Below are 110,808 nucleotides of genomic sequence, written 5' to 3'. Positions count from 1 at the left end.
CTGCGGGCATCCGGTAGAGTGCCTTGAGATAGGCGCGGTCGAAGCGGGTCATCGCGGAAGGGGCGTTCCCGGGCGCAAGGAACAGCGTCATGATCGTGCGCGGCGCGTCAGCCTCGGCCATATCGACTTCGCCTGTGGGCGCGAGCAGGCGCAGGCTGGCATAGTCGGCGATCTGAACCGGACTGAGGCCCGCAATCGCGCCATTATCGACGACGACCAGCACGGCGAGCATGTCTTCGCGGGTCTCACGCTTCAGGCGCCCTGCGCTCCAGATCTGGTTGGTTGGCCCTGGAATGCCACCCGAGCCGCCAGCTTCGGGACTGGCGACAATCGCTGGCCCGGTGGCGGAGGTTTCTCGGCTCGCCTGGAACACATAGACCGGATCGCGCGCGCCCATCGCCGCGTCGATCTCGCGCGCGCTGATCCCGGCAAACAGCCGCCGCCCGCTTTTGCGTATATCGCGCAGCTGGGCGTGGGCATCGTCCGAGAAGGCGAGCAACGCATTGGGCTTGCACCCGCTTTTGCGCACTGGAACCTTGGCGCTTCGTGCATTGTCGATGATCCGTGTCGCAACTTCGCGGGCAAGGTCCGCGTCGCCCGCTGCGACCATCAGGCAGAGCGGCTGTTCAAACCGCGCCAGCGGGCGGCGTGGGCGCGGATGACCCGCCAGATCGCGGGCAAGATCGGTGAGGGCGGCTTCGGTCTGGGGCTTTTCACTCTCAACCACGATCGGCGGCGGGTCCACCTCCTGCGCGGCGGCGGGGATGGCCAGAGCCGCTGCCAGAGCCAGACCGGCGGCTTTCATCTACTTGCCCTCGTATGCCAGAGCGATCTTGGACGCCCGCGCCATCACGGTCCGCGCCGAGCTGCCGCGCGGCATGGCGTAGAGCGAGCGTAGATAGGCGCGGTCGAATGCCGTCATCTCGCGTGGCGCGCTGTCGCGGTCGCTGAACAGGGCAAGGATGGTCGTGGCGCCCACCGGAGCGTCCTGCGGCAACTTGCTGGCATTGATGGTCGGGGCCAGCAGCCGGAGCGTCGCATGATCAGCGAGCTGCACTGGATCGAGCCCTTCGGTCGCTGCCCGTTCGATCACCACGGCCGCACCGAAGACGTCCGGCTGACCGATGACCTCGCGCTGCCCCTGAAAGACCTCGGGCCCCATCCACAGCTGCACCGGTTCGTGGAAAGCAAAGCTGGCAGTTTCGGTTGCGAACATCTCGTCGAGCTGCTGGAGATAGTGCGCGCCGTAAAACTGGAGGTACTGATTGCGCATATCGCGCAGCTGCCCGACCGCGTCATCGGTGACAGCGATCAGCGTGTTGGGATCGCAGCGTCCGCGCTTCACGGCGACGCCTGCCTGCTCGGCATTCTCGACGACGCGCTCTGCCACGATTTTGGCAAGCGCCTTGTCTTCGGCAGCGACCAGCAGGCACATCGGGTGTCGCAGCCTGTGAAGCTTGCCTTCGGGCAGCACGTTCCCGGCCAGCGTGAGCCCCCAGTCGATCACTGCCTCATCCGCCGGGGGTGCGTCTTCAGCAGCGGCAGGGGCGCTGATCGCGGTAGCGAATGCGGCGAGGACTGTGAGGCTATGCTTCATTGATAGCGGCTCCTTCGGCGAAATATCAACATCTTAAAGCTTAATCCCGGGTGAATGCGATTCTTCCGGCGAGGGCTGGTTCCGCTCGCGGAGGACCTCGTTTGGCGGCGTTTCGATGACTATCCACCGCCATCTCGCCGCAGCCTGCTTGCTTTGCGCGGGGGGCCGCTTACCCTCACGACTCACGGACGAGGGATTGTCCCACGGCCGCAGCCAAAGGAACCTATGGGCCGACGACCCTCCCGTGCCGGACACCCGGCGCTCTCGCCTGATCCGCGCGGCATTCCGGAACCGCGGCGCGCGCGGGTTGATTTGACCTTCGAGAATCAGGCTCTGCTGGGGCCGTTGTTCGGCCAGTTCGACGCCAATCTGGTGCAGGTGGAAAACCGGCTCGGGGTCTATATCCACGCCCGCGGGCATCAGGTGGTGATCGAAGGTCCCGAGGATGACGTCGCCCGGGCGCGTGAGACATTGAAGACCATGTATGACCGGCTGGCGCGCGGAGAGGCGCTGGATGCTGGCGCCGTTGAGTCGATGATCGCGATGTCGGCTGAACCAACGCTGGAAGGGATCATCTCGGGCGATATGGACGCGCCGCCGATCATGATCCGCACGCGGAAGAAAACGATCGTGCCGCGCTCGGCGACGCAGATCGAATATATGCGGTCGCTGGCAAAGGATGACATCATCTTCGCGCTGGGCCCGGCGGGCACCGGCAAGACCTATATCGCGGTCGCGCAGGCGGTGAGCCAGCTCATCACCGGGAGCGTGCAGCGCCTGATCCTGTCCCGCCCGGCGGTGGAAGCGGGGGAGAAGCTCGGCTTCCTCCCCGGCGACATGAAGGAGAAGGTCGATCCCTATTTGCGGCCTTTGTACGACGCGCTGAACGACTGCATGCCCCCGGAACAGGTCGAAAGGCGGCTGGCCAATGGCGAGATTGAGATTGCGCCCATTGCCTTCATGCGCGGGCGCACGCTCGCCGACAGCTTCATCATCTTGGACGAAGCGCAGAACACCACGCGCGAGCAGATGAAAATGTTCCTCACCCGCTTTGGCCAGAACAGCCGGATGGTGGTGTGCGGCGATCCGCGTCAGGTCGATATTCCCGGCGGTCCGCGGATGAGCGGATTGAACGACGCGGTCGAGCGGCTTGAGGGGGTTGAAGGCTTCGGCACGATCCGCTTCACCGCGGCCGACGTGGTGCGTCACCCGATCGTGGGCCGCATCGTCGAGGCCTATGAGGGCGGCGGCGAGGAGGGCTAGCGGCTGTGCGGCCCGCGCCTGTTCGATGAGCGATGCAGTCAGTCCGACGAAACTGCGTTGTGGGGACGGAGGCTGGCTGTTAGCAATATAATGATTTTTCAGTCGCCAAGGGCGAAGTTTTATTCCTGAGCCAGGGGCCGGAATAGTTCTTCCGATCTGTGCGGCAACACAGGGGCGGGCGTTGTGGTTCATTACCAATTGCGGGATTGCGCATGACCGCTGATCGCCCTTGGGGCCGAGGTGCGGTGTCGCGCGGAATTGTGCCGCTGTCGCTCGCGGTGATGGTTCTCTCCGGCTGTGCCATTCCGCGCGCCGCGCCGCCGGCAATGGCGAGCGCTCAGCCAATCCCGGACCAATGGGTTCTGGCCGAGCCTGCCGGGGCCGATATTCCGCTCGATCGCTACTGGGTGCTGCTGAACGACCCGCTGGTCGAGGAATTCGTCGCGCAGGCGCAAACCAGCAACCTCGATCTGGCGCAAGCCGTGACCCGGCTGCGATCAGCAAGAGCGGGCTTGCGGCAGGCCCGCGCGGCCCGCTTGCCACAAATCACCGGAAGTGGCGGTGCCAGCCGGGATGTCGGCGATCTGGCGAGCGATGATGTGCAGTTCTCGCTCGGCAGCGATATCGTTTGGGAGGCCGATGTGTTCGGGCGGCTCGATGCCTCGGTCGATGCTGCGCGGGCCGATCTGCAATCGGCTGGCTATTCGGTCGGTGATCTGGAACGGGTGATCGTCGCACAGGTGGCAAGCCAGGTCGTGACGGCGCGCTCGCTCGCTGCGCAGCTGGCGATTGCGCGTGAGACGCTCGCCAATCAGGAAGACAACCTCCAGATCGCGCGTTGGCGCAATCAGGCTGGGCTTGTCGACGGCCTCGACGTCGAACAGGCCCGCACCCAGCGCGCTCAGACCGCGGCCAGCATTCCGCTGCTGGAGAGCGATCTGGTGGCGGTGGCGAATGCGATCTCGACCCTGATCGGTGAGCCCCCCGGCCGGGTCTATCGTGCCCTGACCGAAGCGCCGCGCGCCGTTCCCGCGCCGCCGACCGATGTTGCCTTGTCCGCTCCGGCCGACATGCTGCGCCGCCGTCCCGATGTGAGCGGTGCCGAGGCCCGGCTGGCCGCTGATCTTGACCGCATCGGGGTCGCCCGCGCGCAGCTCTATCCGCTGGTGCGGCTGAGTGGCACGATCGGCACCAGCGCGACCGATGTGGGCAGCCTGTTCGACCTCGTCACCGGCAATATCTTTGCGGGCCTCACGCAGCTGATCTTCGATGGCGGCCGGGTGCGCGGACAAATCGAGAGCGCAGAGGCGATTGCCGATGGCTCGCTGGCGGCATGGCGGCAGAGTATTCTCGTGGCGCTCGAAGAGGTCGAAAGCGCAGGCGTCGATCTTGAGACCAGCGGCACGCGGGTCACGGCTCTGATCGAGGCCAGTGACGGCGCGCAGAACGCCGCGATCCTCGCCCGCAGCCAATATCAGGCCGGACTGATCGATTTTCAGACGCTGCTGGTGACCGAAAGCCAGCTGCTGAGCACGCGCACGGCCGAAGTCAACGCTCAGGCATCGCGCGCGCTCGCCTTTATCAGTCTGGCGCGCGCGCTGGGCGGGGGATGGTCGGTGCCTGAGGGCGCTGGCCTTGACGACATCGCGGCGAAGGGGCCCACCAAGTGATCGATTTGAGCAAGCCGGAAGAGCAGCCGAGCGTCGATGAATTCCTCGGCACCAAGCCGCGCCCGCGCTGGCGGCGGTGGATGAAATATTGGCTGCCCGGTCTGATCGTGGTGCTGCTGATCCTCGGCATCGCGCAATGCACCGGGGAGGCGCCCAAGCCGGATTACATCACCGCTCCGGTGGTGCAGGAGTCGCTGTCGCTGTCGGTTACCGCGACCGGCAACCTGCGCCCGACCAACCAGGTCGAAGTCGGCGCGGAAGTCACCGGCCCGCTCGATAGCGTGCTTGTCGATGTCAACGACCGCGTGACCAAGGGGCAGGTGATCGCTGTCATCAACACCGAGATCATCGACCAGCAGATCGCCCAGTCGCGCGCCAATCTCAATGCCGCACGTGCGGCTCTGGCGCAGGCGCAGGCGACCATCGAGATCGATCAGGTCCAGCTCGATCGGCTTGAGGAAGTGCGCCGCCTGTCAGGCGGGCGCGTGCCGTCGCAGATCGAGGTCGAGCGGGCCGAGGCTGCCGTTGAACGTGATCGCGCCGCGGTCGCTTCCGCGCGCGCCAATATCGAAGCGGCTCAGGCGTCGCTCAACGGTAACCTCACCACCCGCACCCGCGCGGTGATCCGGGCGCCTGTCACCGGTGTCGTGCTCGCCCGCCGGGTCGAACCGGGGCAGACCGTGGTTGCCAGCTTCAACACCGTGACCCTGTTCGTGATCGCCGAAGATCTGTCCGCCATGCAGCTGCGCGTGTCGATTGACGAGGCCGATGTGGGGCAGGTCAAGCCGGGCCAGAAGTCGACCTTTACGGTCGATGCCTATCCCGGTCGGCAGTTTCCGGCGACGGTCGAGCGGATCGATCTGGCCTCGACCGGCACGACTCAGGCCGCGGCAAGCGGCGGCACTGGCGCTGCGGCAACAGGCGGGTCGGTGGTGAGCTATGAAGCGCGGCTTACCGTGCAGAACCCCGATGGCCTGCTGCGGCCCGGCATGACTGCGACCGCGACCATCGCGACCCAGAACACCGGCCGCGCGATGCTGGTGCCCAATGCGGCGCTCCGCTTCCGTCCCGAGACCGAGGAGGAAGCGGGCGGCGGCGTGTTCAATCCGCAGATCGGGCTTGAGGATGGCAAGCAGCAGGCCAGCATTGGCGAAGGCAGCCGCCAGCTGGTGCAGGTGCTGCTAGCCGATGGCACACTCAAAGCCATCGAAGTCGTGACTGGCCGCAGTGACGGGCGGCGGACCGTGGTCACCTCCAAGGGGCTGAAGCCGGGGATGAAGGTCGTCACCGGGATCAAGGCAGCGGCCCAGTGACAGCCGAACCCCTGATCCAGCTGGAAGGCATCACCAAGACCTTCGGCAGCGGGGCGGCAGCGTTTCAGGCGCTGAAGGGGGTCGACCTCACCATCGAACGCGGCGAGTTCGTTGCCATCATGGGCCCGTCTGGTTCGGGCAAGTCGACGACGATGAACATCCTCGGCTGCCTTGATGTGCCGACGGGCGGCGTCTTCCGGTTTCGCGGGGTCGAGGTGCAAAAGCTGGACCGCGATCAGCGCAGTCTGCTGCGCCGCCGCTATCTCGGCTTCGTGTTTCAGGGCTTCAACCTGCTCGCGCGCACCACCGCGCTTGAGAATGTCGAGCTGCCGCTGCTCTATCGCGGTGAGAACAAGACCCAGCGGCGCGAATCGGCCATGCGGGCGCTCGACCAGGTCGGGCTGGTGCCGTGGGCCTCGCACACTCCAGCCGAACTGTCCGGCGGCCAGCAACAGCGCGTCGCGATTGCGCGGGCGCTGGTGACGCAGCCCGATGTGCTGCTGGCAGATGAACCGACCGGCAACCTCGATAGCGAACGCTCGGTCGAAATCATGCAACTGCTGCAACGCCTGAATGGCGAGGGCATCACTGTGCTGATGGTCACGCATGAGGAGGAAATGGCCGCCTACGCCAAGACCATCGTGCGCTTCCGTGACGGGCTGGTCGAACGGATTGACCGGAGTGCGCATGCCGTGGAAGGCAGCGCTGTCTGATGCTCGGGTCGACCCTCCTTTTGGCGCTGCGCGAAATCCGGCGGCACATCCTGCGTTCGATCCTGACAACGCTCGGGATCATCATCGGGGTTGCGGCAGTGGTGACGATGGTCACGCTCGGCAACGGCGTCACAGCGTCGGTGCAGGAAGAGATTTCCTCGCTCGGTGCGAGCAACTTCATCGTTTTCCCGGTCCGTACCGACCGCGGCACGATCCGCCCGTTCGACGAAGCCGATGTGAAGGCGGTCGAGCAGCAGATCGCCGGGGTGACAATCGCAGCCGGCACCGTCGCCGCCAACGCGACAGCCTTCTATAACGGGCAAGATTGGGACACGCGGGTCGTCGGTTCGAATAACGACTTCCTCGAGGCCCAATCGATCACGGTCGAGGAAGGTCGCCCCTTCAGCAAGGACGAGGAAGAGGCAGGCAAGAACGTCTGCCTGCTCGGTCTCAAGGTGCGCGAAGCGATCTTCGTGCCCGGCACCAGCCCGATCGGCGCGCGGATGCGGCTCGGCGGTGTCTCGTGCCAGGTCATCGGCGTGATGGAGGAGCGCGGGCAGGGCGGCAACGGCGCGGATGATGACGATGCGGTCTATCTGCCGCTCAAGAACGTCCAGCGGCGGTTCCGCGGCAACGACAACCTCGATTATTTCGTGCTGAAGTATGACCCGTCCTATGCGCCGTCTGTCATTCAGGACTCGCTGGTCGATCTGCTGCGGGAACGCAGGCTGTTGCAGGGCGAGCAGCCCAATGACTTCAACGTCATCGACACCGCGCAGGTCAATCAGGCGCTTGGCGCGGCGACGGGCGCGCTGACGGCGATGGTGGCGGTGATCGCCTCGATCAGCCTTTTGGTGGGCGGCATCGGGATCATGAACATCATGCTGGTGTCCGTGACCGAGCGGACCCGCGAAATCGGCATCCGCCTCGCCATCGGTGCGCTGGCACGGGAGGTGCGTTTGCAGTTCCTGACCGAGGCGGTGGTGCTCTGCGCGCTGGGCGGATTGGTGGGGATTGCCCTGGGCTTCGGCGCCTCGATCGGGCTCGCCGCGGCTATCGATGTGCCCTTCGTGTTTGATCCGATGATAAATCTGGTGAGCTTCCTGTTCGCGGCGGGCATGGGGATCGTCTTCGGGTACTACCCCGCCAGCCGCGCCTCCAAACTCGATCCAATCGACGCGTTGCGGCACGAATAGGCGGACGCGGCACGCAGCCCGGCATTTCGCGGCGGCGCTTTCCGCGCTAAGGGCCGCGCCAACATGCAACTCGACATCGATATCGAAGACTGGCCTGCGGGCAATTGGGACGCGCTGGCAGAGCGCGCCGCGCAGGCGGCGGGGGAGGGCGAACCGCTGCTCGCCAACCCGCGCCTGATCGCCAGCCTGCTGTTCACCTCCGATGCCGAAGTTCACACCCTGAACCGCGAATGGCGCGAGCGGGACAAGCCAACCAACGTCCTCAGCTTCCCGATGCTGGAGCGCGGGGAGCTCGAAGCCCTCGCATCGGACGGTCCGCCCGAAATGCTCGGCGATATCGCGCTGGCCTATGAAACCTGCGCACGCGAAGCGGCCGAGAAGGGCGTGACGCTGGAAGCCCACGCCGCTCATCTCATCGTTCACGGCCTGCTCCATCTTGCCGGTCACGACCATGTCGACAGCGACGCTCAGGCCGAGGCGATGGAGGCCTTGGAGACAGCGATACTTGCCAAACTGGGCATCGCTGACCCATATGACGCTTGAAACTGCATAGGAGCCCCATTCAAGGCCATGGCCGATTCCCATTCGCCCGCATCTCAATCCGGAGACGCGGACAGTAGCAGCGGGCTGTGGCCTGTGCTGCGCAAGCTCCTGAAGCTCGAAGGCGCCCGCTCACTGCGCGAGCAGCTTGAAGAAGCCATCGACGAGCACGAGGACGAAAACGGCGGCCCCGGTTCCGATACCGGCGGCAGTGGCGGGGGTGACCTGTCGCGGGTCGAGCGGCAGATGCTGCGCAACCTCCTCCACTTTTCCGAACATGATGCCGATGACGTGGCCGTGCCGCGCGGCAAGATCATTGCGGTCGATGCGTCAATCAGCTGGGAAGAAATGGTCGCCGCCTTCAGCGAGCATGGCCATTCGCGAATGCCGGTCTATCGTGAGACGCTCGATAGCGTGGTCGGCATGATCCACATCAAGGATGTGTTCCCCTTCCTCGCCAACGGCACCCCGCCGCCCGCTGACTGGACCACGCTGATGCGCCAGCCGCTCTATGTGCCGCAGGCGCGCGGTGCGTTGGACGTGCTCGCTGATATGCGCACCCAGCGCGTGCACCTTGCCATCGTGCTTGATGAGTTTTCGGGCACCGACGGGCTCATCACGATCGAGGATCTGGTCGAGGAAATTGTCGGCGAGATCGAGGATGAGCACGACGAGACACCCGAAGAACTGATCGTCCCCATTGGCGAAGGCATGTGGGACGTAGACGCGCGCGCCGAGCTTGATGATATTGCCGAACGGATCGACCCGCGTCTTGCTGAAGTGGCAGAATCGGTCGACACGCTGGGCGGCCTCGCCTTCGTGTTGGCTGAGGCTGTGCCTGCTGTGGGCACCGTGCTGGAACATCCGAGCGGTTGGCGAATTGAAGTAACAGCGGGTGACGAAACCCACGTGACCCGGTTGCGGCTGCACCCGCCCGAAGATGCGAGTGACATGCAATAGGCGCAACTTTTTCGTCCTCCACGCGTTTTTTCTTCGATTTTTTGCATCCATTCGGCATCTCGGGCGTATCTCTCCTCACCAAGGAGAGATTCCATGCCTGCTAGACGTCTTCCCCCCCTGCGCGCGCTTGAAGCCTTCATGCGCACGGTCCGTCTGGGTTCTGCCCGGGCGGCGGCGGAGGAGATTGGCCTCAGCCCGTCCGCGCTGTCGCGGCGGATCAGCAATCTCGAAGAATTTGTCGGCAAGAAGCTGTTCACTCGCGCGCGTCAGTCGATGCAGCTGACCGATGAGGGCCAGGCCTTCTACGAGGCGGTGAACCCGCATATGGAAGCGCTCGCCCGCGCGGTGGAGAGCCAGTCGGACAATATCGCGCTGCTGCGCCTCCGCCTCGGGGTGCTTCCGATGTTCGGCAGCCAGCGGCTGTTCCCGCGGCTGGGCGAGCTGCGCAAGCGCCATCCGCTGCTGCACATCGACATCGACACCGCCCCGCATCTTGAAGACCGGGTGGGCGACACGCTCGACGCCGCGATCATCCTGTCACGCGGCCCGGCGAGCGGGTTGCATGCGGTGCGGCTGGACCACAATCTCGTCCATGCTATCTGTTCCAAGGATACCGCCCGCGCGATCGGCCCGGACATCACGCCGGACGTGATGACCAAGCAAACCTTCCTGATCCACAACGAACTCCCCGAGAGTTTCATGGCGTGGAAGAAGGCCAATGGGCTCGAACAGATGGACCCGGCTGCCATCGACCATTACGATTCCGGCGCGTTGATGCTGGAGGCGGCCGCACAGGGCCTCGGCATCGCAATCATGCACGATGATCACCTTCGCCGCGCCAACGACAACCGCCTGATCAACCTCCCGGGCAAGCCGGTCGAGAGCCCCTATAGCTACTGGTTCGTGTGCAAGCCGGTCGCGCTGGAAAGCCGCCCGGTGCGGATCTTCCACGACTGGCTGGTGCGCGCCGGGCTTTAATCCGCCGCGTCAACCTTCGGCTCATAGCGAACCGGGGCAACCGTATGCGCAAACGGGCGCAGCGGCTTGCCCAGAATCTCGATCAGCGCTTCCTCGATCCGGCGGCGCGATTCGTGGCTGATCGCCTTGCGGCCGCGGAAGTCCTCCGGGCTGAAGGGTTCGAGATAGTGCAGCCTGACCTTGAAGGTGCCCTTGCGTGACAGCACCCGCTTGGCATTGTTGACGCCGCTTTCCTCGCCGACCCAGCCGATCCATTCGGCGACCGGGCCATAATCCAGGATCACCGGCTGGACCAGTACGCCCGGCGGCGGCGGTTCGAGCACCGAGAGCATCGAGGTCTTGAACGGCAGCAGCGATTGCCCGTCCGTCGTGGTGCCTTCGGGAAAGACCGTCACCGACCAGTTATCGACCAGCGCTTCCTTCAGCGCGTTGATCTGCTCGGCCACGCCCATGCGGTGTTCGCGCTTCACAAAGACCGTGCGGTTGAGGCTCGCAAGCCAACCGACCACCGGCGCTTCGGCGAGTTCCGCCTTGGCGACGAAGGCCGTGCCGCTCGCGCCAGCCAGCGCAAGGATATCGATCCACGACAGGTGATTGGCGACGAAGAACACATCGCGCTTCAGATGGGTGCCGATCACCTCGACCTTGGCCCCGCACACCCGCGCCGCATAGCGCAGGAACAGCATCGGGAAGGGCGATCCATAGGACACCACCCGGTAAAGATAGTGCAACGGCACGAAGACGATGATGAGACCAACCAGCGCCAGCGCACGCGCCGTGAGCCGCAGCCATCCGGCGAGGGAAATCGGCGTACTTTCCCCGCGTGCGGCCGCTGCGCGCAGTTCGCTGTCAGTCATTGCGCGACAGGCGTACGCCGTAGAGCTCCATGCGGTGATCGACGAGCCGGTAGCCCAGTCGCTCGGCAATCTGGCGTTGCAGCGCTTCGACTTCCGGGTCGACGAATTCGACGACCTTGCCGGTTTCCACGTCGATCAGGTGATCGTGGTGCGCTTCGGGGACGGGCTCATAGCGCGAGCGGCCATCGCCGAAATCGTGGCGGTCAAGGATGCCCGCTTCCTCGAACAGGCGCACTGTGCGGTACACCGTCGCAATCGAGATGCGCGGATCGACCGCGGCTGCGCGGCTGTGCAGCAGCTCGACATCGGGGTGGTCGTCACTTTCCGATAACACCTTGGCGATCACCCGGCGCTGTTCGGTAATGCGCAGGCCTTTTTCGGCGCAAAGTTGTTCGAGATCGATTTTCTGGGTCAAGGAACGCTCCATCGCCGAGTGCGCCGCCCCTGTGGGATGCGATCGCCCGAAAGCAAGACAGCCTCATCCCTACAGGGACGAGGCTGCTTGCTCAAGCGGGCCGTCCACCCTCTCAACAGGGGCAGTCGGGCCGGCTGATGGACAATGCGACCAGAGGGCGCGGTTTTAAGCTGTCTTCTTGGTCCGACGCCCCTTGGGCGCCATGACAGTACCGGGCTTGCGGCCAAGACCGATCTTCTTGGCAAGATCGCGGCGCTTTTCGGCATAGTTGGGGGCGACCATCGGATAGTCAGCCGGCAGGCCCCAACGCGCGCGGTAGTCTTCCGGCGTCATGTTGTAATTGGTGCGAAGATAGCGCTTGAGCATCTTCAGCTCCTTGCCATCTTCAAGACAGACGATGTGATCCGGCTTGACCGAATTGCGGATCGCGACCGCAGGCTTGGGCTTGGGTTCTTCGATCTCAACCTTCTCACCCAGATTGGCGAGCGCGTTGTAGACGTTGGTGATAAGTGCCGGAACATCAGTCACCGCCACATCATTGTTGCTGACATGCGCAGCGACAATGTCGCTCGTCAGCGTGATAAGTGTTTCGTTCATATCAATTTCCAGATCCTGCATGAGTTCCTCTCGCACGGCGTTCAAGGCGCACCGGTTACTGCGCCATGGCTCAAGTCGTCAATCTTGGCAACTGGTGTGGTCCGCCTGCACATCAATTTGCGATGAATGGAGTTCTACTAGATTGATCGACCGAAAGTAATCGCGTCGACACGCTCGCCGTTTGCCATGCGGTAATAGTTACGCCGCTCACCAATCGGTTCAAAACCAAACTTGTGATATAATTGGATCGCAGGATTTCCGCGCCGCATTTCCAAGAAGATCCGCGTGACGCCGCGCGTTCGGGCGGCCGCGAACAGATGTTCGAGCAGCGCTGCGCCAACGCCGCGCCGCCGCGCGTCGGGTATGACCGCGATCAGCAGCAGTTCTTCTTCGTCGAGTACATAGCGGGTGAGCACGAATCCGGCGGGAGCGGGGCCCTCATCGCCATCGCCCGTGTCGGGGATTGGCGCACCATCAGCGTCGACCACCAGCGCCTGGGTGCTGGAAAGAGTCAGCGCATCGGCCACCTGCCGCCGGTTCCAGGCCTCGCCATAGGCCGGGTCGAACGCTGCCTCCATCACCATCATGATCCGGTCGATGAGAGCGGGACTGGGGGCTGGGCGGGGGGTCATGCGGGTTTGCGCAGCGCCATTGGGGTGGCATCGGCTCCCCGGCCATAGATCGGCGCGAGGTGCGCGGTGAGCAGCGCGTCCGGCACCAGCCCGACTTGCCCCGCATCCGGCAGTAGCGGGATGATTTGGCGTGCATCGCCCAACAGTGCGGCGAAATCCTGGGCTCGATTGCCTGCGATCAGGTTTCGCGCCCCGGCCGCCAGCGCTGCCGCAGGAGCCATCGAGGACAACTCATTGGCTGGCAGGCCATCGGCCCCGAAATCCTGCACGAACCATTCGCCGTGTCCGCCGTTCATGCAGACCGTCACCGGTTCGCCCGGATGCAGTGCCTGCGCCTGCGCCGCGATCAGCGCCAGCGTCGGATAGCCGAGCACCTCAGCGCCCCACGCAAACCCGAGCGCGCGGGCGGTCGCCAGTCCGATGCGTACGCCGGTGAAACTGCCCGGCCCAAGGCTGACGAGAATGCGATCCGCGCGGCCCTTGTCCGGCAAGGCGCCGATCATTGGCACCAGCGCCTCGGCGTGGCCGCGGGCCATGACGCGGTGATCATGCGCAAGCATCGCCGCGCCCTCGGTAAGGGCGATGCTGCACGCCTCAGAGGCGGTTTCGATGGCAAGCACGCGCATGGCGCTGCGCGATGCCTCACCCCGCGCGCCCGTGCAAGCGCGAGATTCGTGTCAGGCGATGCGGTTGAAGGTCGCGAATTCCGGACGCGGGCTGCGCGCGAAGATGCTGGCGGGATCGCCATAGCCGACCGAGCAGATGAAATTGACCCGATGGCGCGGTTCGTCGGCGAAGAAGGCCGCGTTCACCGCATCGCCGTTGAAGCCTGACATCGGGCCGCAATCGAGGCCCAGCGCGCGTGCGGCGAGCATGAGATAGGCCCCTTGCAGCGAGGAGTTGCGGAACGCGCCTTGCTCGCGCGCCTGTTCATCACCCTCGAACCAGCTCTTGGCATCGGTGTGGGGGAACAGCCACGGCAGTTCCTCGTGGAAATCGATGTCGTAGCCGATCACGGCGGTGACGGGGGCGGCGAGAACCTTGGCGCGGTTGCCTTCCATCACACAGTCGGCAAGCTTGGCCTTGGCCTCGGCTGACTTCACCCACACGATCCGCACCGGCTGCATGTTCGCCGAGGTCGGGGCCATCTTCATCAGGTCCCAGATCGCGTGAAGCTGTTCGTCCGAAACAGTCTTGTCGAGCCACCCGTTATAGCTGCGCGCTTCGTTGAACAGCTGGTCGAGCGCCGCGTCCGACAGGACGTGGTCGTGAAATTGCACCGTCACGCCGCGCGCACCTCGGTCACTTCGGGGACGTAATGCTTGAGCAAGCCTTCAATGCCGTGCTTGAGCGTCGCAGTGCTTGACGGGCAGCCCGAGCACGAGCCTTGCAGGGTGAGATACACAACCCCGTCGCGGAAGCCGCGATAGGCGATGTCGCCGCCGTCACCGGCAACAGCCGGACGCACACGGGTTTCGAGCAGCTCGTTGATGGCGGCGATTACCTCGGCATCTTCGGGACGCTCTTCCACCACCGCTTCGTCTTCGGGCGGAACGGAAATCCCGTTACCGCTTCCGCCAGCAAACAGCGGCGCTTCCGACACGAAGTGATCAAGAAGGATCGCGATGACCTGCGGTTTCAAGGCACTCCAATCGGCACCCGGCGCAGCGGTCACGCTGACGAAATCGGCACCGAAGAATACGTTCACGACCTCGCCGGTGTCGAAGATCGCCTGCGCCAGCGGGCTCGCTTCGGCCGCTTCGGGCGTGGCGAATTCGCGGCTGCCGGTGGGCATCACGGTGGTGCCCGGCAGGAACTTGAGGGCAGAGGGGTTCGGAGTGGTTTCGGTTTCTATGAACATCAGCCCAATCTAGGTGCCGCGGCTGCGCGGGGCAAGGGCGGATGGGCCGAGAACCATTCACTATCGCTTCACACTTTGCCGCCCTATAAGTGCGATATGACGTCGTTCTCCCGTGCTGGTCGCGCTCTCGCCATTCTCTTTGCCCCCTTTGCGCTGGTGCAGCCGCTGCTCGCGCAGCAGGCCGCGCCCCCGCCGCCGGTCGAAGGGCAACCGCTGCCGCCGGTGCCCCAGCCACAGGCGCTCCAGACCGGCAGCGAAGTGCCGTGGCTCTACAAGGGCTCGGACGTTCCGGTCGATGAAAAGTGGCTGTTCGGGCAGATGAAGAACGGCGTGCGCTATGCGGTGCGCCGCAATGGCGTGCCGCCGCGTCAGGTTTCGATCCGGGTGCGCATTGATGCGGGCTCCCTGCATGAAACCGATAAGGAGCAGGGCTATGCCCACTTGCTCGAACACTTGCTGTTCCGGGAGAGCAAGTATCTCGGGCAGGCCGAGGCGATCTATGCCTGGCAGCGCTTGGGCGCGACCTTCGGCAGCGATGCCAACGCCGAAACCAGCCCGACCCACACCGCCTACAAGCTCGACATTCCCAATATCGACGACGCCAAGCTGAGCGAAAGCTTCAAGCTGCTGTCGGGCATGATCCGCGAGCCGGTGCTGAATGACGCCAATGTCGCGGCCGAACGTCCGATTGTGCTCGCCGAAAAGCGCGAGCGCGGCGGGGCGGGGCTGCGCATGGCCGACCTTACGCGGCAGACCTTCTTTGCCGGTCAGCGCCTCGCCACCCGCAGCCCAATTGGCACGGACGAGACCCTGAAGGCCGCCAATGGCAAGGATGTGAAGGCGTTTTACGACCGTTGGTATCGCCCGGAGAACACCGTGATCGTGGTTGTTGGCGATGCCGATCCGATGGTGCTGGCAGGGCTGGTGGAGCAGTGGTTCGGGGATTGGAAAGGCACCGGCAAGCCCGGCGTCGCCCCCGATTTCGGCGATCCTGTCCCGCCCGCCGGGGCGCAGGATGACGGCGTGACTGGCGCACCGATTGGCCAGCTGGCGGTCGGCGTGGAGCCCGATTTGCCGCGCAGCCTGACCTATGCGGTCATGCGTCCGTGGCGGCAGGTGACCGATACGATCAAGTACAACGAAGGCCTGCTGACCGATGCTGTCGCGCAGGCGATCATCAACCGGCGGCTCGAATCGCGCGCCCGCGGCGGCGGCAGCTTCCTTTATGCGCAGGTACAGCAGGACGACGTTTCGCGCTCGACCGATGCGACCTTCGTGACCTTCGCCCCTCTGACCGGCGACTGGCAGGCGGCGCTCGCCGATGTCCGCGCCGTGATTGCGGACGCGCTCACCAACCCGCCGACGCAGGAAGAAATCGACCGCGAGGTCGCCGAATTCGACGTGGTCTTCGCCAATGCGGTCGAGCAGGAGACCGTGGAATCGGGGTCCGATCTCGCCAACAACCTGGTCAATGCGGTCGATATCCGTGAAACCGTCGCCGCGCCCAAGGTGGTGCTCGACGTGTTCCGGGGCATGAAGCCGCGCCTGACGCCCGATGTGGTGCTGGAACGGACGCGCGGGCTGTTTGAAGGCACGGTGACCCGTTCGGTCTATGTGACGCCGACGGCGGGTGAGGCCGATGTGGGCGCGCTCAAGCTGGCGCTTGCTGCCGAAGCCAAGGTCGACGGCACTGCGCGGTTGGCTGCACAGTCGATCTCCTTCGACGAACTGCCCCCGGTGGGTGCTCCGGGGGCCATCACGGCGCAGAACCCGCTGGGTGTGCTCGAGATTGAACAGGTCGACTTTGCCAACGGCGTCAAGGCGCTGGTGTGGGCCAATGATGCCGAACCGGGCCGTGTGACGGTGCGTGTGCGCTTTGGCGCAGGCTACCGCGCCTTTGACAAAGACAACGCGGTCTATGCCGCGCTGGGTCAGGGCGCGCTGGTCGGATCGGGCGTGGGCGAGCTCGGCCAGAACGAGCTCGACCGTCTGGCAACAGGCCGCAAGATCGGCTTTGACTTCGCAATCGACGATGCGGTGTTCACCTTTACGGCCCAGACCCGGTCGGAAGATGTGAACGACCAGCTCTATCTCTTTGCTGCCAAGCTCGGGATGCCGCGCTGGGACAAGGATCCGGTGATCCGCGCCAAGGCAGCGTCGGAACTAGCCTACAACACCTATTCCACCAGCCCCGGCGGCATTCTCAACCGCGATCTCGAATATCTCGTGACCGGCGGCGACGCGCGGTTTGCGACGCCCGATCCGGCAGCGCTCAAGACCGTAACGCCCGAGGGCTTCCGCGCGGTGTGGGAGCCGCTGCTGAAGCAAGGCCCGATCGAAGTGCTGGTGTTTGGCGAATTCGATCAGCCCGCCGTGATCGAACAGCTGCGCCTCACCTTCGGCGCGCTGGCGCCGCGTGAGCCGATTCCTGCTGATGTCGCTGCACGCGTTCCGACATTTGCGCCGACTTCGGCCACTCCCTCGGTCGTCACCCACCGCGGCGATGCCAATCAGGCTGCCGCCGTGGTCGCCTGGCCGAGCGGGGGCGGGGTTGCGAGCTTGCGCGAAAGCCGCCAGCTCGAAATCCTCACCCAGTTGTTCAACAACCGCCTGATGGATGCGCTGCGCGAACGCGCGGGAGCGAGCTATTCGCCGCAGGTGTTCTCGAACTGGCCGACCGATCTTGCCAGCGGCGGGCGCATCACGGCGCTGGCCCAGCTTGAGCCGGAATTCGTGCCGGTGTTCTTCGCCGAGGCCGAGAAGATCGCCAAGGACCTCGCCGCCAGCCCGCCCACCGCCGATGAACTTGAACGGGTGACTGAGCCGCTGAGCCAGATGATCCGCCGGGCATCGACCGGCAACCAGTTCTGGCTCTATAACCTTGAGGGCGCGACGCAGGATCCCCAGCGTGTGACCCTGCTGCGCAGCCTGCTGGCGGACTATTCGCAGACCAGCCCGCAGGTGATGCAGTTCCTGGCGGAGCGCTATCTGTCCAAGGCTTCGCCGTTCCGTCTGGCCATCATCCCGGAAGGCCAGACTTTGGCCGAGGCTCCGGCTGGCGGGGCGCGTGCAAATGCTGCGCTGGCAGCGCCTGCGGGGCGCTGATCGCTGCGCTCACTGGCACTGTTCGGGAAATAAAGTTGTTTTGAGCGGCATTGCTGCTTTACAATTCGTGCCTCGCTCCTGTAGCGGGCGCCCCCGCGCAAGCCTTGCCGCGCGCCTTTGAGAAGAAAGAGTTGTGACTGTGCCCGAGACCTGGACCCCGGATAGCTGGAAGGCTCACGAAGCGCGCCACCTGCCGCATTACGAAGATGCGGCGGAGCTGGCGGAAGCGGAAAAGACTCTCGCGCACTATCCCCCGCTGGTGTTTGCGGGTGAGGCGCGCGCGCTCAAGGCCGATCTGGCGCAGGTCGCGAATGGCCACGGCTTCCTGCTGCAAGGCGGTGACTGCGCGGAAAGTTTCGCCGAGTTCCACCCCAACAACATCCGCGACACATTCCGCGTGCTGCTGCAAATGGCGGTCGTGATGACCTTCGCCAGCAAGCGTCCGGTGGTGAAGGTCGGCCGCATGGCGGGCCAGTTCGCCAAGCCGCGCTCCGCGCCGACGGAAACGATCGATGGCGTGACCCTGCCGAGCTACCTCGGCGACAACATCAACGGGATCGAGTTCGACGCGGTCAGCCGCCGCAATGATCCGGCCCGCATGGTCAAGGCCTATTCGCAGGCCGCCGCCACACTCAACCTGCTGCGCGCCTTTGCGGGCGGGGGCTATGCCAATCTGCGGCAGGTCCACCAGTGGACCCTCGATTTCATGGGCCGCACGCCGTGGACCGAGAAGTTCAGCCAGATGGCGGACCGGATCGGCGAAGCGCTCGATTTCATGGAAGCCTGCGGGATCGATCCCGGCACCGTGCCACAGTTGAAGGGCACCAGCTTCTACACCAGCCATGAAAGCCTGCTGCTGCCTTACGAACAGGCGATGACGAGACAGGATTCGCTGACCGGCGATTGGTATGCGACCTCGGCCCACATGCTGTGGATCGGCGATCGCACGCGGTTCCCCGGCAGCGCTCACATCGAATATGCGCGCGGGATCGGCAATCCGCTGGGCATGAAGTGCGGGCCTTCGCTGGAGCCCGATGCACTGCTGCGCCTGCTCGACGATCTCAACCCAAAGCGGGAAGCCGGGCGCATCACGCTCATCAGCCGCTTCGGCCATGACAAGGTCGAAGACGGGCTGCCGCGCCTCGTGCGTGCCGTGCAGCGCGAAGGGCATCCGGTGGTGTGGAGCTGCGATCCGATGCACGGCAACGTCGTGAAGTCCGACACCGGCTTCAAGACCCGCCCGTTCGACCGGATCACGCGCGAAGTGAAGGGCTTCTTCGCCGTCCATCGCGCCGAAGGCTCGCATCCTGGCGGCATCCATATCGAGATGACCGGACAGGACGTGACCGAATGCGTTGGCGGGGCCGTAGCGATCACCGAGGAGCGCCTTGGCGACCGCTATCACACCCATTGTGACCCCCGCCTCAATGCCGAACAGTCGCTCGAACTGGCGTTCCTGGTGGCCGAGATGCTGAACTCGGCCGCAGGCGAACGCGAGGCCGAAGTCAGCGCCAACGCGGCCTGATTACGGGTCGGGGCGGGCACTGTCCGCCCCTTTCCGGCAGGAAAATCTGATGCGTGTGATGATTTTGCCGTAGGTTCATGCCTATGATGCGTCTTCTTGGTGTAACGGCAGGCGGACATGATCCGTATCTGACGGTGCAGGGTGGAACGGGAGACGCGGGTTGCAGCGCAACGAACGACAGATGGCTGCCGGCGCCGATGATCTTGCCGGTTTGGCCGATCGTTTCCGGGCAACGCGCGCTCTGACCGAAGCGCTGGTCGCGCCGCTGAGCGACGCTGATGCCAGCATCCAATCGATGGAGGATGCGAGCCCTGCCAAGTGGCACCTCGCGCATACCACTTGGTTCTGGGAGACCTTCCTGCTGCGCGAACACGCGCCGGGATATCGGCTCCACCGCGAAGACTGGCCGTTCCTGTTCAATTCCTACTACGAGGCGGAGGGCGCCCGGATCAGCCGGGCGGCGCGCGGTTTGCTGTCGCGTCCCAGCCTGCTGGAAGTGCTCGAATGGCGCGCGGTGGTGAATGACGCCATGGCGCCGCTGCTCGATGATCCTGCCCTAGCGCCGCTGATCGCGCTCGGCGTGGCGCATGAACAGCAGCACATCGAATTGCTGCTGACCGATATCAAGCACGCCCTGTTCCAGAACCCGCTCAGCCCGGCGATGTGGGACGGTGCGTTGCCCGCAGCCGCCGCGCCCGCCGCGCCTGTCGGGTGGTACACGCATCCCGGCGGGATCGCGCTGGTCGGGCATCAGGAGGAAGGCTTCGCCTTCGACAATGAAGGCCCGCGCCACCGGGTGCTGCTTGAACCCTTCGCCTTGGCAGACCGGCTGGTGACCAACGGCGAGTGGGACGCGTTCATCGCCGATGGCGGCTATCGCGATGCCCGCTTGTGGCTCGCGGATGGCTGGGGCTGGGTGCAGCGCGAGGGCATCTCAGCGCCGCTCTATTGGCGCGAGGATGAGCACTTCACTCACCAAGGCTGGCAGACCCGCGATCCTCACGCGCCCGTCACTCACATCTCGCAGTTCGAGGCTGATGCGTACGCGACATGGGCTGGCGCGCGCCTGCCGACCGAGTTCGAATGGGAAGCGATCGCGCGCGGACAGGATTGCGCTTCCAGCGCGCCTGCGCATCACCCCTCGGCGGGGAACCAGCTCTATTGCGCGGGACCGGTCATGCCGATGGGTTCGCCCGGCCTGTTCGGCGATGGCTGGCAATTCACCCGCTCGGCCTATCTGCCCTATCCCGGCTTCCGCGTCGCCGAAGGCGCGGTAGGCGAATACAACGGCAAGTTCATGAGCGGACAGGTGGTACTGCGCGGCGCGTCTTGCGCCACGGTGCGCGGCCATTCGCGCGCCTCCTATCGCAATTTCTTCTATCCCCATCAGCGCTGGCAATTCACTGCGCTCCGGCTCGCTAAGGACGTTTGACATGACATTTGCCAAGGGTCTCAAGCTGGTCAATCGCGACGCGGGCGGGGTCGATCTGGCATTCCGCGCCGACGTGCTGGCAGGGCTTGCGGCCGAGCAGAAGGCGATCCCGGCGCGCTGGTTCTATGACGATACGGGCTCGCAGCTGTTTGAGGACATCACCCGGCTGCCCGAATACTACCCGACCCGCGCCGAGACGGCGATCCTGCGCGGTCGGTCGGAAGAGATTGCCGAGCTGATCAGGCCGGGACGGGCGGTGGTGGAGTTCGGCTCGGGCTCTTCGGTCAAGACGCCGCTGCTGCTGTCGGCGATCGCGCCTTCGGCCTATGTCCCGCTCGACATCGCGGGCGATTTCCTGCGCGCATCTTCCGCGGCGCTGGCGGCGAAGTTTCCGGGTCTGCCGGTCTATCCGGTTGAGGCCGATTTCATGCGCCGGGTCGAGCTTCCCGCTGAGGTCGCCAGCCTGCCCAAACTCGGCTTCTTCCCCGGCTCGACCATCGGCAACATGATCGCCCGCACCGCAACCGACCTGCTGCGCTCAATGCGCGAGACTTTGGGGGAGGGCGCGTTGCTGCTGATCGGGATGGATCTGGTGAAGGACGAGGACGTATTGCTCGCCGCCTATGATGATGCGGCGGGGGTGACGGCGCAGTTCAACCTCAACCTGCTGACCCGCATCAATCACGAGCTGGGCGGTGATATTCCAGTCGACGCCTTCCGCCACGAAGCACGCTGGAACGATACCTTCGCGCGGATCGAGATGCATCTGGTCGCGCGGCAGGATCTCGCTTTCACGGTCAGCGAGCAATCCTTCTCCATGCAGGAGGGGGAGAGCATCCACACCGAGAACAGCCACAAGTTCACCAAGCGGTCGGGTCAGATGTTGCTGGCGGCAGGCGGCTGGGAGCCGCGGGCGCGTTGGACCGATGAGGCGAAGCAATTCTCGCTGCTGCTGGCCGAAGCGCGCGCGCCGCGGTCGGCGCCCTGAAACTTCGCCGCCTCCTGTGCGTTGGCGCGGGATGGACGGACATTGTGATATTCTGATTATCGGCGGCGGCATGGCGGGACTTTCCGCGGCGACCGCTTTGGAGGCTGTGGGACAACGCATCATCGTGCTCGACAAGGGGCGCGGCCCTGGTGGGCGCATGGCGGCGCGGCGGGTGGAGTTCGGCGGCGCGCAGGTCGGCTTCGATCACGGCGCGCAGTATTTCACCGCACGCGATCCGGCGTTCCGCGAGGCGGTTCTGGCTTGGGAAGCGGCGGGCGTTGCCGCGCCTTGGCCTGCCGCGGGCGATGATGCGTGGGTCGGCACGCCGGGGATGAACGCCTGTGTGAAGGCGATGGCCGAGCCGCTGGACGTGCGCTGGGGCGTGCGGGCGGAGCGATTGGAGCGCACCGGCGCGGTTTGGCGGATCGGAGCGGGCGATCAGAGCTTCACCGCCGCCACCGTGCTTGTGGCTGTCCCTGCCGAACAGGCCGCCGTGCTGCTGGCCGGGGTCGCGCCCGATCTTGCCGATCTGGCGGGGAGCGTTGCCTCCGCGCCGTGCTGGGCGGTGATGGCAGGGTTCGATGCACCTCTGCCGATTGCCCCCGACACCTACCCTTCCGATACCGGCCCCATCAGCTGGGCCGCGCGCAACTCGGCCAAGCCGGGGCGTAGAGGGGTGGAGACCTGGGTGATCCACGCCTCACCCGCCCGCAGCCGCGAACTGATCGACCTGCCCAAGGAGGAGGTCGCGCAAACCTTGCTGGCTGACTTCTTCGCCGCGACCGGCGCTGCGCCGGAGTCGCCGCAACACTTGGATGCGCACCGCTGGCTCTATGCCCTGCCGCAAGCGCTTGGCGGAGAAGGCGCGCGCTTCGATGCCGCTTTGCGGATCGGGATCGCGGGCGATTATCTGCACAGCCCGCGGGTCGAAGGGGCTTGGCTGTCAGGCCGCGCGCTCGCGCAAGCGGTGCTTCAGGAGCGGGTCGCCAGCACGTCGTAGTGATGCCCGCGGCCATATTTGGCGAAGCGGGTGAAGCCTGCGCCGCGCAGGAGGGCTTCGATTGCCTCTGCGCGCGCCCAGCGGTCATCCACCTCGTAGAAGATGGCCTGGACCCGCGCGAACGCCCTGGTCTTGGCGAGTTCGGCTATGACCACCGCCTCCAGCCCCTCGACGTCGATCTTGACGAACATCGGCAGGTCGCCCGCCAACAGCGGATCGACCAGCGGCGCGTCGATGGTGTGGATCACCACGCCGCCGCCACCGCCCTGTCCCTCGCGTCCGGCCAGTGTGGCCGTGCCGGTGTGACCTTCGGCAACACTGATCTCGACTTCGCCAACAGTGTCGGCAATCGCCAGCTGGTGCAGCACCGTGCGCTCTGCCCCGCCATTCAGCCCCACATTGGCCGCCAGCCGCGCGTGGGTGGCCGGAACAGGCTCGAAGGCGATGATCTGGCGGCACGTGGGGTTCTGCGCGGCGATCAGCGAATAGAGCCCCTGATTGGCGCCGATATCGACAAACACGAACGGCTCCCGCTGGCCCAGCAGCAGATCGGAGAGATCGCTGCCATAGGTGCCGAAGATGCAATAGCGGAACGTGGTGTCCTGCCAGTTCGGCACCATCAGCACGCCGTAAGCCGAGCGCACCGGCCCCTCACCGCGCGCGGCCCGCACTGGCGATAGGGCGGCGGCCTTCAGCTTGCGCGCTGTCTTGACCACGCCGTAACGCCAGAAATCGCTGAGACTACCCAAGGGGCTTGGTTCCTTTGAGAAACGCGCCAATCGCCTCGGCTGCCCGCTCGGCCGAGGCGCGCTCGCTGAGAGAGAAGGTCGCGTCGATCAGCGCCTGTTGGGTGGGGGCATAGTCGGGATGCGCAGCGACCGCAGCATCAATCGCATCGAGCAGATGGGCAGGCGAATCCAGCACCGGGCCCGCGCGCCAGTGGAGGTAGTTAGGATCGTTTTGCCAATCCACTCCATGCGAGTTCAGAAACAGGCACGGACGGGGCGCGCGCAGGAACTCGTAAACCTGGCTGCTGACATCGCCGAGGTAGATATCCGCGCGGTTGGTGTAGCTCATGTCGCTGCTGGCGGCACTGCCGGTGTCGATGTGGATGCGGCGTTCAGCGCGGTACTGCGCGCCGGGCGGCACCACCCGCGCAAGGCTCGGGGGGTCCAGCGTGACCACCCACTTGCGCTCAAACAGCATGACGTGCGGCGCGAAGATCAGATTGTAGCGATCCTGATTCCGAAATGCCGCGATCACCGCCGCACCATGCTTGAACCAGCTCGATAGCTTGGGCGAGGGGTGGGGGTTGTAGATTACGGTCGGCCGCTCGGGCGCCGGGAAGGTATCCGCGAAGCGGTTGTTCGCGCACAGATCGAACTTGGGATAGCCGACCAGTGCAATCTGTTCAGGCGTGAGCCCGGCTTCCGCGATCAGCCGGTCGCGGATCTTGGGGCCAGAGACGAGCACCAGATCGAAACCGGCGCTTTCCTTGTTGAAGCCGATGGCCCGGTCGCCTGCACCGTGGCGGGTGTGGATCAGCTTGACGTTGTCCAGCCCGTAGAGGGTCTTGAGCAGCAGCGAGGTCTTTTCCGAGACCACCACCGCATCGAAGCTGGCAAAGAAATCGAGATTGTCGCGGTAGATGAGCAGTTTGCGCGCCGGAACCACCCGCTCAAGCAGGCTCGCAAGCGCTTGCGAGCCGCTCTGCTTGAGGGTGAGCCGCACCAGTTCGACCTTGGCGAGCAGCGCCGGATTTGCCTGCCGCTCGATCTCGGCCCGCATCGCGGGCTTGGTGTAGGCAAGCACGATCCGGTGCTCGCTCCGGGCCGCCAGCGCCATCGCGATGGGGAGCGAATGCGCCAATTGGTGCGTCTGATCGTGGTTGAACAGGAAGCAGATGCGGCTCATGTGGCGGCCCGGCCCTGTTCAGGCGCGCTCCAATCGACCTGCGCCCAGCCGCGCTGCACCTTGGCGTAACGGCCGACCAGCACGCCGGTATCGGCGTAATTCAGGATCGGTGCGTCGCTGGCGTGGTCGGTATAGGCGGTGAGGTGGCAGTCCGCGCGGGCGAGGCCTTGGCCTGCCAGCCAATCCTCGACGCGGGCGACCTTATGTCCGCCGTAATTGTTCTCGCCGTCGATCAGCGCGAGGAGGTTGCCCGCACCATCGCGCTGGTGGCGGGTGGCGATGCAGGCTTCAAAGCCGAGCGCCTGCGCCAGTGCCTCGGCATAGATTTCAGGTGCCGCCGTGACGAGGACGAGGCGAACGCCCGCTGCCCGGTCGGCGGCGATCTTTGCACGCGCGCCCGGCTGGATATTGCGCGCCAACTGCCGCGCAACAAAGGCGTCGATTTGGGATTGCAGCGCAGCATTGCGCACCTCCCGCCCGACCAGCAGGCGCAAGCCGAACTGCTTGAGCGGCTTTCTCCCGTAAAATTTTGCCTTGTAGCCCAACATTGCCAACACCCACAGCGGTACGGCGAGCAGCCGTAACGGGTTGCCGCTTGCTGCCATGTGGACGAGAAACGGCGTGAAGGTCGGCGCGCGGGTCACCGTGCGGTCGAGATCATAGAGGGCGATGCGCTGCACCGGCAGTCAGCCCCGATCGGCCAGCAGACGCTCGGCCAGCGCGTGGTCCTCGACCTTGTCGACATCGACCCCCATGCGCCCATCACTGAGCAGCACCGGCGCGGCGCTCGCACCAAGCTTCGTACCGGCGGCCGCAAGCGCTTCGTGGACGGTCATCCGCCGCAGCAGCAGCTTTGCCATCAAGACCGGGCCAAAATGCGCGGCGAGCCGCAGCACTGATTTGCGGTCCTGCTCGACGCGCTCCCAGAATGTCAGCGCATTGCGCGCGGCCGGGGCGGTCAGGGCGAACAGGTTCGCCCCGGTGTAAGCGCCGCCCTTGAAGGTCAGCCATGTCCGCCGGTTGGGGCCCACGGCAACTTCCAACCGGGCGCGTTCGACCATCGCCACGCTGACATCGCTCGCGCCCGCTCTGGCAATGAATTCGGCAAGGGTAGCAGGCGTGAGCATCACATTGTCGGCGGTGGTGACCAGCACCGGCAGGCCAATCGTCGGATCGTTCACCGCCGCCAGAACGGACCCGCTGATCGTGGGGCCTGACACCTGGAACGTGATCCGCGGCTCTTCCACCGCCCAGGCCAGATCGGGGTGCGCTTGCAGCTTGAGCGTGTTTTGCGCCAGCACGATGATCCGCGCGATGTGCGGGGTGTCGGCCAGCGCCATCAGCACCCGGCCCAGCATCAATTCACCGGCGACTGGCACCAGGGCCTTGGCCTCCAGCCCGAAATGCGCGGCCACCGGGTCAACGCCCGGGCGCTGTCCGGCCAGCACGAGCGCGGTCCAGCCGTGCGGATCGGGGGTCATGGCGGGGCGAAACCTCGGGGCGAACGGGGGATGGGCGACGCTTCCCCTTTCAAGCGCCGCCCGCGTTTGTCAAGAATCGCCCGCTAGCCGCGCGTCACGCGGCGATTGGTGCAGGGCAATAACGCGCCAGATAATCGCCATGCCCCGGCATGTGCTGGACGAGGTAGCGGATCGATCTTTCCATCTCGTCCACCTCCGTCCGGGTCGTGGCCGGATCGAGCGCGTCGGCCATCGCATTGTGGCCGCCCATGGTGATCCCCTGACCCATCATCACTGCGGCCCAGCTCGTTTCCGTGAACAATTCGTCTTCCTCGCGGAAGATCTGGCCGTTGGCCCGGAAGATCTCGACCTTTTCCTTGAGCGTGTCCGGCACCTCCATCGTGCGGACGTAATTCCAGAAATCGGAATCGGTGCGCTGGGTGGCGTTGTAATGCAGGATCAGGAAGTCGCGGATACGGGCATATTCGCGGCCCGTGAGGCGGTTGAAGGTATCCTCCTGCACCTGTGTGATCCCGTCCAGCGACAGCAGCGAGATCAGCTTGTCGATGCCGGTGTTGATGAGGTGGATCGAGGTCGATTCCAGCGGCTCCATGAAGCCCGCCGCCAGCCCCAGGGCGACGACATTCTTGTTCCAGAACTTCTTCCGGCGTCCGGTCACAAAGCGCAGCCAATTGGGCTCGGCCTGCGGCTTGCCCGCGATATTGCCAAGCAGGATGTCGAGCGCCTGCTGGTCTTCCATGTAGCTGGAGCAATAGACATGGCCGTTGCCGTTGCGGTGTTGCAGCGGCACCTGCCATTGCCAGCCGGCGCTGTGCGCGGTCGCGCGGGTGAAGGGCGGGGGCGGGCTGCCGTCGTCGCGCTTGCAGGGCAGCGCCACGGCGCGGTTGCAGGGAAGGTACTGGCTCCAGTCGTCATAGCCGGTCTTCAGCGCCTGCTCGATCAGCAGGCCCCGGAAGCCCGAGCAATCGATGAACAGGTCGCCTGCAAACTGGCGGCCATCGTCCAGCGTGACCCCGGTGACAAAGCCGCTCTCAGGGTCGAGCGCGACATCAGCGACCTTGCCTTCCTGCCGCACCACGCCGCGTTCTTCAGCAAAGCGGCGCAGGAACGCGGCGTAGCGGCCCGCATCAAGGTGGTAGGCGTAATTGACCGGCGGCAGATCGTCGCGCGCGTAATCTTCGGTCCGGGCGAACTTGCCGAAATAGGCAGCCATGGTTTCCAGATTGAAGACCTGGATCGGGCGCTTGTCTCCGGCCTTGTTCATGCGGTGCCAGACATGGTGGAAGCTGATCCCGCCCATCGTGTAGCCATAGGCGCCAAAGGGGTGGATGTAGCTGTCACCCAGATTGCCCCAGTTTTCGAACTGGATGCCCAGTTTGAAGGTGCCACCCACGGCGGCCAGCATCTCGCTTTCCTTGATGCCGAGCAGATCGTTGAAGCCCACAAAGGGTGGAATCGTTGCCTCGCCGACGCCGACCGTGCCGATGGCTTCGGATTCGATCAGTGTGATTTCCACAGCCCGGCCAGCCTTGATGCGCGACAGCGCCGCTGCCGCCATCCACCCGGCCGTTCCGCCGCCGACGATGATAATGCGTTCAATTGCCACGTTTTTCCCAATCCCGGTCGAGCCTCTGCGGGCTATGTCAGCGGGGTCTACACCACCCCGCGAAGTGTTGCCAGAATGCAATATGAACCCAAGATTACAAGTCTTGAGAACGCTCTCAAGATGCGCTAAGAATGTGCCGCAGCCCGCAGCAACAGGCACGAATCTGTCGCGCGGCATGGGGAGAGATGAAACTTATGACCACCGCTAGTGTTGCGCCGCGTCGGCGCCCGTTCGCATTCGGGACCGCATCCTTGCTGGCGATTTCCGCTGCGACCGCGGCTCCTGCATGGGCGCAAGATGCCGATGCCGCCGCGCCAGAAGCCGTGGCTGCCGAAGAGGAAGAGGGCGATATCATCGTCACCGGCTTCCGCGCCTCGCTGCAATCCGCCCAGAACATCAAGCGCAATGCCGATACCGTGGTCGACGTGATCTCGGCAGAAGACATCGGCGCGCTGCCCGACCGTTCGGTGGCGGAAACGCTGCAGCGTATCCCCGGCGTCAACATCGGCCGGTTCGAAAAGACGTCTGACCCGACCCGCTTCTCGGTCGAAGGCACGGGCGTCATCATTCGCGGCTTGCCCTTTGTCAGTTCGCAGCTGAACGGGCGCGACATCTTCTCGGCCAATGGCGGCCGTGCGCTGAGCTTCGAGGACGTTTCGCCCGAGCTTGTGGGCCGTGTTGAAGTCTACAAGAACATCACTGCCGATCAGATCGAAGGCCATATTGCGGGCCTCGTGAACCTCGTCACCCGCAAGCCGCTCGACAGGCGCGGTTTCCATGTCGCCGGATCGATTGAAGCGAACTACGGCGATCTGCGGCAAGAATGGTCGCCGACCTACAACATCCTTGCCTCCAACACTTTCGACACCGGACAGGGCACCTTCGGGGTCCAGCTCAGCTACTCGAAGTCGAAGCTGAAGAGCCGCACCGATGCCTCGCAGCTGGTCGATTATTGCTATCGCCCGGCTGACCTTTCCGGCGGCTGTGCGCGCATTTTCAACCTCAACTCGGGCGGGTTCGGCGATGTGCCCAACTTCACGCCTGAAAACTTCCCGCCGGCCAACTCGGTCGTCGTGCCGCAGTTCGCCAACGTGCGTTCGACCACGCTGGATCGCGATCGCGAGGCGATCTCGGCGATCGGTCAGTTCGAAACGCTTGATGGCGACTTGGTGATGACGCTGGAATACCTGCGTTCGGAAACGAGTTTTGCCACGGAAGAGTTCGCGCTGCTTGGCCGGATCGACGATGGCGTGTCGACCAACCAGCCGCGTCCGGGTACGAATTTCGAATTCGACGAAAACGGCAACTTCGTCAGCGGCATTCTCACGCAGAATGTCGGCAATGCCTATGCCAACCCGTTCGGCCGCGGTGGTATCCCCACGGACTCGCTGCGCTTCCTGCGTGAAGTCAATTCGGTCACGCAGGACATATCGTTCGATGCGAAGATGAACTTCACTGAGCGCTTCCGCGGCAAGGTCGAGATGCAGAGCCTCAGCTCGAACCTTCGCCGCGATGCGGTGTTCGGCGCTTTGAGCACCTGGTCTGATATCTCTATCGATCTGCGGGGCAAGACGCCGGATATCCAGTTCCTGGCCCCGGTCGGCGCACCCACCGATTACTTCACCAGCGGGCGCAACAATTATTACTGGTTCGGTCTCGACAGCCGCGAGGCGAACGAGGGTGAATTGTTCAGCCTTGCCGGCAGTCTCGAATATGACCTCAGCGACGATGGTTTCTTCAAAAAGGTCGAGGTCGGCGGGCGCTGGGCGGCGCGTGATCGCATTAACCGCAACACCAACTTCAGCACTTGGGGCAACCTTTCGGCGCCTTGGGCCGGGCGTGCGGGCTGTGCACCGTGGAACGAAGGTCCGGGCTGCGCTGCGACCGGCGGTTTCCAGCCGGGCCGTTTCTTCACCGGACTGCCCGGGCAGGAATTTGCGATCGCGGGTGGTGTCTTCACCGATGAAGTCCCCGAAGCGTCCGCGTATCGCACGCCCTTCGCCGACAACTTCCAGCGGGGCGAAGCAAGCACCCCGATCGCGGGTGGCGGTGCGTTCTTCTATGGCGGTGACGACTTCCTCGGCGAATATCTGTCGGGCGTGACAGATCAGCAGTGGGACCAGATCAGCACCCTGGGTCAGTCGCCGGAACGCTTCAACCTGGGCGTCAATGGCCGCACCCGTGTGCTGCTGGATGGTACGACGGTGGCGTGCGGTCCGTTCTGCCCCGGGGAAATTTCGGATGTCACCGAAATCACGTCAGCAGCCTATGCGCGCCTTGATTTCGGTACCGATTTTGACGGCGGCGCTTCGCTCGCGGGGAACATTGGCCTGCGTTACGTCCGGACAAACGTCAGCAACAATTCGCTGTTGGCCTTCCCCGATCCGGCCCGCTTCGATGCGACGTCGGTCGGCGGCAATGGTGACGGCACGGTGCAGGTGGCTGAAATCGCCGCGGCCTGCCGTGGGGCTGGCCCGGGCGTTCCGCAGCAGGTCTTCTGCCAGCTCACCGGCTCACGCCTCGCTGAATTTGCGGCCTTGCACACCGGCCAGCTCATCCGCGATACCCGAGACATCAACTTCGATCACTTCCTGCCATCCTTCAACGTCCGCTATGACAACGGCGGCGGGATCGTTGTGCGGGCGGCGGTATCGAAGGGGATCAGTCGTCCCGACCTGAACCTGTTCAACGCAGGCGGGGTGTTGGGCTTCAGTGGCCGTGTGACGGATGGGCCGCTGCTCTCCGTGTCGACCGGGAACCGCAACTTGCGGCCAACCGAATCGTGGAACTACGATCTCAGCGCGGAGTGGTATTTCGGCAAGCTCGGCCAGTTGAGCGCGGCCTTCTTCGTCAAGGACATCAAGGGGATCGTTACCAACGGAACGGGCCTCGTCAATTACCCCTCGTCCAATGGCGATTCCGAGGAAGTGATCATCAATGGTCCGGCCAACGATCTCTCAGGCGTTCTGAAGGGTGTCGAACTGGCCTATCAGCAGACCTTTGATTTCCTGCCCGGATTGTTGAGCGGGTTCGGGACGGCCGTGACCTATACCTACGTCGATGGCAGTGACTTCCCGAACCCGAACATCTCGGGCATTGGTTCGCCGTCGGTCAATTCGAGCGGCCAGCCGCTCAACAACGGTCCGTTCTCCGGTCAGCTGCCGCTTGCCGGGATTTCGAAGCACACGGTCAACGCCACGCTGTTCTATGAAAAGGGGCCGCTGTCGATGCGTGCCGCCTATAACTGGCGCAGCGCCTTCCTTGTGACGCAGCGGGACGATCTGTTCCCATTCGCGCCGATCTTCCAGGAAGCCGGCGGCCAGCTTGACGGGACGATCCTTTACAGCTTGACCGACAACATCAAGCTGGGCGTGCAGGGCGTGAACCTGCTCGACGAGACCACGCAATTGTCGACGGTCATCGACTATGACGGAACGCGTCCGATCAGTGCGGTGTTCCGCAATGACCGCCGCTATACCTTCATTGCCCGCTTCGACTTCTGATCAGAGAGTAGGATATGACAATCGCAGGGCTGCTGAAGGCGGGGACGCTGTCAGCGGCCCTGCTGCTTTTGGGGGCGACGCCTCCGTCTGAGGAGCAGGCGCTCGCCCCGCTGGAAGGGGCGGGCTGGGAGCTGGTCTGGGCTGACGAGTTTGAAGGCTCGCAGCTCGACCGCTCCAAGTGGACGCCCGAAGTCTCGTGCTGGGGCGGCGGCAATGCCGAGCGGCAATGCTACACCGACCGGCCCGACAATATCGCGGTTGAAGGCGGGATGTTGCTGCTGAAGGCCCGCAAGGAGCGCTTCACCGGCCCCGCGCGCCCGCCCGAGATTGCGGAACACAACAATCCCAGCGTGACCCAGTCGCACACTTCGGGGAAGGTTCGCACCATCGGCCAGCACGCGTGGAAATATGGGCGGATCGAAGTGCGTGCCAAAGTGCCGCCGGGGCAGGGGACGTGGCCCGCGGTGTGGATGATGCCGGAAGACAATGCCTATGGCGCTTGGCCGCGCTCGGGCGAGATCGATATCCTCGAAGCGGTTAACATCGGCGCCAAGTGCAAGCAATGCGAAGGCGGCCGCGGCGAAAACCGGACTATCAGCGCGCTCCATTTCGGCGATTTCGCGCCGCAGAACAGGTTCGTCGATCACCGCAATGCGCTGCCCGATCTGGCGCTGCCATCGGATGATTTCCACGTCTATTCCGTCGAATGGGCCGAGGGGCTGATCCGCTTCCTGGTTGATGACCGCGTGCATCTCACCGTCACGGCCGAGCAGTGGAGCACCGCCGCACCCAACGCCAAGGGCCGCCCGACAGCGCCGTTCGACCAGCCGTTCTACGTCATGGCCAACCTTGCGGTGGGCGGGCGATTGTCCGAAGAAAACAATGCCAAGGGGGTTGCAGCGGATACCTTTCCCGCGCAATTCGCAATCGACTGGATCAGGGTCTATCGCTGCGCCAGCGATCCCGCGACGGGACGCGCGTGCATTCGGTAAACGGGACGAGGTTTGACGGGTAATGGCGCGGGTGCGCAAGACAGTCACGATCAGGGACGTCGCGGAAGATGCGGGCGTTTCGCTCCAGACCGTAAGCCGGGTGGTGAACGGCGGGCCGAACGTGCGCCCGCAGCTGCGCGACAAGGTGCGCGCCTCGATTGACCGGCTGGGCTATGTCCCCAGCCTCGCCGCCCAGCGCATGAGCGGATCGCGCTCCTACATCATCCTCGCCATCAATGACCGGGAACGCACGCTGGCCGATTGGCGCGCGCGGCTCGGCACGGACTGGGTCGACCAGATGCTGCTGGGCGGGATCCTGACCTGCTCGCAGCACGGCTACCGGATGATGGTGGAGCTGGTCGATACCCACTCCGATCACGTCGAGCGCGAGCTGGGCGCGGCGCTGTCTGCCTTGCAGCCCGATGGGGTGATCCTTACGCCGCCGCACTCGGAAAACCGCCTCATCACGCAGCTTTTGGCGGAACGGAACATTCCCTTTGCTCGTATCGGCTCCAACGCGCCGGGGCCAGGCATCCCGCTCACCATGGGCGATGAAAGCGCCGCGCATCTCGCCACCGCGCGGCTGATCGAGCTCGGCCATCGCCGCATCGCGATGATCGCCGGGCCGCCGCAATACAGCCTGAGCGGCTGGCGGATCGATGGCTGGAAGCGCGCAATGGACGAGGCGGGCCTGCCGCATGACGGGCTGCTGGAAGTGGGCGATTTCGGCTACGCCTCCGGCACCCGCGCTGCACGCGCTCTGCTGGACCGACACGCCGATCTGACCGCGATCATTGGATCGAGCGACCAGATGACCCTCGCCGCGCTTGAAGTGGCGCGTGACCGAGGGCTGGCGGTGCCCCATGACCTGTCGCTGATCTCCTTCGATAACACGCCGATCGTGCGCTTCTCACAGCCGCCGCTGACCGCGGTCGATCAGCCGATTGCCGAGACGGTCAGCCGCGCGGTCGAACAGCTGATCGCGCGCGGCCCGGACGGTGATGATGACGCGGTGATTGAAGTCGCCGCCGGGCTGGTCGAGCGTTCCTCCACCGCGCCGCCCCCTGTCGAGGCTCCTGCTCAGGCTCACGCCCACGCACCGAGCCGGGCTTGAACGCCGCCCCCGCCGACCCGCCGCCGCAACGCCAGCCCCGCTGGTTCCTCGCGCTGTTTGCGCTGGCGGCGGCGGGCGGCGCGGTCGCCTATGTCCCGCTGCTGACCGTGTTGCTGCCGCAGCGGATCGCCGATCTGCAAGGGAGCGAGGATGTCGCCGCGCTGGCGCAAGTCACCTTCCTCGGCGCGCTGATGGCGAGCATCGCCAATATCGCGGTTGGCATGCTCAGCGATTATTCGCGCACGCGGCGTCCTTGGATCATCGCCGGGCTGATCGCTTCCAACCTGCTCCTGCTGGCGGTTGGCAGGGCGGAGAGCGTTACTGAAATCATCGTGCTGGTGATGGTCTGGCAGGTCGCGCTTAACCTCATGCTCGCGCCGCTGATGGCTTGGGCGGGGGACTGCTTTCCCGACGAACAGAAGGGCGTGCTGGGCGGTGCATTGGCGCTCTCGCCTGCCTTGGGCGCGCTGGCGGGATCGCTGGTGACCTATGCGGGCCTGGTCGCACCCGAAGCGCGGCTGATGCTGGTCGCGGTGCTGGTGAGCGCGCTGGTGCTGCCTGCGGTGGCGCTGGGCAAGGGGCGGGAGCGTCCTGCGCTGATGGCGCCCATTTTGCGCACCCGCGAACCCCGCCCCTTTCGCCAACGCGTCGTCGCGCGGATGTGGGCTGCGCGGCTGCTGGTGCAGGTGGCCGAAGGCGGGATGTTCGCTTTCCTGCTCTACTGGTTGCGTTCGCTTGCGCCCGATTATCCCGAAAACGGCGCCGCCAATATCTTCAGCGCCGTGCTGGTCTGCGCGGTGCCGATTTCGCTGCTGCTGGGGCGCTGGTCCGACCGCCACGGTCGCCCGATCCAGCCGCTGGTGGCGACTGCGGTGTTATGTGCCTGTGGGATGCTGGTGATGGCGGCGGCGGACACGCTGGCGCTGGCGATTGCGGGCTATGTGTTGTTCGCGATCGCCGCGGCGATCTTTCTCGCGCTTCATGCCAGCCAGACCCTGCGCGTTCTGCCTGCACCGCAGCACCGGGCGCGGGATCTCGGTGTGTTCAACCTCACCAACACCGTGCCGGGGATGGTCATGCCATGGTTCACCGTGTTGCTGGTGCCGCGCTTCGGCTATGGCGCGTTGTTCGTGCTGTTTGCCGCCTTGTCACTGGCAAGCGCGGTGCTGCTGGCGGGCTTTGCTCGCCGGAGGTGAAGCCTGCGCTTGATGCTTGCCAAAGCGGACGGGCGGCGGCATAGATTGATAACGTTCACAAAGAAAATCGCGGTCTTGGGAGGGACTGAGTGCATGGCACGAAACGGGTTTGGTCAGCTGGCCTGCGGGGCAGCGCTGGCGGCGCTTCTGGCCGGATGCAGCACGGCGCCGGAAGTGCGCTCGGCAAGCGAGACTGTGCCGACTGCGGCGGATGCGAACACGCCTGAGGGTCTGCTCGCGCGCATGAGCCTCAAGCACAAGGTCGCGCAACTGGTCATGCCGGACATCGGCTCGATCACCCCCGCCGATGTGCGCAAATACCGCTTCGGCACGATCCTCAATGGCGGCAATTCCGGCCCCTATGGCAATGACAAGGCCCCTGCCGCCGACTGGCTGAAGCTCGCCGACGAATATTGGGCGGCCTCGACTGCGCCGCTGCCCAAGGGCGAACCGGCAATCCCGGCGGTCTGGGCCACCGACGCTGTGCACGGTCATGCCAATGTGGTGGGCGCGACCGTCTTCCCCCATAATATCGGCCTCGGCGCGACCGGCGATGCCGACCTGATCCGCCGCATTGGCGCTGCCACCGCCATCGAGATTGAAGTGACCGGCATCGACTGGACCTTCGCGCCGACGATTGCCGTGGCACGCGATGATCGCTGGGGCCGGACGTACGAAAGCTATTCGGAAAATCCTGCGCTGGTCAGCAAGCTGGGCGCGGCGATGGTCGAAGGCCTGCAAGGCCGTCCAGGCGAATCCGGCTTTCTCGGGGAGGGCAAGGTTGCCGCGACCGCCAAGCACTTCTTCGGCGACGGCGGCACCGAGCAGGGCGTCGACCAAGGGGACGTCAACGGCGATCTCAAGGCGCTGATGGCGATCCACGCCGCGCCTTACCCGGCCGCGATCAGCGCCGGGGTCGCCAGCGTCATGGCGAGCTTCAACTCGATCAATGGCACCAAGATGCACGGCAACGGACCGCTGCTGACCGGCGAGCTGCGCGGCAAGCTCGGCTTTGGCGGGCTGGTGGTGGGCGACTGGAACGGTCACGGGCAGGTCGATGGCTGCACCAATGCCAATTGCTCGGCGGCGCTGCTGGCGGGCCTCGATGTCTATATGGTGCCCGAGGATTGGAAGGCGCTCCACGCCAGCCTCCTCAAGCAGGTCAAGAACGGCACGATCCCGATGGCGCGGCTCGATGAGGCGGTGCTGCGGGTGCTGCGACTGAAGCAGCAGCTCGGCATTTTTGCCGGCGAGGTGAAGCCCTCGGCCCGTGCGCTGGGCGGCAAGTGGGACAAGCTCGGCTCGGCCGAACATCGCGCGATTGCGCGTGAGGCGGTGGCGAAATCGCAGGTCTTGCTCAAGAACGCGGGCGTGCTGCCGCTGAAGGCGGGCGCGCGGATCGAAGTGGCGGGGCTTGCGGCGGACAATGTCCCGCAGCAAGCAGGCGGCTGGTCGGTGACATGGCAAGGCGGCGGCGATCTGACCGCAGCCGATTTCCCCGGCGCGACCTCGATCTATGCAGGCATCGCCGCGGCGGCCAAGGCAGGCGGCGGTGAAGCCGTGCTGGCACCCAAGGGCAGCGCCGCCGGCAAGCCCGACGTCGCGATCGTCGTATTCGGCGAGGAGCCCTATGCCGAATTCGTCGGCGACCGTAAGGATCTCGCCTTCCGCGACGAAGAAGGCCTGACCCTGCTCAAGTCCTACCGCGCGCGCGGCATTCCGACCGTGGCCGTCTTCCTTTCGGGCCGCCCCTTGTGGGTCAACCGCGAGCTCAACGCCGCTGACGCGTTCGTCGCCGCCTGGTTGCCGGGCAGCGAAGGTGCGGGCGTGGCCGACGTATTGTTCGGCGCGCGGCCTGCCACCGGGCGGCTGTCGTTCAGCTGGCCGGCGCATTGCGACGGCACGCCGGTGAATGGCCCCGAAGGCGCGCTGTTCCCGCTGGGCTATGGCCTCGATCTCGGTGCCAATGCGCCGCTGGCTCCGCTGGACGAGACCTGCGCGGCGCTCACCGCCGATACTGGCGCGGTGTGGTTCGCCAATGGCAAGCTCGGGATGCAGGTGCAGGCGGTGGCCGACAATGCGCTGCTCCCCGACCTGCGCGGCGCGGGCAACGGCATCACCGCCACCGGCGTTGACCGCAAGGCGCAGGAAGACGCGCGCAAGGTCGCCTTTGCGCCGGGTGCCAAGCTTTCCCTGACCGGGCCGGACAGCGCCGCCGCGTGGCGCATCACCTATCAGGTGACCGCGCGCCCCGGCTCGGCCGTGACGGTGACGGCGGGCGGCAAGGTGCTCGATATCACGCAGGGCCTCTCGGTCGCCGAGGGCAAGGGCTGGCGCGAGATGGTGCTGAGCGCGAAATGCCTCGGCACGACGGGCGGCAAGCTGACCTTCGCCTCGAAGGCCGCTTTCACGATGCAGATCAGCGAGATCACACGTGATGAGGGCGCGGCCGAAGCCGAGTGCTCGTTCTAGGCACGGATGATCCCGGATAGCGGCGCATCGCTGCGACCGGGGAACAGCCGCGCCATCGCCAGCTTGGGATCGAGCCGAAGATGCTCGGCCACCGCGCCTGCGATCACGCTTTCCAGGGCGATGGTGGGCGCCAGGTCGCGGCCTTCGTAAAGCTGGCCGTCCGCCAGTCCCGGCCAGTCGGCAATGACCCGCCCGCCGCGCACCGCGCCGCCCATGACCAGCGCCGCAGACGCCGTCCCGTGATCGGTGCCACCGGTGCCGTTGAGGCGCGCGGTGCGGCCGAACTCGGTCGCCACCACCACCAGCGTGTCGGTCCAGGCGGCGCCCATGCCCGTGCGATAGGCCGCGAGCAGCGCGTCAAGCTGCCGCGCGGAGCGGGCAAAGGCCCCGCGCTGGTTGGCGTGGGTGTCCCAGCCGCCAAGCTCGATCATCCCGATCCGCGCGCCGCTGTCACCGCGCATCAGTGAGGCGGCAAGTTCCCCCGCCGCGCTGGCATCGCGCAGGTTTTTGAGGCCGTCATCCGCCGCCATCGCCCGCGTCTCCAGCGCGCGCGCCCAGAGCGGGCCCAGCTCGCCATCCGCGCCATACAGCAGGCTGACCCGCGCCAGCAGATCCTCGCTCGCTTGCGGCAGGGCCGAAGGGGCGTAGTTCGAAACCGGCGCGTCGCCGCGCAGCGCCAGCGGCACGGCAGGCGCAATCGCCAGCGCGCGCAAGGGGGCGGGGGCGCCTGCGTTCATCAGCCCGGCGAGGCGATTGAGCCAGCCGTCCTTGGTCGCATAGGGCGCGGTGCCGCCGCTCTCCAGCAGGTTCTGGCCATCGAAGTGCGAGCGTTCGCGGTAGGCGGTCGCCGCAGCGTGGACGAACAGCGCCTCGCCTGCCGCTGCCGATGTGGCGATCTCGGCCAGCGCCGGGTGGACGGCGAAGAAGCTGCCCAGCCGCGGCGCGTTCTCGTAATCGGCGAGGGTCGCGCCGCGCAACGCCGCGAAGCCGGGGTCACCGACCGGCGCGAGCATCGCCATCCCGTCCGCCGCGCCGCGGAGCAGCACGAACAGCAGATTGCGGCGCCCCGTCCCTTGCGCAAAAGCCAGGCGGGGGAGGGCGAGGGTGCCTGCGCCCAGCAGCGATCCGGCAAGCAGCGAACGGCGATCGAGGGAGGTCGTCATGGCGTCTATCTCCGCAACATTTCAGGCGAGACCAGCAGCAGCGCCAGCGCTTGCTGGCCGCTTTCGGCGCGCTTCAACTGGGTGAGGGTCGCCTCGCCCAGAGTGCCGGGAAAGGCCGCTTCGGCACGGGCGATCACGCCGTCCTGCGGGGCATTGCGCGCGATCCGCTCGGCCAGCTCCACCCGGCGGATCAGCGCGTCGGGCCCGGCCCAGCTGGCCGCAAGGTCATCATAGCCCGCAGGCGAGGGCGCGCGCCACGGCACTTGTCCTAGCTCGGTTAGCGCGCCGACAATCCGCTGCGGCGGGAGGGTGGTGGTGCCGGTCAGCCGCAGCGCTGCGACGAGCCATTCGAACGGGGTGCGGAACTTGACTGGGCCGGACCTCCACGCCTCGGGCGCTTCGATCAGGGCGCGGGTGAGGCTGGCGAGATCGCCGTCTGTTGTCAGGAAATCCTCCTCCAGCCGCGCCACCAGCGCGGGCGGGGGCGTGTCTCCGGCGAAGTGGCGCGCAAGCTTGGTCGCGATATGGTGCGCGGTCGCCGGGTGCGTGGCAAGATCGTCGAGTATCGCCAGCGCTTGGCCCGCCTCGCCCGCGGGATAGGAGCGGCCCAGCACCTGCCGCGCGCCGGGTTCATGGACCAAAGGCACAAACGCCGCGCCGCTCGGCTGATCTTCGGCAAACCGGCCCACCCGGCCAATCCCCGGCACGGTCCAGCCGGTGAGCGCACGGGCCAGCTCGGTCACGTCGGTCTGACTGTAGCCACCGTCGACGCCCAGCGTGTGCAGCTCCAGCACTTCACGCGCGAGGTTCTCGTTCAGCCCGCGCGGGCGCTGCTGATCGCCGCCGCGCCGGGCGCGCCGCTGCGCGAAGGGCGCATTGGGGCCAATCGACTGGAACTGGTCGAGATAGATCAGCATCGCCGGGTGCAGCACTGCTGCCTTCAGCATATCGGAAAACCGTCCCAGCACATGCGGGCGGATCGCGGTGAATTCGTGCGGGCCGGCTTCGAACTGGATGCCCGGCTTGCCGACCGAGACGCTGAAGTGGTTTGACCAGAAATGCACCAGCCGCTCCACCATCGGGGCGGGGCTGGTGAGCGCGGTGTTCACGCGCACGGCAATGTCATCGGCGAGCACGCGGCGGGCCTCGACCAGCTGTTCGCGATATTCGGGCGGTAAACCGTCGAGGGCCGCGGCGCGGGCTTCCTGCCGCGTCATCCCCTCGGCCATCGCGGGCGCGCCGTCCTGCTCCATTGCGGTCATCGCGCGGGTGTCCTGCCGCAGCCGCCGCAGCAGTTCGAGCATTTCGCCGGTCTTGGCGCGGGTGCTGAGCCGCGTGGCAATGGCGGCGGGCGCGGGGTCGAATACATCGCACTGGCGCAGCAGGTAAGCGCGCGGATCGCCCACCGCGCTGTCCTTCGCGCTGAAGCCATAGCCGAAGCGGTTGAGCGCAATGCTGGCCGGGCTCATCGGCGGACCGTGCTGGTGGGGGTCAGACGCATGGCATGGCTTCCTCGCTCTGCGAAAAGGGGCGCATAGCCACTGGCCATGCTGCCCCTGATCAACGCCTGAATGTGCCAGACCCTTTGCGCGGGGTTGCCGGAATTTTACGGCGTGACGATATCGAAGCCCTGCGGCATCGGATCGAGCGCATCCACCAGCGCTTGCAAGGCGGCCTGATCGCCCTCGATCACCACGCCCTCCATCCCCGCCACCGCGCTGACCGGCATCCGCACGAACAGCAGCGCCAGCAGCGCACGGCGCGGGCCGCGGAAGGTGACGTCGGCCTTGGCGGGCAGCGCGCCCACGCGGCCGATGATCGCCTGCTCACCGACTTCGAGCATCGCGGTCTCCTTGCGATCGGAGAGGTCGATCGCGACGGTGAAGCCGCGCCGACCGGGGCGCTCGGGCGCGAACAGGGTCGCGGCGGAATCGAGCAGTTCCTGCGTCGAGATCGCGGCGATCATGTCATTGCTCTGGGTCGCGCTCATCTGCGGGCGACCGCGCGTGAGGTCGGATGCGGCGGAGAGGAATTGGTTGCGCCAGATCGCGCTTTCCGCCTGAAAGCCCTGCTGCTGATAGCTTTGCGCCAGCATCGCCTTGGCCGCCGCATTGTCCGGGACGGCAAAGACGAGGTTCTGGAGCAGGTCTGACGCCCAGCGATAATCGCCGCCCGCCATTGCATTTTGTGCCAGCGCCAGCGTGCGGTCCGCGCCGCCCAGCGCTGCGATCAGCCGCTTGGCGCGTTCGACCGGCGGGTGAGCGTGGAGGTTCGCAGGCACCGCATCATACCAGCCAAGATAGAACTGGTAGACCGCCTTGGCGTTGTGGCTGACCGTGCCATAGTAGCCGTGGGTCGACCATTCCGCCGCCAGCCCCGGCGGGGCCGCGTTTTCGAGCCCTTCGGCGATTTCATGCATCGTCTCGCCGCGGTTCATGCGGCGCACGGTCTGATCGTGGAGCCAGCGGTAATTGTCGCGCTGGGCGGAAAGCCACGCCGTCCCCGCCTCGCGCCCGAAGATCGGCCAGCAATGGCTCGAAATCACGGCCTCGCTCTGCGGAGCATAGCGGGTTGCCGCCTCGTCGAGATAATGCGCCCAGGCGCGCGCATCACGCACCTTGGCCCCGCGCGGGGTGAGGATGTTGTGGAAGGAACAGGTCGCAATCTCGGCGGCGAGAAACGTCTTTTCCGGCGCGATGAAGACGTTGAACTCGGCCGGCGCTTCGGTGCCCGAAACGATCTGGAATTCAAGCGCGACGCCGTCCACGACCCGCCGGTCGCCGGTCGCAGCGACGGTGTCGGTCGGCGGGATCAGCGAGAGCGTGCCTGCCGAAATGCCCATGCCGATGCCGCTGCCCATCTGCCCTGTCGCCCCCGGCACGAGGCCGGTGCCGAACTGGAAAGCCGCCCGGCGCATCATCGCCGGCCCGGCCATGACGTTTTCGGAGGTCGCTTCCTCCATGAAACCTTCGGGCGCGATCACGGGGACGCGGCCCGCTGTCACGTCGACCGGATCGACCACGCCGCGCGCGCCGCCGAAGTGATCGCCGTGGCTGTGCGAATAGATCATGGCGCTGACCGGTCGCTTGCCCAGCGTCGCATTGACCAGCTCCATCGCCGCCTGCGCCGCTTCGACACTGGTGAGCGGGTCGATCACGATCCAGCCCGTTGCCCCGCGAATGATCGTCATGTTCGAGACATCAAAGCCGCGCACCTGCCATACGCCCGCCGCCACCTGATAAAGCCCGTGGTGCTTCAGATGGGTCATGTGCCGCCACAGGCTGGGGTTCACCGTGTCGGGGGCCGGACCGGTGACAAAGGCATAGGCGCCAAGGTTCCAGACCGGCTTGCCTGCTGCATTGAGGATCACCGGATCGGTGCGGGTGGCGAGAAAGCCGCGTGTGGAAAACGCGCCGTCGCGTGTGCCTTCGGCGGGCAGATTGGCGGCAACCTTGGCCTGCGCGGCGCGGGTCGCGTCACTCGCGGTGGGCAGCGGCGGCGTCTCCTGCGCGGCCAGCATCGACGCGCACGGCAGCGCCATCAGCAGCGCAAGTGCCGCGCCTGCCCGCAATCCAGCAATGGTCATGATCGTAAGTCCCCTCTTCTCCCGCACCTGTGATGCCTCCGCAGGGCCAAGGTTTCAAGCCGCGCGCGCGATGCGCAGGTGCCTATCTTCAATCATTCATATTTTAGAACGTTTGCGAAGAAAGATTGAATTTTTCCGATTGGCAGGCGGCGGCTAACAGACACCCACTCTCCCTTCCGCACAGGCAAAGGATCCGCACCATGGACCAGAGCAGCCCGATCGCCGACAGCTTTGAGCCCGCCGCACCCGGCGCTGCGCGCACGCTTGGCGGGCCGACGCTGGCACTGGTGACTTCGCGGTTCCAGCTTGCCGAACCGGCCGATGCTGCGCCCGATGCGTGGCGCGACGGCTTGGCGCAGCTGCTCGCATGGCTCGGGGTCGAGACGGAGTTCCTCACGCCTGCCCGCCCGTCCGGGCGCCTGGCCCGGATGGCCGACTGGGCGGCCAGCGCGGGACAGCTGGCAGCACCTGCGCCGGTGTTCGCGCCGTGGATCGGCTGGAGCCCCTTGGCCTTCCAGCACGGCGGCCTCGCCGGATTGCCGCAGGCGCAGTATGTTGCCAGCTACCTGATCGATCATGCGCGCGGTGCGCCCGCTGCGCGCGGCGGTACCGATATCGTGCTGATGTCCCCGCACCCTTCTGTCTGCCTCGCTGAGGCGGTGGGCGATGTCCCGACGCCGCGCGCCGCTGTGCTCCGGACAATGCTCCGCGCCGCGCGGGCCGAGGGGCGCGAGCATGTCGCGATCATCTGCCATGCTCGCCAGCGCAATGCGGTGGCCCGGCAATTGCTGGCGGCAGGCAAGAGCCTGACGCGTGACGGGCTGGAACTCGACATCCTCACCATCGAAGACGCGCTGGTGCCGCTGATGTCCGGCGCGGTGCTGTGGGATGCGATCATCGCGATGCCCGATCTGCGCAGCACCGTGTTCACGGTCCTCGCCGAGACCAGTGGCGTCCGCCGCGCCTGGCCGATGCTGTGGTTCGGGCGCAGCCTGCAATTGGTCACGTCCGAAACGCCGGGAGAAGGGATGAGCCGCCTGCCGCTCGATGCCCCGGCGCTGATCCATGCCTTGGCCCTGACCTTGCACGAGGCCGGGATGGGCCGCGCCGCTTGGCGGCTGCATGACGCCTGGGCGCGGCTGCGCGATAGCGGGGTGACGAGCACGGGCCGCGGCACGGATGCGCCCTATGTCACCGCGGTCGCAGATGACGCGTTTCTTGCCATGCTGTGCCGCGAGGGGGCGGTCAGCAAACGCCCGCAAATGCCGTGGCGTGCGCTGAAAAATGCAGAAATTGCAAATTCCGGGGGCCATTTACCAACATTGCGCGTTGTCGTTTCAAACGGCGCAACTCCTAACATATGAGAGGTTTCCGACATGCCGAGCCGCAAGATTGTTGCAAACGAATTGGCGCACGTCCTGCGGCAGATCTCGCACCCTGATCGCATCCGCCTGTTGCTCAAGCTGCAAGCCGGCGACCAGACAGTGAACGAGTTGGGCGATCTGCTGGAAATCTCGCCGACGCGCGTTTCGCAGCACCTGGGTGTCCTGCGCGCGATCGCGTTGGTGGAGACCGAAACCCATGGGCAGAAGCGCGTGTACCGCCTCGCCCAACCCGAACTGGCGCTGTGGCTGATCGAGGGGATCGATTTTGTCGCTCACCGTCTCAGCCGGGCGAGCGCCGTCGATATCGAACAGGCGAAGATGCTGTGGCGGGCCGAAGCGGCCGAAACCGTGATCTGACGCTGGCCCCCGCTCCCGGCCGCCGGTCAGGCGGCGGGGCGAATCATCAGGCCGGGGATTTCGGTCTTCTCTTCCGAGCGGCGGCCATAGCGCTCCACCAGCTCGCTCCATTCGACCACCAGCGATCCGCCGGTGCTCTGGTGCAGCTTCTCCCACGATGACAGCATTTCAAGGCAGGCGTGGTCGATATAGTCGAGCTTTTCGACATGGATGTGGACCTCTGACCCGAAGGGCGAACTTTCGAGCGCCTGGCCCAGCTGCGGGATCGAGAAGAACGTCGCCGACCCCGTCATCCACAGATCGACGCGGTTGGTCTCGGCATCATGTTCGCGCCGGATTTCGAGGTGCGAGAAGGTGTAGACCAGTTTCAGCGTCGCCAGCCCAAAGCCGAGGATCACACCCGTCAGCAGGTCGATCGTGACAACGCCCACCAGCGTGGCGAAGTAGATCACCAGTTCCTGCCGCCCGAATTCGGCGATCTTGCGGATCTGGGCGACGTTAACGAGCTTGTAGCCGGTGTAGACAAGGATCGCGGCCAGCACCGACGTCGGGATGGCGTTGAGCACAAACGGGAAGGCGACAACCGCCAACAGCAGCCACGCGCCGTGCATGATCGCCGAAATCCGCGTCGTCGCACCCGCTTCGACATTGGCGGCTGAACGCACGATCACGCCGGTCATCGGCAGTGCGCCAAGCCCGCCGCAGATCATGTTGCCGATGCCCTGCGCGCGCAGCTCCTTGTCGTAATCGGTGCGCGTGCCGATGTGCATCTTGTCGACCGCGGTGGCGCACAGCAGCGTCTCCGCACTGGCGACGAAGGCGAAGACCAGGCCGAGCGTGAGGATGTCGGGATTGGTAAAGCCGGCCAGCGCTTCGCTGGTGGGGATGTTGAGACCGCTCGCCAGCGTGGCGGGCAGGTTCACCAGCGTGATCGGCAGCGCAAACGCCATGGCGAAGGCGGTGCCGACGATCACGCCGAGCAGCGGTCCGGGGATCAGCGCCAGGGCCTTGGGCTTGAACTGGTTCCAGAGGATGATCGTGGCGATGGTCACGATCCCCGCCATCGCGGCGAGGTGATGCACCGAGCCATCGACCGGGAAGACCTTGATCACCGCTTCAGGAATGGCAGCGATGTTGAGCAAGCCGTTCGCGCGCGGTGCATCGTCGAGCATGACGTGGAGCTGCGAGGCGAAGATCAGCACCCCGATCCCCGCCAGCATCCCGTGAATCACCGAAGGCGAAATCGCCCGGAACCATTGGCCCAGCTTGAACACCCCGGCGAGCAATTGCAGCGCGCCCGCAATCAACCCAACCACGCCGAGCATCATCAGCCCGTGTTCCTGCACCAGCTGATAGACCAGCACCGCCATGCCGGCTGCCGGGCCGCTGACCTGCAAGGGCGATCCGGCGATGCTGCCGACGACCAATCCGCCGACGATCCCGGTGATCAGGCCGAGCGCGGGCGGCGCGCCGGAGGCAATCGCGATGCCCATGCACAGCGGCAGGGCCACCAGAAACACCACGATCGAGGCGAGAAAATCGCGCCCCACCACGGCAGAGGTTAAACGGTCAGCGGTAGGGGCGTTCATGGCGGGGGCGTCCGAAGCGAGAGGTTGAGAGGGGGAAGCGAGGGCAGGAGAAGGGGCAAGGGGGGGGCCCGATCAGCAGGCGTGCTTGCCGATCACGGTTTCCGCGATGTCAGCGGCATAGCGCTCTTCGACCGAAATCCAGGTCCCGGTCGCATCGTCATAGGCCGTAACTTCGCCGGTCTTGATGTCATAGACCCAGCCGTGCAGCTGCACCGCCTTCTGCGCGAGCGCCACGGCGACCACGGGGTGAGTCTTCAAATGCTGCAATTGCAGGATGACGTTCTGTTCGAGCAGCATCCGCATCTTGCCCTCGGCATCGAGGCCCGCGCCTAGCGCATCGACGATATCGACCGCACCCTGCGAGTAGCCGAGCCATTCGCGCACGTGGGGGAGGGTGGTGAGGCCGGCACGGTTCATCGCCCCCTTCATCGCCCCGCATTCGGTATGGCCGCAGATCACGATGTGCGGGATCTTGAGCGCACCGATCGCGAATTCGATTGAGGCGGTCATGCCGCCGGTCTGGTTGGTGTGCGGCGGCACGATATTGCCGGCGTTGCGGCAGATGAAAAGCTCACCCGGATCGGTCTGGGTCAGCATCGCCGTTTCGATCCGGCTGTCCGAGCAGGTAATGAACAGCGCTTCCGGGCTCTGACCGGTGCTGAGCTTTTCGAACAGCTCGGCCTTTTCCGGGAACACCTCGCGCTGGAACTTGACCACGCCTTGGGCGAAATGGGGCATCGGGGGTATCCTTTTCAGTGAGTCGAGTTGGGGTCCGGCACGCCCCACAGGGCGAGCGCGGTGTCGATATGGTCGGCCTCTCCCAGCCGCTTGCGAATATCGACGAAGGGAAGCGCGTCGAGAATCCAGTCGGCCAGATGAGCGTGCGCGAGGCGGTAGAAGTGCGAGCGGCCGTCGCGCCGCTCTTCGACAAGGCGGTGTGCGCGCAGCAACGCAAGGTGCTGGGAGACCCGGGTGGCCGGCAGCTGAAGGGCTATGGCAAGGCTGGTGACGTCCTTTTCGCCAAGGCGGAGCTCTTCGATCAGGCGAAGGCGATCAGCATGGGCGAGCAATTTCAGCAGGTCTGCAAGTTCGCGCGACACGATCAGCCGACTGGGCATGGTAACCTCCAAAGCCTGCAAATTGTCGCAGACTTGCACCTATGCAGTTATGTGACTTTGTATAGTGCGTCAAGCGTGGCTGCGCTCGCCACTGTCCAGCCGTGCTGACGCCGGGACACGCGGAGGGATGCCGGGGCCGCGCCGAAAAATCGCCGCCCCCTCTCAATCCTGCGGATGACAGGGTGCGTATTGTGTGGTGTCAGGGGCGCAGCAGACACCCCAGTAGACAGGGACAGAGGTAATGAATTTCGAGCTCAGTCACGAACACGCCATGCTGAAAGATCTGGTCGGCAAGTTCGTGCGCGATCAGCTGATGCCATTTGAACAGGCGGTGATCGCCCGCGAAAACATCGGGCATGGGACCTATCTCACCGCCGAGGAGACCGCGAAGGTCGACGCCGTCAGCCGCGAGCTGGGGCTGTGGGGGCTCGACGCGCCGGAGGAAGTGGGCGGTATGAACCTGCCGATGGTGGCGATGGTCGGCGTCAGCGAAGAGCTCGGCAAGACGGTCGTCCCCTATTACCTCCCGCCCGATTCGCCCAACCTCAGGATGCTGATGGTCGCCGCAGACGAGCGCCAGCGCGAAGCCTATCTTGAGCCCTATGTGCGCGGCGAGACCATCAGCGCCATCGGCATTTCGGAACCCGGCGCCGGGGCCGATCCGCAGCGGATGATCACCACCGCGGTGCAGGATGGGGACGACTGGATCATCAACGGCCGCAAGATCTGGATCACCAAGGGGGCCGAGGCGCACTTCACCATCCTGATGGCGGTGACCGACAAGAACCCCAATGGCCGCAACGGCATGTCGGCCTTCCTCGTCGACAAGGGCACACCCGGCTTCAACGTGCTGCGCAGGATCCCGATGATCGATGGCACGTCGACCTATGAAATTGCGCTCGACGATTGCCGGGTGCCGGGGTGGAAGCTGCTCGGCCAGCGGGGACAGGGCTTTGCGCCGATGCAGGTGCGGCTTGGCACGCGGCGGATCGAGATGGCGTCGTGGTCAATCGGCATGGCGCAGCGCGCGCTCGACATGATGATCGACTACGCGCCGCAGCGCACGACCTTCGGCAAGCCGCTGTCGTCGCGCCAGACGGTGCAGAACTGGATCGCCGACGCCGCAACCAAGATCCACGCGATGCGGCTGATGACCTATGATTGCGCGTGGAAGATCGACGAGGGCCGCGACACCCGCAGCGAAATCTCGATGATCAAGAGCTTCTGCATCGAAAGCGCCTATGAAATCGTCGACCATGCGATGCAGCTCTACGGCGGCATGGGCATGACCCGCGAGCTGCCGCTTTACCTGATGAGCAACAAGCTGCGCACCATGCGCATCTACGACGGCCCGAGCGAGATCCACAACTGGGTGGTCGCCCGCGGCTTGCTGGGGACTTACGAGTAAGGCTGGCGACGGAAACGAAAACGGGCGGGACAGCGTGAACTGTCCCGCCCGCCTCTGTGCCACTCAGTCCGCGCGTCAGAACGATCCGCGCACCCCGAGGTAGAAGAACCGTCCGCGCACCCCGATCGGCCGCACCAGGCTGCCGAGGTAAGGCTCACGGTCGAAGGCGTTGTTGATCCCGCCATACAGGCTGAACTTCTCGGAGAAGTCGTAGCTGGCGAAGAAGTCGCTCACCAGCGAGTCCCCGGTGTCGCGCTGGGACAGCGGCACGAGGGTGTTGTCATCCTTGACGACCACCTTGCCGCCCTCGATCGCGACATCGACCACCTGAATGTTGGTAATGCCGGGCGAAAGCTGGCTGCTTTCGAACCGCCCGGTCCAGCCGAGCGTGAACGCGTCCATGTTCCAGGTGATGCCGAGATTGGCGATCCATTCCGGATTGCCGAACTCGCCCAGATTGTCGTTGTCGATCGCCTGCGAGATTTTGTCCTGCTCCGCCACCAGCGGGTCAGGATCGGGCGTGCCCGGGGTCGCGCTGAAGATCTGCGTGTCCTCAAGGAAGCGCGTGCCGGTCAAGGACAGGTCGATCGTGCCGTAGTCGGACCCGAACGGCACATCGAACTTGTAGTTGGCGGCAAAGTCGATCCCGCGCACCGCGAGCGAGCCGAGGTTCACGTTACCGGCGGTGAAGTTGTCGATCACCCCGGTTGTGGGGTTGCGGGTGATCGCATCGCAGAACTGGTTGTCCGTGCTCGGCAAGTCGACGCAGGCCGCCGCGATCTGCACGCCGGTGAGCGAGCCGACTGCGCCGGTGATCTTGATGTCGTAGTAATCGACGATCAGGCTCAGCCCGCTGAGCATCCCGGTCGGCTGCCACACCAGACCGGCGGTGAAGGTTTCGGCCTCTTCCTCTTGCAGATTGGGATTGCCCCCCGTGGTGCCCGGACGGAACGCCGAGGCGAAGTTGGCGGGGTTGAACCCGGCCGGCACGAATTCGAGGCAGTTGGCCGGACGGAACGAGCTGCCCGAGTTGACGTTCGCCGCGGCGCACGGGTCGGCCAGCAGGCCAATGGTGGCCGAGCGGACCGGGCCGAACAGTTCGGCAAGGTTCGGCGCACGGACCGCGACGGAGTATGTGCCGCGGAAGGCCAGCGTTTCATGCGGCTTGTACCGCCCGCCGACTGTCCATGCGGTGGTCTTGCCGATGGTGTTGTAATCGGAGAAGCGGATCGCGCCGTTGAATTCGAGCAGGTCGACAAAGGTCATGCCGGCCAGCAGCGGCACGCGCACTTCGCCGAAGCCTTCGTAGACTTCGATCGAAGGGTCCTGGAAGCGCGGATCGGGCGAGGGATTGACCGGCGAGCCGCTCGACACGACGCCGCTGGTGATCCCCGGCGAGTTCTGGAGCGGCGAGGGCGTGAACAGCGAGGTGTCCTTGCGGTATTCGAAGCCCGCCGCAAAGCCGATGGCACCACCCGGCAGCTCGAAGAACTCGGCCGTGTCGCCTGCCAGCGAGCCGAGGATCTGCTGCTGGGTCAGAATGGTCGAGTTGGTGATATCGACAAAGGCGAAGTCAGCCCCGGCGCCGTTGATCGCATCCGGGCCGAAGATGTTGATCGGGGCACAGACCCCGGTGCGCGGGGTGAAGCTGATCGCCCGGCCCGTGCCATCGGGGTTGCGCGGCGGACGCGGGAAGGGCGAGACGCCCGGCGCGGTGCCGTCAAGCTCGCTGCGGCAGATGATGTCGCCTGCCTGCGCCGTGCCGGGATTGATCTGGATGCTCTGACCACCGCGGATGGCCGAGACGGTGCGGTTGTTGGCCCGGAAGCCGGCGAGGTTGCCAGCGTTCAGCGCAATCGCGTCGATCGCGTAGAAATAGCGGTCATCGAGACGGGTGTTGCTGAACACCGACTCCACCTCGGTACGGCCATAATTGTAGGACAGTTCCCACTTCCACCCGAGCTTCTCAAACTCGCCGCGCAGACCTGCCACGAAGCGCAGCGTCGAACGCTCGGTCTCTTCCTGCGGCAGAACGTCGATGTCCTGAATGTCGCGCGAAACCGCGATCACCGGGCTCTGGCCAAGGCCCTGGAGCTGGGTAACCTGAGCGCGCAGCCCGGCCGGGATGAAGGGGTTGTCGAGCCGGATCGGAATGTCATCATTGAACGGCGTGCCGGTGGCATCAACGCCATTGGTGAAGGCGTACTTGCCCTCGAAGAAGGCCTCGATTCCTGGCGTGATCTCGAAATCCGCTCCGGCGGAGAAGACCAGCTGTTCCAGTTCGGGCAGGATCAGCTCGTTGACGTTCGCGCCGATCCCGTCACCGCCCGATGCGCTGAAGGCGTCGACAAAGGTGCCAGACCCGAAAGCGCGCAAGGCAGTACCGTCGAACACCTGCGCGACCGGGATGTTGGTGCCGGGAAGGAACGGCACCGAACCATTGGGATTGATCAGGTTGACCGCGTCAAAGGCGCTCGCGAAACCATTGTCGATGGCGATGATCCCGAACCGGCTCGACACCGGCAGGGTGACGTTGGGGTAGAAGGCCTGGCTCGGCCGCTCGCCCGCAGGCAGGCCGAAATCGGCATCGGTCAGGCCGAGCAGGTCGAAGATCGCGTCATTGGCAAAGCCCAGCCCGAACAGTCCAGTCCCGGCAAAGTCCCGGTCGGTGGCCTTCAGTGACTTCTGCTTGCTGTAGTCGACCGAGAACACGGCACTGCCGCGACCGTCCATGAACTCACCGCCGCCGGCAAGGCTGATGCTGTAATTCTCGGCATCGCCCTGATCCGAGATACCGCCCTGAACGTTGAACTCCAGGCCGTCGAAATCGCGGCCTGACCGCAGCGTGAAGTTGACCACGCCGCTGACAGCGTCGGCGCCATAGACCGAGGACGCGCCGCCGGTCAGCACTTCTACGCTCTTGATGCGCCCTTGCGGGATCGCGCCGATATCGACCGCAGCCGATCCGCCGGTGCCCGGCACATGGCGGCGCCCGTCTTCAAGCACCAGCGTGCGGACCGAACCGAGCTGGCGCAGGTTCAACAGGCTGAGGCCAAGGTCCGAACTGTCGCCCGCGGCCACCTGGTTGACCGAGTCGGTGCCCGGCAGAGAGCCTTGCAGCGCGGGGATGTTACGCAGCTGGGTGGCGAGATCGGCCTGCCCGCTCAGCGCAATGGATTCGGCATCGATCACCGTGATCGGGCTGGTGGATTCAGTCGCCGCGCTCACCGAAATGCGCGAGCCGGTGACGACAATCTGTTCCGCGGGTTCGGCGGCAGGGTCTTCCTCTGCCACGCTGTCCTGCGCGCGGGCTTGCGCGGGCGCCAGACCGGCGACCAGCAGGGCCGCAGCGATGGCGGGAAGCGACGACGAATGGAGAGAGAGCTTCGTAATACGCATGATGTGTCCTCGCGTAGGTGTGACCGGGACAAGGCCTGCGATGCTGCGTGGCATTGCAGTGCCGTGCCGTCGTCGTCAGAAGCGCCGTCCCGGTGCGAGGGTTGATCCCCCGTCGAGCGTGCTCTGTACGGTCCATCCTGCGCGAGGTCGGTGGCCGGGCGTTGTCGCCCTTTGCCTGCCTGCCCCAATTGCGTTGCGACGCGCGCCAGCGCCCCCGGCGTCGTCACATCCGGTATTACGGTTGGGGGTTTCGGTGGTAAGTGGTCATTCTACGTATATCCGGGCGGCAGCGGCATTCGCGGGGCAACCTGTCACCCATCAGCAACATAGGTGAAATTCTGGCGCAATTTTGCGGGTTCGCCTGCGGGCGATTGCTCTGCTAGCACGGCTGGCATGAGCGAATGGATGGCAGTGGCGCGCGCTTCGTTGATAGCGGCGCGTGAATATTGGGAAGGCGTGCGAGAAGCGGTGGCGGGGGTGGTTGCACCCGGCGGCGTGGTCGATCCTGCGCTGCTGGCGCGTGAGCAGCACCGGGTCCACGGCTTTGCCTGGATCGCGGCTAGTATCGCGGCGCTGGAAGCGACGCTGGACTGGGCGATGCGGGCCGAGGCTGCCGGGCGGTTCGGTGCGGCCGAGGAACTCGTGGTGCGGATCGGTTTTGGCGAATACCTCGCCCAGATCGCGTCCGGCTTGCCGATGAGCGCGAATGAGGTGGTGCGCCCGTCCGCCTTTGGCACCGAGGCCGAAGCCCGCGCCTTCGCCGCACATCCGGCCACCGCACGGCTGCTGGCTGAGGGCAACTGCGCCGAAAGCCGCGCTGCCCTGGCCGCGCTGCTGGCTGACGGGGTGCGGCCTGACGAAGCCTTGGGCGATGAGGCGCTCGATCAGGTGCGGGACCAGCTGCGCGCCTTCACTGCGGACGCGATCACGCCCCACGCGCACCAATGGCACTTGGCCGATGCGCTGATCCCCGATGCCGTGATTGCCGAGATGGCAGCGCTCGGCGTTTTCGGGGTGTGTATTCCTGAGGCGCACGGCGGGTTGGGGCTGGGCAAGCTGGCGATGGCAGTGGTCTCGGAAGAATTGTCGCGCGGGTGGATTTGCGCCGGGAGTCTTGGCACCCGTTCGGAAATCGCGGGCGAACTGATTGCCGAAAACGGGACGCCCGAGCAGAAGGCGAAATACCTCCCCCGGATCGCCGATGGCTCGTGCTTGCCGACTGCGGTGTTCACCGAGCCCGATACCGGGAGCGACCTCGCTGCGGTGCGCACGCGCGGCGCGCGTCAGAGCGATGGTAGCTGGCAGGTCACCGGCGCGAAAACTTGGATCACCCACGCCGCGCGCGCCGATCTGATGACCATGCTGGTGCGCACCGATGCATCCGTGCCGGGCTATGCCGGCCTTTCGATGCTGCTCGCCGAGAAAACACGCGGCACAGACGCCGCGCCCTTCCCCGATGCGGGGATCGAGGGGAGCGAGATCGAAGTGCTCGGCTATCGGGGCATGAAGGAATATGCGCTGGGGCTTGATGGCTTTGCAGTGGCGGCGGACGGCTTGCTCGGCGGAGCGGAGGGGCAGGGCTTCAAGCAGCTGATGCGCACCTTCGAAGGCGCCCGCATCCAGACCGCCGCCCGCGCTGTGGGCGTGGCGTGGAACGCGTTCGATCTGGCGCTGGATTATGCGATGGGGCGCAAGCAGTTCAGCGAAGCGCTCACCCAGTTCCCGCGCGTCGCCGACAAGCTGGCGCTGATGGTGGTGGAAACCATCATGGCGCGCGAGCTGACCTACGCCGCCGCCCGCGCCAAGGATTCGGGCGCACGCTGCGATATCGAGGCCGGGATGGCGAAGCTGCTCGGCGCACGCACGGCGTGGAGCGCGGCGGACAATGCGGTGCAGATCCACGGCGGCAATGGCTATGCGCTCGAATATCCGATCAGCCGGGTGCTATGCGATGCAAGAATTCTCAATATCTTCGAAGGCGCAGCTGAGATTCAGGCGCAAGTGATCGGGCGCGGCTTGCTGGCCGGGCAGAGGCAGGCGGCAGCGGCTTAAGGCACCCGTCGCCCGGTAGCGGTTGATGGAGCAATAGGATTCCGGGCCGCGGGCACGGGGCTGATGGCCGAGGGGTGCGCTGTTGGCGGGTCGTACCCCAGTGGTTGCCCGGTCGTAGGCGGGTCTTGTCGCGGTCTTGCCCCGGTAGTGCCGCACTGCCACTGTCGCCCGCAATGACCAGCGATTCTCTGCAAGCGGCACCCAACAGCGCCCGCATCGGCCCCTTCTTTGTCACGCAAGGCATTCATAATCTGAGGGATTATGGTGGCTATGCCATACCCGGCGGTGGGCGGGTGCGCAGCGGCGTGCTGTTCCGCTCGGGCCAGCACATGGAAGCGAGCGACGATGATCTGGCGCTGCTCCACGCGCTCGACATCCGCACCGTGATCGACCTGCGCGGGGTGAGCGAGCGGGAGGGTTTTCCGTGCAGACGCCATCCGAACTTTGCCGCTCAAGTCATTGCCCATGATGGGGAAACGAGCAACTCACCGCCCCATGAAGGCGGCGGCGGGCAGGTGGTGATGACCCCGCAAAAGGCGCGCGAACGGATGCTGGCAGTCTATACGCGAATGCCGGTCAACCCGGCGATGATCTCCATGTTTACGCGCTATTTCAACGTCTTGGATGAAAATGAAGGCGGCAGCCTCGTGCATTGCTTTGCCGGGAAAGACCGCACTGGCATCGCAGCAAGCCTGCTGCTCCATGTCCTCGGCGTGCATCACGATGATATCGTGAGCGAATTTCTGCTCACCAATGACGCGCCGACCCGCGAAATCCTAGAACGCCAGTCGCTCCCCCGGATGGAAGCGCATTATGGCGCAATCGAGCCTGAAGCGTTGCACAATCTGATGGGTGTTTTGCCCGAATATATCGACACTTACATTGCAGAGGTGACACGCGATCACGGATCGCTTGATGCCTATCTGGCGACAAGATTAGGTGTGGACGAGGCAAGAAAACAGCGCCTGCGCGCCAAGCTGGTGGCGTGACAATCGCGTCCGAAATCCCCATATCGCTCCCCTGAAATCCACCAGAGGCACCCGTCATGGCGACCCACACCACCAAGATGCTCATCATCGGCTCCGGCCCGGCAGGCTATTCCGCCGCGATCTACGCGGCGCGTGCGATGCTCGAACCGATTGTCGTGCAGGGCCTCCAGCCCGGCGGCCAGCTCACCATCACCACCGATGTCGAGAACTATCCGGGCTTTCGCGATGTGGTGCAGGGCCCGTGGCTGATGGAGGAAATGCGCGCGCAAGCCGAGCATGTCGGCACGCGCATGATCTGGGACACTATCGTTTCAGTCGATCTCGACCACGGCTCGCCCTTCCGCGCGATTGGCGACAGCGGCGACGAATACATCGCCGATTGCCTCGTCATCTGCACTGGCGCGCAGGCCAAGTGGCTGGGCGCTCCCGGCGAGATGGAGCTGGGCGGCAAGGGCGTGTCTGCCTGCGCGACCTGTGACGGGTTCTTCTACCGCGGCAAGACCGTCGCGGTGATCGGCGGCGGGAATACCGCCGTGGAAGAGGCGCTCTACCTCACCAACCATTCGGACAACGTGACCCTGATCCACCGCCGCGACAGCCTGCGCGCAGAGAAGATCCTGCAAGAGCGGCTGTTCGCCAACCCCAAGATCACCGTACTGTGGAACAAGGCGGTCGACAGCTTCGAGGCCGGCGCAAACGGGATGCTCCACCACCTCGCGCTGACCGACACGGTAACAGGCGAGGCCAGCACGCTGGAAGTCGACGGGGCCTTCGTCGCCATCGGCCACGCGCCGGCGACCTCGCTGTTCGTGGGCAAACTGCCGATGGATGAGAGCGGCTATCTGCTGACCGAACCCGGCACGCCGAAGACCGTGATCCCCGGAGTCTTTGCCGCGGGAGACGTGACCGATCACGTCTATCGCCAAGCGGTCACCGCCGCGGGCATGGGCTGCATGGCCGCATTGGACGGTGAACGCTTCCTCGCCTCACGCGCCCATGCCGTGCAGGAAGCGCAAGCGGCGGAATAAGACCCGAGATCTGGTCCCTTCCCGTTGCGCAGCAATGGGGAGGTGGCATCGCGGAGCGGTGACGGAGGGGTATGCCTCCGATGCCCCCGGACCCCTCCGTCAGTCACCTACGGCGACTGCCACCTCCCCATCCCGGATCACATCCGGGACAGGGAGGAGCTGGCCTAGAACACCGCGATCGCTGCGTGCAGGATCAGCGCCATCAGCACCAGCGACGACAGCGCGAAGAACGCGAAGCGCACTGCCACCTTGTTGACGGTCGCCTGCACGAGGCTGTGGACCACCCGCAACCCAACGTAAGCCCAGGCCAGCGTGGTGTTGAAACCGTCACCCTGCCCGATGATCGCGAGCACAATCGCTACCGTATAAAACAGCGTAGGCGCTTCGTGCAAGTGGTTGTAATTGTCCGCTTTCCAGCTGACATTTTCGGGCAGTTGCGCCCGCAGGCTTGCGCCCGTCGAGCCGACCATCCCCTTGGCGTCGATCCCCGCTTTCAGCATCGCCGGGATACGGGTGGCATACATCCACACCCACATCACCATCGTCCACGCCATCAGCACGACGACAGGCGCGAGAATATCCATTCCGATCATTGTGTCTCTCCTTAAAGGGGCAGGGCGGAAGGGTCGGCGAACAAGGTTGCCATGACCGCGCGGATCGCCAGCGTCAGCAGCGCGAGGCTTGAGACGATGAACAGCAGGAAGCGCACCGGCACTTTGTTCACTGTCGCCTGCCAGATCGAATGGACGATCCGCAGCGCGACATAGATCCACGCCAGCGTCACATCGATCGCGCCCGCGCCCATGATCGCGAGGATCACCACGGTGGGATAGAATACGGTCGGCTGCTCCATCAGGTGCGAATAATTGTGCGCGGGCCAGTTGATGCGCGGCTCGACCGCACCTTCGAGATCCTGTCCCCGGCCGCCGGGTCGCGCGCCCAGGTCGATCCCGGCCTTCTTCAGGGCGGGCAGGCGGACTCCCGCCATCCAGAACAGCATGATGAGCGACCACACCACCAACACGGCGGCGGGCGCGAGTATTTGCGCTTGCATGACTTCGATCCCCTGCGAGAGCCTCTCTCAGACGCGCAACCTGCGAGAGCGGTGATTGATTGTCAAATGCAACCTATCACCCTGCGGCATTGGACAGACCGCGCACCCCTGCGCTAGTTTTCGGGCTATGCACATGGTCCACGATCCCGTCGCCCCGGCTGAGGCGCCCATCGGCTTTGACGACTTCCTCAAGGTCGATATCCGCGTCGGCCGGATCATTCAGGTCGATCCCTTTCCCGAGGCGCGTAAACCGGCCTTCAAGCTGACAATCGACTTTGGCCCCGGCGTGGGGATCAAGCGTTCCTCCGCGCAGGTATCCGGGCTCTATACGCCTGAAACGCTGCAAGGGCGGATGGTTGCGGCGGTGGTCAATTTCCCGCCGCGCCAAATCGGCAAGTTCATGTCCGAAGTGCTGACTTTGGGCTTCCCCGATACGGCGGGCAATGTGGTGCTGTTTGCGCCTGACACCGAGGTGCCGCTGGGGGCGCGGTTGTTCTAGGCGGGGCGGGCCGAGGCCTCCCGCACCGCGGCTGACAGCGCGCGGTACGATCCCGAGGCCATCGCCGCCAGTGTCAGCGCCATGCCTGCCACGCCCGTCAGGGTGAACACCAGCGCCATCCCGCGCTCTGGCCCCGTGCCGTACCAGTGCCCGACCGCCGCAGCGCCGGCACCGTCGGTCATGAAGGGGATTGCGAGATATTGCGTCACCGGCCCGATCAGCACCGCCATCAGCGGCGCGGCGGAATTCTCGACCGCCTGGGCAAAGCCGAACACCCGGCCCTGCCGCTCGAACGGGACGACCTGTTGCAGTGCGGTCTGCTCGGCCGCCTCGGCAAAGGGGCTGAGCGCCAGCCACAGCACGCAGCCGATCCCGAGCAGCAAAATCGAGGACTGGACCGAGAACAGCGCCGCCACCAACCACACGACCAGATTGACCAGCATCAGCGTGCGCAGCGGATTGGGTCCCAGCCCGGCCTTGGCGATGATTAACCCGCTGACGATGAAGGCGGACGAAGCCCCTGCCCATAGCAGCCCCCACGCCTCGACGCTCATCAGCGACAGGCCATAGGCGTCCATCAGCGCCATGAACACGCCGCCCAAGAGATTGTTGAAGCAGGCAAACAGGATAAGCGCGCCAAGCCCCGGCACCGCGCGGATGACCGCGAGCGTGCCCGACAGATCGACGCGGCGCGGCGCGTCATCCTCGGCCGCCTCGGCGCGGGGTTCTGCCAGCCGGATGGTCAGCATATGACCGAAGGCGAGCACCGTCGCTACCAGCGCCAGCGCCAGCGTGCCGCGCATCCCGTCCCACGCCACCAGAAAGCCGCTGATCGCGGAGGTGATCAGGAAGCCGAGGCCCGATACCATGCCGACCAGCCCGTTGGCCTTGTCGCGGCCCTCCGGCGGGATCAGCGCCGTCACCAGCGTCGGCAGCGCGATCATCCTCAGGTTACCTGCAATCACGCCGAGCATCGCAATGCCGGTGAAGACCCACAAGGGCGCACTATCCACCTGCGACAGCGCGGCGGGCGGCGCGATCAGCACCACGCCGAGGGCAATGGCATAAAGCACGAAGGACGCGATGCTCGATGCCAGCATTACCGTCCACTTGGCGTGGTGATCGACCAGACTGCCGAACCACGGGGCCAGCACCGCGCCCAGCACCAGATAGATGCCGCCGATCATCCCGGTGACGAACACCGAACGGGTCTCGAGAAACGCCCAGAACACCAGCGCGAACCACACCGTGAAATTGACGAGGTTCTGGACGAGGTTGTTGGCGAGAATCAGATGGAAGACGCGAGGCTGCGACATGATCGGGGATGTGGCACAGGGCGAAAGAGTGCGCGAGGGGTTGTCGGACTGACGTGCCCCAAACCTCGATCAGCGGCAAACGCGCGGCCGGGCGGTCATGCCCGCACGATTCGCTCTGATTTCCAGGGGTTGGGGTGAGGCAGGCCGCCGATGGCGACAACCTGCAACTTCTGTTGGCTGGGGCGGAAGGATTCGAACCTTCGCATGCCGGTACCAAAAACCGGTGCCTTACCGCTTGGCTACGCCCCAGCAAGAGCCGCGCTCTATAGCGGCTGAAATGCATATGGGAAGGGGGCGGAGGCGCAGAATTTTGCGCCTCCGTCTCCGCCTGCGTCCTATTGCGGGGCGCTGGTCACCAGCCGCTTGCCGACGAAGTCGGCGGGCGAGTGGCGTTCGCGCAATTGCGTGTCTTCATCGCCCCATACCTTGTTGACGATCCGCCCGCGCTGCACGCCGGGACGCGCGCCGATTTCCGCGACCCAGCGCGCGACGTTCTTGTATTCGTCGATGCTGAGGAAGGTCTTGGCGTCGTTGTAGATCTGCCCGGCCACAAACGGCGCCAGCCACGGATAGTTGGCGATGTCGGCGAGCGTGTATTCGTCGCCCGCGAGGAAGCGGCTTTCGCCAAGCCGCTTGTCGGCGACGTCGAAGATCCGCTTGGTTTCCATCGCATAGCGGTTGATCGGATATTCGTATTTCTCCGGCGCATAGGCGTAGAAATGGCCGAAGCCGCCGCCCATAAACGGGCCGCTGGCGACCTGCCAGAACACCCAGCTCAGCACCTCGGCGCGGGCCGCAGGATCGCTGGGGAGGAACATCCCGAACTTTTCGGCAAGATGGACAAGGATCGCGCCGCTTTCGAAGATGCGGAACGGCGCGTCGGGATTGCTCTGGTCGAGCAGGGCGGGGATCTTGGAATTTGGGTTCACGCCGACAAAGCCGCTGGTGAATTGCTCGCCCTCGCCGATGTTGATCGTCCACGCGTCATATTCCGCGCCGGTGTGCCCGGCCTCGATCAGTTCCTCGAACATGATCGTTGCCTTCACCCCGTTGGGCGTGGCGAGCGAATAGAGCTGGAAGGGGTTGGTGCCGACCGGCAGCGCCTTGTCCTCGCGCGCACCGGCGGTCGGACGGTTGATGTTGGCAAAGCGCCCGCCGGAGACAGTGTCGGCGCTCCAGACGGCGGGCGGGGTATAGGTGGCATCGGCCATAAGGCTCACTCCTTTGGGCGCAGCAAAAGCGCGCGCTATCGTGAAAGCCTAGCTGGCGTGGGCAGGGACACTGTGCAAGGTGGAACATTGCCAGCGGCGGGCGCATTTCCTTGGATATGGAAAAGCTGGTCTATGTTGACGATGATCTGCCCGGCATCACCCGGCGGCGGGTGGGCAAGGGCTGGGCCTATTACGATCCGGCGGGCGCCCTGATCCGCGAGGCACGCGAAAAGAAGCGTCTCAATGCGATCGCTCTCCCGCCCGCCTACAAGGACGCGTGGTTCTGCCCCGCGCCGAACGGGCATATCCTCGCCACCGGCTATGACGATGCCGGGCGCAAGCAATATCGCTACCACCCCGATTTCCGCGCTCAGCAGGAGAGCGCGAAATATGACGCCTGCACCAGCTTCGGCAAGCTGCTCCCGCTGGTGCGCCAGCGCGTTGCGGAGGACATTGGCGGGCGCGGCGTCCCGCGAGAGCGGGCGCTGGCCGCTGTGGTACGATTGCTCGACCTGTCGGCGATCCGCATCGGCAACGAGCATTACGCCAAGGCCAACGACAGCTACGGCGCAACCACCTTGCGGGCCGATCATGCCGAGGTGGGCAAGCGCAAGCTGGAACTCCACTTCGTCGGCAAGGGCGGCAAGGAGCACGAGCTTGAGGTTAAGGATGCAGACCTTGCTGCGGCGGTGCGACACATGGAAGATCTCGACGATGCCGAGGACGACCATCTGTTCCGCTACGAGGACGAGAACGGTGACATCCGCCCCGTTACCTCAAGCGACGTCAACGCCTACCTGCGCGAGACGATGGGCGCGGATTTCAGCGCCAAGCATTTCCGCACCTTCCACGCCAGCAGCCTCGCCTTTGAGCGGCTGGCAAAAGGGGAGGGTCATGTGAAGCTGTCCCAGATGCTTGAGCATGTCGCCGAACGGCTGGGCAACACGCCAGCGATCGCCCGCAGTTCCTATGTCCACCCCGCAGTGATCGCGCGGATCGACGGGCAAAAGGCATGGCGCGCCAGTCTGAAGCTGCCGCGCAAGACAAGGTGGCTCACCCGCACCGAGCGCGGACTGATCGCTTTTCTGGAGGAGTGCGGGGCGGCGAGCGATTTTCTGTCAGGCGACAACGGCTGAGGGCTGGACTCTAGGCAGCGGGGCATGTGCGCGTTACAGCCGCCCCAGCAGGAGACGCCAAGGCGATGAGCGAAGCCCACCCCTTTTTCGATATGCACGAACACGGCTTTGTCCGGGTGGCGACCGCCACGCCGTGCAGCCGCCCTGCCGACGTCGCCTACAACACCGCAGGCGTCCTGGCCGAAGCGCACAAGGCGCATGACGCGAATGTCGATCTGGTGGTATTTCCCGAACTGACGCTGTCGTCCTATGCGATCGACGATCTGCTGCTCCAGCATGCGCTGATCGAGCGGGTCGAGCAGGCTTTGGCGGAGGTCGTCGCAGCCTCCGCTGACTTGCACCCGGTGCTGATCGTGGGCGCACCGCTGAAGCGCGCGGACAAGCTGTACAATTGCGCGGTGGTGATCGCGCATGGCCAGATTCTCGGCGTGGTGCCCAAAAGCTTCCTGCCCAATTACCGCGAGTTCTACGAAAAGCGCCACTTCGCCCACGGGCGCGGGTGCACCGATCTGTGGATCGGGGTCGCGGGCGAGGAAGTGCCGTTCGGCACCGATCTGGTCTTCGCCGCCTCCAACCTGCCGGGCTTCCGCTTTGGCGTGGAAATCTGCGAGGACTTCTGGGCGCCGATCCCGCCGGGGATGACCGCCGCGCTCGCAGGGGCGCTGATCCTGTGCAACCTCTCCGCATCGCCTGTCACCATTGGCCGCGCGGATGATCGCCACCTGCATTGCCGTTCCTCGGCCTCGCGCGCCATCGCCGCTTACGTCTATTCGGCCAGCGGTTACGGCGAGAGCACCACCGACCTCGCGTGGGACGGGCAGGGCGTGATCTACGAAATGAGCAGCTTGCTGGCGCAAAGCGAACGCTTTGACCGCAGCGGCGAACTCACCATCGTCGATATCGACACCGAACGCCTCGCCGCTGAACGTCTGCGCAACCAGACCTTTGCCGATGCGGCAGAGTGGGCCGGGCGGCCGGAAGACAGCTACCGCCGGATCGTGTTCGAACACGCCTATGCCGAGGGTGACATCGGGCTAGTTCGTCCAGTTGCGCGCTTCCCCTTCGTCCCCGACCGGCCGGAAAAGCTCGACGAGGATTGCTACGAGGCCTTCAACATTCAGGTCGATGCGCTGATGCGGCGGATCGAATCCACCGGCGCCAAGAGCCTCGTGATCGGCATTTCGGGCGGGCTGGACAGCACGCACGCGCTGATCGTGGCGGCCAAGGCGTGCGACCGGCTCGGGATGCCGCGCACCGCGATCCGGGGCTACACCATGCCCGGCTTCGGCACCTCGGATGGCACCAAGACCAATGCGCACCGGCTGATGGAGGCGATGGAGATCACTGCGGGCGAGATCGACATCCGCCCCGCAGCGCACAAGATGCTCGAAGATATCGGCCACGCCTTTGCCAACGGCGAGCCGGTGCATGACGTGACCTTCGAGAACGTGCAGGCGGGCCTTCGCACCGACTATCTGTTCCGCCTTGCCGGACAGCACGGCGGCTTCGTGGTCGGCACGGGCGATCTCAGCGAGTTGGCGCTCGGCTGGTGCACCTATGGCGTGGGCGACCACATGAGCCATTATGGCGTCAATGCGGGCGTGCCCAAGACGCTGATCCAGTACCTGATCCGCTGGGTGATCCGCACCGGACAGTTCACCGATGCCTGCGGGCATGTGCTGGAGGATGTGCTCGGCACCGAAATCAGCCCCGAGCTGGTGCCACCCGGCGCGGACGGGGCGATGCAATCGACCGAGAGCATGGTCGGCCCCTACGAGCTCAACGACTTCTTCCTCCACCACGTGATCCGCTTCGGCCAGCGCCCCTCCAAGGTTGCCTTCCTGGCGTGGCATGCGTGGAAAGATGCTGGCAGTGGGCTGTGGCCTGCGGGCTTCCCCAGCGAGGGCAAGAACGCTTACGACCTCGTCACCATCGCCCACTGGATGGACAAGTTCTGCGCGCGGTTCTTCGGTTTCTCGCAGTTCAAGCGGTCTGCGCTGCCGAACGGGCCGAAGGTGTCCTCGGCCGGCGCCTTGAGCCCGCGCGGAGACTGGCGTGCGCCGTCCGATGCGGTGGCAACCGTGTGGCGCGAAGAACTGCGTGACAATCTGCCCGAAGACGTTGTGCGCGAGGTATTCGGCAGCACGTCCCCCTGATGCCGAAAAGCCTGCCACTGTCCGCGCTCGGCATCATGCTGTTCTGCAATGTCGCCTGGGCGCTCAACATCGTGGTCAGCAAGATCGCGGTGAGCACGCTGGGCCTGCCGCCGCTGTTCTACACGGTGCTGCGGTCGGGGACGGTGCTGCTGGTGCTGTTCCCGCTGCTGCTGCGTCAGCGTCCGGCGCGCCTGCCGCTGGTGTTGCTGATCGGCTTTGCGATCACCGGGGGGAGCTTTGGGCTGCAATTCGTGGGGCTTCAGACGGCGAGCCCCTCGGCCGTCGGGATCGTCAACCTGTCAGGCGCGCCGCTGACGGTGCTGTTCGCGATCATCTTTCTGGGCGAGGAAGTGCGCTGGCGGCGCGGGATCGGCATGGCGCTGGCGCTGGGCGGAGTCGGCCTCGCGATCGGCGCGCCGTCCGACGCGGGCGATCCGGTGGGCCTTGGGTTCGCCTTTGCGGGCGTGTTCATCGGGGCCTTTGCCTCGGTCTTCGTCAAGCGGATCGAAATCGGCGCGGTTGCGCTGCAAGCGTGGGCCGGGCTGGCCTCGCTCTGTGTGATGCTGCCTGCGACCCTGCTGCTGGAAACCGGACAGATCGCCGCCGTCGAAGCTGCACCGCTGGCGGTGGCGGGGTGCGTGCTGTTTGCCGGGGTGATTGTTTCGGTCGGCGCGCATTCGGCCTATTTTCGGCTGTTTCAGGCGCATGATGCGAACCTGATCGTGCCTCTGACGCTGCTCACCCCACTGCTGACGATTGCCTTCGGGACATGGCTGACGGGCGATACCATCGGCTGGCCGCTGATCATCGGCGGCGGGATGGCGCTGGTGGGCGTGGCGATCATCGTCATCCGCCCGAGCCGCACGCTGTTCAAACCGCAGCTGGCGCGTCCGAGAGATTAGGGCCGCCGGGGCGAGAATGCGGGTGGGAAGGGGACGGTGCGACCCTCGCAACCGCCCCCACCTCAGAGTTACGCAGCCAGACGCTCAGCCGTCTCGCGGGCGGCAGCAATCTTGGCTTCGCCGTCGATGCCCATGATCCCATCCGCCGCGACCAGCTCGACATCGGTGATGCCGAGGAAGCCGAGGAAGAAGGTCAGCCAGCGGCTCATGAAGTCGATATCGCTCCCCATCGGGGTGCCGCCGCTGGCGATGGCGAGATAGGCCTTCTTGCCGGTCAGCAGGCCTTCGGGGCCGGTGGCGGTGTAGCGGAAGGTGGTGCCGGTGCGGGCGACCAGATCGGCCCAGGCCTTGAGGGTGGCGGGCGGGCCAAAATTGTAGACCGGGCTCGCAATCACGATGGTGTCGGCGGCTTGCAGTTCGGCGATGAGCGTGTCGGCAATGGCGGCGAGCTCGGCCTGCTCGGGCGTGCGGTCAGCCGCCGGGGTGAGGTTGGCGGCAAAGCGCTCGGCGCTCACATAAGGCAGATCATTGGCGGCAAGATCGCGGGTGGTGACGCTGGCGCCGGTCTTGGCGGCCAGACCATCGACGATGCGCTGGCCAAGGCTGCGCGAAACGCTCTCGCTGTCCGAACGGATGCTGGCGGTGATGTAGAGGATGTTGCTCATGGCGGTGTGTCCTTGAATGAAAAGCGGGGGTGGAGCCGGCCGGCAGGGGGGATGGGGGAGACCGGCCGGCTCCGGGGGGGGCTGTTACGCTGCGTCGACCAGCACGACTTCGCTGTCTTCGAGCGCGGTGATCGTGATGCTGTCCAACGCGGTGATCGCGACGCCGTCGCGGGCATTGGCTTCGACATCGTCGATCCGGATCTTGCCGGTGGCGGGCACGAGGTAGAGGTGACGGTCAGCGCTGCGGGGCGTGTAGGTCACGCTTTCGCCCGCCTTGATCGTCGCCCCGAGTACCCGCGCATCGGCACGGATCTTGAGCGCGTCATTGTCATTCGCGACCCCGCTGGCGAGCGGGACGAAAGCGCCGTTGCGGTCGTCCTTGGGGAACTGCCGTGCGCCCCAGCTGGGTTCGCCGCCGCGTTCATCGGGGATGATCCAGATCTGGAACAGCGTGGTTTCCTCGCCTTCGAGGTTGTACTCCGAGTGGCGGACACCGTTGCCAGCGCTCATCACCTGCACGTCGCCCGCTTCGGTGCGGCCTTCGTTGCCCATGCTGTCCCGGTGCGTGATTGCCCCGGTGCGGACATAGGTGATGATCTCCATGTCGCTGTGCGGGTGGGTCGGGAAGCCGGTGCCCGCCGCGATCTTGTCATCGTTCCAGACCCGCAGCGCGCCCCAGTGGACACGGGCCGGATCGTGGTAGTTCGCAAACGAGAAGTGATGGCGCGCATCGAGCCAGCCGTGGTTGGCGGCACCCAGCGTGTTAAAGGGACGAAGTTCGATCATGGCGTTTCTCCTTGGTTCGGAGTGGCCCGCGGATGGGCTCGCTCTGTTGAGGGTGAGATAGGACAAAGATGGCGAACGGATAAGTGCGATAAAACTTGCCAAGATGTTCGGATTATCTGAACATATAGCCATGAAGCTCGGCGAACCCAGTCTCGATCAATTGCGCATCTTCATCGCCGTGGCCGAGCACGGCAGCTTCGGCGGCGCGGCCAAGGCGATGGGGCGGGCGGTCTCGGCAGTGTCTTACGGGATTGCGCAGTTGGAGGCGCAATTGGGTCTCAGCCTCTTCGACCGTGAGGGCTCGCGCCGCCCGGTTCTGACGGCGGCGGGAGAGGGCTTGCTGGCCGAAGCGCGCGGGATTGCCGATGGGGTGGACGCGCTGCTCGCCAAGACCCGCTCCCTTCACGCCGGGCAGGAGCCGTCGCTGACGCTGGTGGTCGACGTGATGGTGCCGAGCGAGATCACTGCCCATGTGCTGGGCGAATTCCGCCGGATGTTCCCGACCTGCGCGCTGACCTTGCGGATCGAGGGGCTGGGCGCGGTCGCGGCCTGCGTGATCGACGGTGGATCGGACCTTGCCATCGGCGGCCCGGTGATCGGCGATCAGCCCGCGCTGGAACGCCGGGCAGTGGGGGCAATCGACCTGATCCCCGTCGCCGCGCCGACCCATCCCCTCGCGCGTCCCGGCGTCGCTCCGGGGGAGAGCCGCCGCCATCTGCAACTCGTGCTGACCGACCGTTCGCCGCTGACCGAGGGGCGCGAGTTCTCGGTGCTCAGCCCGCTGACCTGGCGGCTCGGCGACCTGGGGGCCAAGCATTCGCTGCTGAAAGAGGGGCTGGGCTGGGGCAACATGCCGCGCGCGATGGTGGCGGGCGATCTGGCGAGCGGTGCGCTGGTGGAGCTCGACCTGCCGGAGAAGCCCGGCGCGCATTACGGCCTCAACGCGCTGTGGCGGCGTGACACGCGGCTTGGCCCGGCGGCAAGCTGGCTGGTCGATGCGTTCCGGGAGGGATTGGGGGGTCGATGATCCTCTTTGTCGTCACCCCGTGCTTGACACGGGGCGACGGTGTTTAGCTGTTTCGCCCGAACATCACAGGCGCATCGCCCTCCTGCCAGGGAGCGAATTTGCCCATCACCGCGCCGAACAGCTCGGAGGCCAGCAGACCTTCCAGCCAAGCCTGCAACTGCGGCAGCGGCTGAGCCGCGAACCAGTCCGAATCAATCGCGGCGAACTGGCGGATGAAGGGGAACAGCGCGATGTCGGTGAGAGTGAGGCTTTCCCCACACAGCCACGGCGCGGCTTGCAAACGCAGCTCCAGTGGGGCGAGCAGCGCGAGCGCGGAGGCGCGGTGGGCGGTCACGCCGTCCTCCTCATAGCGCCCGGGATATTTCGCGCGGTCGAGATGATGCTTGAACGGCCCGTCATTCATCGCGATCAGCGCGGCATCATCGCCTGCCAGCCAGTGTTCGGGGTCATTCTGCGCCAACGCCCAGCGCATGATGTCGAGGCTCTGGTCGACCACGGTTCCATCCGGCAGGACCAGCACCGGGACAGTGCCCTTGGGTGAGGCAGCGAAAAGCTCGGGTGGCTTGGCGGCGAGCTTCACTTCGCGCAGCTCCACCACGATGCCCGCAACCCACAGCGCCATCCGCGCCCGCATCGCATAGGGGCAGCGGCGGAAGGAATAGAGCACCGGCAGGTTCATTGCGGCGCGGCGTCGCCTTCGCAGACGGGGCAACTCTCCCCCGCAGGCAGCGGGCGACCGCACGGGCGGCAGCGGGTGTGGTTGCCCTGCGCAAGACCATGGCCGAGGCTCACGCGTTCATCGAAGACGAAGCATTCGCCCCGCCACAGGCTCTGCTGCGCAGGCACCTCTTCAAGATATTTGAGAATGCCGCCCTTGAGGTGGAAAACCTCCTCGATGCCCTCGGCGCGCAGGAAGCTGGTCGATTTCTCGCAGCGGATACCGCCGGTGCAGAACATCGCGACGCGTTTCTTGCCTTCGAGCAATTCTGCGCGGTGCGTGCGGAACCAGGCGGGGAAATCGCGGAACGACGGCGTCGCCGGATCAACCGCGCCTGCAAACGTGCCGATCGCGACCTCGTAATCATTGCGGGTGTCGATCACCAGCGTGTCGGGGTCGGCGATCAGGGCGTTCCAGTCATGCGGATCGACATAGGTGCCCGCGCTCAGCGTGGGGTCGATATCGGGCTCGCCCATGGTGACGATCTCGCGCTTCACCCGGACCTTCAACTTACCGAAGGGCATTTCGGGGGCGTCGGAGAACTTCACATCAAGGTCAGCGCAGCCGGGCAGAGCGCGGATGTGGCCGAGCACTGCCGCCAGCGCCGCAGCCTCGCCCGCGATGGTGCCGTTGATCCCCTCCCGCGCGAGCAGCAGCGTGCCCTTGATGCCCGCCGCCTCACAGGCAGCCAGCAGCGGATCCTTCAGAGCCTCGGGATCATCGAACCGCGTGAACTGGTAGAGCGCGGCGACTGCAATCAAACCCGCATCACCCAGCCATGGGTGTCGGCGATTTGTCCGGTCTGGATGCCGACCAGAGTCTCGCGCAGCTTGGCGGTGGTCTGGCCAATGCCGCCTGCACCGATGGTGAACGCGCCGTCCGGCCCCGCAACGGTGCCGACCGCGGTGACCACGGCAGCGGTGCCGCAGGCCATCACTTCGACGAGATGACCGCTCTGCGCATCCGCGCGCCATTGGTCGATGGAGTAAGGTGCTTCGGACACGGTCAGCCCCTGCTCGGTCAGCAGCGCCATCAGGCTGTTGCGGGTGATGCCGGGGAGGATCGTGCCCGTCAGTGGCGGGGTGATGACCGTTCCGTCGGCAAAGACGAAGAACAGGTTCATGCCGCCCAGCTCCTCGACCCACTTGCGCTCGACTGCGTCAAGGAACAGCACCTGATCATGCCCCTTGGCGAAGGCCTGCCCGGTCGGCACGAGGCTGGCGGCATAGTTGCCGCCGCACTTGGCCGCGCCCGTCCCGCCGGGGGCGGCGCGGGTGTAGTCGGAAATCCAGATGCTCACCGCCTTGGCGCCGGACTTGAAGTAGTTGCCGGCAGGCGAAGCGATGACGATGAACTTGTACTTCTTCGCCGGACGCACGCCCAGGAACGCCTCGGTCGCGATCATGAAGGGCCGCAGGTAGAGCGATCCGCCCTCGACCGCCGGATACCAGTTGCCGTCAACCTCCAGCAGCGCCTTGATCGCGCCGAGGAACAGCTCTTGGGGCAGGGCGGGCATGGCGAGCCGCTCGGCCGAGGCATTGAAGCGCGCGGCGTTGGCCTCGGGCCGGAACAGGCCGAGCGCGCCATCGGGGTGGCGATAGGCCTTCAGCCCTTCGAAGATTTCCTGCGCATAATGCAGCACGCTCGCCGCCGGATCGAGCGGGATCGGCTCGCGCGGGCCGAGCACCGGGGTCTGCCACCCACCCAGCGCTTCGTCGTAATCGATCACCACCATGTGATCGGTGAACACCGTCCCGAAACCGGGATCGGCGATCAGCTGCGTGCGGGTGGCATCAGGCGTGGGCGAGGGGTGAGGAAGGCGCGTCAGTTGCATGGGATGCGCGTAATACTGTGGGGCACGAAGGGCAAGCGGGAGAGAGTGGGGGAGATAGTCCCTCCCCGTCCTGCAAGGATGGGGAGGTGGCAGCCCGCAGGGCTGACGGAGGGGTAGGGCGGCAATGGCAGACCCCTCCGTCACCGCTACGCGGTGCCACCTCCCCATTCGCGGGGCGAACGGGGAGGGACTTTTACCACGCCATCGACAGGGCGGTGAAACGGTCGCATCGCGACCGCAAGGCTCGAAACGCACCGAGGATGAAGGCGCGGACGCGCTTTCGAAACCACAAAAATGAAAAGGGCGCTTCCAGCCCGTCGGTGGAAACGCCCTTTCATGGTCAGCGGCCGGAAGTGCCGCTCACGTAGCCTTACTCTGGCAGAGGATTACCGAGTATGCTCCGTAGGGATCTTCACCGACCTCGCTACTGAACCATGAGACATCGGATCACCTCCTTTCACGCTTGTGAGCCAGACCCCAACGTTTCACCGGGGGCCGAGAGCCGCGTTCGCCGCTGGCCTCGGGAGCAATGTGATTCATGGGGCGCGAAAGGACAAGACTTGAATAATTCTTTTCCGCCGTCATACTTGCTCCTCGCCGCGTAATACCGTGGCCAAGCGCGCCTGAGGGAAACCTCGGGCGTTTTTCGTTTGAGATCCAGACTGTGGACAGGCTGGGGGCAAGCCTGTGGATATTAATGTATAGAATCGGGGAAGGCGGCGGAAGTCGGTCGCAACGCGACCGCAAGGCCGACCGGCCGCCCGCAGGCGCTCCGTAGCGCAGCGAAGGAAACGCGCCGAGGACGAACCCGCGGAGGCGGGTTCGCCAAACAAAAGATCACCTGCAATCCTCGATCACGCGGCTGACCTCGGCGTAGCTGGGGAGATAGAGCGGCGCGAGGCCTTCAACCTCAACAGCAAAGCGCCCCTTGGACAGGGCCATTGCATCAAGCAGCGGGTCGTTCGGGTCGAGCCTCAGCACCACCCCCGGCAATTGCTCCGCCACCGGCTCGGCGATCCCTGACCGACTGGCGGTTTCGGTCAGAATGCGCATCGACAGGGGGCGGTCGGCGCGGCCCAAGCGCAGCAGCGTGACCTGGCGGCTTTGCGCGTTGCACGAAAGCGAGAGGCCTGTGTCGAGCCCGGCAGGCCCGCGGAAGATCGCCTGCGAGCCGAAGGGGAAGGCCGCGAAAGACCAATTGCCTGCCGTGGCCGGGATGTCCATCCAATTGGTCTCGGCGGAGGTGGGGGTGGTCATGGTCGGGGCCTGCACCGGGGCCGGGCGCAAGGGTGCCGGTCGCGATGGCGCCGCCCCTTGTGCGGGCGGGGCCTTGGTGGCGGGCACGCAGGCCGCAAGGGCAAGGATCGAGACGAGGGCAGGCAGAGCAGCTTTCATGCCTGCACTTTGCGCGCTAGAGCCTCTGCTTGTCCATGCCTGAAACCCCGTCTCGCCCCGCCAAGCCTGCAAAGCGCCGTGTCGATCAGCTGCTGGTCGAGCGCGGGCTCGCCGAAAGCCGCGCGCGCGCTCAGGCGCTGGTGATGGCCGGACTGGTGTTCATTGGCGACAACAAGGTCGACAAGCCCGGTCAACAAGTGGCCGACGACATTGCGATGACCGTGCGCGGACGTGACCATCCCTGGGTCAGTCGCGGCGGGATCAAGCTGGCCCATGCGATCGAACAGTTCGGGCTCGATCCGGCGGGGGCAACCGCGATGGACATTGGCTCATCCACCGGCGGCTTCACCGATGTGTTGCTGACCCACGGCGCGGAGCATGTCTTCGCGGTCGACAGCGGCACCAATCAGTTGGCGTGGCGGCTGCGCGAAGACAGCCGCGTCACCGTGCTCGAACAGACCAGCGCGCGCATCCTGACGGCCGCGCTGATCGACCGCCCGTGCAACTGGGTGGTGTGCGATGCGAGCTTCATCAGCCTTGCCAAGGTGCTCGACGTTCCGCTCAAGCTGGCGGCGACGCCGTGCCAGCTCGTCGCGCTCATCAAGCCGCAGTTCGAAGTCGGGCGCGAGGAAGTGGGCAAGGGCGGTGTGGTGCGCGATTCCGCAGTCCACGCGCGCGTCTGCGACGAGGTGCGCGGCTGGATCGAAGGGCTGGGCTGGGAGGTTCAGGGAATTGTGGTAAGTCCGATCACCGGGCCGCAGGGCAATGTCGAATTTCTGATCGCCGCCCGGCGCACCGCATAAGGGGGGACTATCTGATGAAGAACAAGGGTCTGATGATCGCCGCGCTGGTGGCGGTCGCACTGGGCGTGGCCGTGGCGCTCGGAGCTCTGGGCTAAGCCAAGCCTAAGGCTGCCGCCCAAAAGAAAAGACCGGCAGCAACCCGAAGGTTGCTACCGGCCTGTTTCTTGTCCGTGCTCCCGACACGAAGTCGGGACCGGCAAGCCGTTAAGGCTTACTCAGCAGCCGGGGTCTCGGCAGCGGCCGGGGTTTCGGCAGCCATCGCGTCAGCAGCCGGGGTTTCGGCAGCCATCGGGGTTTCGGCAGCCATCGGCTCTTCAGCAACGGCGGTGGTGTCAGCTTCGGTCGCAGCTTCTTCAGCCGGCTTCGAGCAAGCGGCGGTGGCGAGGGCGAGAACGGCGACGAGCGCAAAGGTCTTCTTCATGGTGTATTCCCCTATGGACCCAAGCGGGCCAGTAATGAGCAAAGCGCGTTATTCTGATCTTCCTGCCGCCAACGCACTTTCGAATCACGGCAGGAATAAGGCAGCCTCTAGCAGGAAGATTCGCAGACCCCAAAGCGTTTCGTGACCTCTTGCCCAATTTTTACCACATTTTTGTCTTTCCCCTCGGGCGCGCCGTGGCCGAATGGTTCATTGCGGGGCGATTTTGCGGCAATAAGTTGGCGTTGCAGCAGGGCTCTGGTATCGCCGCGCTTCCGCGTGCGGACCCTGGAGAAACCATGAACGTCCTTGCTTCCCCTGCTCAATTGCGTGCCAGTTTCATCCGCTGGGCGCTGTTCATGGTGCCGCTGATCCTGCTGATCGGCTTTACCGCCGGGCAGCTGGGTGGGCCGAACACGCCGTGGTTCGCCGGGTTGAAGAAGCCCGCGATCTATCCGCCGCCCGTCACCTTCGGGATCGTGTGGACCGCGCTGTTCATCATGATCGGCGTGGCGCTGGCGATGGTCGCGAGCGCGTGGGGCGCGCATGGCCGTGGGATCGCGCTGATCGCCTTCGGGGTGCATTTCATCATTTCGCAAAGCTGGACCGCGGTGTTTTTCGGGAAGCAGGACATGATGGCCGGGCTGATGGTGCTGGGCCTCAGTGTTGCGAGTCTGCTGTTCGCGCTCGCGCTGGTGTGGCGGGTGCGGCGCCCGGCGGCGCTGCTGCTGCTGCCCTATCTGGCATGGCTGTGCTTTGCGACGGCGCTCAACTACCAGTTCATCGCCGCCAACCCCGACGGCGGCGCGCCAAGCGCCGACGGCGCGGCCACGCGGGTGCAATTGTAGATCTGGGGTCTGCGCGCGGCTGGGTTCGGACGCCGTGGCGCGTCCGCAAGCCCGACGGGCCTCAAGTAGCGAAGCGGTAGGCCAACAAGAACGCCGTGAGAGCGAGGATAGGCTTGCACTTCAGGGCAAGCCTCCCCAAAAAGCATATATGCAAAGCCAGAACCCGATCATCGCCGACCTCGTCAAACTCGCCAACAGCGCCGCCGGAACCATGGCGGGCATGAGCCGCGAAGCCCGCGAAAGCGCACGCGAGCGCCTGCGCGAAGCCTTCGGCGGGATCGATTTCGTCAGCCGCGAGGAATTTGAAACGGTCAAGGCGATGGCCCAGAAGGCCCGCGAACAGGCCGATGCGCTCGAAGCACGCCTTGCGGCGCTGGAAGCCAAGCCGAAGTAACAGCCCTTTCCGTCGCCCCTGCGCAGGCAGGGGTCCATCCATGCTGGCGGACATTCGCCAAGGGCCGTATCACGGTGCGATGGGTGGCTGGGTTTACATCATGACAAACGCACCGCACGGGACGCTCTATATCGGCGTCACGGCGGATCTGGCTGCCCGGGTCTTCGCGCACCGCGAGGGTCATGGCTCGACCTTTTGCCGCAAATACGGCTTGAATCGGCTGGTTTACGCCGAGCGCCACGAGTCGATCACCGATGCCATCGCTCGCGAGAAAGCCATGAAGAAGTGGAAGCGGGAGTGGAAGCTCAAGCTGATCCGCAAGGACAATCCGCACTGGCTCGATCTGTTCGAGACCATCAATGCCTAGTCAGAATCATCGAGCCCGGATGGACCCCTGCCTGCGCAGGGGTGACGGTATTGCGGCATGAACCTGCGCGCGCCTGCCATTCTGCTTGCCTCGCGCCATCAAGGCGAGACCGGGGCGATTGCGCGGCTGCTTACCGCCGACCACGGCCTGATCGCCGCCTATGTCGCCGGCGGACGCGGGCGGCAGATGCGCGCGGTGATGGTGCCGGGTAATCGGGTTTCGGTTGAACTCACCACCCGTTCCGCCAACCAGCTGCCCTTCGCGCGGCTGGAGCTGGAACACTCCCGCGCCGCCTTGATGACCGAGCCGCTGCCAGCCGCTGCGATCCAGTGGGTCTGCGGGCTCTCGGCGACCGCCTTGCCCGAACGTCAGGCCTATCCCGACCTCTATGACGCGCTCGACGCGCTGCTGGGCGCGATTGCGGTGGCCCCTTCGGCGCGTGGGTGGGTGAGTGGGCTGATCGCTTACGAAACGATGTTGCTGCGCGAATTGGGCTATGGCGGCGGAGCGCTGCCCGATGCGCCCGATTGGCCCGCGCAAGCCGCTTTGTTGGGGATACTCGAACGCCAACTCTCGCACTACCTGCTTGCAGGCCACAAGGGCGATGTTATGGGCGCGCGCAGGCTGCTGACCGAGCGGTTGGCGCGCATGGGGTGAGAGACGTTACCATGAAAATCGCAGTCCTGCCCGGCGACGGGATTGGCCCGGAAGTCACGGCAGAGGCCGTGGCGGTGCTCGAGACGCTCGGCTTGCCGGGGTTGACGCTGTTCACCGGCGATGTCGGCGGCGCGGCCTATCATCGCCACGGGCACCCGCTGCCCGAAGAGACGCTGGTGATGGCGCGCGCGGCGAATGCGATCCTGTTCGGCGCGGTGGGCGATCCGACCTGCGACGCGCTGGAACGTCACCTGCGCCCGGAGCAGGCGATCCTCGGCCTGCGCAAGCATCTCGGCCTGTTCGCCAACCTGCGCCCGGCGCGGGTGTTTGCGGGGCTGGAGCACCTCTCGCCGCTGCGGGCTGACATTGCGGCAGGGCTCGACATGCTGATCGTGCGCGAGCTGACGGGTGACGTCTATTTCGGTGCCAAGGGCCAGCGCACCAATGATGCGGGCGAGCGTGAGGGCTGGGACGCGATGTCCTATGCCGACAGCGAAGTGCGCCGCATCGCCCATGTCGCTTTCCGCGCGGCGGCAAGTTCGGGCCTGCCGCTGACCAGCGTCGACAAGGCGAACGTGCTCGAAACCAGCCAATTGTGGCGCGATGTGGTGGTGGAAGTGGCGGGGGAATATCCCGGTGTCACGCTCGATCACATGTATGTCGACAATGCCGCGATGCAGGTGGTGAGCCACCCGGAACGCTTCGGCGTGGTGCTGACCGGCAATCTGTTCGGCGATATCCTCTCCGATCTGGCGAGCGCCGCCGTCGGTTCCATCGGCCTGCTGCCGAGCGCCTCGCTGGGCGAGCGCGAGACCGATCACGGCACCTTCGGTCTCTATGAACCGATCCACGGCAGCGCGCCGGATATTGCCGGGCAGGGCAAGGCCAATCCGATGGCGACGATCCTGTCGGCGGCGATGATGCTGCGCCATTCCTTCGGGCTTGAAGCCGAGGCGGTGCGGATCGAGGCCGCCGTGGCCGCAGCTCTGGCGGACGGCATCCTCGGCGGCGATCTCGGCGGCAGCCACGGCACAGCGGCGATCGGTGCCGCGGTGCGCGACAGGCTTTGACGCAGGCTGCGTCGGCCGAGTTATGGTTTATAAAGAATTATGGTCCACTAGAAGGCTATGGAAAACGCCTTCTTCGTGCCCAACGCAGACATTGATTTTGCGCCCGCGGAAAGCTGGGCAGAGCCTTTGCCCATGACGCTCGACCTCGCGATCATTCTGCCGACCCTCAACGAGCGCGGCAATCTCGCCCCGCTGGTCGAGCGGATCGATCGTGCGATCGGACCGGCGGCGGTGTGGGAAGTGATCATCGTCGATGATGACAGCAAGGATGGCACGGCAGATGAAGCGCGCGCGCTGGCGCTGACCGATCCCCGTGTGCGGGTGATCCAGCGCATCGGGCGGCGGGGCCTTGCCAGTGCGGCCATCGAAGGCTTCTGCGCGACCGCCGCGCCTTACGTGGCGGTGATGGACGCCGACCACCAGCACGATCCGGCGCTGCTCCCCGGAATGCTCGCCGCGCTCAAATCTGGTGAGGCGGAAATCTGCGTCGCCAGCCGCTTTGCCGAAGGCGCCAGCACCGCCGAATGGGCCGCGCCCGAGCGTGAGAAGCTGTCGACCTATGCCAATGCCTTGGCGCGCAAGATCACCGGCGTGGAACTGACCGATCCGATGAGCGGCTATTTCATGCTCCCCGCCGGGACCGCGCGCACGTTGGTGCCGCGCCTGTCGGGCATCGGGTTCAAGATCCTGCTCGACTTGCTGGCGACGGCGGATGCGCCGATGACCGTCAAGGAATTCCCCCTCAATTTCGCGGCCCGCCGCGAAGGAGAAAGCAAGCTGGACCGCGCCATTCTGTTCGATTTCCTCGCCGGCCTGTATGACAAGACGCTCGGCAAGGTGATCCCGACCCGCTTTGCCCTGTTCGGCACCGTCGGTGCGTTCGGCGTGCTGGTGCACTTCGTGGTGCTGAGCGTGCTCTTGTTTGCGCTGGGTGAGCGGTTCGCGATTGCCCAGACCGCAGCGGTGCTGGTGGCGATGAGCTTCAACTTCTGGCTCAACAACTGGCTGACCTATCGCGACAAGCGGCTGGTCGGCGCAATGGCGCTGCTGCGCGGCTGGCTGGGCTTCATCGCCACCTGCGCCATCGGGGCCTTTGCCAACGTGGCGATCGCGACCTTCATGGAAGGCAGCGGCATCCACTGGGTGCTCGCCGCGCTGGCGGGGATCGTGGTGGGGTCAGTGTGGAACTACGCCCTGTCGAGCCGCTTCGTGTGGGGTAGGTTTTAGGCTTACCTCGTCATTGCGAGCCGAAGGCGAAGCAATCCATGGCCTAACCGATCAATTCGAAGAACAAGTCTCGCCATTCAGCATTGGCCGCCTCTATCAGCGCAATTTTCTTCGCCCGCGACCCGCCCTTGATCTGCTTCTCCTGTGCAATCGCGTGCTCCATCGTCGAATGCAGTTCGAACCAGACAAGGCGTTTGCAGCGGAGCTTTTGGGTAAAGCCTGAGATAACACCTTCGCGATGCTGCCATGCGCGCTTTGGCAGGTCCGACGTGACACCGGTATAGATCGTCCCGCCCTTGTGGTTTGCCATAATGCAAACGGCGGGTTGGAAATACCGGTTCCGGTCCATGGATTGCTTCGCTTCGCTCGCAATGACGAAGGAAAATTAGCAGGTTACGCCCCCAGCGGCCACCATCACCGCCACCCGTTCAGCCACATCCACGTGACATAGCCATCTGCGCGCGCCAGCGGCAGGGCGGCGATGATGGGGAAGAACCACGCGAACACCGCCGCCGATGCCGCCGGGATACCCCATGCCAGCCACCGGCCGCGCGGCAGGCGGCGCAGGTCGCTGCATGTGAGCGCCAGCGCCGCGAGCAGGAAGAAGCTCGGGACGAAGTAGTGGTAATAGAACTGCACCGGCTTGGGCGCGACGATCCAGAAGCCGAGGCTGACACCATAGCCGATCACCGCGCCCAGCCGCGCCCAATCCCTGCGCCACGCGCCCGCCGCCAGACACCACAGCAGCGCGGGCAGCCCCAGCCACATCGTCAGCGGATTGCCGATCAGCAGCACCCCGCGCTGCGCGCCGTCGATCGGCTCGTAGAGATACCAGATCCCGCGCAGGTTCAGCACCCATTGCGGCCAGGTGCTCATATAGCGGTGCGGGGTCATCAACTGGCTTTGCAGCGCGAAGATGTCGCGATGGAAGCCGATCAACCCCTTCTCGGCCAGCGGCGAGGGGTGGAGATTTTCGGCCAGCCAATAACCCGGCAGGAAGGTCGCCGCATACACCACCAGCGGCACGATCCCGAGCCACGCGAAGGCCTCGACCAGCGTCACCCCCGGCACCGGCGCGCCCCTGCGGCTGAGGAGCAGGCGGCGGCGTCCAGCAAGCGCGCGGGCGGCGAAGAATGTCAGCCCCGGCACCATGGCGAGCGGGATCGCGTTCCACTTGGCCCCGAGAGCGCAGCCAATGGCGATCCCGGTGAGCGCGAGCCGGCGCCGCCCGGTCTCCGGCTGCGCGCAGGCACCGGCGAACTGCCACGCCGCCACACACAGGCCTGCGACCATCACCATGTCCAGCATCGCGATCCGCGCGTGGATGAAAAGGTGGAAGCCCGTCGCCAGCAGCACCGCGAAGGCGAGCGTCGCAAAACGGTCTGCGCTCGCGTGCCACAGCGTCCGCACCGCCGCGAAATAGGCCAGCACGCCGCACAGCCACGGCATGATCCGCCAGCCCAGCGGGTTGTCCCCGAACACGCCCATGCCGAGAGCGATCAGCTCTTTGGCCAGCAGCGGATGCTCGCGGTTGGGATAGCCGCCCTGGCCTTGCGTCACCAGCGACAGGATCTCGCGCGCGGCGGGGAGGTAGTGAACCTCGTCGAAATAGGGGATCGAGGGGATCGCCAGCCGCCACCCGGTCAGCACAGCGAACAGCCCGGTCAGCGCTGCAACCCAGGCCCGCGGATCACGCGGGCGCAGGGGCGAATGGGCTTGCTGGGTGGGGGACGTTTGCGCCTCGGCCATGTCGGAGCTGGCGCTTAGGGAGCGCCAGCCCCTTGGGCAAGGTGGATTATGCGGCGCGTGTGGCCGATTGCCCCTCCAGCCAGAACAGGCGCGAACACATCGCCAGCAATCCGATGCTGGCGGTGGCCAGAATGAACACCGTCCACAGGATCAGGTTCATCCCCTGTGCCTTGGCGCGCGGGAGGATCAGGAAATAGGCGATGCTGAGCGAGAAGAGCAGGTCCCACCACACCTGCACGCCCCACAGATTGCTGGTGTGATTGAGCACCACCGGGAACACGCCTTCGGTGACGATGGTGACGGCGCTGAAGGCCGCAAAGCCTGCCGAGAGCGCGCCCGCCAGCAGCGCATTGCCTGGCGCATGGGGGCGCAGCACCATGCTGAGCACGGCGGCCACGGTGAACACCAGCCCGCCCCCGGCGAGCGCAAGAAAGGGGGTGAGTTCGGTGGGCATAAGCGCGATCCTCCAGATATGTAGCGACTGCTACGTTCGCTTGTAGCAAGCCTCTCCCGCCGCTACAAGTGCCTGATGGCCGATCCTCCAAAGAAGCCGCCGATGACCAAGGACAGCCTGTTGCCGCTGCTGACCGCGCATGTGCTGGCGCATGGGCTGGGCGGGGCGAGCCTCAGGCCGCTGGCCAAGGCGGCGGGCACGTCCGACCGGATGCTGATCTACCATTTCGGTACCAAGGAAGCGCTGATCGTCGACCTGCTCGGCCATATCGCCAAGGTCTATGCCGCCGCGCTCGATGCCGCGATGGGGGGCGAGCCCGCTGCGACCCGCGCCGATGTGGTCGCCCGGATTCTCGCGCATGGCGATGCGCCCGCGATGCAGCCTTTCATGCGGCTGTGGTGGGAGATTGTCGCCGGGGCCGCCCGCGATCTGCCCGGATATCAGCTGGCGGCACAGGCGATGATGCGCGAGTTGCTCGGCTGGCTGGAAGGGCAGATGCCCGCAGGCGATCCCGATCCCCGAGGCGGCGCGCGCTATCTGATGACCGTGATCGAAGGGACAGCAATGCTCACCGCTGTCGGCCACGGCGATACCGCGCAGCAAGGCCTGCTTGCGGGCGGGCTTTTGCCGTCCTAGAGGCCAAGCCCATGAAGAAGACCACCGGCATGGACCGCGCCGCCACGGCAAACTGGCGCCCCGCAACCCGCGCACTGCGCGGCGGCACTTGGCGCTCCGAGCATGGGGAGACCAGCGAGGCGCTGTTCCTCACCTCGGGCTATACATATGACGACGCCCAGACCGTCGCCGACCGGTTCGCCGGCACCGCGCAGGGCATGACCTATTCGCGGCTCCAGAACCCGACCGTGGCGATGCTCGAAGAACGCATCGCGCTGATGGAAGGGGCCGAGGCCTGCCGTACCCAGGCGACCGGGATGGCGGCGATGACGGCGGCCTTGCTGTGCCAGCTGGCGACCGGCGATCACGTGGTCGCCGCGCGCGCCGCGTTCGGCTCGTGCCGCTGGCTGTGCGACCAATTGCTGCCGAAGTTCGGGATCGAAGTCAGCATCATCGACAGCGCCGATAACGCCGTGTGGGAGGCCGCGATCCGGCCCAACACCAAGGTGTTTTTCTTCGAGACCCCCGCCAACCCGACGCTCGATATCGTCGATCTCGCGTACGTCTGCGGCCTCGCCCGCGCGCACGGCATCACCACTGTGGTCGACAATGCCTTCGCTTCGCCGGTGTTGCAGCGCCCGATGGAATATGGCGCGGATGTGGTCGCTTATTCCGCCACCAAGCTGATGGACGGGCAGGGCCGCGTGCTGGCAGGCGCGATCTGTTCGAGCAAGCAGTGGATCGACGAGGTGCTGATGCCGTTCCAGCGCAACACCGGGCCGACCCTCAGCGCCTTCAACGCCTGGGTGGTGCTTAAGGGGCTGGAGACGCTCCCGCTGCGCGCCTTCAAGCAATCCGAACAGGCCGTGGCGCTGGGCGAGTTCCTTGAACCGCGCGTCACCAAGGCGGGCGGGCACCTGCTCCACCCCGGCCTGCCGAGCCACCCGCAGCACAATCTGGCGATGGCCCAGATGGACGCGACCGGCCCGATCTTCGCACTGGACGTCGGCACTCGCGCGCGCGCCTTCGCGGTGCTCGATGCGCTGAAGCTGGTCGATATCTCGAACAATATCGGCGATGCCCGCAGCCTGATGTGCCACCCGGCCTCCAGCACCCACGCCAACATGGGCGACGAAGCCCGCGCGGCGATGGGCGTAACCGAGGGGCTCTTGCGCATCAACGTCGGTCTGGAAGACATCGCCGATCTGGTCGAGGATATGGATCAGGCGCTCGCCGCGGCGGGGATGTAGAAAAGTTTGGTTCTCCTGCGAGAAACCCCTTCATTTCGTCGACAACAAGGAACCTGACCAATGGCCAACCGCGTTGAACTCGTGTTCGATTTTGTCAGCCCCAACGCCTACCTCGTCTGGTGGCCGCTGCGCGAGCTCGTCAACCGTTACGAGGCCGAGCTGGATGTGATCCCGGTGTTCCTCGGCGGGATGCACAAGCTCACCGGCAATGCCCCGCCCATGATCCGCGATGCCGAGGTGAAGGGGAAAAACGAATACGCGATGCTGGAGATGCAGCGCTTCATCACGAAGCACGGCCTCGGCAAGTATCGTCTTCACCCGCAGTTCCCGTTCAATTCGATCACGCTCCAGCGGATGCTGTTCGCCGCCGATCAGGACGGGCGCGGGGTGCAGTTCGTGGAAGGCCTGCTCCGCCCGATCTGGGAGGACGGCCTCGACATCACCTCACCCGAAGCGATCGGCGCGGCGCTGACGGCGGCAGGCTTTGACGCTGCCGAACTGTTCGCCCGTGCGCAGACCGACGTGGTCAAGCAAGGCCTTGTCGCCAACACCGACGCGGTGGTCGCGCGCGGCGCCTTCGGCATCCCTACAATGTTCGTTGGCGCAAAAGGAGAGGGCGAGATGTTCTTCGGCAAGGAACGCCTCGGCCAGATTGAGGAGTTGCTGGCGAAGGGGTGAGGCGGGCGCTGAGGCAGCTTTTGGGCGCGGGCGAAGTCGGGGCGGGAAGGCAAGGCCGACCAGCCTAAACTGCAAGGCTCCGATAGCACGCAGGCGGCTGCACCCGGCTACTTCTTCCGCGCTAAGGGCACCGTTTTGCTAGGGGTCTGACGACGCGGTCATCATGCCTGCCAATGCCTCGGCCTAATCCTGCTTCAGCGCATCAAAACCGATGTCCCAATCGGCCCGGGCATTGGTGATGAAGCCGGTGAGGCGCGCGGGCTTGCGGGTGCCGGTCGGCCGCCGTTGCATGACCAAAATCGCCGGATCGGCCTCTTCTGGTGACAGTCGTAGCGCCAGCACCAGCGTGTCGCCGATCACGCGCGCCCTGTCGGTGCCGTTGGCGCCGATCCATTCGCACGGCGCCTCGAGCGGATCGGGGCAGATCGCCCGGCGTGCGTCCCAGCTGACCGTCGCCGTGGCTTCGCCGCGATCATGGATCACCTGCATCCCGATAAGGTCCGCCCCGGCGAGCGTGCGGATGCGCGGATCGATGCGGGTCAGCGCATAATTCCCCTGCCAATCGCCCGGCGGGATCGCGCCGTCATTTTCCTGCGCAGAAGCGTTCGGAATCACACAGACCATCGCGGCGGCCGCGAGTATTGTCATGCGGCGCATCGACTGGACCGCCGCATTGGTCGGCGATTTCCCGATCATGACGATGTCCAGCGCCCTGCCGCTTCGCTTTTTGCGACGGCGGCGAACGCAAGATTCGGAACCTGTGCTCCGGCTAAGCCGAACGGCATCATGCCATGCTCGTCCCGTTCAGCCTGCGGTGCGCGAATGCACGAGGTTGAGCGATGCCTTGCCCGCATCGTCGACGACGATCATCACCATCAGGGATTTGGACTTGTCCTCGCTTTCGCCCAACATCTGGACCATCTGCGGCGACTGCGTTTCCATGCCGATTTTCAAACCATTGCGCGCCATTGAGGCGCGGTAAAAAGCGATCAGATCAGCGGGGGACTGGGATGTCTCGAACGTGACCGAGCCCCCCGTCTTGCCGTCCTGATTGACGGCCATGTTGTGGATCGCATTGGTGTCCGAAGGCACTTCAGCAAAGTCGGGCAGATCGGACACGGAGACGCCGGCCCCCGTCACGCCGCCGATGACCGCTTTGGCGGCTGAGGCACCGACATCAGCTTCGGCGCTGCCGCTGGCGTCATTCCCTGCGCTCTCGCCGCCGCATGCGGCCAAGAGGAGCGTGGCCCCGGCCAAAGCCGCAAGACGCTGCGTGATGTAACGATGGGTCATTTCTCAAATCCTTGATGACAGTGATGAAAGTGGCAGGCGCGTAGTTCAGAAGGGCAGATTGCCGCCGATCACATCGCGCACGCCTTCGCGCACCTTGTCGGCCGCAGCGCGCTCGGCCTCCTCTGCGGCTTCCCGCGCGAGCCGATCGGCCACGGTTTCGCTGGTGGACTTCCGCTTCCTGCTCTTCTTGTCGCTGGCGGGCCCCGTTGCCGCTTGCGTGGGAGCGGCGGCTGGCACTTCGCCGGTCAAGGTTCCATTCCAGCTGGCGAAGTAGGCATCTTCAGGCGCCTCGTCACAGGTGCTGTGAAGGCCGGTGAAGCTCTTGCGGTCGGGCGAAATGGTCAGGGTGAAACGGCCGAAGATCCGCTCGCTCCCGCGCGCCGGGTCACATTCACGCTGCACGGCCGTGCGACCTTGCGCTTCGTACCAGTAGCCGGTGAAGACATTGCCGTTGAGGGTGCCTTCAAGCCGCCCTTCCGTGATCGTGCCACCGCCCGATTGATAGATGCTGTCAAAGAAGGCTTCGTCCTGTGTGACGGTGTAGGTGCCGGTCATCTGCGGGCCGAAGGGGGAGAGGGTGAGGGTTGGCCGCGCACCTGATTCCACTGCGGTGGCGTAAACGCTGTTCATCTGCACGGGCGCGGCCGGAGCGCCTGCGGGCATCGCATTGCCAGCAGCCGCAGCGCCTTGCCGTGGCGCCGCCGCTGCCGCCGAAACCACCGGCGCGCGGCACAGCACTTCGGACAGATTCCCGCTGGGGGTGACCTGATAGGCCGCCGCCGCGCTGTAGGAACGGGTGCGGCAGAAGGCGGCTGCGGCCGCTTGCTGGCACTGGGTCAGGGCGGCCCCTTTGGCGTTGGTGGCGCACGCACGCACGGATTCGTTGTTGACCAGCGGCGCGCAGAAAAACCCGGATGTCGGCCCGCGCCCGTCGGCACAGTTGGTCGCCACCGGCATTGCTGTCGGAGCGGCCGAGCGTTGCTGCGCCTGCCCGCTCACGGGGATCATCAGGGCGCTGACTGCCAGAGCGGCAAACATGGCATCGGTGTGGATCGGCATCAATTTTTCCTTCCTGAAGTCAGCGCACCGCGCCGTCAGAATGCAGAACACGGATGGGAGAAAATTGCGGACAGGCGATCGTGGTCGCGTGGATCGAACATTCGCTTCCCCCTGAAGACGAGCCCGGTCGCGGGCCTTCCTCCTGGCAGAACAGCAAAGCTCCCCCAAAGCGGACACGCGGCGCAAAAAAAGTTGCGTTACAGCCTCATGGCCGCTTACCAAGTTGCCGGGGGAAAGGTGTATTGGCGCCTTTCCGAGTGATTGGGCGTAGTGCTGATGAACCAGAATTGGCCCCGGCTATCGGCGCTGATCGATGAAGCCATGGAGCTGCCGCTGGCCGAGCAGCGCGCCTTTGTCGCGGCGCAAACCGATGGCGATCCGGATTTTCAGGCCGCCGCCTTTCATTTCATCGACAGTCTCCATTCCGGCCTCACCGGCTTCATGCGCACAGGGGCGATGGGAGCGGATCAGGCGCAGCGTCCTCCGCCCCTGAATGAAGGCCAACGCATCGGTGTCTGGGCGATTACGGGCCTGATTGGCGAAGGGGGCATGGGCCGGGTCTATGCCGTCGACCGGGTCGAGGGCGGCTTCACGCAGGCCGGTGCGCTCAAGCTCAACGATGCTCTGCCCGGCACAGACCTGATGGTGATGACGCAGGAACGTCAGGTCCTTGCCGACCTTGATCACCCCTCGATTGCGCGCATCCTGGATGGGGGCACTCTGCCCGACGGGTCAAGCTGGATGGTGATGGAGCGGATCGACGGTCCGACCATTGATCGCTGGTGCGCTGACCATCAGCTCGGTCTGGCAGACAGGGTGCGGCTGGTGCTCGCCGCCGCTGACGGGTTGGCGCAGGCCCATGCGCGGCTGGTGCTGCACCGCGATCTCAAGCCATCGAACATTCTGGTCGATCCGATGGGCCAGCCGCGCCTGATCGATTTCGGGATCGCCCGGCGGATCGGCAGCCATGATGCCGCCGCGCCGGAGCGCCTGTCGCTGGCCTATGCGGCGCCGGAATTGGTCGAAGGCCTGTCGGTCGGCCCGGCGACCGATGTTTATGGCTTGGCGCAGGTGCTGCACGAATTGATGACCGGGCAGCCCGCCGCCCGGCGGAGCGGCCTGCCTGCCGGCATTGCGCTGGCCGTGGAGGGCGAAACGGCATCTGCGGCCAATCGGCCTGCCCTGCTGCCTGAGGTCGCGCGGCGCGCGCCATCCGCTTTGTTGGACGACGTCAGCGCGGTGCTGGCATGTGCGCTGAGCAGCGATCCGGCGGCGCGCTATCCCACCATGGACGCCTTTGCCGGCGACCTGCGCCGGGCGCTGGCCGGCCACGCCGTCGAAGCGCGGAGGCACGAGCCGGGCTACCGCTTTCGCCGCTGGCTCACGCGCTTCAAATGGCCGGTGGCGGGCGCGGCGGCGATTGCGCTCAGCCTCACAGGCGGGCTCGGCGCGGCGCTCTGGCAGGCGCGCGAGGCGAGAGCCGCCCGCGATGCTGCGGTGGTCGAGGCTGACCGGACCGAGGCGGTGCGCCAGTCGCTGTTTCTGGTGCTGGGCGAATCGACCGAGGCGGCGGGGCCTGATGGATCGCGCAAGGACGTGCTCGACCGCGCATCCGAACGCCTGACGCGCGAGTTTGCCCGCGATCCGGCGCATTATGCCCCGGTCCTCAAGGCGCTTGGCGAGCTGTATTTTCATTCGAACGACTATCCGGGCGCCATCAGCCTGCTGAAGCCGGTCGCCTCCTTGCCACTTGGCAATCCGGCCGCGCAGTCCGGCAAGGTACCACCGGAAGTGATCGCCGAGGCCAAGGTCGATCTCGCGCAGGTCTATCTGCGCACGGGTGAGCCGGAACAGGCGCGCGCGATGCTCGCCGCCGCGCAGGCCTTTTGGGCCAGCGATCCGGCCCGGTGGCAGAGCGATATGATCGAAAGCCGCTTGGCCGAGGCGCAGATCGTGCGCGATCTCGACAAGGACCCGCCCCGCGCCGCAGCGATCCTGCGCCGCGCGCTGGCGGACCGTATCGCGATGTCAGGCCCGGCTAACCGCGATGTGGCAATCTTCCAGAACAATCTCGGCAATGTCCTGTCGACCATGGGGCAGCATGACGAAGCGGCCGCATCCTTCCGGCAGGCTCAGGCCACCTGGGCCGCAATCGGCGCGGGCGAAACGCCCGATGCGATGAACACGCTCAACAATCTGGCGGCAAGCGAGGTTCTGGCTGGTCGTCCGAAGGCCGCAGTGCCGCAATTTGCGGAAGCCGTGCGGCTGCGGCGTGCGCTGTTCGGCCCCTCGGCCGCCTTGGCGGCGCTGATCAACAACCACGCCAAGGCCCTGCTGCTGACAGGGGATGCCGCCCAGGCCTTGCCGCTGGCGCGCGAGGCGACAGCAATGGCGCGCGAATTCGCTGGCGAGGGATCGATGCTCCATGCCGCATCGGCCGCAGGGCTAAGTGAGGCCTTGCTAGGAACCGGACAGCAAGGGGACGCCCTGGCAACCGCGCGCTCGGGCCATCTGGCCGCACTGCAAACCTCAGGCGCGGGCTCGCCACCCGAAATCGTGGCGCTGATCGCGCTTGCAAGGGCGAATGCCGCCAAGGGCAACAAGGGTGCCGCGCGTGATCAATTGGCGAGCGCGGAAAAGGGTGTGACGGCGATGGGGCCGGCAGGGGCGCGGCTCGGTGAGGCTATCCGCGATATTCGCAAGCGTTACGGTGTTTGAACCCGGGCCCCGCTCCGGACTTCAATCGGCTCCCGGCAGGTCGCCATCCTCCAGCAAGGTGCGCAGCAAGGCGCGCGCCTTGACCCAGTCGCGCCGCACGGTGCGATCGGTCATGCCGAGCAAGCGTCCCGTCTCCTGATTATCGTAGCCGCCGAAAAACCGACATTCGACCACTGCCGCCAGTCGCGCATCCAGGCTCTCCAACTTGCCCAAGGCATCGTCGAGCGCGATCAAATCGGCATCGCTTTGCCAGAACACCGGCACGTCATCGTCTAGCGGCAGCACCACCGCACCGCCCCCACGCCGCTGGGCGACACGGCCCCGCGCGTGATTGACCAGCACCTGCCGCATCGCGCGCGCCGCCGTGCGCAGGAAATGCTGTTCGTCGGCAAAGCGCGGCGAGCGGCGGAGTTTCAGGAAGACTTCGGAAATAAGCGCGGTCGAGCGGAGGGTTTCGGGGCTGCCGAACCGCGATGACAGTGCGCCTGCGATCATGCGCAACTGCGGATAGAGCGCCTCGACGAGAACGCGGACATCGTCTGCGGTGTCATCGCCGTCAGCCATGCCCGCGCCTTCCTTCCCGTTTGAACCGCATCGAACGCCAGGCGATGGGTATGGCCGTGCGCGGGCATAATCAAATGCAAAGTCCGCCGGTTCCTCAAGCCCGCCATGTCCGCTTTCGCGGTCGTAGCGTGTTTTGCTTGCCGGGGAGCGCGGAATGGCAACGCCGCTCCGGGTTCTATCGTCACGGGAAGGAATGATCATGACCATCAGCAGGCGCAGACTTATCGCCGGTACCGCGTTTCTGGCCGCTGGCCTTGCGACGAGCAGCGTCAGCTTTGCCGCGCAGGCCGGGTCGATCACAATCGAGATCGACAATCCCGAGGCGCTCGAAGGCCTGACAGGACGCAAACTGCGCAGCGCGATCATGCGCGGAATGCGGTTCAGGTCGGAACTGGGCATGACGGTCGAGGCGCAATTCCTCGCCGCCCGGATCGATGATGGCGCGGTGACCGATCTGTTCGCCTCGCGCGGGTTCAAGTTGGGTGCAGGCGAAGTCGCCTTTCCGGGCGATATGTTTTTCCCGGGCGACATGTTCTTCCCCGGAAATATGTTCTTCCCTGGTGACATGTTCTTTCCGGGCGACATGTTCAAACCTGCGGTCAAAGTGCCCGCCAGCGCCCGCGACGGCGCCACGCGCGCGCTGATGATGGACCTCGCCAAATCCACGCTGGGGGAAGGCGGTGCGCCGAACGGCCTCGTGTTCTTCGTACTGGTCGCCGATGCGGCCACCACCAGTGCAGGGCTCGGCGTGCCCACACGCCCGGCAGGCTAATCATGCCACAGGGTCGCAGCACGGCACTGGTCGCAGGAGATGGCCCGGCCGGATTGATCGCGTCACTGGTGCTTGCCAAGGCAGGCGTGCCGGTGACCTTGCTCACCGGCGCGCCCTCGCCCCAGCACGGGCATGTCCACACCATCACCGCAGACACGTTACGCGCCATTGGCCTGCTGGCTGGAACGCCACTGGCAGGCTTCGCCGATCAACCGGCATGGCAGATCGTGGGCTCCAAGCTGGTGCGCGCGGTCGATCGCCCGGTGCTGGACGCCAGACGGCTGACGGCGCAGTTGCGCGAATTGCTGGAGCAAACCGGCCTCGCGCCGGTTGCCGTTGTCGCCTGTGGGTCTGCCGAGGCTCTGACCGGCAAGGCGCTCGACTGGCTGGCCGATCCGGAGCGGACCGGCGCGGATCTATGCATTGATGCGACCGGCGGCAGTCGTCTGATCCTGAAAGCGCGCGACCCCCGGCTCGATCTGTTCGAAACCGGCGGTCACAGCGTCTACAGCAGCTGGCACGGGACCTCTGCCGTTGCGCATCCGCAGGTGACGCTGTGCGAGACGCTGGCGAGCGGCGGTGCGGCCCTGATGGTGATTGACAGCCATCAGGTGACGATGACCTGGCAGTCAGAAAGCACGGTGACCGAGGGGGAACGGGATCGCTGGCTGAGCACCTTAGCCGAAATGGCGCCGGCGGGACTCAGGGCGACGGTGCACGCGGCCACATTCAGCAGCCACCGCCTCGCTCATCGCGCGCCGGTGGCCCGCCGCGCGGCGATTGAACAATTGACCGATCACCCCGGCGCGGTGCTGCTCCCGATTGGCGATGCCCTGCTGCAAACGGCTCCGCAGATGGGAAAGGGCTTTGCCCAGCTCGGCGGGCAATGCGGGCAATTGCGCGCGCATTGCCGCGCTGCGCGGCCGGATTGGGCGAGTTTGGCCCAAGCCCTCGCCGAAGGGGCCGATGCCGCTTTCCTGAGCGCGGCGCTGGTCGGCGCGGCGCTCGACGCACGCGTGCCGTGGGAGCAGGCGGCCTCGCAGTCGCGAGCGCGGGGTTCCGAAACCCAAGAGGAAGAGCGGACGCTGTCGCAGATGGCGGACCTGACACCGCGCAGCAACAGCGGCCCTGCGCTTACCCCGCCGTTATCGCCTCCAGCGGCACATCCATGATCGGATAGCGACGCCAGTCGGCCCAGTCGTAATGCCACCACTCGTTGGCCAGCGGCACGAACCCCTCGGCGACCATCCATGCCTCAAGCAACCGGCTCAGCTCCAGCGCCTCGGGCGGGGCGGCGGTGTTGCTGCGATAGGCGGCCGGGGTGAAATCGTCATAGGGGCTGGGCATCACGACCTCTGCGCCGCCGCGGTGCAGCGTAAGGTCGATGGAACAGCCGCGATTGTGGCGCGATCCGGTGCGCGGGTCGGCAACGAATTCGCGCCTTTCGGGCGGAGTTTCCTCCCACATCATCCGCGTGATGCGCCAGGGGCGATAGGCATCGAAGATCAGCAGGCCATAGCCGTGCGCCTCGGCGCGGGTCTGCACGCGAGACAGGGCTTCGGCGACCGGACGCTGGGCCACGGCGCGGGGCAGGGGGTAGAGCACCCGGCCCATGAAGTTGGCGGGCGTGGCGTAACGGATATCCAACCGGAGCCGCGGATCGAAGCGGGCGAGATCGACCAGATCGGGCGCGAGGTTGGCGGCGGGGTCAATGGGGAGGGCGAGGGCCTCGCCTGCAATACGCCCTGCGCATCCGCTCAGCGCCCCGCTTGCCAGCAGCGCCGCAACGCCTTGCCACGCTGTCCGGCGCGAGACGCTCCGCATCAGGCCAGGCCGATCACTGACCTTCCTCATCGCAGCCGCCACAATTCCTTGTGGCGGCGGGTGGGCCGCTGACCTTCGGCCATCAGGCTGGTGCGCGGCAGCTGGGCTGCCATGCGGGTCGGCAGCAACGCCAACAGACCTGTGCGCAGCTTCACCCAGCTGGTGCTGAAAAAGATCAAGGCGGTGCCTGCAAGCGCAAATCCCGCCATGATCGCTGCCTCCCCATTGTTACCGACATCGAAGATGCCGACTGTCGGCAAAAGGCTGCCGACAAGGAGCGAACGCCTGTCGAGCAGCAGCGATAGCAACGCTGCCCCCAGCACCATCGCCAACACCCACGGAAATTGATCGAACGAAAGACCGGTGAAAATCAACTCGCCATCGACCATCTGCGAGCCGGTCAGCAGCGAAAACAGCGCGCGGCTCATCAGCACCCCGGCAACGCAATGCAGCCAGAAGGCGGTCTGCGAGCGTTCGGTCTCGCGCCGTATGTCGGTCAGATCCCACCAGATGCCCGCGATCATCGCACCGCTCGCGATCAGCAGCGCGGCCGCCGCAACCGGCCAGCGCGTATCCATCCCCACCAGTTCGCTGATCGCTGCCAGTGCCGCAAAGGCATAGATGCCCGTGACGAGTGCGGGTGTGGGGGGAAAGCCGAACCGCAACCAGTGCCGCCGCATGCTGGCACAATGGGCGATGATCACGACGAACAGGAAGACTTCTTCATACCGGCTGATCGACCAACCTGAGAGAAACAGATCGTAGGCAACGAATATGGCGACCAAGATCGCGAAGAAGCCGAACCCCGCAAAGGCGCTTGTCAGCACCAGCCCCATCGCCGGAGACGCCCGCAGGTTGATGCGCTCGGTCAGCCGGAACAGAGCCAGCGCCGTGCCTGCGCACAGACCCGAGCCCAGCAGATTTCCGCCTGTGTTCCGGGGGCCGACCAGTATTCCGGCCGCGATGGCCACGGCGATCAGCACCATCGCCGCCCCGATGGCGACCACCAGATCGGCATAGCCACCGAAGATCTGGAATTTTTCCGAGGTCGCGCCGGTCATCCCGTCGCGCTGCGCCTGGAAATTGCGCAGAGCAATCGCCTGGTCTTCACCGATGATGCCCGCGGCGGCCGCTGCATCGAGATCGATCTCCGTACGCATTGCGACCCATCCCCTCCTGAACGCGCATGATATCCGACAAGGTCTTGCAAAACCATTGCCCTTCCCGGCGGACGTGATTTTGCAGTCGGCGGGATACAGCGTGGATTAAGAACGTTGCCCCTCTTGTGACCCCACAAAGAATCGCTAACTTGCGAGGCGACATGAAAGAGTTTTTCCAGCACGCCGCTACGACCGATGGGGTCACTGTCCGGGTAGCCGTCAACTACCTGCCGGAACAGTCGCATCCGGAGGCGGGGAAGTGGTTCTGGGTCTATCACATCCGGATCGAGAACGCCTCGCACGAGCCGATGCGCCTGCGCACCCGGCACTGGCGCATCACCGATGGGCGCGGGATGGTGAACCATGTCGATGGCGAAGGCGTGGTGGGCGAACAGCCGCTGCTGACCCCCGGCCAGAGCCACGATTACGTCTCGGGCTGCCCGCTGACGACGCCGTTCGGGTCGATGGAGGGGTTCTACACCTTCGAACGGGCCGATGGCTCGCCGACCGAGGTGCGCATCCCCTTCTTCCCGCTCGCCGCGCCGGAGACGGCTGAGGGCCGCACGCCGCGTTGATACTTGCGGGGCGGGGCAAGCGCGCTTAATCGCCATTCCCGTGAAGCGCACCCACTTGCCCCTCAACGCCTTGCGCGTGTTCGATGCCGCCGCGCGGCACCTCTCCTTCACCCGGGCGGCGGACGAGCTGGCGGTCACCCCCGCCGCGGTCGGCCAGCAGATCCGCGCGCTGGAGGACGTCCTCGGCGTCGTCCTGTTCCGCCGCACCTCCAAGGGCCTCGAACTCACGCCCGAGGGTGAGGCCGGGCTCGACCCCTTGCGCGAAGGGTTCATGCGGTTCGAGGAGAGCGTCGCCGCGATGCAGGCGGGGCAGGCGTCCGACCGGTACACCATCGCCGTCCCGCGCGAATTCTACGCCGAGTGGCTCGCCCCCCGCCTCGCCAAGTTCCAGGCGGGCACGCCCGGCGTCCAGTACATCCTCGCGCCCGACGAACACGCCGACTTCACCGAGGCGAACCTCGACCTCGCGATCCGGCTGGTCGACGGGCCGGGCGAGCTCCAGGGGGTGCAACTCGCCCCCGCGATGCGCGTCACCGTCGCCGCGCCGGAGTACCGCGCGGCGTGGATCGACTGGCCGGGCATGACGCTGCCCGATGGCATCAACCCCTGCATCCGCGCCGGATCGCCCGGACAGGCGCTCGCCTCGGCGCTGGCGGGGATGGGCCGCACGATCCTCCCCCTCGCTCTGGCCGAGCGCTCGCTCGCGCTGGGCACCCTCACCGCCCAGAGCGAGCCCGAGCCCGGCACCCGCGCCTACTGGCTGCTCGCCCCCCCGCCGCAATGGCGCTCCAAGAAGGTCAAGGCGCTGGTCGCGTACCTGTCGGCCTAATCCTCCTCCTCCCCCCATTCCCCCGTCAGCTCGTAACGGATGCGGTCGTAGAGCCAGTGGCCGGGCTTCACCATCCGCGCATCGACCATGTGGTGGCTGCGATGCCGGATCACGAAACAGAGCATCGAATTGGCGCGCGGGTTGTGCGCCCCCTCGGCCAGCGCCCGCTCAAGCGCGCAATCCTCCAGCCGCTCCGTCCCCCATGCCAGCGCCGCATCCCACGCCGCACGAAACCCCTCCGCCCCGGGCCGCTCCCGCAGTTTGTAGAGCGCCTCCACACTCTTGCCGACATGGAGCGCCGCCGATGTGACGATCCCGCTCGCCGCCAGATGATAGACGAAGGCGCGTTGCACATCGGGCGTGATCGAATTGCGGCGCGGACACGGGTGGATGAAGGGGAGGAAGTCCAGCAGCGGATCATCCGCGGGAAAGCCCTCCTCCGCAAACGCCACCGCCGAGGTTGCCTGCCGCGGCACGGCGCGCTTGTTGACGAGCGTGGGGGGAGGGGGAGCAGCGGGGCGTTCGGTCATGGCCCGGGGGGAGATTGCACAGATTTTCCGGGTAGGAAAATGCAAAAAGCCCCTCCGCTTCAGGGGGGAGAGCGGCGTCCTTTCTCCCTTGCGTCACCCCGGGCTTGCCTGCCCCGGCGCAGGCCGGGCACCCGGGGCCAGGCTTCCTTGGGTTTCACGCGTAGACGCGAAGAGGGCGGCGCGACGGGCCAGCGGGGTTCACGCAGAGACCGCAGAGGCGCAGGCAGGCGCAGAGATGCCAGCGCTCGCCGCCAGTCCCCCCTCCCCTTGGCCCCGACTCAAGGCCGGGGCAGGTATCGGGGTCGGGGGAGGGGGCGGAGCCACAAGGGCGCGTGTACCACTGAACCGGCGCGCGGCGCAGCATGCGCAACCGCGCCTTGAAACTGAGCCGGCTTACCATTCAGGAATCATTGCAATTCGCCTATGATGCATTAATTGCGGCGATCGCTGTTAAGTGTGTAGGATGGCTTATGCCGTTCGCAAAATGAGTGTTGATGCACATGACCATGATGATTGACTGGATAGACTTCGGCCAAGTTTCTGCGGAGCGTGATGAAAATCTCTCCAGTTACTTCTTTGAAAATGGCGTGCTTCAGGCTGTAGTCGATAATCGATATCGGTTCTTGGTATTAGGGCGGAAGGGCGCTGGAAAAACTGCCGTATTTCAGCATTTCAATGAAAATTACGGACGATATCTCAATGAAGGTGACATCGCCGTCAATCTCTCCCTGCAGAATTATTCATGGGATGTGCATTCATTGCTCTCCGCCGAAGGAAAGGCAAGTTCTCTAGCCTATATTCAGTCATGGAAATATATAATATATTTGCTTTGTGTTAAGGAGATTGCAGGAAAAGTTAAATCAAAAAAAATTAGAGATGCCGTCAAGATTATTGAACGTATTTACAGTTCACCTGTTCCTTCTTTGGGGCAGGTTATTGGTCAGAAGTTGCTTCAACTGAGTAAGCTGAAGCTACCCAGTGGAGCTTTCGATTTTGAAGGATTGAATTTCGATGGCTTGAGTGCTGATGGTGGTGAAATTTCTTTCACAGAGGTTCAAAAGGACGACGGCTTACAGGTTCAGCTTAATCGTTCCATCGAGCGCTTGACGGATATATTCGAGGACGCACTTACCGAGTGCGTAGAGAATGGGCCTCGGATTGTGATTTCTTTCGACCGCATCGACGAAGCTTGGGACACTGCGTCATTTGAAGCAAGTCAAAGGATCATCGCTGGTTTAGTAGGTGCATCGGAGTTTATTAACTCGAAATTCCGTGGTAAGCTCCGACCAATTGTATTTTTGCGCGAAGACATTTTTGAGACGATTGATCTTAATGATAAAAATAAACTTCGTTCTGACTGCGGTCAACTTCTTGCTTGGTCCAAGGAGGGATTGTCCCGTATGATCTTGGAGCGTGTCAATTTCTATGCGAAGAATGCGGGTCAGAGCGAGCTTCTAAAGATCGAAGAACTTTTCGACAAAGATCAAATGAGGCAGCAACGCGCTCCATTTGATCATATCATGCTGCGGACGATGGTTAGGCCGCGCGATTTTATTAGGTTCTTCCAGCTCGTCAGGGAGGACATGCTTCAACGCCGTGACAACCCTTTCGACGAGGAAGATGTGAATGCGGACCGTTTGGAATGCCAAGCCATTTACAACGTAGAGCCTGCCTATTCAGAGTGGCTTGTCGAGGAATTGAAAGATGAATGGCGAACGCAGTTTCCGATGATCAACTCACTTCTTGCGACAATACAGAGTATGGGTAAGACTAACTTTGATCGGGTGGATTTTGAAAGGGCGTTGAAGGCCAATGGAGCATCTTGCACTTCAAATGATGTCACCTCGTATCTGAGGTTTTTGTTCGATAATTCGATTATCGGTTTTCGAGTGGGGAAGTCCAATCAATGGCGCTACAAGTGTTTCTTTAGCTCTCAAGGCTTTGTGGAATCTGAGCTATATAAGGTCCATGACGGATTGCATCGGGGGCTCAACTTGACCGAAAGCCGCGCGGCTAGCTAATCGAACTCAACACCAGCCTTTGACCTCCACCCAAACCGCTGCTCCCCAAAGTAGTAATCCAAACCCCGGCCTGCGCCGGGGTGACGAACGCGGGGGGCGGTGGCTCCGCGAGTCTGTTTGTTTTCGCCCTCAAGCGCCGGGCGGTGGACGTCCGTCCACCTTGGCTTTCGCGCCATAAGGCGGGGCGCGCGGTCGCGCTTGCGGCGGCTGCGCCACCGTTTGTGCGCGACACGGGCGGTTTGGGGCTCCGCAAAGTAAGCTGGGCCCCGGATCCCCGGCCTGCGCCGCGGCAGGCAGGTCCGGGGTGACAGGGAGGGGGTAGGGCATTGCTCGCTCTCCAACTCCCGCCTTGACCCTCCACCCAAACCCGCCTAAGGGCGCGCATCTTCCGGGGTCATTCCCGGTTTGAGCTGAACATTGGCGGTGCGTCTCCTTTGCGGGGCAGTCGTCAAAGTAACCCGGTGGCCGAAGGGCCGGATCTGCGGGTGGAGCGTTTCAGTCTCTTCGTCATCCCGGCGAAAATCGGGATATCGTGCCGCGGGCCATGCGCTTGCGGAATGCGGTCCCGGGTCAAGCCCGGGATGACGAATTGGCTTATTCTTCTCCTCCCCCATCGTCCGGCACCCGTGTCACCCTCGTCTCGATCCCTTCAGGGAAAGTGGGAACCGGTTTCCCGCCCGGAAGGGTCGACAAAAAGGTGAAGTGAGAACTTAATGCCGACAATCAACCAGCTGGTCCGCAAGGGCCGCGTTCCGCAGAAGGCCAAGTCCAAGGTCCCTGCGATGGAGCAGAACCCGCAGAAGCGCGGCGTTTGCACCCGCGTCTACACGACGACCCCGAAGAAGCCGAACTCGGCGCTGCGCAAGGTGGCCAAGGTTCGCCTGACCAACCAGCGCGAGGTCATCAGCTACATCCCCGGTGAAGGCCACAACCTGCAGGAGCACAGCGTTGTGCTGATCCGCGGCGGGCGTGTGCGCGACCTTCCCGGCGTGCGTTACCACGTCCTGCGCGGCGTGCTCGACACCCAGGGTGTGAAGGACCGTCGCAAGAGCCGCTCGAAGTACGGCGCCAAGCGTCCGAAGTGACCTGTCCGGGGGACAGGTCATCCTCGAAAAATCGCCTTAAGCGATTTTATCGGGGATCTCAGTCCTCCCAATAGAACGCTTGTTTGGCAGAGTTTTTTTAGACCGAGTGCAAGAGGCCCTAGGTCCCAGCTTTCGCTGGGATGACGTTTGAAGAGGTCGCTGCGCTCCCGAGTCTGGAGTATTTGAAATGTCACGTCGTCGTCGTCCCGAAAAGCGGGTCATCCTGCCCGATCCCCAGTATGGTGATCAGATCCTGTCGAAGTTCATGAACAACCTGATGTATGACGGTAAGAAGGCCGTCGCTGAAGGTATTGTGTACAACGCGCTCCAGACTGTCGAGGCCAAGGCCAAGGCGGACCCGATCCAGCTGTTCCATGATGCGCTGAACAATGTGAAGCCGCAGGTCGAAGTGCGCAGCCGCCGCGTTGGTGGTGCAACCTATCAGGTGCCGGTGGAAGTTCGCCCCGAGCGTGCGCAGGCCCTCGCGATCCGTTGGTTGATCAATGCGGCGCGCGGTCGTCCGGAAACCACCATGGCAGCGCGTCTGTCGGGTGAGCTGCTGGATGCGGCCAACAACCGCGGCAACGCGGTGAAGAAGCGCGAAGACACGCACCGCATGGCGGATGCGAACCGCGCCTTCTCGCACTACCGCTGGTAACACGCTGATTGTGGGCAGCCGGGGGAAGGGTCTTCCGGCTGTCACAATCATCACTATATGGAGCGCGCTGCGGGCCCCTTGTCGGGCCGGGCCGCTTCTCCAACACCAAGGAATTCCTCATGGCACGCAGCCATCCGATCGACCGCTACCGCAATATCGGCATTATGGCGCATATCGACGCCGGCAAGACCACCACGACCGAGCGGATCCTGTTCTACACCGGCAAGTCCTACAAGATCGGCGAAGTGCACGATGGCGCGGCGACGATGGACTGGATGGAGCAGGAGCAGGAGCGCGGGATCACGATCACCTCGGCCGCCACGACCTGCTTCTGGTCGGTCGCCGATGGTCCGGAACACCGCATCAACATCATCGACACCCCGGGACACGTGGACTTCACGATTGAAGTCGAACGCTCCCTGCGCGTGCTCGACGGCGCCGTGGCCTGCTTCGACGGCGTGGCCGGGGTTGAACCCCAGTCCGAAACTGTTTGGCGTCAAGCCGACAAATACGGCGTCCCCCGCATGTGCTTTATCAACAAGCTCGACCGGACCGGCGCCAACTTCAAGTATTGCGTCCAGTCGATCATCGACCGTCTGGGTGCGCGTCCGGCTGTGCTTTACATTCCCATCGGTCTCGAAGCCGATCTGAAGGGTCTCGTCGACCTCGTGCACAATCGCGCGATCATCTGGAAGGATGAGTCGCTGGGTGCCGAGTTCGTTTATGAGGACATCCCGGCTGATCTGGCTGACGAAGCTGCGATCTATCGCAGCGAGCTGATCGAACTCGCCGTCGAACAGGACGACGAGGCGATGGAAGCCTATCTCGAAGGCAACGAGCCTGATGTGGCGACCCTGAAGGCGCTGATCCGCAAGGGCACGCTCAACCAGTCGTTCGTGCCGGTGTGCTGCGGCTCGGCGTTCAAGAACAAGGGCGTGCAGCCCCTGCTCGACGCTGTGGTCGACTACCTGCCGTCGCCGCTCGACATTCCTGACGTCCAGGGCGTCAAGATGGACAGCAACGAGACCGACAGTCGCCCCGCGACCGACGAAGCACCGTTCAGCGCGCTCGCGTTCAAGGTGATGAACGATCCGTTCGTCGGCAGCCTGACCTTCATCCGCATCTATTCCGGTACGCTCGGCAAGGGCACCTACCTGAACTCGGTGAAGGACAAGAAGGAAAAGGTCGGTCGTATGCTCGAAATGCATGCGAACGAGCGCAAGGACGTGGACGAAGCCTTCGCAGGCGACATCATCGCGCTCGCCGGGATGAAGGAAACCACCACCGGTGACACGCTCTGCGCAGCCAATGCGCCGATCGTGCTCGAGCGGATGGAATTCCCCGAGCCGGTGATCGAACTGTCGGTGGAACCGAAGACCAAGGCTGACCAGGAAAAGATGGGCATCGCGCTCAATCGCCTGTCGGCTGAAGATCCGAGCTTCCGCGTCTCGACCGATCACGAAAGCGGCCAGACCATCATCAAGGGCATGGGCGAATTGCACCTCGACATCATCGTCGATCGCATGAAGCGCGAGTTCAAGGTCGAAGCCAATGTCGGCGCGCCGCAGGTGGCCTACCGCGAATACCTCGCCCGCGAGGTCGATGTCGATTACACCCACAAGAAGCAGTCGGGCGGCTCGGGCCAGTTCGGCCGCGTGAAGGTCACGGTCACCCCCGGTGAACGCGGCCAGGGCGTGATCTTCGAAGACCAGATCAAGGGCGGGAACATCCCGCGCGAATACATCCCGGCGATCGAAAAGGGCTTCCGCGAACAGGCGGCCAGCGGTCACCTGGTCGGCTTCCCGATCATCGACTTCAGCATCAAGCTGACCGATGGTGCGTACCACGACGTCGACTCGAGCGCGATCGCGTTCGAAATCGCCGCACGCGGTGCCATGCGTGAAGTCGCGCAGAAGTCGGGCATCAAGCTGCTCGAGCCGATCATGAAGGTTGAAGTGGTGACCCCCGATGATTACCTCGGGGATGTCATCGGCGACCTCAACAGCCGGCGCGGACAGATCCAGGGCACCGACACGCGCGGCAATGCCCAGGCGGTGGAGGCCTTCGTGCCGCTCGCCAACATGTTCGGCTATGTCAACGAACTGCGCTCGTTCACGCAAGGGCGTGCGCAGTACTCCATGCAATTCTCGCACTATGACGAGGTTCCGGCCAACGTCGCAGCCGAGGTCAAGGAGAAACTTGCCTAAGCTGCTTCGGCAGTCTAGGGGCGGCGCCTGATTCAGCGGGCACCGCCGTTCTCCCGCGAACACATCGTTTCATTCAAGAAGGTACACCAGAGAAATGGCCAAGGAAAAGTTCCAGCGGAATAAGCCGCACTGCAACATCGGCACCATCGGTCACGTTGACCATGGCAAGACCACGCTGACCGCCGCGATCACCAAGGTGATGGCTGAAACCTACGGCGGCGCTGCTGTCGATTTCGCCAACATCGACAAGGCTCCGGAAGAGCGTGAGCGCGGGATCACCATCTCGACCGCACACGTCGAGTACGAATCGGCTGCGCGTCACTACGCTCACGTCGACTGCCCGGGTCACGCTGACTATGTGAAGAACATGATCACCGGTGCCGCCCAGATGGACGGCGCGATCCTCGTGGTGAACGCCGCTGACGGCCCGATGCCCCAGACCCGTGAGCACATCCTGCTCGCCCGTCAGGTCGGCGTGCCGGCGCTGGTCGTGTACATGAACAAGGTCGACCAGGTTGACGACGAGGAAATCCTCGAGCTCGTCGAACTGGAAGTCCGCGAGCTGCTGTCGTCGTACGACTTTGACGGTGATAACATTCCGATCATTAAGGGTTCGGCTCTGGCCGCTCTCGAAGGTCGCGATGACAACATCGGCAAGGATTCGGTGATTGCGCTGATCGAAGCTGTCGACAGCTTCATCCCTCAGCCCGACCGTCCGGTCGACAAGCCGTTCCTGATGCCGATCGAAGACGTGTTCTCGATCTCGGGTCGCGGCACTGTGGTGACCGGCCGTATCGAAACCGGCATCGTCAACGTCGGCGAAGAAGTCGAAATCGTCGGCATCAAGGACACCCGCAAGACCACCGTCACCGGCGTGGAAATGTTCCGCAAGCTGCTCGATCGCGGTGAAGCTGGCGACAACGTCGGCGCCCTGATCCGCGGCGTTGCCCGTGAAGAAGTCGAGCGTGGCCAGGTTCTCTGCAAGCCCGGTACGGTCAAGCCGCACACCGAGTTTGAAGCCGAAGTCTACGTGCTGTCGAAGGATGAAGGTGGCCGTCACACGCCGTTCTTCGCCAACTACCGCCCGCAGTTCTACTTCCGCACCACCGACGTGACCGGCGAAGTGATCCTTCCCGAAGGCACCGAAATGGTGATGCCGGGCGACAACGTTTCGATCGGCGTGAAGCTGATCGCTCCGATCGCCATGGACGAAGGTCTGCGCTTCGCAATCCGCGAAGGTGGCCGCACCGTGGGTTCGGGCGTCGTTGCCAAGATCACCAAGTAAGGTTCTGCTCCCGCCTGGGAGCTGACTGAACGCAAAGCAGGCCCGGCCGCTCATCTGAGCTGCCGGGCCTTTTTGTGTGCGGCCTATGGCTCGTAAAAACGTGGTTGCCGGTTTCCGGGTTCGGCCACGCGACAAAGGGTTGGGGCAGGGCGGTTTTGCTGGTTGGGCGCGGTCATTTCACCCCCGCGCAATTTCCTTCCACTTGGCCCTTGCCAGAATCCAACACGCTCCGTATAGGCGCGCATCCGCAGACGAGATTCGTTCCGTCTGTCACGAGTTTTGAAGAAGGCCGCCCGCTCTCGGGAAACCGGAATTGAGCGGGGCCGGCCTTTGTTTTTGGGAAATACCGGGTGACCGGTTGCTCCTTGGCTCTTTCGCATCGGTAGTAGGACATGGAAGCTCAGAATATCCGTATTCGCCTCAAGGCGTTCGACCACCGCGTTCTCGACCAGGCAACTGGTGAGATCGCTGATACGGCCCGCCGCACTGGCGCTCTTATTCGTGGCCCCATTCCCCTGCCGACGCGTATCGAGAAGTTTACCGTGAACCGCGGTCCGCACGTCGACAAGAAGTCGCGCGAGCAGTTCGAAGTTCGCACCTACAAGCGGCTGCTCGATATCGTGCAGCCCAACGCCCAGACTGTCGATGCTTTGATGAAGCTCGATCTGGCTGCCGGCGTGAACGTCGAGATCAAGCTGGCCTAAGCCAGCCGAAATGCCCCCGCTTCGGTGGGGGCCTCTATCGTTGAGGCCCTATGTGCCTCACCTGACGATAGGGTGGATACCGCCGGATGAAAATCATCCGGGCTGCGTCCCCCGTCTTGCTCCAGCGGCCACCCGGCCAGCATGAGCACTCAGCCCGGACGGGGCGATGCATGACAATTTGGGCTGAACTGGGCTGCAGCGTCTGACGCTGTGGCCTGCCATGCACCTTGCGGATGGTCCGTAGGGTGCCTCTGTTGAGGAGTAACTGACGATGCGCACCGGCGTTATCGCAAAGAAAGTCGGGATGACCCGCCTCTTCCAGGAGGACGGACGGCACGTGCCTGTGACCGTTCTCGCGCTGGAAGATTGCCAGGTGGTTTCGCACCGCACCGAAGACCGTGATGGCTACTTTGCCGTCCAGCTCGGCGCAGGCGAAGCCAAGCAGAAGAACGTTGCCAAGCCGCAGCGTGAACATTTCGCCAAGGCCGATGTCGGCCTGAAGAAGCGCGTCGCTGAATTCCGCGTCGAAAACGCCGATGGCCTCGTGCCGGTCGGCTCGACCATCAGCGCCGAGCATTTCATCGCTGGTCAGATGGTCGACATCACCGGCCACACGCAGGGTAAGGGCTTTGCCGGCGCCATGAAGCGTTGGGGCTTCGGCGGTATGCGCGCCACCCACGGTGTGTCGATCTCGCACCGTGCCCACGGTTCGACGGGTAACCGTCAGGATCCGGGCCGCGTGTTCAAGGGCAAGAAGATGGCCGGCCACATGGGCGACCGTCAGCGCACCCAGCAGAACCTCGAAATCGTCCGTACCGATGCTGAGCGCGGTCTCCTCTTCGTCAAGGGCTCGGTCCCGGGTGCGAAGAATGGCTGGCTGCTCGTTCGCGACGCCGTGAAGCTTCCGCTTCCCGAAGGCGTGCCGTTCCCCGGCGCGGTGCTCGACAAGAAGGCCCCGCAGGCTGACGAGACCCCCTCGGTTGTCGAAGCTGCCGCCGAAGACGTGGTCGTGACCGAAGCCGTCGAAACCGACGCTCCGGCCACCGAAGAAAACAAGGAAGGCTGAGCCATGAAGATCAAGGTTCAGAACATCGACGGTACTGCGGTCAAGGGCGCAGACATCGAGCTTTCGGACGACGTGTTCGGCATCGAGCCGCGCGCCGACATCCTGCACCGGGTCGTGACCTGGCAGCTCGAAAACCGCCGCGGCACTGCCCGCCCGACGCGTGAGCGTTCGGACGTGGCCCGCACCGGCAAGAAGTTCGGCAAGCAAAAGGGCGGCGGTACCGCTCGTCACGGCGACCGTGCAGCTCCGATCTTCATCGGCGGCGGTAAGGCCCACGGCGCGCGCAAGCGTGACTTCGAGCAGTCGCTCAACAAGAAGATCCGTGCGCTCGGTCTCAAGATGGCGCTTTCGAGCAAGGCCAAGGACGGTCTCGTCGTGGTTGACACGCTGGAACTCGCCGAAGCCAAGACCAAGGTGCTCAAGGGCCACCTCGCCAAGGCCGGTTTTGCGGGGAAGGTGCTGGTGATCGACGGCGAACAGGTGGACGCTGGCTTCAAGAAGGCTGCCGGTAACCTGCCGGGCATCAATGTGATGCCGGCCATGGGCGCCAACGTCTATGACATCCTCAACCACGACACGCTGGTGCTGACCAAGGCTGCTGTCGAAAAGCTGGAGGCGCGCTTCAATGGCTAAGAAGCAGACTGTCGATGCGCGTCACTATGACGTGATCATCGCGCCGCACATCACCGAAAAGTCGACCCTCGCGTCCGAGAACAACGCAGTGGTCTTCAAGGTCGCCAACTCGGCGACCAAGCCCCAGATCAAGGAAGCGATCGAGGCGATCTACGACAAGAAGGTCGTCGCCGTGAACACTCTGGTGGTCAAGGGCAAGACCAAGCGCTGGAAGGGCAAGGCCTATCAGCGCAGCGACGTGAAGAAGGCCATTGTCACCCTCGCCGAGGGTGAAATGATCGATATCACCAGCGGTATCTGAGGCCAAGGGACAGGACACGAACAATGGCACTCAAGAACTATAAACCGACCAGTCCCGCTCGCCGCGGTCTGATTCTGGTCGACAAGTCCGCGCTCTACAAGGGCAAGCCGCTCAAGGCGCTTACCGAAGGTAAGCACAAGACTGGTGGTCGGAACAACAAGGGCCATGTCACCTCGCGTGGCATCGCCGGTGGTCACAAGCAGAAGTACCGCTTCATCGACTTCAAGCGTCGTAAGTGGGACATGCCGGCCACTGTCGAGCGTCTGGAATATGACCCCAACCGCACCGCCTTCATCGCACTGGTGAAGTACGAAGATGGTGAGCAGGCCTACATCATCGCTCCGCAGCGTCTTGCTGTTGGCGACTCTGTGGTTGCTGGCGAAAAGGTCGACACCAAGCCGGGCAACGCGATGCTGCTGGGTCAGATGCCGGTTGGCACGATCTGCCACAACGTCGAGATGAAGCCGGGCAAGGGTGGTCAGATCGCCCGTTCGGCCGGCACTTACGTGCAGGTCGTCGGTCGTGACCGCGCGATGGTCATCGTTCGCCTGAACTCGGGTGAGCAGCGTTACCTGCGCGCCGATTGCATGGGCACTGTGGGCGCCGTGTCGAACCCCGACAACGGCAACCAGAACTTTGCCAAGGCTGGCCGCAAGCGTTGGATGGGCGTCCGCCCGCTGACTCGCGGTGTTGCGAAGAACCCGGTCGACCACCCGCACGGTGGTGGTGAAGGCCGGACCTCAGGCGGTCGCCATCCGGTGACCCCGTGGGGCAAGCCGACCAAGGGTGCCCGTACGCGCCATAACAAGCAGACGGACAAGATGATCATCCGTTCGCGTCACGCGAAGAAGAAGAGGTAAGAGACGATGGCACGTTCCGTCTGGAAAGGTCCGTTTGTCGAGCTGAGCCTGTTGAAGAAGGCTGAAAGCGCGCAGGAAGCGAGCAACGTCAAGCCGATCAAGACCTGGTCGCGGCGTTCGACGATTCTGCCGCAGTTCGTCGGGCTCACCTTCAATGTCTATAACGGGCACAAGTTCATTCCCGTTTCGGTTTCGGAAGAAATGGTCGGCCACAAGCTTGGTGAATTTGCGCCCACGCGCACCTTCCCCGGTCACGCTGCCGACAAGAAGGGCAAGCGCTGATGAGCAAGGCAAAGGCACCCCGCCGCGTGGGCGATAACGAGGCGCTGGCCGTCGGCACCACGATCCGTGGTTCGGCGCAGAAGCTCAACCTCGTTGCTGCCCTGATCCGTGGCAAGAAGGCTGAAGAGGCGTTGAACATTCTCGCCTTTTCGAAGCGGGCAATGGCGCGCGATGCGAGCAAGGTGCTCGCTTCGGCAATCGCCAATGCTGAGAACAACCACAACCTCGACGTTGATGCGTTGATCGTGGCGGAAGCTTCGGTCGGCAAGTCGGTGACGATGAAGCGGTTCCACACCCGCGGCCGCGGCAAGTCGACCCGGATCCTCAAGCCGTTCTCACGGCTGCGGATCGTCGTTCGCGAAGCAGAAGAGGCGTAAGATGGGCCAGAAGAGCAATCCGATCGGTCTGCGCCTGCAGATCAACCGCACCTGGGACAGCCGCTGGTACGCCGAAGGGCGTGACTATGCGCAGCTGCTCAAGGAAGATGTCGCGATCCGCAAGTACATCATGAAGAACCTGCCGCAGGCGGCAGTTTCCAAGGTGGTGATCGAGCGTCCGGCCAAGCTGTGCCGCGTGTCGATCTATGCGGCGCGTCCCGGCGTGATCATCGGCAAGAAGGGTGCAGACATCGAAAAGCTGCGCTCGAAGCTGGCGACCATGACGCCGAGCGACGTGAAGCTGAACATCGTTGAAATCCGCAAGCCGGAAATCGACTCCAAGCTCGTTGCGCAGGGCATCGCCGATCAGCTGGTTCGCCGCGTGGCGTTCCGTCGGGCGATGAAGCGCGCGATGCAGTCGGCCATCCGGCTCGGTGCCGAGGGGATCAAGATCACCTGCGGTGGCCGTCTTGGTGGTGCAGAAATCGCCCGGGTTGAATCGTATCGTGAAGGCCGCGTTCCGGCGCACACGCTGCGTGCCAACATCGATTACGCCGAGTGCGAGGCGCTCACCGCCTACGGCATCATCGGGATCAAGGTGTGGATCTTCAAGGGCGAGATTCTCGCTCATGATCCGACCGCCCAGGACCGCCTGATGATGGAAGCGCAGACTTCCGGCGTCCGTCCGGCTCGTTGAGGTAACAGACCATGTTGCAACCGAAAAAGCACAAGTTCCGCAAGCAGTTCAAGGGACGGATCAAGGGCGAAGCCAAGGGTGGAACCACCCTCAACTTCGGCTCCTATGGTCTCAAGGCTCTGGAACCCGAGCGGATTACCGCACGTCAGATCGAAGCGGCTCGCCGCGCGATCACGCGTCACATCAAGCGTCAGGGCCGTCTCTGGATCCGCGTCTTCCCCGATGTGCCGGTGACCAAGAAGCCTGCTGAAGTCCGTCAGGGTAAGGGCAAGGGTTCGGTCGAATATTGGGCAGCCCGCGTGAAGCCGGGTCGCATCCTGTTCGAACTCGACGGCGTTGCCGGCCCGCTCGCGGCCGAAGCGTTCGAGCGTGCAGCCATGAAGCTGCCGATCAAGACCAAGGTTGTTGCCCGTCTCGGCGACACCAGCCACCTGGGAGGCGAATAATGGCCGACTTTGCGGACCTTCGCACCAAGACTGATGATCAGCTGTCCGCCGAGCTCACCGAGCTGAAGCGCGAGCAGTACAATCTGCGGTTCCAGGCTGCGACCAACCAGCTCGAGGCTCCCTCGCGCATCCGTCAGGTGCGCCGGACCATCGCGCAGATCAAGACGCTGCAAAACGAGCGCGCGGCCAAAACCGCCGCCGCCAAGGCGTAAGGAGTAGCACAATGCCCAAGCGCATCCTCGTCGGGACTGTGACCTCCGACAAGACCAACAAGACCGTGACCGTGCTGGTCGAACGCAAGGTGAAGCACCCGCTGTACGGGAAGATCATCCGTCGTTCGAAGAAGTATCACGCGCACGACGAAACCAATGAATACACCGTGGGTGACGTGGTGCGGATCGAAGAGACCCGCCCGATGTCCAAGACCAAGACCTGGATCGTCAAGGACCGGGTTGTGGCAGGCGGCGTGCAGGCGGTGGAAGCCGACCTCGACGTGGCAGCTGCGGGTAACTGAATTAGGCGTAATCGGAACTGTCAGGCCCCGGTCGGATCGGGCGTCCTGGTAAGCCAGTGAGAAGGAAGACGGATCAATGATCCAGATGCAATCCAATCTCGACGTCGCGGACAACAGCGGCGCCAAGCGCGTCCAGTGCATCAAGGTGCTGGGCGGGTCGAAGCGTCGTACCGCGGGCGTCGGCGATGTGATCGTCGTCTCCATCAAGGAGGCGCAGCCGCGCGCGAAGGTCAAGAAGGGCGATGTCCATCGCGCCGTGATCGTCCGCACCCGCAAGGAAGTGCGTCGTCCCGACGGCACCGTGATCCGTTTCGACAGCAATGCTGCCGTGCTGGTCAACAAGAACGAGGAGCCGATCGGCACCCGTATCTTTGGCCCGGTGGTGCGTGAACTGCGTTCGCGCGGCTTCATGAAGATCATTTCGCTCGCTCCGGAGGTGCTGTGATGGCTGCTGCGAAGATCAAGAAGGGTGACAGCGTCGTCGTGCTGTCGGGCAAGGACAAGGGTCGTACCGGTACGGTCGCTCAGGTCATGCCGAAGGACGGCAAGGTCGTTGTCGAGGGCGTGAACATCGCTGCCCGTCACCGCAAGCCCAGCCAGCAGAACCCCCAGGGTGGCATCGACCGGTTCCCGGCTCCGATGCACATCTCGAAGGTTGCGCTTGCTGATCCCAAGACCGGCAAGGCTACGCGCGTCCGTTTCGAAATGAAGGACGGCAAGAAGGTCCGCGTCGCCGTGAAGAGTGGGGAGACCATCGATGGCTGATTATACCGCCCGGATGAAGGCCAAGTACGACACGGAAATCGTGAAGGCGATGACCGAGAAGTTTGGCTACAAGAACCGTCTCGAAGTCCCCAAGCTCGAGAAGATCACGCTCAACATGGGCGTCGGCGAAGCGAGCCAGGACAAGAAGAAGGTCCAGACCGCTGCCGAAGAAATGGCGCTGATCGCTGGCCAGAAGCCGGTCATCACCATCGCCAAGAAGTCGATCGCGCAGTTCAAGCTGCGTGAAGGCATGCCGATCGGTTGCAAGGTCACCTTGCGCCGTGAGCGCATGTACGAGTTTCTTGATCGTCTCGTGACCGTAGCCATGCCGCGCATCCGGGACTTCCGCGGGCTGAACGCCAAGTCGTTCGATGGCCGCGGGAACTACGCGATGGGGCTGAAGGAACAGATCGTGTTCCCCGAAATCAGCTACGACAAGATCGAGAAGGTGCGCGGGATGGACATCATCGTCACCACCACCGCCAAGACCGATGAAGAGGCGCGCGAATTGCTGCGTCTGTTCGGCTTCCCCTTCCAGGGCGAAGCACCGGGCGCAAAGGCAACCGAACAGAAGGAGGCGGCGTGAGCCGCTTCCCCCAAAAGACACTAGGCAAGAGAGCTTAAGTCCATGGCGAAACTGAGTTCCATCAACAAGAATGAGCGTCGCAAGAAGCTCGTCAAGCAGTACGCTGCGAAGTACGAGAAGCTGAAGGCGATCGCGAATGACGAGTCCCTCGACGAGACGGAGCGCCTGGTCGCTCGGCTCAAGATGGCAGAGCTTCCGCGCAATGCGAACCCGACCCGGGTCCGCAACCGTTGCGCCACCACCGGCCGCCCGCGCGGCTATTACCGCAAGTTCGGCATCAACCGCATCGAACTGCGTCAACTCGGCAACAGCGGGATGATTCCCGGTCTGACCAAGTCGAGCTGGTGAGGACTGAACTATGGCTATGACCGATCCTCTGGGTGATATGCTCACCCGCATCCGCAACGGCCAGCGTGCGAAGAAGGACTCCGTGCTCACGCCCGCGAGCAACCTTCGCGCAAGCGTGCTCGAAGTGCTTCAGCGTGAAGGCTATATCCGTGGCTACAGCGAAGACAATTCGGGCATGCACCCGGCGCTGCGGATCGAACTGAAGTATTTCGAAGGCGAGCCCGCGATCAAGCACGTGGCCCGCGTCTCCAAGCCGGGTCGCCGGGTCTATTCGGGTTCCAAGGAACTGCCGACGATCCGTAACGGCCTTGGCATCACGATCGTCTCGACGCCGCGCGGCGTGCTCTCGGATGCCGAAGCACGCAGCCACAACGTCGGCGGCGAAGTCCTGGCGGAGGTGTTCTGATGAGCCGCATCGGTAAAAAGCCGGTGGCGATCCCGGGCGGTGTTACCGCCACGATCGACAACGGCACCCTCACGGTGAAGGGCCCCAAGGGGACTCTGACCCTAGGCCTGTCCGACCTCATCGACTACAAGGTCGAAGAGGGCGAGATCTCGGTCAAGCCGGCCAATGACAGCCGTCAGGCGCGGGCCTTCTGGGGCATGCAGCGTACGCTGGTGTCGAACCTGGTCGAAGGCGTCACTGACGGCTTCACCAAGGTCCTCGTCATCAAGGGCGTCGGCTACCGTGCCAATGCGCAGGGCCGCAATCTGAAGCTGCAGCTTGGCTACAGCCACGATGTCGACCTGCCTGTGCCCGAGGGTCTTGAAGTCAAGACTCCGGACCAGACCACGATCGAGATTTCCGGGACCGACAAGCAGGCCGTTGGCCAGTTTGCCGCCGAAATCCGCCGTTGGCGCAAGCCCGAGCCCTACAAGGGCAAGGGGATTGCCTACAAGGGCGAGTTTATCTTCCGCAAGGAAGGGAAGAAGAGATAAGATGGCAAAGCTTTCCCTTTTCGAACGGCGCCGTCGCCGCGTTCGCACCGCTCTGCGTGCACGTGCCGGTGGCAAGCCCCGTCTGTCGGTGCACCGCACCGGCCGTCACATCTACGCCCAGATCATCGATGATGCAGCCGGCAAGACTGTCGCTGCGGCTTCGACGCTCGGTGCCAAGGCGAGCGGCGCGAATGTCGATGCCGCTGTCGAGGTCGGCAAGGCGATTGCCGAAGCTGCCAAGAAGGCGGGCGTGACCACTGTCGTGTTCGATCGCGGCGGGTTCCTGTTCCATGGTCGCGTCAAAGCGCTGGCCGATGCCGCCCGTGAAGGCGGGCTGGAGTTCTGATTATGGCTGACGAGAACACCATCGAAACCCCCGAAGTGGTCAGCGAAGTTGCTGGCGATGCCGGTGAAGCGCAGGGCCGTCGTGGCCGTGGCCGTGGCGGCAACCGTGAAGGCGGTGGCGGCGATCGCGGACGTGGTCGTGGCGGTCGTGATGACCGTCGCGGCGGCAAGCAGGAAGAAGATGACGGCATCATCGAAAAGCTGGTGCACATCAACCGCGTCTCCAAGACCGTAAAGGGCGGCAAGCGCTTCGGCTTTGCTGCGCTGGTCGTGGTCGGCGACGGTCAGGGCCGCGTTGGCTTCGGCCACGGCAAGGCTCGCGAAGTGCCCGAAGCGATCACCAAGGCAACGGCCGCGGCGCGCAAGAAGATGATCCGCGTTCCGCTCAAGGAAGGCCGCACTCTGCACCATGACGGCAACGGCCGTTTCGGCGCGGGCAAGGTTACGCTGCGTACGGCGCCTCCGGGGACCGGCATCATCGCCGGTGGTCCGATGCGCGCTGTGTTCGAGAGCCTGGGCGTTGCTGACGTGGTGACCAAGTCGGTCGGTACGTCGAACCCCTACAACATGATCCGCGCCACCTTCGATGCGTTGACCGATCAGACTTCGCCGAAGTCGGTTGCCCAGCGTCGTGGCAAGAAGGTCGTCGACCTTCTGGGTCGTGGCGGGGCCAGCGCAGTTGAGGCTGAAGCCGACGCTGCGGCGATTGTGGAGTAATTCGAGATGGCTACCATCAAGATCAAGCAGGTCGGTTCGCCGATCCGTCGCCCCGCCAGTCAGCGCCAGATCCTCATCGGTCTGGGGCTGAACAAGATGCACAAGATCGTCGAGCGTCAGGACACCCCCGAGGTGCGCGGCGCAATCGCCAAGATCCCGCATCTGGTGCAGGTGATCGACTAAAACTCAGGCAGGCCCCGCATAGTCGGGGCCTTCCTTTCTCTCAGCGCGACAAAAGCGAAAGCGAGTGCACGATTATGAAACTGAATGACATCCGCGACAATGCCGGTGCCCGCAAGGGTCGGATGCGTGTGGGCCGTGGTATCGGCTCGGGCAAGGGTAAGACCTCGGCGCGCGGTCAGAAGGGTCAGAAGGCCCGTTCCGGTGTGGCGATCAAGGGCTTTGAAGGCGGTCAGATGCCGCTGCACATGCGCCTGCCGAAGCGCGGCTTCAACAACCCCTTCGCCAAGGACTACGCCGAAGTGAACATCGGCATGATCCAGAAGTTCATCGACGCCGGCAAGCTCGACGCCAAGGCCACCATCACCGAAGACGCGCTGCGCGCGGTCGGTCTGGTGCGTGATGGCAAGGACGGCGTGCGTCTGCTGGGCAAGGGTGAGATCACCGCCAAGGTGACCTTCGCCGTGACCGGTGCGACCAAGGGCGCCATTGCTGCGGTCGAAAAGGCCGGTGGCAGCGTCGAAGTGGCGGCTGCACCGACCCCTGAGCATGAGAAGAAGCTTGCTCGCCGCGACGCCAACAAGGCTGCGAAGGCGAAGTAATCGACAAAAGGTGACGCGCGGGGGTTCGACAAGTGCCCCCGCGCTCCCTATTTACGCTCTCGCGCGCCGGATGGGCCCTTCTGATGCAGGGCCAGCTCTTGCAGCACAGGCGCGCATTGGATGGTTCGGGATGGTTGCAGGTCAGCCATGACTACCGGATCAAGAGCTAGGACTGACAGAACGACATGGCATCACGCGCCGACAATATCGCGAGCAACCTGAACCTCGGCAACTTTGCCAAGGCGACCGAGCTCAAGCAGCGCATCTGGTTCACGATCGGGGCGCTGATTGTCTTCCGCTTCCTCAGCTTCGTGCCGCTGCCTGGCGTCAATCCGCTGATCCTGAGCGAGCTGTACCAACAGACCCGCGGTGGCATCCTCGACCTATTCAACGCCTTTTCGGGCGGCAGTCTTGAGCGCATGAGCCTCATCGCGCTCGGCGTGATGCCCTATATTACTGCCTCAATCGTGGTGCAGATGGCCTCGGCTTTGCACCCGGCGCTGTCCGCGCTGAAGAAGGAAGGCGCGAGCGGGCGTCAGAAGCTCAACCAGTACACCCGCTATGGCGCGGTGCTGCTGTGCATCATTCAAGGCTATGCGATTGCGGTGGGGCTTGAAAGCTTCGCCGCGCAGAACGGCCTCGCGGCGGTGGTCAACCCCGGCTACATGTTCCGCGTCGTTGCGGTCATCAACCTCGTCGGCGGCACCATGTTCCTGCTGTGGCTGGGTGAGCAGATCACCAGTCGTGGTATCGGCAACGGTATCTCGCTGATCATCATGGCGGGCATCGTGGCCCAGTTCCCGAGCTTCGCCACCAACCTGTTCGAAGGTGGCCGCACCGGCTCGATTGCGCCGTGGATCATCATCGCCTTTCTCGTGATGGTGGTCGCGCTGATCCTGCTGATCGCCTTCATGGAGCGCGCCCAGCGCCGCCTGACGATCCAGTATCCCAAGCGTGCGACCCAGCGCGGCATGATGCAGGCCGAGCGGTCCTACCTGCCGCTCAAGATCAACACGGCGGGCGTGATCCCTCCGATCTTCGCCAGCTCGCTGTTGCTGCTGCCGCTGACGATCACGCAGTTCGCGGGCAGCTCGGTTGACACCAATAGCAGCTTCTATTCGGTGCTTCAGGCACTGAACCAGTACCTCGCGCATGGTCAGCCGCTCTACATGACGCTCTATGCGATCGGGATCATCTTCTTCTGCTTCTTCTACACTGCGGTGGTGTTCAACCCCGAAGAAACGGCCGATAACCTGAAGAAGAATGGCGGCTCGATCCCCGGTATTCGTCCCGGCAAGCGGACGGCGGATTATCTCGAATATGTGCTGACCCGGATCACCGTGATCGGCGCCGCTTACCTGACGGTTGTCTGCGTGGTGCCCGAATACATGATCGCGCAGACCGGTATTCCGCTGTTCCTCGGCGGCACCAGCCTGCTGATCGTCGTGAACGTGACGGTCGATACGATCAGCCAGATCCAGTCGCACCTGCTGGCCCTGCAATATGGCGATCTCATCAAGAAGGCGAAGCTCAAGGGGCGGATGCGCTGATATCCGACATTAGTCGGCTTGACGCAGGTCCCTGCTTGGTTGAACCCACTAGTCTGAATGAATGCGCCGGGCGAAGACCCGAGGCGATATTGG

At 64.8% G+C, this 110,808-nt stretch carries 113 protein-coding genes and 1 tRNA gene (1 of these 114 running past the window's edge); 71 read left to right on the top strand and 43 right to left on the bottom strand.

Annotated features, from left to right (window positions below):
- Both GVM20_RS08190 and GVM20_RS08185 read right to left on the bottom strand, forming a co-directional pair.
- Window positions 1-805, bottom strand: the 5' portion of a protein-coding gene (locus GVM20_RS08190) for a hypothetical protein (RefSeq protein WP_166546714.1). The gene continues 71 nt to the left of window position 1, outside the view; the window shows 805 of its 876 coding nt (coding positions 1-805); the start codon lies at window positions 803-805; its stop codon lies beyond the left edge, outside the window.
- Entirely contained in the window at window positions 806-1,597 is a 792-nt protein-coding gene (locus tag GVM20_RS08185; protein WP_166546713.1) for a hypothetical protein, read from the bottom strand.
- A gap of 225 nt (window positions 1,598-1,822) precedes the next feature.
- On the opposite strand from GVM20_RS08185, the gene GVM20_RS08180 reads away from it, so the two are divergent.
- The 8 genes from GVM20_RS08180 to GVM20_RS08145 all read left to right on the top strand — a co-directional run bounded on the left by GVM20_RS08180 (window position 1,823) and on the right by GVM20_RS08145 (window position 10,230).
- Entirely contained in the window at window positions 1,823-2,860 is a 1,038-nt protein-coding gene (locus GVM20_RS08180) for a PhoH family protein (protein WP_166546712.1), read from the top strand.
- A 212-nt stretch (window positions 2,861-3,072) separates the two neighbouring features.
- The gene (locus GVM20_RS08175) at window positions 3,073-4,530 is read left to right on the top strand and encodes an efflux transporter outer membrane subunit (RefSeq protein WP_166546711.1); all 1,458 of its coding nucleotides are present in this window, start codon (window positions 3,073-3,075) and stop codon (window positions 4,528-4,530) included.
- Entirely contained in the window at window positions 4,527-5,843 is a 1,317-nt protein-coding gene (locus tag GVM20_RS08170; protein ID WP_353653126.1) for an efflux RND transporter periplasmic adaptor subunit, read from the top strand. The genes GVM20_RS08175 and GVM20_RS08170 overlap by 4 nt, the downstream gene beginning before the upstream one ends.
- Entirely contained in the window at window positions 5,840-6,556 is a 717-nt protein-coding gene (locus GVM20_RS08165) for an ABC transporter ATP-binding protein (protein ID WP_166546710.1), read from the top strand. Before GVM20_RS08170 ends, GVM20_RS08165 begins: the two co-directional genes overlap by 4 nt.
- Window positions 6,556-7,752, top strand: a complete 1,197-nt coding sequence (locus GVM20_RS08160) for an ABC transporter permease (RefSeq protein WP_166546709.1) — start codon at window positions 6,556-6,558, stop codon at window positions 7,750-7,752. The genes GVM20_RS08165 and GVM20_RS08160 overlap by 1 nt, the downstream gene beginning before the upstream one ends.
- A 63-nt stretch (window positions 7,753-7,815) precedes the next feature.
- The gene (gene ybeY, locus GVM20_RS08155) at window positions 7,816-8,295 is read left to right on the top strand and encodes an rRNA maturation RNase YbeY (protein ID WP_166546708.1); all 480 of its coding nucleotides are present in this window, start codon (window positions 7,816-7,818) and stop codon (window positions 8,293-8,295) included.
- Window positions 8,296-8,322: 27 nt separating this feature from the next.
- The gene (locus GVM20_RS08150; RefSeq protein WP_166546707.1) at window positions 8,323-9,252 is read left to right on the top strand and encodes a hemolysin family protein; all 930 of its coding nucleotides are present in this window, start codon (window positions 8,323-8,325) and stop codon (window positions 9,250-9,252) included.
- A gap of 93 nt (window positions 9,253-9,345) precedes the next feature.
- A complete protein-coding gene (locus tag GVM20_RS08145) occupies window positions 9,346-10,230 on the top strand; it encodes a LysR substrate-binding domain-containing protein (RefSeq protein ID WP_166546706.1) in 885 nt (294 codons plus the stop codon).
- On the opposite strand, the gene GVM20_RS08140 is transcribed toward GVM20_RS08145, so the two are convergent.
- The 7 genes from GVM20_RS08140 to GVM20_RS08110 all read right to left on the bottom strand — a co-directional run bounded on the left by GVM20_RS08140 (window position 10,227) and on the right by GVM20_RS08110 (window position 14,592).
- Window positions 10,227-11,087 carry a lysophospholipid acyltransferase family protein gene (locus GVM20_RS08140; protein ID WP_166546705.1) on the bottom strand — a complete coding sequence of 287 codons (861 nt, stop codon included), beginning with the start codon at window positions 11,085-11,087 and terminating at the stop codon, window positions 10,227-10,229. The genes GVM20_RS08145 and GVM20_RS08140 overlap by 4 nt on opposite strands.
- A complete protein-coding gene (locus tag GVM20_RS08135; protein ID WP_069311290.1) occupies window positions 11,080-11,502 on the bottom strand; it encodes a Fur family transcriptional regulator in 423 nt (140 codons plus the stop codon). The genes GVM20_RS08140 and GVM20_RS08135 overlap by 8 nt, the downstream gene beginning before the upstream one ends.
- A gap of 165 nt (window positions 11,503-11,667) precedes the next feature.
- A complete protein-coding gene (locus tag GVM20_RS08130) occupies window positions 11,668-12,120 on the bottom strand; it encodes a Ros/MucR family transcriptional regulator (protein ID WP_166546734.1) in 453 nt (150 codons plus the stop codon).
- 116 nt (window positions 12,121-12,236) lie between these two features.
- The gene (locus GVM20_RS08125; RefSeq protein WP_199799511.1) at window positions 12,237-12,686 is read right to left on the bottom strand and encodes a GNAT family N-acetyltransferase; all 450 of its coding nucleotides are present in this window, start codon (window positions 12,684-12,686) and stop codon (window positions 12,237-12,239) included.
- Between the two features lie 41 nt (window positions 12,687-12,727).
- Window positions 12,728-13,357, bottom strand: coding sequence for a tRNA (adenosine(37)-N6)-threonylcarbamoyltransferase complex dimerization subunit type 1 TsaB (gene tsaB / locus GVM20_RS08120; protein ID WP_166546703.1), 630 nt, complete (start codon window positions 13,355-13,357; stop codon window positions 12,728-12,730).
- A gap of 51 nt (window positions 13,358-13,408) precedes the next feature.
- Window positions 13,409-14,017 carry a malonic semialdehyde reductase gene (locus tag GVM20_RS08115; protein ID WP_166546702.1) on the bottom strand — a complete coding sequence of 203 codons (609 nt, stop codon included), beginning with the start codon at window positions 14,015-14,017 and terminating at the stop codon, window positions 13,409-13,411.
- On the bottom strand, window positions 14,014-14,592 hold the full coding sequence (locus tag GVM20_RS08110; RefSeq protein ID WP_166546701.1) for a NifU family protein: 579 nt from the start codon (window positions 14,590-14,592) through the stop codon (window positions 14,014-14,016). The genes GVM20_RS08115 and GVM20_RS08110 overlap by 4 nt, the downstream gene beginning before the upstream one ends.
- Window positions 14,593-14,688: 96 nt before the next feature.
- Here GVM20_RS08110 and GVM20_RS08105 point away from each other — a divergent pair, with 96 nt between their 5' ends.
- From GVM20_RS08105 to GVM20_RS08085, 5 genes are all read left to right on the top strand, one after another.
- Window positions 14,689-17,697, top strand: a complete 3,009-nt coding sequence (locus tag GVM20_RS08105; RefSeq protein WP_166546700.1) for a M16 family metallopeptidase — start codon at window positions 14,689-14,691, stop codon at window positions 17,695-17,697.
- 139 nt (window positions 17,698-17,836) lie between these two features.
- Window positions 17,837-19,222 (top strand): class II 3-deoxy-7-phosphoheptulonate synthase, encoded by a 1,386-nt coding sequence (locus GVM20_RS08100; RefSeq protein WP_166546699.1) that lies wholly within the window; start codon window positions 17,837-17,839, stop codon window positions 19,220-19,222.
- 181 nt (window positions 19,223-19,403) lie between these two features.
- A complete protein-coding gene (gene egtB, locus GVM20_RS08095) occupies window positions 19,404-20,654 on the top strand; it encodes an ergothioneine biosynthesis protein EgtB (RefSeq protein WP_166546698.1) in 1,251 nt (416 codons plus the stop codon).
- A 1-nt stretch (window position 20,655) separates the two neighbouring features.
- On the top strand, window positions 20,656-21,642 hold the full coding sequence (gene egtD / locus GVM20_RS08090; protein WP_166546697.1) for an L-histidine N(alpha)-methyltransferase: 987 nt from the start codon (window positions 20,656-20,658) through the stop codon (window positions 21,640-21,642).
- A 31-nt stretch (window positions 21,643-21,673) separates the two neighbouring features.
- Complete coding sequence (locus GVM20_RS08085; RefSeq protein WP_166546696.1) at window positions 21,674-22,642, top strand: NAD(P)/FAD-dependent oxidoreductase; 969 nt, start codon at window positions 21,674-21,676, stop codon at window positions 22,640-22,642.
- Here GVM20_RS08085 and GVM20_RS08080 read toward each other — a convergent pair.
- The 5 genes from GVM20_RS08080 to GVM20_RS08060 all read right to left on the bottom strand — a co-directional run bounded on the left by GVM20_RS08080 (window position 22,615) and on the right by GVM20_RS08060 (window position 27,643).
- Window positions 22,615-23,391 (bottom strand): FkbM family methyltransferase, encoded by a 777-nt coding sequence (locus GVM20_RS08080; RefSeq protein WP_166546695.1) that lies wholly within the window; start codon window positions 23,389-23,391, stop codon window positions 22,615-22,617. The genes GVM20_RS08085 and GVM20_RS08080 overlap by 28 nt on opposite strands.
- Window positions 23,384-24,556, bottom strand: coding sequence for a CDP-glycerol glycerophosphotransferase family protein (locus tag GVM20_RS08075; RefSeq protein WP_166546694.1), 1,173 nt, complete (start codon window positions 24,554-24,556; stop codon window positions 23,384-23,386). The genes GVM20_RS08080 and GVM20_RS08075 overlap by 8 nt, the downstream gene beginning before the upstream one ends.
- Window positions 24,553-25,236 carry an HAD family hydrolase gene (locus GVM20_RS08070; protein ID WP_166546693.1) on the bottom strand — a complete coding sequence of 228 codons (684 nt, stop codon included), beginning with the start codon at window positions 25,234-25,236 and terminating at the stop codon, window positions 24,553-24,555. Before GVM20_RS08070 ends, GVM20_RS08075 begins: the two co-directional genes overlap by 4 nt.
- A gap of 6 nt (window positions 25,237-25,242) precedes the next feature.
- Window positions 25,243-26,037 carry an NTP transferase domain-containing protein gene (locus GVM20_RS08065; RefSeq protein ID WP_166546692.1) on the bottom strand — a complete coding sequence of 265 codons (795 nt, stop codon included), beginning with the start codon at window positions 26,035-26,037 and terminating at the stop codon, window positions 25,243-25,245.
- Window positions 26,038-26,131: 94 nt separating this feature from the next.
- The gene (locus GVM20_RS08060; protein WP_166546691.1) at window positions 26,132-27,643 is read right to left on the bottom strand and encodes a tryptophan halogenase family protein; all 1,512 of its coding nucleotides are present in this window, start codon (window positions 27,641-27,643) and stop codon (window positions 26,132-26,134) included.
- A gap of 194 nt (window positions 27,644-27,837) precedes the next feature.
- On the opposite strand from GVM20_RS08060, the gene GVM20_RS08055 reads away from it, so the two are divergent.
- The 5 genes from GVM20_RS08055 (at window position 27,838) to GVM20_RS08035 (ending at window position 36,920) form a co-directional block, all read left to right on the top strand.
- Window positions 27,838-31,146, top strand: a complete 3,309-nt coding sequence (locus GVM20_RS08055; RefSeq protein WP_166546690.1) for a TonB-dependent receptor — start codon at window positions 27,838-27,840, stop codon at window positions 31,144-31,146.
- A gap of 14 nt (window positions 31,147-31,160) precedes the next feature.
- Complete coding sequence (locus tag GVM20_RS08050) at window positions 31,161-32,138, top strand: glycoside hydrolase family 16 protein (RefSeq protein ID WP_166546689.1); 978 nt, start codon at window positions 31,161-31,163, stop codon at window positions 32,136-32,138.
- Between the two features lie 22 nt (window positions 32,139-32,160).
- On the top strand, window positions 32,161-33,252 hold the full coding sequence (locus GVM20_RS08045; RefSeq protein ID WP_166546688.1) for a LacI family DNA-binding transcriptional regulator: 1,092 nt from the start codon (window positions 32,161-32,163) through the stop codon (window positions 33,250-33,252).
- Window positions 33,249-34,448, top strand: a complete 1,200-nt coding sequence (locus GVM20_RS08040) for an MFS transporter (RefSeq protein WP_166546687.1) — start codon at window positions 33,249-33,251, stop codon at window positions 34,446-34,448. The genes GVM20_RS08045 and GVM20_RS08040 overlap by 4 nt, the downstream gene beginning before the upstream one ends.
- A 93-nt stretch (window positions 34,449-34,541) precedes the next feature.
- A complete protein-coding gene (locus GVM20_RS08035) occupies window positions 34,542-36,920 on the top strand; it encodes a glycoside hydrolase family 3 protein (protein ID WP_166546686.1) in 2,379 nt (792 codons plus the stop codon).
- Here the strand turns inward: GVM20_RS08035 and GVM20_RS08030 are convergent.
- The 3 genes from GVM20_RS08030 to GVM20_RS08020 all read right to left on the bottom strand — a co-directional run bounded on the left by GVM20_RS08030 (window position 36,917) and on the right by GVM20_RS08020 (window position 41,669).
- A complete protein-coding gene (locus tag GVM20_RS08030; protein WP_166546685.1) occupies window positions 36,917-38,083 on the bottom strand; it encodes a DUF1501 domain-containing protein in 1,167 nt (388 codons plus the stop codon). The genes GVM20_RS08035 and GVM20_RS08030 overlap by 4 nt on opposite strands.
- Before the next feature lie 5 nt (window positions 38,084-38,088).
- Window positions 38,089-39,552 (bottom strand): DUF1800 domain-containing protein, encoded by a 1,464-nt coding sequence (locus tag GVM20_RS08025; RefSeq protein WP_166546684.1) that lies wholly within the window; start codon window positions 39,550-39,552, stop codon window positions 38,089-38,091.
- Window positions 39,553-39,689: 137 nt separating this feature from the next.
- Window positions 39,690-41,669, bottom strand: coding sequence for an alkyl/aryl-sulfatase (locus GVM20_RS08020; protein ID WP_166546683.1), 1,980 nt, complete (start codon window positions 41,667-41,669; stop codon window positions 39,690-39,692).
- A 200-nt stretch (window positions 41,670-41,869) separates the two neighbouring features.
- Here GVM20_RS08020 and GVM20_RS08015 point away from each other — a divergent pair, with 200 nt between their 5' ends.
- Together GVM20_RS08015 and GVM20_RS08010 are read left to right on the top strand one after the other, a co-directional pair.
- A complete protein-coding gene (locus GVM20_RS08015; protein WP_166546682.1) occupies window positions 41,870-43,033 on the top strand; it encodes a hypothetical protein in 1,164 nt (387 codons plus the stop codon).
- Window positions 43,034-43,045: 12 nt separating this feature from the next.
- Window positions 43,046-43,411, top strand: a complete 366-nt coding sequence (locus GVM20_RS08010) for an ArsR/SmtB family transcription factor (RefSeq protein ID WP_166546681.1) — start codon at window positions 43,046-43,048, stop codon at window positions 43,409-43,411.
- Between the two features lie 26 nt (window positions 43,412-43,437).
- On the opposite strand, the gene GVM20_RS08005 is transcribed toward GVM20_RS08010, so the two are convergent.
- The 3 genes from GVM20_RS08005 to GVM20_RS07995 form a co-directional block, all read right to left on the bottom strand.
- The gene (locus tag GVM20_RS08005) at window positions 43,438-45,000 is read right to left on the bottom strand and encodes a SulP family inorganic anion transporter (protein ID WP_166546680.1); all 1,563 of its coding nucleotides are present in this window, start codon (window positions 44,998-45,000) and stop codon (window positions 43,438-43,440) included.
- 72 nt (window positions 45,001-45,072) lie between these two features.
- Complete coding sequence (locus GVM20_RS08000) at window positions 45,073-45,738, bottom strand: carbonic anhydrase (protein ID WP_166546679.1); 666 nt, start codon at window positions 45,736-45,738, stop codon at window positions 45,073-45,075.
- Between the two features lie 14 nt (window positions 45,739-45,752).
- A complete protein-coding gene (locus GVM20_RS07995; RefSeq protein ID WP_353653125.1) occupies window positions 45,753-46,100 on the bottom strand; it encodes an ArsR/SmtB family transcription factor in 348 nt (115 codons plus the stop codon).
- A 259-nt stretch (window positions 46,101-46,359) separates the two neighbouring features.
- Here GVM20_RS07995 and GVM20_RS07990 point away from each other — a divergent pair, with 259 nt between their 5' ends.
- Window positions 46,360-47,526: an acyl-CoA dehydrogenase family protein gene (locus tag GVM20_RS07990; protein WP_166546677.1), complete on the top strand. Its 1,167-nt coding sequence runs from the start codon at window positions 46,360-46,362 to the stop codon at window positions 47,524-47,526.
- A gap of 75 nt (window positions 47,527-47,601) precedes the next feature.
- Here GVM20_RS07990 and GVM20_RS07985 read toward each other — a convergent pair whose 3' ends face one another.
- Window positions 47,602-50,925 (bottom strand): TonB-dependent receptor domain-containing protein, encoded by a 3,324-nt coding sequence (locus GVM20_RS07985; RefSeq protein ID WP_166546676.1) that lies wholly within the window; start codon window positions 50,923-50,925, stop codon window positions 47,602-47,604.
- A 393-nt stretch (window positions 50,926-51,318) separates the two neighbouring features.
- Between GVM20_RS07985 and GVM20_RS07980 the strand changes: the two genes are divergently transcribed.
- The 3 genes from GVM20_RS07980 (at window position 51,319) to trxB (ending at window position 54,994) form a co-directional block, all read left to right on the top strand.
- Entirely contained in the window at window positions 51,319-52,977 is a 1,659-nt protein-coding gene (locus GVM20_RS07980) for an acyl-CoA dehydrogenase family protein (RefSeq protein WP_166546675.1), read from the top strand.
- Window positions 52,978-53,150: 173 nt separating this feature from the next.
- A complete protein-coding gene (locus tag GVM20_RS07975) occupies window positions 53,151-53,966 on the top strand; it encodes a tyrosine-protein phosphatase (protein ID WP_166546674.1) in 816 nt (271 codons plus the stop codon).
- A gap of 56 nt (window positions 53,967-54,022) precedes the next feature.
- On the top strand, window positions 54,023-54,994 hold the full coding sequence (gene trxB, locus GVM20_RS07970; protein ID WP_166546673.1) for a thioredoxin-disulfide reductase: 972 nt from the start codon (window positions 54,023-54,025) through the stop codon (window positions 54,992-54,994).
- A gap of 164 nt (window positions 54,995-55,158) precedes the next feature.
- Here trxB and GVM20_RS07965 read toward each other — a convergent pair whose 3' ends face one another.
- A complete protein-coding gene (locus GVM20_RS07965; protein ID WP_166546672.1) occupies window positions 55,159-55,587 on the bottom strand; it encodes an MAPEG family protein in 429 nt (142 codons plus the stop codon).
- Between the two features lie 11 nt (window positions 55,588-55,598).
- Window positions 55,599-56,048, bottom strand: a complete 450-nt coding sequence (locus GVM20_RS07960) for an MAPEG family protein (RefSeq protein ID WP_166546671.1) — start codon at window positions 56,046-56,048, stop codon at window positions 55,599-55,601.
- Window positions 56,049-56,175: 127 nt separating this feature from the next.
- Here GVM20_RS07960 and GVM20_RS07955 point away from each other — a divergent pair, with 127 nt between their 5' ends.
- Window positions 56,176-56,547, top strand: a complete 372-nt coding sequence (locus GVM20_RS07955) for a tRNA-binding protein (RefSeq protein ID WP_166546670.1) — start codon at window positions 56,176-56,178, stop codon at window positions 56,545-56,547.
- Here the strand turns inward: GVM20_RS07955 and GVM20_RS07950 are convergent.
- The 3 genes from GVM20_RS07950 to yghU form a co-directional block, all read right to left on the bottom strand.
- Complete coding sequence (locus tag GVM20_RS07950) at window positions 56,544-57,863, bottom strand: MFS transporter (RefSeq protein ID WP_166546669.1); 1,320 nt, start codon at window positions 57,861-57,863, stop codon at window positions 56,544-56,546. The genes GVM20_RS07955 and GVM20_RS07950 overlap by 4 nt on opposite strands.
- Before the next feature lie 174 nt (window positions 57,864-58,037).
- Window positions 58,038-58,112 (bottom strand) — tRNA-Gln (locus tag GVM20_RS07945).
- An 86-nt stretch (window positions 58,113-58,198) separates the two neighbouring features.
- Entirely contained in the window at window positions 58,199-59,074 is an 876-nt protein-coding gene (gene yghU / locus GVM20_RS07940; RefSeq protein WP_166546668.1) for a glutathione-dependent disulfide-bond oxidoreductase, read from the bottom strand.
- A gap of 116 nt (window positions 59,075-59,190) precedes the next feature.
- On the opposite strand from yghU, the gene GVM20_RS07935 reads away from it, so the two are divergent.
- From GVM20_RS07935 to GVM20_RS07925, 3 genes are all read left to right on the top strand, one after another.
- A complete protein-coding gene (locus tag GVM20_RS07935; RefSeq protein WP_166546667.1) occupies window positions 59,191-60,210 on the top strand; it encodes a DNA topoisomerase IB in 1,020 nt (339 codons plus the stop codon).
- Between the two features lie 65 nt (window positions 60,211-60,275).
- Complete coding sequence (locus GVM20_RS07930) at window positions 60,276-62,366, top strand: NAD(+) synthase (RefSeq protein ID WP_166546666.1); 2,091 nt, start codon at window positions 60,276-60,278, stop codon at window positions 62,364-62,366.
- On the top strand, window positions 62,366-63,268 hold the full coding sequence (locus GVM20_RS07925; protein ID WP_166546665.1) for a DMT family transporter: 903 nt from the start codon (window positions 62,366-62,368) through the stop codon (window positions 63,266-63,268). Before GVM20_RS07930 ends, GVM20_RS07925 begins: the two co-directional genes overlap by 1 nt.
- 68 nt (window positions 63,269-63,336) lie before the next feature.
- Here the strand turns inward: GVM20_RS07925 and GVM20_RS07920 are convergent, their stop codons facing one another.
- Window positions 63,337-63,933: an FMN-dependent NADH-azoreductase gene (locus GVM20_RS07920; protein ID WP_166546664.1), complete on the bottom strand. Its 597-nt coding sequence runs from the start codon at window positions 63,931-63,933 to the stop codon at window positions 63,337-63,339.
- Between the two features lie 84 nt (window positions 63,934-64,017).
- Window positions 64,018-64,719: a pirin family protein gene (locus GVM20_RS07915; RefSeq protein ID WP_166546663.1), complete on the bottom strand. Its 702-nt coding sequence runs from the start codon at window positions 64,717-64,719 to the stop codon at window positions 64,018-64,020.
- Between the two features lie 130 nt (window positions 64,720-64,849).
- Here GVM20_RS07915 and GVM20_RS07910 point away from each other — a divergent pair, with 130 nt between their 5' ends.
- Window positions 64,850-65,746 carry a LysR family transcriptional regulator gene (locus tag GVM20_RS07910; protein ID WP_166546662.1) on the top strand — a complete coding sequence of 299 codons (897 nt, stop codon included), beginning with the start codon at window positions 64,850-64,852 and terminating at the stop codon, window positions 65,744-65,746.
- A 43-nt stretch (window positions 65,747-65,789) separates the two neighbouring features.
- On the opposite strand, the gene GVM20_RS07905 is transcribed toward GVM20_RS07910, so the two are convergent.
- The 4 genes from GVM20_RS07905 to GVM20_RS07890 all read right to left on the bottom strand — a co-directional run bounded on the left by GVM20_RS07905 (window position 65,790) and on the right by GVM20_RS07890 (window position 69,693).
- A complete protein-coding gene (locus GVM20_RS07905) occupies window positions 65,790-66,425 on the bottom strand; it encodes a glutathione S-transferase N-terminal domain-containing protein (RefSeq protein ID WP_166546661.1) in 636 nt (211 codons plus the stop codon).
- Window positions 66,422-67,225: an oxygen-dependent tRNA uridine(34) hydroxylase TrhO gene (gene trhO, locus GVM20_RS07900; RefSeq protein ID WP_234031911.1), complete on the bottom strand. Its 804-nt coding sequence runs from the start codon at window positions 67,223-67,225 to the stop codon at window positions 66,422-66,424. The genes GVM20_RS07905 and trhO overlap by 4 nt, the downstream gene beginning before the upstream one ends.
- Entirely contained in the window at window positions 67,222-68,298 is a 1,077-nt protein-coding gene (locus tag GVM20_RS07895) for a branched-chain amino acid aminotransferase (RefSeq protein ID WP_166546660.1), read from the bottom strand. The genes trhO and GVM20_RS07895 overlap by 4 nt, the downstream gene beginning before the upstream one ends.
- A gap of 837 nt (window positions 68,299-69,135) precedes the next feature.
- A complete protein-coding gene (locus GVM20_RS07890) occupies window positions 69,136-69,693 on the bottom strand; it encodes a hypothetical protein (protein ID WP_166546659.1) in 558 nt (185 codons plus the stop codon).
- 35 nt (window positions 69,694-69,728) lie between these two features.
- On the opposite strand from GVM20_RS07890, the gene GVM20_RS07885 reads away from it, so the two are divergent.
- Window positions 69,729-70,496, top strand: a complete 768-nt coding sequence (locus GVM20_RS07885; protein ID WP_166546658.1) for a TlyA family RNA methyltransferase — start codon at window positions 69,729-69,731, stop codon at window positions 70,494-70,496.
- A 211-nt stretch (window positions 70,497-70,707) separates the two neighbouring features.
- Here the strand turns inward: GVM20_RS07885 and GVM20_RS07880 are convergent, their stop codons facing one another.
- Window positions 70,708-70,917, bottom strand: a complete 210-nt coding sequence (locus GVM20_RS07880) for a hypothetical protein (RefSeq protein WP_166546657.1) — start codon at window positions 70,915-70,917, stop codon at window positions 70,708-70,710.
- A 296-nt stretch (window positions 70,918-71,213) separates the two neighbouring features.
- Here GVM20_RS07880 and GVM20_RS07875 point away from each other — a divergent pair, with 296 nt between their 5' ends.
- The 6 genes from GVM20_RS07875 to GVM20_RS07850 all read left to right on the top strand — a co-directional run bounded on the left by GVM20_RS07875 (window position 71,214) and on the right by GVM20_RS07850 (window position 75,477).
- A complete protein-coding gene (locus GVM20_RS07875) occupies window positions 71,214-71,762 on the top strand; it encodes a TspO/MBR family protein (RefSeq protein WP_166546656.1) in 549 nt (182 codons plus the stop codon).
- Between the two features lie 148 nt (window positions 71,763-71,910).
- Window positions 71,911-72,156 carry an accessory factor UbiK family protein gene (locus GVM20_RS07870; protein ID WP_166546655.1) on the top strand — a complete coding sequence of 82 codons (246 nt, stop codon included), beginning with the start codon at window positions 71,911-71,913 and terminating at the stop codon, window positions 72,154-72,156.
- Window positions 72,157-72,196: 40 nt separating this feature from the next.
- Window positions 72,197-72,523: a GIY-YIG nuclease family protein gene (locus GVM20_RS07865; protein ID WP_234031910.1), complete on the top strand. Its 327-nt coding sequence runs from the start codon at window positions 72,197-72,199 to the stop codon at window positions 72,521-72,523.
- Between the two features lie 57 nt (window positions 72,524-72,580).
- Window positions 72,581-73,180, top strand: a complete 600-nt coding sequence (gene recO / locus GVM20_RS07860; RefSeq protein WP_166546654.1) for a DNA repair protein RecO — start codon at window positions 72,581-72,583, stop codon at window positions 73,178-73,180.
- Between the two features lie 11 nt (window positions 73,181-73,191).
- Window positions 73,192-74,250, top strand: coding sequence for a 3-isopropylmalate dehydrogenase (gene leuB / locus GVM20_RS07855; RefSeq protein WP_166546653.1), 1,059 nt, complete (start codon window positions 73,192-73,194; stop codon window positions 74,248-74,250).
- A gap of 132 nt (window positions 74,251-74,382) precedes the next feature.
- Entirely contained in the window at window positions 74,383-75,477 is a 1,095-nt protein-coding gene (locus GVM20_RS07850) for a glycosyltransferase (protein ID WP_166546652.1), read from the top strand.
- 43 nt (window positions 75,478-75,520) lie between these two features.
- Here GVM20_RS07850 and GVM20_RS07845 read toward each other — a convergent pair whose 3' ends face one another.
- The 3 genes from GVM20_RS07845 to GVM20_RS07835 all read right to left on the bottom strand — a co-directional run bounded on the left by GVM20_RS07845 (window position 75,521) and on the right by GVM20_RS07835 (window position 77,680).
- Window positions 75,521-75,787 (bottom strand): GIY-YIG nuclease family protein, encoded by a 267-nt coding sequence (locus tag GVM20_RS07845; RefSeq protein ID WP_234031909.1) that lies wholly within the window; start codon window positions 75,785-75,787, stop codon window positions 75,521-75,523.
- 104 nt (window positions 75,788-75,891) lie between these two features.
- Complete coding sequence (locus GVM20_RS07840; protein WP_166546650.1) at window positions 75,892-77,226, bottom strand: phospholipid carrier-dependent glycosyltransferase; 1,335 nt, start codon at window positions 77,224-77,226, stop codon at window positions 75,892-75,894.
- A 46-nt stretch (window positions 77,227-77,272) separates the two neighbouring features.
- On the bottom strand, window positions 77,273-77,680 hold the full coding sequence (locus GVM20_RS07835) for a hypothetical protein (protein ID WP_166546649.1): 408 nt from the start codon (window positions 77,678-77,680) through the stop codon (window positions 77,273-77,275).
- A 75-nt stretch (window positions 77,681-77,755) separates the two neighbouring features.
- Here GVM20_RS07835 and GVM20_RS07830 point away from each other — a divergent pair, with 75 nt between their 5' ends.
- Genes GVM20_RS07830 through GVM20_RS07820 form a run of 3 tightly spaced genes read left to right on the top strand, consistent with a single transcriptional unit; the run spans window position 77,756 to window position 80,223 of the window.
- Window positions 77,756-78,316 carry a TetR/AcrR family transcriptional regulator gene (locus GVM20_RS07830; RefSeq protein WP_234031908.1) on the top strand — a complete coding sequence of 187 codons (561 nt, stop codon included), beginning with the start codon at window positions 77,756-77,758 and terminating at the stop codon, window positions 78,314-78,316.
- A gap of 11 nt (window positions 78,317-78,327) precedes the next feature.
- Entirely contained in the window at window positions 78,328-79,545 is a 1,218-nt protein-coding gene (locus tag GVM20_RS07825) for a trans-sulfuration enzyme family protein (protein WP_166546648.1), read from the top strand.
- Between the two features lie 60 nt (window positions 79,546-79,605).
- A complete protein-coding gene (locus GVM20_RS07820; protein WP_166546647.1) occupies window positions 79,606-80,223 on the top strand; it encodes a 2-hydroxychromene-2-carboxylate isomerase in 618 nt (205 codons plus the stop codon).
- Window positions 80,224-80,406: 183 nt separating this feature from the next.
- Here GVM20_RS07820 and GVM20_RS07815 read toward each other — a convergent pair whose 3' ends face one another.
- From GVM20_RS07815 to GVM20_RS07805, 3 genes are all read right to left on the bottom strand, one after another.
- On the bottom strand, window positions 80,407-80,919 hold the full coding sequence (locus GVM20_RS07815; RefSeq protein WP_166546646.1) for a hypothetical protein: 513 nt from the start codon (window positions 80,917-80,919) through the stop codon (window positions 80,407-80,409).
- Between the two features lie 108 nt (window positions 80,920-81,027).
- Window positions 81,028-81,516 carry a hypothetical protein gene (locus GVM20_RS07810; RefSeq protein ID WP_166546645.1) on the bottom strand — a complete coding sequence of 163 codons (489 nt, stop codon included), beginning with the start codon at window positions 81,514-81,516 and terminating at the stop codon, window positions 81,028-81,030.
- A gap of 45 nt (window positions 81,517-81,561) precedes the next feature.
- Entirely contained in the window at window positions 81,562-82,575 is a 1,014-nt protein-coding gene (locus GVM20_RS07805; protein WP_166546644.1) for a hypothetical protein, read from the bottom strand.
- A 276-nt stretch (window positions 82,576-82,851) separates the two neighbouring features.
- Between GVM20_RS07805 and GVM20_RS07800 the strand changes: the two genes are divergently transcribed.
- Complete coding sequence (locus GVM20_RS07800) at window positions 82,852-85,293, top strand: serine/threonine-protein kinase (protein WP_166546643.1); 2,442 nt, start codon at window positions 82,852-82,854, stop codon at window positions 85,291-85,293.
- A 21-nt stretch (window positions 85,294-85,314) separates the two neighbouring features.
- On the opposite strand, the gene GVM20_RS07795 is transcribed toward GVM20_RS07800, so the two are convergent.
- Complete coding sequence (locus tag GVM20_RS07795) at window positions 85,315-85,857, bottom strand: ECF-type sigma factor (RefSeq protein WP_166546642.1); 543 nt, start codon at window positions 85,855-85,857, stop codon at window positions 85,315-85,317.
- Between the two features lie 199 nt (window positions 85,858-86,056).
- Here GVM20_RS07795 and GVM20_RS07790 point away from each other — a divergent pair, with 199 nt between their 5' ends.
- Both GVM20_RS07790 and GVM20_RS07785 read left to right on the top strand, forming a co-directional pair.
- A complete protein-coding gene (locus GVM20_RS07790; RefSeq protein ID WP_166546641.1) occupies window positions 86,057-86,629 on the top strand; it encodes a hypothetical protein in 573 nt (190 codons plus the stop codon).
- A gap of 2 nt (window positions 86,630-86,631) precedes the next feature.
- Window positions 86,632-87,801, top strand: coding sequence for an FAD-dependent monooxygenase family protein (locus tag GVM20_RS07785; RefSeq protein ID WP_166546640.1), 1,170 nt, complete (start codon window positions 86,632-86,634; stop codon window positions 87,799-87,801).
- Here the strand turns inward: GVM20_RS07785 and GVM20_RS07780 are convergent.
- A complete protein-coding gene (locus tag GVM20_RS07780; protein WP_166546639.1) occupies window positions 87,764-88,483 on the bottom strand; it encodes a M15 family metallopeptidase in 720 nt (239 codons plus the stop codon). The genes GVM20_RS07785 and GVM20_RS07780 overlap by 38 nt on opposite strands.
- On the bottom strand, window positions 88,480-89,613 hold the full coding sequence (locus GVM20_RS07775) for a hypothetical protein (RefSeq protein WP_166546638.1): 1,134 nt from the start codon (window positions 89,611-89,613) through the stop codon (window positions 88,480-88,482). Before GVM20_RS07775 ends, GVM20_RS07780 begins: the two co-directional genes overlap by 4 nt.
- 161 nt (window positions 89,614-89,774) lie before the next feature.
- Here GVM20_RS07775 and apaG point away from each other — a divergent pair, with 161 nt between their 5' ends.
- Entirely contained in the window at window positions 89,775-90,188 is a 414-nt protein-coding gene (apaG, locus tag GVM20_RS07770; RefSeq protein WP_166546637.1) for a Co2+/Mg2+ efflux facilitator ApaG/CorD, read from the top strand.
- Between the two features lie 40 nt (window positions 90,189-90,228).
- On the top strand, window positions 90,229-91,017 hold the full coding sequence (locus GVM20_RS07765) for a LysR family transcriptional regulator (RefSeq protein ID WP_166546636.1): 789 nt from the start codon (window positions 90,229-90,231) through the stop codon (window positions 91,015-91,017).
- Here GVM20_RS07765 and GVM20_RS07760 read toward each other — a convergent pair.
- The gene (locus GVM20_RS07760; protein WP_166546635.1) at window positions 91,014-91,547 is read right to left on the bottom strand and encodes a hypothetical protein; all 534 of its coding nucleotides are present in this window, start codon (window positions 91,545-91,547) and stop codon (window positions 91,014-91,016) included. The genes GVM20_RS07765 and GVM20_RS07760 overlap by 4 nt on opposite strands.
- A 500-nt stretch (window positions 91,548-92,047) precedes the next feature.
- Between GVM20_RS07760 and GVM20_RS07755 the strand changes: the two genes are divergently transcribed.
- From GVM20_RS07755 to secY, 27 genes are all read left to right on the top strand, one after another.
- On the top strand, window positions 92,048-93,568 hold the full coding sequence (locus GVM20_RS07755) for a P-loop ATPase, Sll1717 family (protein WP_166546634.1): 1,521 nt from the start codon (window positions 92,048-92,050) through the stop codon (window positions 93,566-93,568).
- Window positions 93,569-94,281: 713 nt separating this feature from the next.
- On the top strand, window positions 94,282-94,653 hold the full coding sequence (gene rpsL, locus GVM20_RS07750) for a 30S ribosomal protein S12 (protein WP_054118152.1): 372 nt from the start codon (window positions 94,282-94,284) through the stop codon (window positions 94,651-94,653).
- Between the two features lie 187 nt (window positions 94,654-94,840).
- The gene (gene rpsG, locus GVM20_RS07745; RefSeq protein WP_101791189.1) at window positions 94,841-95,311 is read left to right on the top strand and encodes a 30S ribosomal protein S7; all 471 of its coding nucleotides are present in this window, start codon (window positions 94,841-94,843) and stop codon (window positions 95,309-95,311) included.
- 119 nt (window positions 95,312-95,430) lie between these two features.
- A complete protein-coding gene (gene fusA, locus GVM20_RS07740) occupies window positions 95,431-97,518 on the top strand; it encodes an elongation factor G (RefSeq protein WP_166546633.1) in 2,088 nt (695 codons plus the stop codon).
- A gap of 94 nt (window positions 97,519-97,612) precedes the next feature.
- Window positions 97,613-98,803 carry an elongation factor Tu gene (tuf, locus tag GVM20_RS07735; protein ID WP_166546632.1) on the top strand — a complete coding sequence of 397 codons (1,191 nt, stop codon included), beginning with the start codon at window positions 97,613-97,615 and terminating at the stop codon, window positions 98,801-98,803.
- 392 nt (window positions 98,804-99,195) lie between these two features.
- On the top strand, window positions 99,196-99,507 hold the full coding sequence (rpsJ, locus tag GVM20_RS07730; RefSeq protein ID WP_017665146.1) for a 30S ribosomal protein S10: 312 nt from the start codon (window positions 99,196-99,198) through the stop codon (window positions 99,505-99,507).
- A 271-nt stretch (window positions 99,508-99,778) separates the two neighbouring features.
- Window positions 99,779-100,573, top strand: coding sequence for a 50S ribosomal protein L3 (rplC, locus tag GVM20_RS07725; protein ID WP_166546631.1), 795 nt, complete (start codon window positions 99,779-99,781; stop codon window positions 100,571-100,573).
- A 3-nt stretch (window positions 100,574-100,576) separates the two neighbouring features.
- On the top strand, window positions 100,577-101,206 hold the full coding sequence (gene rplD / locus GVM20_RS07720; RefSeq protein ID WP_166546630.1) for a 50S ribosomal protein L4: 630 nt from the start codon (window positions 100,577-100,579) through the stop codon (window positions 101,204-101,206).
- On the top strand, window positions 101,199-101,507 hold the full coding sequence (locus tag GVM20_RS07715; RefSeq protein WP_160761288.1) for a 50S ribosomal protein L23: 309 nt from the start codon (window positions 101,199-101,201) through the stop codon (window positions 101,505-101,507). The genes rplD and GVM20_RS07715 overlap by 8 nt, the downstream gene beginning before the upstream one ends.
- Window positions 101,508-101,530: 23 nt before the next feature.
- A complete protein-coding gene (gene rplB / locus GVM20_RS07710; protein ID WP_166546629.1) occupies window positions 101,531-102,367 on the top strand; it encodes a 50S ribosomal protein L2 in 837 nt (278 codons plus the stop codon).
- Window positions 102,368-102,373: 6 nt separating this feature from the next.
- The gene (gene rpsS / locus GVM20_RS07705; protein WP_160761286.1) at window positions 102,374-102,649 is read left to right on the top strand and encodes a 30S ribosomal protein S19; all 276 of its coding nucleotides are present in this window, start codon (window positions 102,374-102,376) and stop codon (window positions 102,647-102,649) included.
- Window positions 102,649-103,026, top strand: a complete 378-nt coding sequence (gene rplV, locus GVM20_RS07700) for a 50S ribosomal protein L22 (RefSeq protein WP_054118161.1) — start codon at window positions 102,649-102,651, stop codon at window positions 103,024-103,026. The genes rpsS and rplV overlap by 1 nt, the downstream gene beginning before the upstream one ends.
- A 1-nt stretch (window position 103,027) precedes the next feature.
- Window positions 103,028-103,723 (top strand): 30S ribosomal protein S3, encoded by a 696-nt coding sequence (rpsC, locus tag GVM20_RS07695; RefSeq protein ID WP_160761285.1) that lies wholly within the window; start codon window positions 103,028-103,030, stop codon window positions 103,721-103,723.
- A gap of 11 nt (window positions 103,724-103,734) precedes the next feature.
- Window positions 103,735-104,169 (top strand): 50S ribosomal protein L16, encoded by a 435-nt coding sequence (gene rplP / locus GVM20_RS07690; RefSeq protein ID WP_160761284.1) that lies wholly within the window; start codon window positions 103,735-103,737, stop codon window positions 104,167-104,169.
- Entirely contained in the window at window positions 104,169-104,381 is a 213-nt protein-coding gene (gene rpmC / locus GVM20_RS07685) for a 50S ribosomal protein L29 (RefSeq protein ID WP_166546628.1), read from the top strand. Before rplP ends, rpmC begins: the two co-directional genes overlap by 1 nt.
- Before the next feature lie 11 nt (window positions 104,382-104,392).
- Entirely contained in the window at window positions 104,393-104,683 is a 291-nt protein-coding gene (gene rpsQ / locus GVM20_RS07680; protein ID WP_160761282.1) for a 30S ribosomal protein S17, read from the top strand.
- Between the two features lie 76 nt (window positions 104,684-104,759).
- The gene (gene rplN, locus GVM20_RS07675) at window positions 104,760-105,128 is read left to right on the top strand and encodes a 50S ribosomal protein L14 (RefSeq protein ID WP_101791177.1); all 369 of its coding nucleotides are present in this window, start codon (window positions 104,760-104,762) and stop codon (window positions 105,126-105,128) included.
- Window positions 105,128-105,448, top strand: coding sequence for a 50S ribosomal protein L24 (rplX, locus tag GVM20_RS07670; RefSeq protein ID WP_166546627.1), 321 nt, complete (start codon window positions 105,128-105,130; stop codon window positions 105,446-105,448). The genes rplN and rplX overlap by 1 nt, the downstream gene beginning before the upstream one ends.
- On the top strand, window positions 105,441-106,034 hold the full coding sequence (gene rplE / locus GVM20_RS07665) for a 50S ribosomal protein L5 (protein ID WP_166546626.1): 594 nt from the start codon (window positions 105,441-105,443) through the stop codon (window positions 106,032-106,034). Before rplX ends, rplE begins: the two co-directional genes overlap by 8 nt.
- Before the next feature lie 42 nt (window positions 106,035-106,076).
- Complete coding sequence (rpsN, locus tag GVM20_RS07660; RefSeq protein ID WP_086609106.1) at window positions 106,077-106,382, top strand: 30S ribosomal protein S14; 306 nt, start codon at window positions 106,077-106,079, stop codon at window positions 106,380-106,382.
- Between the two features lie 10 nt (window positions 106,383-106,392).
- Entirely contained in the window at window positions 106,393-106,788 is a 396-nt protein-coding gene (gene rpsH / locus GVM20_RS07655) for a 30S ribosomal protein S8 (protein WP_166546625.1), read from the top strand.
- Complete coding sequence (gene rplF, locus GVM20_RS07650; protein WP_160761277.1) at window positions 106,788-107,321, top strand: 50S ribosomal protein L6; 534 nt, start codon at window positions 106,788-106,790, stop codon at window positions 107,319-107,321. Before rpsH ends, rplF begins: the two co-directional genes overlap by 1 nt.
- A 1-nt stretch (window position 107,322) precedes the next feature.
- Window positions 107,323-107,667 carry a 50S ribosomal protein L18 gene (rplR, locus tag GVM20_RS07645; RefSeq protein WP_160761276.1) on the top strand — a complete coding sequence of 115 codons (345 nt, stop codon included), beginning with the start codon at window positions 107,323-107,325 and terminating at the stop codon, window positions 107,665-107,667.
- Between the two features lie 2 nt (window positions 107,668-107,669).
- Complete coding sequence (gene rpsE, locus GVM20_RS07640) at window positions 107,670-108,383, top strand: 30S ribosomal protein S5 (RefSeq protein ID WP_234031907.1); 714 nt, start codon at window positions 107,670-107,672, stop codon at window positions 108,381-108,383.
- A gap of 6 nt (window positions 108,384-108,389) precedes the next feature.
- The gene (rpmD, locus tag GVM20_RS07635) at window positions 108,390-108,566 is read left to right on the top strand and encodes a 50S ribosomal protein L30 (protein ID WP_072675046.1); all 177 of its coding nucleotides are present in this window, start codon (window positions 108,390-108,392) and stop codon (window positions 108,564-108,566) included.
- 74 nt (window positions 108,567-108,640) lie between these two features.
- Window positions 108,641-109,165: a 50S ribosomal protein L15 gene (rplO, locus tag GVM20_RS07630; RefSeq protein ID WP_166546624.1), complete on the top strand. Its 525-nt coding sequence runs from the start codon at window positions 108,641-108,643 to the stop codon at window positions 109,163-109,165.
- Window positions 109,166-109,350: 185 nt separating this feature from the next.
- A complete protein-coding gene (secY, locus tag GVM20_RS07625; protein ID WP_166546623.1) occupies window positions 109,351-110,715 on the top strand; it encodes a preprotein translocase subunit SecY in 1,365 nt (454 codons plus the stop codon).
- The last annotated feature ends 93 nt before the right edge of the window (window positions 110,716-110,808 follow it).

It is taken from the genome of Porphyrobacter sp. SLTP, from assembly GCF_009905735.1.
In the GTDB taxonomy this organism is placed as follows: Bacteria; Pseudomonadota; Alphaproteobacteria; order Sphingomonadales; family Sphingomonadaceae; genus Erythrobacter.
The sequence above is the reverse complement of the archived record's forward strand: the minus strand, read 5'-3'. Positions and strand labels throughout refer to the sequence as shown.

What these genes read in the sequence shown, in the direction of transcription:
- rpsE (WP_234031907.1), top strand. Translation starts at nt 107,670, where the DNA reads ATGGCTGACGAGAACACCATCGAAACCCCCGAAGTGGTCAGCGAAGTT.
- fusA (WP_166546633.1), top strand. Translation starts at nt 95,431, where the DNA reads ATGGCACGCAGCCATCCGATCGACCGCTACCGCAATATCGGCATTATG.
- GVM20_RS08105 (WP_166546700.1), top strand. Translation starts at nt 14,689, where the DNA reads ATGACGTCGTTCTCCCGTGCTGGTCGCGCTCTCGCCATTCTCTTTGCC.
- GVM20_RS08025 (WP_166546684.1), bottom strand. Translation starts at nt 39,552, where the DNA reads ATGAGCCCGGCCAGCATTGCGCTCAACCGCTTCGGCTATGGCTTCAGC.
- GVM20_RS07965 (WP_166546672.1), bottom strand. Translation starts at nt 55,587, where the DNA reads ATGATCGGAATGGATATTCTCGCGCCTGTCGTCGTGCTGATGGCGTGG.
- egtB (WP_166546698.1), top strand. Translation starts at nt 19,404, where the DNA reads ATGGCTGCCGGCGCCGATGATCTTGCCGGTTTGGCCGATCGTTTCCGG.
- trxB (WP_166546673.1), top strand. Translation starts at nt 54,023, where the DNA reads ATGGCGACCCACACCACCAAGATGCTCATCATCGGCTCCGGCCCGGCA.
- GVM20_RS07870 (WP_166546655.1), top strand. Translation starts at nt 71,911, where the DNA reads ATGCAAAGCCAGAACCCGATCATCGCCGACCTCGTCAAACTCGCCAAC.
- tsaB (WP_166546703.1), bottom strand. Translation starts at nt 13,357, where the DNA reads ATGCGCGTGCTTGCCATCGAAACCGCCTCTGAGGCGTGCAGCATCGCC.
- GVM20_RS08140 (WP_166546705.1), bottom strand. Translation starts at nt 11,087, where the DNA reads ATGACTGACAGCGAACTGCGCGCAGCGGCCGCACGCGGGGAAAGTACG.
- GVM20_RS07985 (WP_166546676.1), bottom strand. Translation starts at nt 50,925, where the DNA reads ATGCGTATTACGAAGCTCTCTCTCCATTCGTCGTCGCTTCCCGCCATC.
- GVM20_RS07780 (WP_166546639.1), bottom strand. Translation starts at nt 88,483, where the DNA reads ATGAGGAAGGTCAGTGATCGGCCTGGCCTGATGCGGAGCGTCTCGCGC.
- GVM20_RS07790 (WP_166546641.1), top strand. Translation starts at nt 86,057, where the DNA reads ATGACCATCAGCAGGCGCAGACTTATCGCCGGTACCGCGTTTCTGGCC.
- GVM20_RS07805 (WP_166546644.1), bottom strand. Translation starts at nt 82,575, where the DNA reads ATGCCGATCCACACCGATGCCATGTTTGCCGCTCTGGCAGTCAGCGCC.
- GVM20_RS08175 (WP_166546711.1), top strand. Translation starts at nt 3,073, where the DNA reads ATGACCGCTGATCGCCCTTGGGGCCGAGGTGCGGTGTCGCGCGGAATT.
- GVM20_RS07875 (WP_166546656.1), top strand. Translation starts at nt 71,214, where the DNA reads ATGAACGTCCTTGCTTCCCCTGCTCAATTGCGTGCCAGTTTCATCCGC.
- GVM20_RS08015 (WP_166546682.1), top strand. Translation starts at nt 41,870, where the DNA reads ATGGACCAGAGCAGCCCGATCGCCGACAGCTTTGAGCCCGCCGCACCC.
- GVM20_RS08035 (WP_166546686.1), top strand. Translation starts at nt 34,542, where the DNA reads ATGGCACGAAACGGGTTTGGTCAGCTGGCCTGCGGGGCAGCGCTGGCG.
- rpsJ (WP_017665146.1), top strand. Translation starts at nt 99,196, where the DNA reads ATGGAAGCTCAGAATATCCGTATTCGCCTCAAGGCGTTCGACCACCGC.
- rpsN (WP_086609106.1), top strand. Translation starts at nt 106,077, where the DNA reads ATGGCGAAACTGAGTTCCATCAACAAGAATGAGCGTCGCAAGAAGCTC.
- GVM20_RS08030 (WP_166546685.1), bottom strand. Translation starts at nt 38,083, where the DNA reads ATGACGACCTCCCTCGATCGCCGTTCGCTGCTTGCCGGATCGCTGCTG.
- GVM20_RS08000 (WP_166546679.1), bottom strand. Translation starts at nt 45,738, where the DNA reads ATGCCCCATTTCGCCCAAGGCGTGGTCAAGTTCCAGCGCGAGGTGTTC.
- GVM20_RS08010 (WP_166546681.1), top strand. Translation starts at nt 43,046, where the DNA reads ATGCCGAGCCGCAAGATTGTTGCAAACGAATTGGCGCACGTCCTGCGG.
- GVM20_RS08075 (WP_166546694.1), bottom strand. Translation starts at nt 24,556, where the DNA reads ATGAGCCGCATCTGCTTCCTGTTCAACCACGATCAGACGCACCAATTG.
- GVM20_RS07800 (WP_166546643.1), top strand. Translation starts at nt 82,852, where the DNA reads ATGAACCAGAATTGGCCCCGGCTATCGGCGCTGATCGATGAAGCCATG.
- yghU (WP_166546668.1), bottom strand. Translation starts at nt 59,074, where the DNA reads ATGGCCGATGCCACCTATACCCCGCCCGCCGTCTGGAGCGCCGACACT.
- GVM20_RS07910 (WP_166546662.1), top strand. Translation starts at nt 64,850, where the DNA reads ATGAAGCTCGGCGAACCCAGTCTCGATCAATTGCGCATCTTCATCGCC.
- GVM20_RS07885 (WP_166546658.1), top strand. Translation starts at nt 69,729, where the DNA reads ATGCCTGAAACCCCGTCTCGCCCCGCCAAGCCTGCAAAGCGCCGTGTC.
- GVM20_RS08125 (WP_199799511.1), bottom strand. Translation starts at nt 12,686, where the DNA reads ATGATGGTGATGGAGGCAGCGTTCGACCCGGCCTATGGCGAGGCCTGG.
- rplP (WP_160761284.1), top strand. Translation starts at nt 103,735, where the DNA reads ATGTTGCAACCGAAAAAGCACAAGTTCCGCAAGCAGTTCAAGGGACGG.
- GVM20_RS07785 (WP_166546640.1), top strand. Translation starts at nt 86,632, where the DNA reads ATGCCACAGGGTCGCAGCACGGCACTGGTCGCAGGAGATGGCCCGGCC.
- rpsG (WP_101791189.1), top strand. Translation starts at nt 94,841, where the DNA reads ATGTCACGTCGTCGTCGTCCCGAAAAGCGGGTCATCCTGCCCGATCCC.
- GVM20_RS07990 (WP_166546677.1), top strand. Translation starts at nt 46,360, where the DNA reads ATGAATTTCGAGCTCAGTCACGAACACGCCATGCTGAAAGATCTGGTC.
- GVM20_RS07795 (WP_166546642.1), bottom strand. Translation starts at nt 85,857, where the DNA reads ATGGCTGACGGCGATGACACCGCAGACGATGTCCGCGTTCTCGTCGAG.
- secY (WP_166546623.1), top strand. Translation starts at nt 109,351, where the DNA reads ATGGCATCACGCGCCGACAATATCGCGAGCAACCTGAACCTCGGCAAC.
- GVM20_RS08145 (WP_166546706.1), top strand. Translation starts at nt 9,346, where the DNA reads ATGCCTGCTAGACGTCTTCCCCCCCTGCGCGCGCTTGAAGCCTTCATG.
- GVM20_RS07715 (WP_160761288.1), top strand. Translation starts at nt 101,199, where the DNA reads ATGGCTAAGAAGCAGACTGTCGATGCGCGTCACTATGACGTGATCATC.
- rplC (WP_166546631.1), top strand. Translation starts at nt 99,779, where the DNA reads ATGCGCACCGGCGTTATCGCAAAGAAAGTCGGGATGACCCGCCTCTTC.
- GVM20_RS08160 (WP_166546709.1), top strand. Translation starts at nt 6,556, where the DNA reads ATGCTCGGGTCGACCCTCCTTTTGGCGCTGCGCGAAATCCGGCGGCAC.
- GVM20_RS07980 (WP_166546675.1), top strand. Translation starts at nt 51,319, where the DNA reads ATGAGCGAATGGATGGCAGTGGCGCGCGCTTCGTTGATAGCGGCGCGT.
- rpsL (WP_054118152.1), top strand. Translation starts at nt 94,282, where the DNA reads ATGCCGACAATCAACCAGCTGGTCCGCAAGGGCCGCGTTCCGCAGAAG.
- GVM20_RS07865 (WP_234031910.1), top strand. Translation starts at nt 72,197, where the DNA reads ATGCTGGCGGACATTCGCCAAGGGCCGTATCACGGTGCGATGGGTGGC.
- GVM20_RS07975 (WP_166546674.1), top strand. Translation starts at nt 53,151, where the DNA reads ATGACCAGCGATTCTCTGCAAGCGGCACCCAACAGCGCCCGCATCGGC.
- GVM20_RS07850 (WP_166546652.1), top strand. Translation starts at nt 74,383, where the DNA reads ATGACGCTCGACCTCGCGATCATTCTGCCGACCCTCAACGAGCGCGGC.
- GVM20_RS07880 (WP_166546657.1), bottom strand. Translation starts at nt 70,917, where the DNA reads ATGAAGAAGACCTTTGCGCTCGTCGCCGTTCTCGCCCTCGCCACCGCC.
- GVM20_RS07820 (WP_166546647.1), top strand. Translation starts at nt 79,606, where the DNA reads ATGGCCAACCGCGTTGAACTCGTGTTCGATTTTGTCAGCCCCAACGCC.
- GVM20_RS07825 (WP_166546648.1), top strand. Translation starts at nt 78,328, where the DNA reads ATGAAGAAGACCACCGGCATGGACCGCGCCGCCACGGCAAACTGGCGC.
- rpsC (WP_160761285.1), top strand. Translation starts at nt 103,028, where the DNA reads ATGGGCCAGAAGAGCAATCCGATCGGTCTGCGCCTGCAGATCAACCGC.
- GVM20_RS07920 (WP_166546664.1), bottom strand. Translation starts at nt 63,933, where the DNA reads ATGAGCAACATCCTCTACATCACCGCCAGCATCCGTTCGGACAGCGAG.
- GVM20_RS08020 (WP_166546683.1), bottom strand. Translation starts at nt 41,669, where the DNA reads ATGACCATTGCTGGATTGCGGGCAGGCGCGGCACTTGCGCTGCTGATG.
- GVM20_RS07840 (WP_166546650.1), bottom strand. Translation starts at nt 77,226, where the DNA reads ATGGCCGAGGCGCAAACGTCCCCCACCCAGCAAGCCCATTCGCCCCTG.
- GVM20_RS08085 (WP_166546696.1), top strand. Translation starts at nt 21,674, where the DNA reads ATGGACGGACATTGTGATATTCTGATTATCGGCGGCGGCATGGCGGGA.
- rplV (WP_054118161.1), top strand. Translation starts at nt 102,649, where the DNA reads ATGAGCAAGGCAAAGGCACCCCGCCGCGTGGGCGATAACGAGGCGCTG.
- leuB (WP_166546653.1), top strand. Translation starts at nt 73,192, where the DNA reads ATGAAAATCGCAGTCCTGCCCGGCGACGGGATTGGCCCGGAAGTCACG.
- GVM20_RS07960 (WP_166546671.1), bottom strand. Translation starts at nt 56,048, where the DNA reads ATGCAAGCGCAAATACTCGCGCCCGCCGCCGTGTTGGTGGTGTGGTCG.
- rplE (WP_166546626.1), top strand. Translation starts at nt 105,441, where the DNA reads ATGGCTGATTATACCGCCCGGATGAAGGCCAAGTACGACACGGAAATC.
- GVM20_RS08045 (WP_166546688.1), top strand. Translation starts at nt 32,161, where the DNA reads ATGGCGCGGGTGCGCAAGACAGTCACGATCAGGGACGTCGCGGAAGAT.
- GVM20_RS07915 (WP_166546663.1), bottom strand. Translation starts at nt 64,719, where the DNA reads ATGATCGAACTTCGTCCCTTTAACACGCTGGGTGCCGCCAACCACGGC.
- GVM20_RS08005 (WP_166546680.1), bottom strand. Translation starts at nt 45,000, where the DNA reads ATGAACGCCCCTACCGCTGACCGTTTAACCTCTGCCGTGGTGGGGCGC.
- GVM20_RS08180 (WP_166546712.1), top strand. Translation starts at nt 1,823, where the DNA reads ATGGGCCGACGACCCTCCCGTGCCGGACACCCGGCGCTCTCGCCTGAT.
- rplO (WP_166546624.1), top strand. Translation starts at nt 108,641, where the DNA reads ATGAAACTGAATGACATCCGCGACAATGCCGGTGCCCGCAAGGGTCGG.
- GVM20_RS08050 (WP_166546689.1), top strand. Translation starts at nt 31,161, where the DNA reads ATGACAATCGCAGGGCTGCTGAAGGCGGGGACGCTGTCAGCGGCCCTG.
- GVM20_RS08150 (WP_166546707.1), top strand. Translation starts at nt 8,323, where the DNA reads ATGGCCGATTCCCATTCGCCCGCATCTCAATCCGGAGACGCGGACAGT.
- GVM20_RS07845 (WP_234031909.1), bottom strand. Translation starts at nt 75,787, where the DNA reads ATGGCAAACCACAAGGGCGGGACGATCTATACCGGTGTCACGTCGGAC.
- GVM20_RS07890 (WP_166546659.1), bottom strand. Translation starts at nt 69,693, where the DNA reads ATGAAAGCTGCTCTGCCTGCCCTCGTCTCGATCCTTGCCCTTGCGGCC.
- GVM20_RS08130 (WP_166546734.1), bottom strand. Translation starts at nt 12,120, where the DNA reads ATGCAGGATCTGGAAATTGATATGAACGAAACACTTATCACGCTGACG.
- GVM20_RS07930 (WP_166546666.1), top strand. Translation starts at nt 60,276, where the DNA reads ATGAGCGAAGCCCACCCCTTTTTCGATATGCACGAACACGGCTTTGTC.
- rplB (WP_166546629.1), top strand. Translation starts at nt 101,531, where the DNA reads ATGGCACTCAAGAACTATAAACCGACCAGTCCCGCTCGCCGCGGTCTG.
- rplD (WP_166546630.1), top strand. Translation starts at nt 100,577, where the DNA reads ATGAAGATCAAGGTTCAGAACATCGACGGTACTGCGGTCAAGGGCGCA.
- GVM20_RS07905 (WP_166546661.1), bottom strand. Translation starts at nt 66,425, where the DNA reads ATGAACCTGCCGGTGCTCTATTCCTTCCGCCGCTGCCCCTATGCGATG.
- GVM20_RS07830 (WP_234031908.1), top strand. Translation starts at nt 77,756, where the DNA reads ATGGCCGATCCTCCAAAGAAGCCGCCGATGACCAAGGACAGCCTGTTG.
- GVM20_RS08065 (WP_166546692.1), bottom strand. Translation starts at nt 26,037, where the DNA reads ATGACCCCCGATCCGCACGGCTGGACCGCGCTCGTGCTGGCCGGACAG.
- rpsQ (WP_160761282.1), top strand. Translation starts at nt 104,393, where the DNA reads ATGCCCAAGCGCATCCTCGTCGGGACTGTGACCTCCGACAAGACCAAC.
- ybeY (WP_166546708.1), top strand. Translation starts at nt 7,816, where the DNA reads ATGCAACTCGACATCGATATCGAAGACTGGCCTGCGGGCAATTGGGAC.
- rpmC (WP_166546628.1), top strand. Translation starts at nt 104,169, where the DNA reads ATGGCCGACTTTGCGGACCTTCGCACCAAGACTGATGATCAGCTGTCC.
- GVM20_RS07815 (WP_166546646.1), bottom strand. Translation starts at nt 80,919, where the DNA reads ATGATCGGGAAATCGCCGACCAATGCGGCGGTCCAGTCGATGCGCCGC.
- rplN (WP_101791177.1), top strand. Translation starts at nt 104,760, where the DNA reads ATGATCCAGATGCAATCCAATCTCGACGTCGCGGACAACAGCGGCGCC.
- GVM20_RS07895 (WP_166546660.1), bottom strand. Translation starts at nt 68,298, where the DNA reads ATGCAACTGACGCGCCTTCCTCACCCCTCGCCCACGCCTGATGCCACC.
- rplR (WP_160761276.1), top strand. Translation starts at nt 107,323, where the DNA reads ATGGCAAAGCTTTCCCTTTTCGAACGGCGCCGTCGCCGCGTTCGCACC.
- rpmD (WP_072675046.1), top strand. Translation starts at nt 108,390, where the DNA reads ATGGCTACCATCAAGATCAAGCAGGTCGGTTCGCCGATCCGTCGCCCC.
- GVM20_RS07955 (WP_166546670.1), top strand. Translation starts at nt 56,176, where the DNA reads ATGCACATGGTCCACGATCCCGTCGCCCCGGCTGAGGCGCCCATCGGC.
- GVM20_RS07760 (WP_166546635.1), bottom strand. Translation starts at nt 91,547, where the DNA reads ATGACCGAACGCCCCGCTGCTCCCCCTCCCCCCACGCTCGTCAACAAG.
- rplF (WP_160761277.1), top strand. Translation starts at nt 106,788, where the DNA reads ATGAGCCGCATCGGTAAAAAGCCGGTGGCGATCCCGGGCGGTGTTACC.
- GVM20_RS07925 (WP_166546665.1), top strand. Translation starts at nt 62,366, where the DNA reads ATGCCGAAAAGCCTGCCACTGTCCGCGCTCGGCATCATGCTGTTCTGC.
- GVM20_RS07950 (WP_166546669.1), bottom strand. Translation starts at nt 57,863, where the DNA reads ATGTCGCAGCCTCGCGTCTTCCATCTGATTCTCGCCAACAACCTCGTC.
- GVM20_RS08185 (WP_166546713.1), bottom strand. Translation starts at nt 1,597, where the DNA reads ATGAAGCATAGCCTCACAGTCCTCGCCGCATTCGCTACCGCGATCAGC.
- GVM20_RS07755 (WP_166546634.1), top strand. Translation starts at nt 92,048, where the DNA reads ATGACCATGATGATTGACTGGATAGACTTCGGCCAAGTTTCTGCGGAG.
- rplX (WP_166546627.1), top strand. Translation starts at nt 105,128, where the DNA reads ATGGCTGCTGCGAAGATCAAGAAGGGTGACAGCGTCGTCGTGCTGTCG.
- GVM20_RS08055 (WP_166546690.1), top strand. Translation starts at nt 27,838, where the DNA reads ATGACCACCGCTAGTGTTGCGCCGCGTCGGCGCCCGTTCGCATTCGGG.
- GVM20_RS07810 (WP_166546645.1), bottom strand. Translation starts at nt 81,516, where the DNA reads ATGACCCATCGTTACATCACGCAGCGTCTTGCGGCTTTGGCCGGGGCC.
- egtD (WP_166546697.1), top strand. Translation starts at nt 20,656, where the DNA reads ATGACATTTGCCAAGGGTCTCAAGCTGGTCAATCGCGACGCGGGCGGG.
- GVM20_RS07835 (WP_166546649.1), bottom strand. Translation starts at nt 77,680, where the DNA reads ATGCCCACCGAACTCACCCCCTTTCTTGCGCTCGCCGGGGGCGGGCTG.
- GVM20_RS07935 (WP_166546667.1), top strand. Translation starts at nt 59,191, where the DNA reads ATGGAAAAGCTGGTCTATGTTGACGATGATCTGCCCGGCATCACCCGG.
- apaG (WP_166546637.1), top strand. Translation starts at nt 89,775, where the DNA reads ATGAAAGAGTTTTTCCAGCACGCCGCTACGACCGATGGGGTCACTGTC.
- GVM20_RS08110 (WP_166546701.1), bottom strand. Translation starts at nt 14,592, where the DNA reads ATGTTCATAGAAACCGAAACCACTCCGAACCCCTCTGCCCTCAAGTTC.
- recO (WP_166546654.1), top strand. Translation starts at nt 72,581, where the DNA reads ATGAACCTGCGCGCGCCTGCCATTCTGCTTGCCTCGCGCCATCAAGGC.
- rpsH (WP_166546625.1), top strand. Translation starts at nt 106,393, where the DNA reads ATGGCTATGACCGATCCTCTGGGTGATATGCTCACCCGCATCCGCAAC.
- rpsS (WP_160761286.1), top strand. Translation starts at nt 102,374, where the DNA reads ATGGCACGTTCCGTCTGGAAAGGTCCGTTTGTCGAGCTGAGCCTGTTG.
- tuf (WP_166546632.1), top strand. Translation starts at nt 97,613, where the DNA reads ATGGCCAAGGAAAAGTTCCAGCGGAATAAGCCGCACTGCAACATCGGC.
- GVM20_RS07775 (WP_166546638.1), bottom strand. Translation starts at nt 89,613, where the DNA reads ATGCGTACGGAGATCGATCTCGATGCAGCGGCCGCCGCGGGCATCATC.